Annotated in this window: 101 protein-coding genes (2 of these 101 only partly in view); 59 read left to right on the plus strand and 42 right to left on the minus strand. The window is 68.9% G+C overall.

Features of this window, described 5'->3' with window-relative positions:
* From AC5Y5B_RS05435 to AC5Y5B_RS05460, 6 genes are all read right to left on the minus strand, one after another.
* On the minus strand, positions 1–545 hold the 5' portion of the coding sequence (locus tag AC5Y5B_RS05435; protein WP_500004218.1) for an SDR family oxidoreductase. Its footprint begins 298 nt before the window's first position; only the first 545 of its 843 coding nucleotides appear in the window; it begins with the start codon at positions 543–545; its stop codon lies off the left edge, out of view.
* 97 nt (positions 546–642) lie between these two features.
* A complete protein-coding gene (locus AC5Y5B_RS05440) occupies positions 643–1923 on the minus strand; it encodes a TetR/AcrR family transcriptional regulator (RefSeq protein WP_500004220.1) in 1281 nt (426 codons plus the stop codon).
* A 138-nt stretch (positions 1924–2061) separates the two neighbouring features.
* The gene (locus tag AC5Y5B_RS05445; protein ID WP_112634207.1) at positions 2062–2709 is read right to left on the minus strand and encodes a nitroreductase family protein; all 648 of its coding nucleotides are present in this window, start codon (positions 2707–2709) and stop codon (positions 2062–2064) included.
* A complete protein-coding gene (locus AC5Y5B_RS05450) occupies positions 2709–3830 on the minus strand; it encodes an acyl-CoA dehydrogenase family protein (RefSeq protein WP_500004222.1) in 1122 nt (373 codons plus the stop codon). The genes AC5Y5B_RS05445 and AC5Y5B_RS05450 overlap by 1 nt, the downstream gene beginning before the upstream one ends.
* Positions 3827–4975, minus strand: a complete 1149-nt coding sequence (locus AC5Y5B_RS05455) for an acyl-CoA dehydrogenase family protein (RefSeq protein WP_112634205.1) — start codon at positions 4973–4975, stop codon at positions 3827–3829. Before AC5Y5B_RS05455 ends, AC5Y5B_RS05450 begins: the two co-directional genes overlap by 4 nt.
* A 127-nt stretch (positions 4976–5102) precedes the next feature.
* Entirely contained in the window at positions 5103–6077 is a 975-nt protein-coding gene (locus tag AC5Y5B_RS05460; RefSeq protein ID WP_500004224.1) for an SDR family NAD(P)-dependent oxidoreductase, read from the minus strand.
* Between the two features lie 78 nt (positions 6078–6155).
* Here AC5Y5B_RS05460 and AC5Y5B_RS05465 point away from each other — a divergent pair, with 78 nt between their 5' ends.
* The 9 genes from AC5Y5B_RS05465 to AC5Y5B_RS05505 all read left to right on the plus strand — a co-directional run bounded on the left by AC5Y5B_RS05465 (position 6156) and on the right by AC5Y5B_RS05505 (position 17282).
* Positions 6156–7922, plus strand: coding sequence for a nitric oxide reductase activation protein NorD (locus tag AC5Y5B_RS05465; RefSeq protein ID WP_500004226.1), 1767 nt, complete (start codon positions 6156–6158; stop codon positions 7920–7922).
* A gap of 48 nt (positions 7923–7970) precedes the next feature.
* Entirely contained in the window at positions 7971–8837 is an 867-nt protein-coding gene (locus AC5Y5B_RS05470) for a CbbQ/NirQ/NorQ/GpvN family protein (RefSeq protein ID WP_500004230.1), read from the plus strand.
* 82 nt (positions 8838–8919) lie between these two features.
* The gene (locus tag AC5Y5B_RS05475) at positions 8920–10038 is read left to right on the plus strand and encodes an ABC transporter substrate-binding protein (RefSeq protein WP_500004232.1); all 1119 of its coding nucleotides are present in this window, start codon (positions 8920–8922) and stop codon (positions 10036–10038) included.
* On the plus strand, positions 10038–11189 hold the full coding sequence (locus AC5Y5B_RS05480) for a spirocyclase AveC family protein (protein WP_500004234.1): 1152 nt from the start codon (positions 10038–10040) through the stop codon (positions 11187–11189). Before AC5Y5B_RS05475 ends, AC5Y5B_RS05480 begins: the two co-directional genes overlap by 1 nt.
* On the plus strand, positions 11182–12198 hold the full coding sequence (locus AC5Y5B_RS05485; protein WP_500004236.1) for an SDR family NAD(P)-dependent oxidoreductase: 1017 nt from the start codon (positions 11182–11184) through the stop codon (positions 12196–12198). The genes AC5Y5B_RS05480 and AC5Y5B_RS05485 overlap by 8 nt, the downstream gene beginning before the upstream one ends.
* Positions 12199–12208: 10 nt before the next feature.
* Positions 12209–13426: a cytochrome P450 gene (locus tag AC5Y5B_RS05490; RefSeq protein WP_500004239.1), complete on the plus strand. Its 1218-nt coding sequence runs from the start codon at positions 12209–12211 to the stop codon at positions 13424–13426.
* Positions 13427–13516: 90 nt separating this feature from the next.
* On the plus strand, positions 13517–15001 hold the full coding sequence (locus tag AC5Y5B_RS05495; RefSeq protein WP_500004241.1) for an aldehyde dehydrogenase family protein: 1485 nt from the start codon (positions 13517–13519) through the stop codon (positions 14999–15001).
* A 344-nt stretch (positions 15002–15345) separates the two neighbouring features.
* Complete coding sequence (locus tag AC5Y5B_RS05500) at positions 15346–16494, plus strand: thiolase family protein (RefSeq protein ID WP_112634196.1); 1149 nt, start codon at positions 15346–15348, stop codon at positions 16492–16494.
* A complete protein-coding gene (locus tag AC5Y5B_RS05505) occupies positions 16491–17282 on the plus strand; it encodes a crotonase/enoyl-CoA hydratase family protein (protein ID WP_500004243.1) in 792 nt (263 codons plus the stop codon). The genes AC5Y5B_RS05500 and AC5Y5B_RS05505 overlap by 4 nt, the downstream gene beginning before the upstream one ends.
* A 32-nt stretch (positions 17283–17314) precedes the next feature.
* Here AC5Y5B_RS05505 and AC5Y5B_RS05510 read toward each other — a convergent pair whose 3' ends face one another.
* Genes AC5Y5B_RS05510 through AC5Y5B_RS05520 form a run of 3 tightly spaced genes read right to left on the minus strand, consistent with a single transcriptional unit; the run spans position 17315 to position 19904 of the window.
* The gene (locus AC5Y5B_RS05510; RefSeq protein ID WP_112634194.1) at positions 17315–18331 is read right to left on the minus strand and encodes an NAD(P)/FAD-dependent oxidoreductase; all 1017 of its coding nucleotides are present in this window, start codon (positions 18329–18331) and stop codon (positions 17315–17317) included.
* Positions 18328–18828, minus strand: coding sequence for an isoprenylcysteine carboxyl methyltransferase family protein (locus AC5Y5B_RS05515; protein ID WP_112634193.1), 501 nt, complete (start codon positions 18826–18828; stop codon positions 18328–18330). Before AC5Y5B_RS05515 ends, AC5Y5B_RS05510 begins: the two co-directional genes overlap by 4 nt.
* 20 nt (positions 18829–18848) lie before the next feature.
* Positions 18849–19904 carry a type III polyketide synthase gene (locus tag AC5Y5B_RS05520; RefSeq protein WP_112634192.1) on the minus strand — a complete coding sequence of 352 codons (1056 nt, stop codon included), beginning with the start codon at positions 19902–19904 and terminating at the stop codon, positions 18849–18851.
* Positions 19905–20032: 128 nt separating this feature from the next.
* On the opposite strand from AC5Y5B_RS05520, the gene AC5Y5B_RS05525 reads away from it, so the two are divergent.
* Positions 20033–21181, plus strand: a complete 1149-nt coding sequence (locus tag AC5Y5B_RS05525) for an NAD(P)H-binding protein (protein WP_500004249.1) — start codon at positions 20033–20035, stop codon at positions 21179–21181.
* Entirely contained in the window at positions 21178–21900 is a 723-nt protein-coding gene (locus AC5Y5B_RS05530; RefSeq protein ID WP_112634190.1) for a CPBP family intramembrane glutamic endopeptidase, read from the plus strand. The genes AC5Y5B_RS05525 and AC5Y5B_RS05530 overlap by 4 nt, the downstream gene beginning before the upstream one ends.
* Positions 21901–21906: 6 nt before the next feature.
* Here AC5Y5B_RS05530 and AC5Y5B_RS05535 read toward each other — a convergent pair whose 3' ends face one another.
* On the minus strand, positions 21907–23247 hold the full coding sequence (locus AC5Y5B_RS05535) for a DUF2867 domain-containing protein (protein WP_500004253.1): 1341 nt from the start codon (positions 23245–23247) through the stop codon (positions 21907–21909).
* Positions 23248–23337: 90 nt separating this feature from the next.
* Positions 23338–24150 (minus strand): enoyl-CoA hydratase, encoded by an 813-nt coding sequence (locus AC5Y5B_RS05540; protein ID WP_500004255.1) that lies wholly within the window; start codon positions 24148–24150, stop codon positions 23338–23340.
* Between the two features lie 120 nt (positions 24151–24270).
* On the opposite strand from AC5Y5B_RS05540, the gene AC5Y5B_RS05545 reads away from it, so the two are divergent.
* Together AC5Y5B_RS05545 and AC5Y5B_RS05550 are read left to right on the plus strand one after the other, a co-directional pair.
* On the plus strand, positions 24271–25353 hold the full coding sequence (locus AC5Y5B_RS05545; protein WP_112634213.1) for a CaiB/BaiF CoA transferase family protein: 1083 nt from the start codon (positions 24271–24273) through the stop codon (positions 25351–25353).
* Between the two features lie 50 nt (positions 25354–25403).
* Positions 25404–26156: a 3-hydroxyacyl-CoA dehydrogenase gene (locus tag AC5Y5B_RS05550; protein WP_112634187.1), complete on the plus strand. Its 753-nt coding sequence runs from the start codon at positions 25404–25406 to the stop codon at positions 26154–26156.
* A 140-nt stretch (positions 26157–26296) separates the two neighbouring features.
* On the opposite strand, the gene AC5Y5B_RS05555 is transcribed toward AC5Y5B_RS05550, so the two are convergent.
* Positions 26297–26419, minus strand: coding sequence for a hypothetical protein (locus AC5Y5B_RS05555; protein ID WP_003878506.1), 123 nt, complete (start codon positions 26417–26419; stop codon positions 26297–26299).
* Positions 26420–26730: 311 nt separating this feature from the next.
* Between AC5Y5B_RS05555 and AC5Y5B_RS05560 the strand changes: the two genes are divergently transcribed.
* Together AC5Y5B_RS05560 and AC5Y5B_RS05565 are read left to right on the plus strand one after the other, a co-directional pair.
* The gene (locus tag AC5Y5B_RS05560; RefSeq protein WP_205869158.1) at positions 26731–29067 is read left to right on the plus strand and encodes an MMPL family transporter; all 2337 of its coding nucleotides are present in this window, start codon (positions 26731–26733) and stop codon (positions 29065–29067) included.
* A 65-nt stretch (positions 29068–29132) separates the two neighbouring features.
* Complete coding sequence (locus tag AC5Y5B_RS05565) at positions 29133–29762, plus strand: class I SAM-dependent methyltransferase (RefSeq protein ID WP_112634186.1); 630 nt, start codon at positions 29133–29135, stop codon at positions 29760–29762.
* Positions 29763–29777: 15 nt separating this feature from the next.
* Here the strand turns inward: AC5Y5B_RS05565 and AC5Y5B_RS05570 are convergent, their stop codons facing one another.
* Positions 29778–30491 (minus strand): SIR2 family NAD-dependent protein deacylase, encoded by a 714-nt coding sequence (locus AC5Y5B_RS05570; protein ID WP_112634185.1) that lies wholly within the window; start codon positions 30489–30491, stop codon positions 29778–29780.
* 37 nt (positions 30492–30528) lie between these two features.
* Here AC5Y5B_RS05570 and AC5Y5B_RS05575 point away from each other — a divergent pair, with 37 nt between their 5' ends.
* Positions 30529–30894: an Rv1152 family transcriptional regulator gene (locus AC5Y5B_RS05575; RefSeq protein ID WP_066868705.1), complete on the plus strand. Its 366-nt coding sequence runs from the start codon at positions 30529–30531 to the stop codon at positions 30892–30894.
* Positions 30895–30952: 58 nt separating this feature from the next.
* On the opposite strand, the gene AC5Y5B_RS05580 is transcribed toward AC5Y5B_RS05575, so the two are convergent.
* The gene (locus AC5Y5B_RS05580) at positions 30953–31474 is read right to left on the minus strand and encodes a DUF1697 domain-containing protein (protein ID WP_112634184.1); all 522 of its coding nucleotides are present in this window, start codon (positions 31472–31474) and stop codon (positions 30953–30955) included.
* A 74-nt stretch (positions 31475–31548) separates the two neighbouring features.
* On the opposite strand from AC5Y5B_RS05580, the gene AC5Y5B_RS05585 reads away from it, so the two are divergent.
* Both AC5Y5B_RS05585 and AC5Y5B_RS05590 read left to right on the plus strand, forming a co-directional pair.
* Complete coding sequence (locus tag AC5Y5B_RS05585; protein ID WP_112634183.1) at positions 31549–31992, plus strand: PPOX class F420-dependent oxidoreductase; 444 nt, start codon at positions 31549–31551, stop codon at positions 31990–31992.
* Positions 31993–32041: 49 nt separating this feature from the next.
* Positions 32042–32263 (plus strand): DUF5302 domain-containing protein, encoded by a 222-nt coding sequence (locus tag AC5Y5B_RS05590; RefSeq protein WP_112634182.1) that lies wholly within the window; start codon positions 32042–32044, stop codon positions 32261–32263.
* A gap of 39 nt (positions 32264–32302) precedes the next feature.
* On the opposite strand, the gene AC5Y5B_RS05595 is transcribed toward AC5Y5B_RS05590, so the two are convergent.
* A complete protein-coding gene (locus AC5Y5B_RS05595) occupies positions 32303–32836 on the minus strand; it encodes a nuclear transport factor 2 family protein (protein WP_112634181.1) in 534 nt (177 codons plus the stop codon).
* Between the two features lie 90 nt (positions 32837–32926).
* On the opposite strand from AC5Y5B_RS05595, the gene AC5Y5B_RS05600 reads away from it, so the two are divergent.
* Together AC5Y5B_RS05600 and AC5Y5B_RS05605 are read left to right on the plus strand one after the other, a co-directional pair.
* Positions 32927–33508: an HhH-GPD-type base excision DNA repair protein gene (locus AC5Y5B_RS05600; protein WP_112634180.1), complete on the plus strand. Its 582-nt coding sequence runs from the start codon at positions 32927–32929 to the stop codon at positions 33506–33508.
* Positions 33509–33536: 28 nt separating this feature from the next.
* Entirely contained in the window at positions 33537–33683 is a 147-nt protein-coding gene (locus AC5Y5B_RS05605; RefSeq protein WP_067277197.1) for a DUF1059 domain-containing protein, read from the plus strand.
* A gap of 63 nt (positions 33684–33746) precedes the next feature.
* Here AC5Y5B_RS05605 and AC5Y5B_RS05610 read toward each other — a convergent pair whose 3' ends face one another.
* Both AC5Y5B_RS05610 and AC5Y5B_RS05615 read right to left on the minus strand, forming a co-directional pair.
* On the minus strand, positions 33747–34883 hold the full coding sequence (locus AC5Y5B_RS05610; protein WP_500004263.1) for an Rv1157c family protein: 1137 nt from the start codon (positions 34881–34883) through the stop codon (positions 33747–33749).
* Positions 34884–34928: 45 nt separating this feature from the next.
* The gene (locus tag AC5Y5B_RS05615) at positions 34929–35681 is read right to left on the minus strand and encodes a hypothetical protein (RefSeq protein ID WP_205869095.1); all 753 of its coding nucleotides are present in this window, start codon (positions 35679–35681) and stop codon (positions 34929–34931) included.
* A gap of 130 nt (positions 35682–35811) precedes the next feature.
* Here AC5Y5B_RS05615 and AC5Y5B_RS05620 point away from each other — a divergent pair, with 130 nt between their 5' ends.
* On the plus strand, positions 35812–37188 hold the full coding sequence (locus AC5Y5B_RS05620; protein WP_112633022.1) for a mannosyltransferase: 1377 nt from the start codon (positions 35812–35814) through the stop codon (positions 37186–37188).
* Here the strand turns inward: AC5Y5B_RS05620 and AC5Y5B_RS05625 are convergent.
* Positions 37185–37469 carry a 4a-hydroxytetrahydrobiopterin dehydratase gene (locus AC5Y5B_RS05625; RefSeq protein WP_066868689.1) on the minus strand — a complete coding sequence of 95 codons (285 nt, stop codon included), beginning with the start codon at positions 37467–37469 and terminating at the stop codon, positions 37185–37187. The genes AC5Y5B_RS05620 and AC5Y5B_RS05625 overlap by 4 nt on opposite strands.
* Before the next feature lie 80 nt (positions 37470–37549).
* Complete coding sequence (locus AC5Y5B_RS05630) at positions 37550–38326, minus strand: ATP synthase subunit B family protein (protein WP_112633023.1); 777 nt, start codon at positions 38324–38326, stop codon at positions 37550–37552.
* Between the two features lie 302 nt (positions 38327–38628).
* Here AC5Y5B_RS05630 and AC5Y5B_RS05635 point away from each other — a divergent pair, with 302 nt between their 5' ends.
* The 7 genes from AC5Y5B_RS05635 to AC5Y5B_RS05665 all read left to right on the plus strand — a co-directional run bounded on the left by AC5Y5B_RS05635 (position 38629) and on the right by AC5Y5B_RS05665 (position 50089).
* On the plus strand, positions 38629–39021 hold the full coding sequence (locus AC5Y5B_RS05635) for a (deoxy)nucleoside triphosphate pyrophosphohydrolase (protein WP_112633024.1): 393 nt from the start codon (positions 38629–38631) through the stop codon (positions 39019–39021).
* Between the two features lie 460 nt (positions 39022–39481).
* Positions 39482–43180, plus strand: a complete 3699-nt coding sequence (locus tag AC5Y5B_RS05640; protein WP_500004269.1) for a nitrate reductase subunit alpha — start codon at positions 39482–39484, stop codon at positions 43178–43180.
* Position 43181: 1 nt separating this feature from the next.
* Entirely contained in the window at positions 43182–44801 is a 1620-nt protein-coding gene (gene narH / locus AC5Y5B_RS05645) for a nitrate reductase subunit beta (RefSeq protein WP_112633026.1), read from the plus strand.
* Positions 44798–45466: a nitrate reductase molybdenum cofactor assembly chaperone gene (gene narJ, locus AC5Y5B_RS05650; protein WP_112633027.1), complete on the plus strand. Its 669-nt coding sequence runs from the start codon at positions 44798–44800 to the stop codon at positions 45464–45466. The genes narH and narJ overlap by 4 nt, the downstream gene beginning before the upstream one ends.
* Positions 45459–46190: a respiratory nitrate reductase subunit gamma gene (gene narI / locus AC5Y5B_RS05655; RefSeq protein ID WP_112633028.1), complete on the plus strand. Its 732-nt coding sequence runs from the start codon at positions 45459–45461 to the stop codon at positions 46188–46190. Before narJ ends, narI begins: the two co-directional genes overlap by 8 nt.
* Positions 46191–46249: 59 nt before the next feature.
* Positions 46250–48139, plus strand: coding sequence for a translational GTPase TypA (gene typA, locus AC5Y5B_RS05660; RefSeq protein WP_112633029.1), 1890 nt, complete (start codon positions 46250–46252; stop codon positions 48137–48139).
* A gap of 45 nt (positions 48140–48184) precedes the next feature.
* Complete coding sequence (locus tag AC5Y5B_RS05665; protein WP_500004753.1) at positions 48185–50089, plus strand: ABC transporter family substrate-binding protein; 1905 nt, start codon at positions 48185–48187, stop codon at positions 50087–50089.
* An 11-nt stretch (positions 50090–50100) separates the two neighbouring features.
* On the opposite strand, the gene AC5Y5B_RS05670 is transcribed toward AC5Y5B_RS05665, so the two are convergent.
* Complete coding sequence (locus AC5Y5B_RS05670) at positions 50101–50712, minus strand: TetR/AcrR family transcriptional regulator (protein WP_112633031.1); 612 nt, start codon at positions 50710–50712, stop codon at positions 50101–50103.
* Between the two features lie 96 nt (positions 50713–50808).
* On the opposite strand from AC5Y5B_RS05670, the gene mshB reads away from it, so the two are divergent.
* The 4 genes from mshB (at position 50809) to AC5Y5B_RS05690 (ending at position 55820) form a co-directional block, all read left to right on the plus strand.
* Positions 50809–51714 carry an N-acetyl-1-D-myo-inositol-2-amino-2-deoxy-alpha-D-glucopyranoside deacetylase gene (mshB, locus tag AC5Y5B_RS05675; protein ID WP_500004273.1) on the plus strand — a complete coding sequence of 302 codons (906 nt, stop codon included), beginning with the start codon at positions 50809–50811 and terminating at the stop codon, positions 51712–51714.
* A gap of 92 nt (positions 51715–51806) precedes the next feature.
* Positions 51807–52268, plus strand: a complete 462-nt coding sequence (locus tag AC5Y5B_RS05680; protein ID WP_112633033.1) for a hypothetical protein — start codon at positions 51807–51809, stop codon at positions 52266–52268.
* Between the two features lie 96 nt (positions 52269–52364).
* Positions 52365–55016: a bifunctional FO biosynthesis protein CofGH gene (locus tag AC5Y5B_RS05685; RefSeq protein ID WP_500004276.1), complete on the plus strand. Its 2652-nt coding sequence runs from the start codon at positions 52365–52367 to the stop codon at positions 55014–55016.
* Positions 55017–55055: 39 nt separating this feature from the next.
* On the plus strand, positions 55056–55820 hold the full coding sequence (locus tag AC5Y5B_RS05690) for a maleylpyruvate isomerase N-terminal domain-containing protein (protein ID WP_112633034.1): 765 nt from the start codon (positions 55056–55058) through the stop codon (positions 55818–55820).
* 24 nt (positions 55821–55844) lie between these two features.
* Here the strand turns inward: AC5Y5B_RS05690 and AC5Y5B_RS05695 are convergent, their stop codons facing one another.
* Positions 55845–56177, minus strand: coding sequence for a hemophore-related protein (locus AC5Y5B_RS05695; RefSeq protein WP_112633035.1), 333 nt, complete (start codon positions 56175–56177; stop codon positions 55845–55847).
* Positions 56178–56564: 387 nt separating this feature from the next.
* Between AC5Y5B_RS05695 and fdxA the strand changes: the two genes are divergently transcribed.
* The 7 genes from fdxA to AC5Y5B_RS05730 all read left to right on the plus strand — a co-directional run bounded on the left by fdxA (position 56565) and on the right by AC5Y5B_RS05730 (position 69747).
* Complete coding sequence (fdxA, locus tag AC5Y5B_RS05700) at positions 56565–56891, plus strand: ferredoxin (protein WP_007773662.1); 327 nt, start codon at positions 56565–56567, stop codon at positions 56889–56891.
* Between the two features lie 41 nt (positions 56892–56932).
* Positions 56933–58018, plus strand: coding sequence for a succinyldiaminopimelate transaminase (gene dapC / locus AC5Y5B_RS05705; protein WP_112633077.1), 1086 nt, complete (start codon positions 56933–56935; stop codon positions 58016–58018).
* A gap of 37 nt (positions 58019–58055) precedes the next feature.
* Positions 58056–60428, plus strand: coding sequence for an amino acid permease (locus tag AC5Y5B_RS05710; RefSeq protein WP_430918841.1), 2373 nt, complete (start codon positions 58056–58058; stop codon positions 60426–60428).
* Between the two features lie 330 nt (positions 60429–60758).
* The gene (gene pks2, locus AC5Y5B_RS05715; protein ID WP_500004279.1) at positions 60759–67136 is read left to right on the plus strand and encodes a sulfolipid-1 biosynthesis phthioceranic/hydroxyphthioceranic acid synthase; all 6378 of its coding nucleotides are present in this window, start codon (positions 60759–60761) and stop codon (positions 67134–67136) included.
* A gap of 279 nt (positions 67137–67415) precedes the next feature.
* On the plus strand, positions 67416–68081 hold the full coding sequence (gene cysC / locus AC5Y5B_RS05720) for an adenylyl-sulfate kinase (RefSeq protein WP_112633079.1): 666 nt from the start codon (positions 67416–67418) through the stop codon (positions 68079–68081).
* 80 nt (positions 68082–68161) lie between these two features.
* Positions 68162–69421 (plus strand): sulfate adenylyltransferase, encoded by a 1260-nt coding sequence (gene sat / locus AC5Y5B_RS05725; RefSeq protein ID WP_112633037.1) that lies wholly within the window; start codon positions 68162–68164, stop codon positions 69419–69421.
* On the plus strand, positions 69418–69747 hold the full coding sequence (locus AC5Y5B_RS05730; RefSeq protein WP_112633038.1) for a DUF6955 family protein: 330 nt from the start codon (positions 69418–69420) through the stop codon (positions 69745–69747). Before sat ends, AC5Y5B_RS05730 begins: the two co-directional genes overlap by 4 nt.
* A 2-nt stretch (positions 69748–69749) precedes the next feature.
* Here AC5Y5B_RS05730 and fadD21 read toward each other — a convergent pair whose 3' ends face one another.
* Together fadD21 and AC5Y5B_RS05740 are read right to left on the minus strand one after the other, a co-directional pair.
* Complete coding sequence (gene fadD21 / locus AC5Y5B_RS05735) at positions 69750–71492, minus strand: fatty-acid--AMP ligase FAAL21/FadD21 (RefSeq protein WP_112633039.1); 1743 nt, start codon at positions 71490–71492, stop codon at positions 69750–69752.
* 66 nt (positions 71493–71558) lie between these two features.
* A complete protein-coding gene (locus tag AC5Y5B_RS05740) occupies positions 71559–73154 on the minus strand; it encodes a PucR family transcriptional regulator (protein ID WP_112633040.1) in 1596 nt (531 codons plus the stop codon).
* An 83-nt stretch (positions 73155–73237) separates the two neighbouring features.
* Here AC5Y5B_RS05740 and pruA point away from each other — a divergent pair, with 83 nt between their 5' ends.
* Together pruA and AC5Y5B_RS05750 are read left to right on the plus strand one after the other, a co-directional pair.
* Positions 73238–74869: an L-glutamate gamma-semialdehyde dehydrogenase gene (gene pruA / locus AC5Y5B_RS05745; protein WP_500004285.1), complete on the plus strand. Its 1632-nt coding sequence runs from the start codon at positions 73238–73240 to the stop codon at positions 74867–74869.
* Positions 74869–75828: a proline dehydrogenase family protein gene (locus AC5Y5B_RS05750; RefSeq protein WP_112633042.1), complete on the plus strand. Its 960-nt coding sequence runs from the start codon at positions 74869–74871 to the stop codon at positions 75826–75828. The genes pruA and AC5Y5B_RS05750 overlap by 1 nt, the downstream gene beginning before the upstream one ends.
* A gap of 163 nt (positions 75829–75991) precedes the next feature.
* Here AC5Y5B_RS05750 and AC5Y5B_RS05755 read toward each other — a convergent pair whose 3' ends face one another.
* From AC5Y5B_RS05755 to AC5Y5B_RS05795, 9 genes are read right to left on the minus strand one after another with little or no spacing between them, the layout of a single operon-like run.
* Complete coding sequence (locus AC5Y5B_RS05755) at positions 75992–76594, minus strand: TetR/AcrR family transcriptional regulator (RefSeq protein ID WP_112633043.1); 603 nt, start codon at positions 76592–76594, stop codon at positions 75992–75994.
* Complete coding sequence (locus AC5Y5B_RS05760) at positions 76591–77661, minus strand: zinc-binding dehydrogenase (RefSeq protein ID WP_112633044.1); 1071 nt, start codon at positions 77659–77661, stop codon at positions 76591–76593. The genes AC5Y5B_RS05755 and AC5Y5B_RS05760 overlap by 4 nt, the downstream gene beginning before the upstream one ends.
* Before the next feature lie 10 nt (positions 77662–77671).
* Positions 77672–78838: a lipid-transfer protein gene (locus AC5Y5B_RS05765; RefSeq protein ID WP_112633045.1), complete on the minus strand. Its 1167-nt coding sequence runs from the start codon at positions 78836–78838 to the stop codon at positions 77672–77674.
* The gene (locus AC5Y5B_RS05770; RefSeq protein ID WP_500004293.1) at positions 78835–79290 is read right to left on the minus strand and encodes a MaoC family dehydratase; all 456 of its coding nucleotides are present in this window, start codon (positions 79288–79290) and stop codon (positions 78835–78837) included. The genes AC5Y5B_RS05765 and AC5Y5B_RS05770 overlap by 4 nt, the downstream gene beginning before the upstream one ends.
* The gene (locus AC5Y5B_RS05775) at positions 79287–80408 is read right to left on the minus strand and encodes an acyl-CoA dehydrogenase family protein (RefSeq protein WP_112633047.1); all 1122 of its coding nucleotides are present in this window, start codon (positions 80406–80408) and stop codon (positions 79287–79289) included. Before AC5Y5B_RS05775 ends, AC5Y5B_RS05770 begins: the two co-directional genes overlap by 4 nt.
* Positions 80409–80415: 7 nt before the next feature.
* Positions 80416–80826 (minus strand): Zn-ribbon domain-containing OB-fold protein, encoded by a 411-nt coding sequence (locus AC5Y5B_RS05780; protein ID WP_112633048.1) that lies wholly within the window; start codon positions 80824–80826, stop codon positions 80416–80418.
* Complete coding sequence (locus AC5Y5B_RS05785; RefSeq protein WP_112633049.1) at positions 80826–81371, minus strand: FAS1-like dehydratase domain-containing protein; 546 nt, start codon at positions 81369–81371, stop codon at positions 80826–80828. The genes AC5Y5B_RS05780 and AC5Y5B_RS05785 overlap by 1 nt, the downstream gene beginning before the upstream one ends.
* A gap of 18 nt (positions 81372–81389) precedes the next feature.
* On the minus strand, positions 81390–82574 hold the full coding sequence (locus AC5Y5B_RS05790) for an acyl-CoA dehydrogenase family protein (RefSeq protein WP_112633050.1): 1185 nt from the start codon (positions 82572–82574) through the stop codon (positions 81390–81392).
* Positions 82575–82578: 4 nt separating this feature from the next.
* The gene (locus tag AC5Y5B_RS05795) at positions 82579–83775 is read right to left on the minus strand and encodes a cytochrome P450 (protein ID WP_112633051.1); all 1197 of its coding nucleotides are present in this window, start codon (positions 83773–83775) and stop codon (positions 82579–82581) included.
* Positions 83776–83969: 194 nt separating this feature from the next.
* Between AC5Y5B_RS05795 and AC5Y5B_RS05800 the strand changes: the two genes are divergently transcribed.
* The 5 genes from AC5Y5B_RS05800 (at position 83970) to AC5Y5B_RS05820 (ending at position 91608) form a co-directional block, all read left to right on the plus strand.
* The gene (locus AC5Y5B_RS05800) at positions 83970–85430 is read left to right on the plus strand and encodes an aldehyde dehydrogenase family protein (protein WP_112633052.1); all 1461 of its coding nucleotides are present in this window, start codon (positions 83970–83972) and stop codon (positions 85428–85430) included.
* A complete protein-coding gene (locus AC5Y5B_RS05805) occupies positions 85427–87718 on the plus strand; it encodes a CaiB/BaiF CoA transferase family protein (RefSeq protein WP_112633053.1) in 2292 nt (763 codons plus the stop codon). The genes AC5Y5B_RS05800 and AC5Y5B_RS05805 overlap by 4 nt, the downstream gene beginning before the upstream one ends.
* 43 nt (positions 87719–87761) lie before the next feature.
* The gene (locus AC5Y5B_RS05810; RefSeq protein ID WP_112633054.1) at positions 87762–88670 is read left to right on the plus strand and encodes an alpha/beta fold hydrolase; all 909 of its coding nucleotides are present in this window, start codon (positions 87762–87764) and stop codon (positions 88668–88670) included.
* 29 nt (positions 88671–88699) lie between these two features.
* Positions 88700–90115 (plus strand): acyl-CoA synthetase, encoded by a 1416-nt coding sequence (locus tag AC5Y5B_RS05815; protein WP_112633055.1) that lies wholly within the window; start codon positions 88700–88702, stop codon positions 90113–90115.
* A 197-nt stretch (positions 90116–90312) separates the two neighbouring features.
* Complete coding sequence (locus AC5Y5B_RS05820) at positions 90313–91608, plus strand: MFS transporter (protein ID WP_430918876.1); 1296 nt, start codon at positions 90313–90315, stop codon at positions 91606–91608.
* 9 nt (positions 91609–91617) lie between these two features.
* Here the strand turns inward: AC5Y5B_RS05820 and dapD are convergent, their stop codons facing one another.
* Positions 91618–92571, minus strand: coding sequence for a 2,3,4,5-tetrahydropyridine-2,6-dicarboxylate N-succinyltransferase (gene dapD, locus AC5Y5B_RS05825; protein WP_112633057.1), 954 nt, complete (start codon positions 92569–92571; stop codon positions 91618–91620).
* Positions 92572–92616: 45 nt separating this feature from the next.
* On the opposite strand from dapD, the gene dapE reads away from it, so the two are divergent.
* Positions 92617–93681 carry a succinyl-diaminopimelate desuccinylase gene (gene dapE / locus AC5Y5B_RS05830; protein ID WP_112633058.1) on the plus strand — a complete coding sequence of 355 codons (1065 nt, stop codon included), beginning with the start codon at positions 92617–92619 and terminating at the stop codon, positions 93679–93681.
* Here the strand turns inward: dapE and AC5Y5B_RS05835 are convergent.
* The gene (locus tag AC5Y5B_RS05835) at positions 93678–95804 is read right to left on the minus strand and encodes an AAA family ATPase (RefSeq protein ID WP_289176281.1); all 2127 of its coding nucleotides are present in this window, start codon (positions 95802–95804) and stop codon (positions 93678–93680) included. The two genes, dapE and AC5Y5B_RS05835, sit on opposite strands and share 4 nt — an antisense overlap.
* Before the next feature lie 88 nt (positions 95805–95892).
* Here AC5Y5B_RS05835 and log point away from each other — a divergent pair, with 88 nt between their 5' ends.
* The 7 genes from log (at position 95893) to AC5Y5B_RS05870 (ending at position 101648) form a co-directional block, all read left to right on the plus strand.
* Positions 95893–96456, plus strand: a complete 564-nt coding sequence (gene log / locus AC5Y5B_RS05840; RefSeq protein WP_112633059.1) for a cytokinin riboside 5'-monophosphate phosphoribohydrolase — start codon at positions 95893–95895, stop codon at positions 96454–96456.
* A gap of 75 nt (positions 96457–96531) precedes the next feature.
* A complete protein-coding gene (fadD6, locus tag AC5Y5B_RS05845; RefSeq protein ID WP_500004302.1) occupies positions 96532–98316 on the plus strand; it encodes a long-chain-acyl-CoA synthetase FadD6 in 1785 nt (594 codons plus the stop codon).
* Between the two features lie 115 nt (positions 98317–98431).
* A complete protein-coding gene (gene folP, locus AC5Y5B_RS05850) occupies positions 98432–99307 on the plus strand; it encodes a dihydropteroate synthase (RefSeq protein WP_165821800.1) in 876 nt (291 codons plus the stop codon).
* Positions 99304–100311, plus strand: a complete 1008-nt coding sequence (locus AC5Y5B_RS05855; protein ID WP_112633061.1) for a glucosyl-3-phosphoglycerate synthase — start codon at positions 99304–99306, stop codon at positions 100309–100311. Before folP ends, AC5Y5B_RS05855 begins: the two co-directional genes overlap by 4 nt.
* Before the next feature lie 59 nt (positions 100312–100370).
* Positions 100371–100730, plus strand: coding sequence for a DivIVA domain-containing protein (locus AC5Y5B_RS05860; protein ID WP_112633062.1), 360 nt, complete (start codon positions 100371–100373; stop codon positions 100728–100730).
* Entirely contained in the window at positions 100727–101308 is a 582-nt protein-coding gene (locus AC5Y5B_RS05865) for a DNA-3-methyladenine glycosylase I (protein ID WP_112633063.1), read from the plus strand. The genes AC5Y5B_RS05860 and AC5Y5B_RS05865 overlap by 4 nt, the downstream gene beginning before the upstream one ends.
* A gap of 166 nt (positions 101309–101474) precedes the next feature.
* The gene (locus AC5Y5B_RS05870; RefSeq protein ID WP_003878471.1) at positions 101475–101648 is read left to right on the plus strand and encodes a DUF3117 domain-containing protein; all 174 of its coding nucleotides are present in this window, start codon (positions 101475–101477) and stop codon (positions 101646–101648) included.
* 29 nt (positions 101649–101677) lie between these two features.
* Here AC5Y5B_RS05870 and glgA read toward each other — a convergent pair whose 3' ends face one another.
* Entirely contained in the window at positions 101678–102850 is a 1173-nt protein-coding gene (glgA, locus tag AC5Y5B_RS05875; RefSeq protein ID WP_112633064.1) for a glycogen synthase, read from the minus strand.
* Between the two features lie 170 nt (positions 102851–103020).
* Here glgA and glgC point away from each other — a divergent pair, with 170 nt between their 5' ends.
* Positions 103021–104235 carry a glucose-1-phosphate adenylyltransferase gene (gene glgC / locus AC5Y5B_RS05880; RefSeq protein WP_112633065.1) on the plus strand — a complete coding sequence of 405 codons (1215 nt, stop codon included), beginning with the start codon at positions 103021–103023 and terminating at the stop codon, positions 104233–104235.
* On the opposite strand, the gene AC5Y5B_RS05885 is transcribed toward glgC, so the two are convergent.
* The 6 genes from AC5Y5B_RS05885 to AC5Y5B_RS05910 form a co-directional block, all read right to left on the minus strand.
* Positions 104232–105926, minus strand: coding sequence for a CocE/NonD family hydrolase (locus tag AC5Y5B_RS05885; protein ID WP_430918863.1), 1695 nt, complete (start codon positions 105924–105926; stop codon positions 104232–104234). The two genes, glgC and AC5Y5B_RS05885, sit on opposite strands and share 4 nt — an antisense overlap.
* Before the next feature lie 29 nt (positions 105927–105955).
* Positions 105956–106630 (minus strand): methyltransferase family protein, encoded by a 675-nt coding sequence (locus AC5Y5B_RS05890; RefSeq protein ID WP_112633066.1) that lies wholly within the window; start codon positions 106628–106630, stop codon positions 105956–105958.
* 7 nt (positions 106631–106637) lie between these two features.
* Entirely contained in the window at positions 106638–108281 is a 1644-nt protein-coding gene (locus AC5Y5B_RS05895) for an ABC transporter permease (protein WP_205869096.1), read from the minus strand.
* Positions 108278–109231 (minus strand): ABC transporter ATP-binding protein, encoded by a 954-nt coding sequence (locus AC5Y5B_RS05900; protein WP_112633067.1) that lies wholly within the window; start codon positions 109229–109231, stop codon positions 108278–108280. Before AC5Y5B_RS05900 ends, AC5Y5B_RS05895 begins: the two co-directional genes overlap by 4 nt.
* Positions 109221–109859: a TetR/AcrR family transcriptional regulator gene (locus AC5Y5B_RS05905; protein ID WP_112633068.1), complete on the minus strand. Its 639-nt coding sequence runs from the start codon at positions 109857–109859 to the stop codon at positions 109221–109223. The genes AC5Y5B_RS05900 and AC5Y5B_RS05905 overlap by 11 nt, the downstream gene beginning before the upstream one ends.
* 113 nt (positions 109860–109972) lie before the next feature.
* Positions 109973–110641: an O-methyltransferase gene (locus AC5Y5B_RS05910; RefSeq protein ID WP_112633069.1), complete on the minus strand. Its 669-nt coding sequence runs from the start codon at positions 110639–110641 to the stop codon at positions 109973–109975.
* 201 nt (positions 110642–110842) lie between these two features.
* Here AC5Y5B_RS05910 and sigE point away from each other — a divergent pair, with 201 nt between their 5' ends.
* The 4 genes from sigE to tatB all read left to right on the plus strand — a co-directional run bounded on the left by sigE (position 110843) and on the right by tatB (position 114206).
* On the plus strand, positions 110843–111613 hold the full coding sequence (gene sigE, locus AC5Y5B_RS05915) for an RNA polymerase sigma factor SigE (protein ID WP_112633070.1): 771 nt from the start codon (positions 110843–110845) through the stop codon (positions 111611–111613).
* Positions 111614–111724: 111 nt separating this feature from the next.
* Positions 111725–112117 carry an anti-sigma E factor RseA gene (gene rseA, locus AC5Y5B_RS05920; RefSeq protein WP_205869097.1) on the plus strand — a complete coding sequence of 131 codons (393 nt, stop codon included), beginning with the start codon at positions 111725–111727 and terminating at the stop codon, positions 112115–112117.
* A gap of 161 nt (positions 112118–112278) precedes the next feature.
* The gene (gene htrA, locus AC5Y5B_RS05925; RefSeq protein WP_112633072.1) at positions 112279–113790 is read left to right on the plus strand and encodes a serine protease HtrA; all 1512 of its coding nucleotides are present in this window, start codon (positions 112279–112281) and stop codon (positions 113788–113790) included.
* The gene (tatB, locus tag AC5Y5B_RS05930) at positions 113790–114206 is read left to right on the plus strand and encodes a Sec-independent protein translocase protein TatB (protein WP_112633073.1); all 417 of its coding nucleotides are present in this window, start codon (positions 113790–113792) and stop codon (positions 114204–114206) included. Before htrA ends, tatB begins: the two co-directional genes overlap by 1 nt.
* A 35-nt stretch (positions 114207–114241) precedes the next feature.
* On the opposite strand, the gene AC5Y5B_RS05935 is transcribed toward tatB, so the two are convergent.
* On the minus strand, positions 114242–115343 hold the 3' portion of the coding sequence (locus AC5Y5B_RS05935; protein WP_112633074.1) for an Mrp/NBP35 family ATP-binding protein. The gene runs 56 nt beyond the window's last position; only the last 1102 of its 1158 coding nucleotides appear in the window; its start codon lies beyond the right edge, outside the window; it ends in the stop codon at positions 114242–114244.

Genomic DNA, 115343 nt, shown 5'->3' on the forward strand with positions numbered 1-115343 from the left:
AGCAGCGGGTAGCCCTGGGTGGCGACGTAGGCGTTGACGACCTTCTTGGAGAACCCGTAGTGAATGATGCCCTCGGCTTCGTGCGCCTTGACCCATTCCTGAGCCGACGCGAAGTCCGGGGTGGCCAGGAACTCGTTCAGCAGGTCCAGGTCGTTCTCCCAGCCCATGCCGGCGACCGAGGAGATGAAGCAGATCGCCGAGCCGGAGGGAAGCTGGTTGCGTTCCAGCAGGCGCTCGATCAGGTGCCGGTGACCGAGGAAGTTGATCGCCATCAGATCGGTGGTCCCGTCGGCGATGCCCGCGGCCGAGAACACCGCGTGGACCGGACCGTCCAGCTGCTCGACCGCGGCGTCGATCGACGCGGTGTCGCGCAGGTCGACCTGGATGGCCTTGGCGACGTCGTAGATCACCGGCGCGTAATCCATCACGATCACTTCGGCGCCCAACTCGGCCGCTGATTTGGCCGCCGCGGCGCCCATGCCAGTCGCGCCGCCGACGACGAGAGCGCGCTTGCCGTCGTAGCGCAACCGATCGACAATGGTCATGGAAATCCCCTTCTCGGATAATGCCAACGCGGTTCTAACTGCTCAACTGTATGGGTAACAGTTATTTGGTTCAATACCGGGGCGGGTTAATCGGGTGCTACTTGCCGCGGACCGCGACGCCGCGCAGGACGGTGTCGCGCGCGTGCACCAAGGCTGCGCGCTTGCCGATCTCGGCGAGGATGTTTTCCGGTATCCACTGCAGGCCGATGACGCAGCGCGCCAGGATCGCGGTGGAGGGGGCGTCGATCGCGATCTCTCCCGAGCGGATGCCCTCGGATAGCAGCGTTTTCATCTGCCGCAGCCGCGTGGCGTAGAGCCAGCCCGGATTCGGCGTGTCCGGGGGTGATTGGCGCATCCAGGCCAGCTGAATCCTGAACTCGTCGGAGAACCGGTCGAGCGCGTTGATGTTGACCCAGCTCAGCGCGTCCAGTTTTTCGACCGGGGTGGCATCCGAGCGCAGGACGCTGACCCAGCCCGCCTCGACCTTCCTGCCGAAGGATTCCATGATCGACGCGAGCAGTTCGTCCTTCGAGCCGATCACGCGATACACCGTTCCGGTGCCAAGGCCGGCCGCCGAGGCGATGTCCCTGATGGTGGTGACCTCGTATCCTCGGCGGCCGAATTCGGCTCGCGCCACCGCCCGCACCGCCGCTGCCTTGTCGCTCGGGTCCGCGTCGCTGTCGTCGGACCATGTCGCGATGACGTCATCGGCGGCGGTGAACGCTTTCGAGCGATCCAGTGCCGCGTCGGTCGGCGGCCGAGCTGCCAAGCCCTGCAAAATGATTCGGCACAGCAGTCCGGCCACCTGGTCGGCCGCGGATTTGTGGCGCATCACATCGAGCCCCACCTGCAGCATGGTCTGGCAGATCCGGTCGGCTAGCGTGGGAAGGTCGATGTCGGGTGTGATGTAGCCGCTCCAGCGGCCAGCGCGCAGCGTCTGCAGCATCGCCTCCTGGATCGCCGCGGGCCGTTGCTGGGTCAGCTTGATCAGTTCCGGGTCGGTGCTCGGCCCCTCGTAGAACGACATCTGCAATGCCGCGCGGTGGTCGACGGCGCAGTGCGCGATCGCCGACCCGAGCTCGATGATCTGTTCTTCGACCGGACGGGCGTCGGGTTCGTCCAATCTCGCCTGGGCGGCCCGCCCGATGCGCTCCAGGTCGTCCTGATAGCGGCGGATCAACTCGACGAGGATGGCCTCTTTGGATTCGAAATGGTGATACAGGCTGCCGGGAAGGATGCCTGCAGCGTCGGCGATCTCCTGCAGCGACGTCCGCAAGCCCGAGGATGCGATCAATGAGGCGGCGGTGGCGAGGATTTCGGCGCGACGCGTCGGGGATTCAGCTGTGCCGCCGGCGCGCAATGACTCGGCCCTGGCCATGGTCAGCGGTGCGCGGATCTGGACGACTGCGGGTCGGCGAGCATTCGCATTCGTCCTCTCTTACCGAACCAAATCTTTGTTAGAGGCTATCAGACTGGGCGCGGTGAATGCGCTGCACAAAGCGGTGAAAGCCCCATTCTAGAGCGCCGGACCGTCCCACCGGTCACACGCGACCACCTCCTCGAGCGGGCGCCGTCGCGCCGGTGAGAACGTGCGGCCGGCCCGCAGGCGGCCCACCGGCAAGAGACAGCCCTGAACATAGGTCGGCGGAATGCCGAGCAGGTTCCGGATTTCCTCTTCGTGATGCAGGTGGAGGGTGGTGATGCACGTCCCGTATCCCCGGGTGTGCAGGGCCAGCTGAAAATTCCATACCGGCGGGAAGATCGAGCCGTACAGCGTGGCCAGGTGAAACGATTCGTCGCCCTCGATGCGAGGCAAATAGGGCTCATAGCAAGGGATTACCAGCAGCGGCACCCGCGCCATGTTCTCGACCAACCACTCCGTCGACGACATGACGCGGGTCTCCGGAGTTCCCGCGGGCATCAGGTCGGCGACCAGCTGTCCGCCGACCCGCAGCAGGTAGGCCTGCCGGTACAGTTCGGCGATCGTGGTGCGCAGCGCCGGATCCGAGATCACCAGCCAGCGCCACGACTGGGCGTTCGACCCGTTCGCGGCCTGCAGGGCGATGCGCAGGCAGTCGCGGATGTCGTCGAGGTCGACCGGCGCGTCGAGGTCGAGCGATTTGCGCGCCGAAGGGGTCGCGGTGAGCAGGTACTCGATCTCCATCACTGACTGCCTCTCTTGGCAAGGCGCGCACCGAGTTCGGTGAGGTACTCGTCGGGAGCGCCGCGAAACGCGCTCCAGCTCAGCAGGCGCTTGAGGTACAGGTGGGCATCGTGTTCCCAGGTGTAACCGATTCCCCCGAACACCTGAATGGCGGTGTCGGCCACGGTGGCCAGCCGCCCGGCGAACGCCTTCGCCCGCACCGCGGCAAGGTGGCGCTCCTCGCCGGATTGACCGTCCGGTTGCGTGCGGGCGTCGCTGGCCCACAACGCGTGGAGCACGCCGCTGCGGGCCAGCTCGACCGTCTCGTACATGTCCACGCACAGGTGCTGGACGGCCTGGAAGGAACCGATCGGCTGACCGAATTGCGTTCTGTTTTTGGCGTATTCGACGGCCAGCCCCATGATCGCGCGCGCGGCGCCCAGCGAATCGGCCGCGGTGGCGATCAGCACGTCGTCGATCACCGCGGCCAGGTCGGCGGCGCGTGCGGCGGTGAGCCGTCGCGCGGGCGCGGCGTCGAAGGTGACGCCGAACCGCTTGCGGGTCGGGTCGATGCCGTGCTCGGGCGCGACCGACAACCCGGACGAGCCGGACCGCACCGCGAAAAGCGCGGTGCCGTGGTCGTCTTCGGCGACCACGAGCAGAACATCGGCGGCCGCGGCGTCGGGCACCGCGGCGATCTCGCCGTGCAGCACGATCGCGTCACCGCGCCGGCTCGCGGCCACCGGGGTGGTCGCCGAGTCCGGAAAGCAGACGGTCGCGACGGTGCTGCCATCGGCTATGCCGCGCAACAACTCCGGCGCGATGTCGTTTGCCCCGAGCCGGGTCAGCGTGCGCGCGGCGGCGACCGCGGTCGACAACCACGGCCCCGGATGCAGCGCGGCGCCCAGTTCTTCGGCGACGACGCCGGCCTCGACCATCGTCATGCCGGCACCGCCGTACTCCTCGGGCACCAGCAGGCCCGTGGTTCCCAGCTCGGCGAGGCCGCGCCACACCGCCTCGTCCGTTCCGGTCGGATCGTCGAGCAACGTCCGCACATGTCCTGCGATCGGTGCCTTCTCGGCGAGGAAGCGTCGCGTGGTGTCGCGCAGCGCCACCTGTTCGTCGGTGAGTTCGAGGTTCATTTCCGCGGCAACCCCAGCACCCGCTGCGCGGTGATGTTCTTGTTGATCTGTGTGGTTCCACCCGCGATGGTCAGCGACCGCGACGTCAGGCGGTAGTTCGCCCACGGCGCCCCGGTGCCGCCGGTACCCAGCACGTCGAAGGCCAGCGCGGCCAGGTCCTGGCCGATCTCACCCCACACGGTCTTGGCGAGGCTGGCCGACCCGAACCCGTCGCCGCCGTGCAGCGTCGCCGAGATCGACCGCTGGCACAGGACTTCGAGATATTTGATGCGGACCGCGATTTCGCCGAGCCGCCGCAAGGTCACCGGATCGTCCAAGGCGCCGCCGCCGGCCGCGGCGAGGTCGTTGACCAGCTCCTCGAGCCGGACTTGCATCTCCGCATACAGCCTGGCCGCGCCGGCGCGCTCGTGGCTGAGCGTGGTGGTGGCCACCTGCCAGCCCGCATTCAACGGCCCGAGCAATGCGTCCGCCGGCACCCGCACGTCATGGAAGAACACCTCGGCGAAGTCCGCCTCGCCGTTGAGCGTGACCAGCGGGCGAACCTCGATGCCCGGCAGCGTCATGTCGACGATCAGGCAGGAGATCCCCTTGTGTTTGGGCGCCTCGGGATCGGTGCGCACGTAGAGCTGACACCAGTCGGCCCGATGGCCCAGCGAGGTCCAGATCTTCTGGCCATTGACGACGAAGTCGTCACCGTCGCGCGCGGCGCGGGTACGCAGCGCCGCGAGGTCGGAGCCCGCTTCGGGCTCCGACATCCCCTGGCACCAGATGTCATCGGCGCGCATCATGCGGGGGAGCAGGGTGCGTTTCTGCGACTCGGTGCCGTACTCCATGATGGCTGGCGCGATGTTGTTCAACCCAATGACGTTGAGCGGCATGGGAGCTCGCGCCCGGGTGGTCTCTTCGGTGTACACGAGTTGCTCGAGTACCGTCGCGCCGCGCCCGCCGTATTCCGGAGGCCACGAGACGGCCGCCCAGCCCGCGTCGGCCATCGTCGCATTCCAGGCGCGCAGCATCTCGAACGCGGCGTCGTCGCGGCCGGTGGGCCGGCGGGCCGCCACCAGCTCATCGGTCAGGTTCCGCGACAGCCAGTCACGTAGCTCGATACGGAATCGTTCCACGTCCGCCGGGTAGGAAAAGTCCACGTTGCTCTTGTCTTTAGCGTCGGAAAACGTTGTGGCCAAGCCGGACTTTACGGTTGAGCGGATAGTTGGTCAATGACGTCGACCGCCGTGCGCGCAGCCGCGAGGTGCCGCAGTTCGTCGTGCACGCTCAGCTCCTTTCGGGCTCGGGGAATGCGATCTCGGCGTTATCCGGCATCGGGCTGACACCGCGTCGCTCACACACTTCCAACACCTCATCGACGATCGACGCGGGCACAATGAACTTTTCCGTCGATGACATCTGCTCGAGATGCTCCTCGATGTCCTCGGCCGCCGGCCGGCTCTCGGCGTCGGCGAGCCAGCCTTCGGTCAGTCCGACGAACACCCGCGCATAACGTCCCGCGGCCGCCGAATAGTTGCGGTGTGTGAAGGTGCAAGCGGTGCTGGCCAGAAACGTCACCAGCGGTACGACGAGCTCTGGCCGGATGGCTTGCATGAAACCCGATTCCGCGAGGAACTTCTCGTCGCCGACAGTCTCGCTGACCATTCGCGAGAAGCCGGTTGGCATAACGGAATTGGCGAGTATCCCGTGCGCCTCGCCTTCGATGGCGATGACGTTCGTCAATCCGACCAAGCCGGCCTTGGCCGCCGCATAGTGGGCCTCCATCGGCTGACCGAAGATTCCGGCGGAGGAGGAAATGAACACGAATCGTCCGCCCCCGTTGTTCTTCATCACGCGATACGCGGGCTGGGCCAGGTGAAAGCCGCCGTCGAGATGCACGCGCAGCATTCGCGTCCAGTCGTCGTGCGAAAGGTCCTCGAAGGGCGCGCTGCCGAAGATGCCGGCGTTGCTGACTACTGCGTCGAGGCGTCCGAACGCGTCGACCGCGGCGTCGACGATCGCCTGCCCGCCCGCCGGGTTGTCCACGGAGTCGTACGAGGCGATCGCTGTGCCACCGGCCTTCGTGATCTCGTCGACCACGTCGTCGGCGACGCCGCTGTCGGAACCGTCGCCGCGCATCGAGCCGCCGAGGTCGTTGACGACCACGGATGCCCCGCGGCGGACCAGGTCCAGGGCGTACAGCCGACCGAGTCCCCGACCGGCTCCGGTCACCACGGCCGCCTGGCCGGTGAAGTCAATCATCGTGCGCTCCTGACTCATTGACTGCCGTGCCGCCGGACTCTACGGTGGAACAGATATTTGGTCAATCGGAGGTGGAGCGTGCGGGACGACGCCCGTGCCGACCGACTGCAGGTCCTGGGCATGCTCGCCTCCGCGCTGGCGGGCCGAGCCGTCGCGGTCGACGGGCTCTCACCCGGTGAACCGGCGTGGAGCGATGGCCAGACGATTTTCGTCGACGCCGCCGCCGGTCCGCTCGCGCAACTTCAGGCCGTGGCCGTGCAGGCGTCGATGATCGCCGCCGGCAGCCTGCATCCCGATGTGGCTGGCGCCTTGCTGCGGCACCGCAAGCTGGCCAAGCGCTACCTGGCGGTCGAGGGACACCGCGCGCTGGTCGCGAACGCGCCTTTGCTGCCAGGTGTTTTGGCGTCGCTGGGCGATCGGGGCATCGCGGGTCGCAGCGATTCGCCCCACGCGTCACTCGCAATCGCGGCCTCGCGGGAGGCGCTCGGGGACCCGGCACCGGAGTTCGGCGTGATCCGCGCGGCGAAGGTGGTCACCGCGTGCGCCCGGGCGGCCGAGCACGAGGAACAGGAGAGGCCCTGGCATGCGCCGCGGCGCGATGGCGCAACGGAACTCGAGGAGCTCGACGACGGCGAGGTGGACGATTCCGACGATCCCGACCTGTTCACCAGCCCGGTGGGCGGGGGCGGCGTCATCGGCAAGTGGCTGAAGAAGATGCTCTCGTCGACGCGCAAGATGGGAAGCGGCGGGGGCCCACCCGGCGCGGATACCCCGACCCATCGCACCAGCTCCGGCAAGCGCGGCGCGTACGCCGTCACATCGCTGGCGTCGACCTCCGGCGACGACGACGGGGACTCCGACCACGATGGGAAAACCGCCGCGGACGGTGTGCGGTATCCCGAATGGGACGTCGCGCGCAAGAGCTACCGGCCGGCCTGGTGCACGGTGCGTGAGGTCGAGCCGCAGATCAACTCGTCGGCCACGCAAGCCATTGACGACGCCATCGGGGTGCGGCGCCCGCTGTCGCGGCTCGGCATGGGTCTGCACCGTCGCCACCGGCAGGCGCAGGGCGACGACATCGACATCGACGCCGCCGTGGAAGCCCGGGTCGAAGTGCGGGCCGGGTCGGCGCCCGACGAGGCCGTCTACCTGGACAGCCTTCGCCGCCGGCGCGACCTGTCGGTGCTGCTGCTGCTCGACGTGTCGGGCTCGGCGGGCGAACCCGGAACGGTCGGGCGCACGGTGCACGAACAACAACGCGCGGCGGTCGCCCACCTGACCGTGGCGCTGCACGACCTCGGGGACCGCGTCGCGCTGTACGCCTACTACTCGCAGGGCCGGCGCGCGGTGAGCATGGTGCCGGTCAAGCGGTTCGACGACCCGTTGAACACCGAGGTGATCAGGCGGCTCAACAGCCTTCAACCCGGCGCGTATTCACGCCTGGGCGCGGCGATCCGCCACGGCGCCGCGACGCTGGAGGCGCGCGGCGGCACGTCACGTCGGCTGCTGGTGGTGCTCTCCGACGGGCTGGCCTATGACCATGGCTACGAGCGGGCATACGGTGCCGCGGACGCGCGCCGCGCGCTCACCGAGGCCCGCCGCCGGGGGACCGGATGCGTATGCCTGACGATCGGCGCGGGAACCGACGTGCGGTCGCTGCGCCGGGTGTTCGGCAGCACGGCGCACGCGACGATCGCGCGACCCGGCCAGCTCGCCGGGGTGATCGGGCCGCTGTTTCGCTCTGCGCTGCGATCGGCGGAGGTACGCCGCAGGATATCGGTGATGCCAAGTCCCAGAACGTCATTGGCGCACCGAAGCGACGTCGGCACCGCGCACACGGCTTGAAACAAACATCTGTTCCGGATAGGCTCCAATCACCGAGGAAGGGAAGCTATGGCCAACGAGTCGCGGCTTGCTTACTTCAACCCGGGGACCCCGGAGGGGGAGCCCGCGCGGCCCTACTACCAAGCGGTCGGCAGCGAAGAGGCCGTGTTCAAGGCGGCCTACCGGCAAGGCCTGGCGCTGATCCTGAAGGGCCCGACGGGGTGCGGCAAGACGCGTTTCGTCGAGGCGATGGCCCACGACCTGGGCCGCCCGCTGATCACCGTCGCCTGCCATGACGACCTCACGACCGCGGACCTGGTCGGCCGGTATCTGCTGCGCGGCGACGAGACGGTGTGGGTGGACGGCCCGCTGACCCGGGCGGTGCGGGAGGGCGCGATCTGCTACCTCGACGAGGTGGTGGAAGCGCGGCAGGACACGACGGTGGTGCTGCACCCGCTCGCCGACCACCGGCGCCAGCTGCCCATCGAGCGGCTCGGCGTCACGCTGGATGCGGCGCCGGGCTTCGGCCTGGTGGTGTCCTACAACCCCGGCTATCAGAGCGTGCTGAAGGACCTCAAGGATTCGACGCGGCAGCGGATGGTGGCCATCGAATTCGATTTCCCCGCAGCCGATATCGAGGAGGACATCGTCGCGCACGAGGCCGGCGTCGACCGGGCCACCGCCGCCGAGCTGGTCCGCTTCGGGCAGGCCATCCGCCGGCTGGAAACCGGCGGGCTGCGTGAGGTGGCGTCGACGCGGGTGCTGATCGCCGCGGGGAGGCTGGTCGCCGAGGGGTTGAGCATGCGCGAAGCGGCCCGGGCCGCGATCGCGGGCCCGCTGACCGACGACGCGGCGGTGGGCAAGGCGCTGGGCGAAATGATCCAGATTTATCTCGCGGCCGGCGGGTCCGACGCGTCCGGCGGGTTCGATGATTGACGCTGCATACCGCCCCCGCTAGGGTCTGAACAAATATTAGGTTTTTTCGGATCGGCGCGTGCGGTTTCACCTAGGAGGTCGGATGTCCTACGAGAGCAGCGCAGAGCCGATCAAGGTCGGCTACCTGATGGACTTCACGCTCCCGCCTGGTTTTCCCGAGGAGCTGTTCGCTTCCTTCACCCAGACTTTCGAGCTCATCTTCGAAGAGGCCGTCGCCCAGGGCCTGATGGACCGGCCGGTGCAGATGATCTATCGCGAGGTGGAGGGTTTGCCCAAGGGTTCGGTCAAGGCGGTGATCGATGCGTATGGCGAACTGGTCGACGAGGGCTGCCTGGTGGTCTTCGGTCCGAACATCACCGACAACTGCGTGCCGCTGCGCGAAGCGATCGAGGAGCGATTCAAGGTTCCCGCGATCAGCGTCACCGGCACCGATGACTGGCTGGGCGAGTGGACCTTCGCCTTCCCCCAGGGTTCCATGACCGACGAGCCGATCTTCCTGGCCGACCTCATCGCCAAACGCGGGCTCGCCGAGATCGGGGTGCTGGTCGAGCAGAGCCTGATCGGGGAGAGCTATCTGAAGAATCTGCGAAGTGCGTGTCGGCGCAAGGGAATTCGGATTGTCGCGGAGGTCGCCATCGCGCAGACGGCTCAGGACATCAACGCCGCGGTGCGGACCCTGCACGAGGCAAAGGCCGAGGCGATCGTGCATTTGGGCTTCGGCTTCGGCATCGTGTTCATCAATCCGGCGCTCGAGTCGCTCGGCTGGGACCCGCCCCGCTTCACGACCACGGCGTGGCAGAACGCCTGGGTCAATCCGATCATGTGGAACGCGTTCGTGGGCTGGACCGGTGTGGACCAGTACGACGAGGCGAACCGGATCGGCCAGGACTTCCTCGACAGATACGCCAAGAGGTACAACGGCAGTCGCCCGGAGTTCTGTGTGACCGTGGTCAACCGCGACGTCGCGGCGACCCTAGTGCGCGCGTTCACCGACGCGCATCCGTTGAGCCCGCGGGGCGTCAAAGAGGCTCTGGAGCGGGTCAAGATGATGCCGGCGGCCTCCGGCGCACCCGGCACCCGGGTGTCGTTCGGCAAGTGGACGCGCCGCGCCTGGATGGGCGCCGGCTATCTGGTGGCCCGGACGCTCGACGCCGACGGCGTCAACTCGCACCTGGTGGATCGGTTCGGAGAGGAAGACTGATGGCCACGGAGCAGTCGATACCGCTGACGACGAACGACAAGCTCGCCGCGCCGGGCGGCCCCAAGCGCAGCTGGGGCGGGTGGATCGCCGGCGCCGCGCTGGCCGCGTTCGCGCTGTTCTTCATCGCGAATTGCCGTGTGGCCCTTGACCCACGCGTCGCGAACGCAGGCGTTCAGGGCCGGCCGCGCCCGGTGAAGTTCACGTTCGGGCTGGACTACATCGGCTTCCTGGACTGGGCCACGGTGGTGGCGCTGATCGTGCTGTTGATCGTCTTCATCAGGGGCTGGCGCCGCAATCCCGGTAGCCCGGTGATGTTGATGTTCTTGTGCACCACGCTGATCGTCTGGCAGGACCCGATCATGAACTGGTCGCCGTTCGCCGTCTACAACCCCGACCTCGTGCATTGGCCGGAATCCTGGCCGCTGGTGTCGTTATCGCCGACGGTCGAACCGTTCGTGGTCTTCGGTTACGTGATGTTCTACTTCGGCCCCTACTTCCCGGCGGTGTGGTTGCTGCGCAGGCTGCAGGCGAAGTATGGGCCCACGGGTTATGTGTCGCGCCATCCCCTGGTCTGTCTGGGTCTGATCACGCTGGTGATCGGTTTTATCTTCGATGCCTTCCTGGAAAACATTCTGATCCACTGGGGCATGTACATCTACTCGCAGGTGATCCCGTGGGGATCGGTGTTCACGGGCACCACCTTCCAGTTCCCGTTGATCTGGGAGTCGTTCTCGGTGTGCTTTGTGATGGTCCCCGCGGCGATCCTGTGCTATCGCGACGACACCGGTAGGTCGGTGGCGGAAAAGCTTGCCGCCAAAGCGAAGTTGTTCCCCGCGCGGCCGGTACTGGGCACATTTGTGGTCATGTTCGTCATCATCAACGTGTCGTATTTCGCCTACGGTGGCTGGTTCTGGGCCATCAAAGCCAGTCATGCCGCCACGTCGGTGGCCTGCCCGTGGCCGTATCCGGAGGCCAAAGTCTATGACCCGCAAGGGTTCTACGAGAAGGCGGGCGCCCAAGGCCCGTATTCGGTCGGCATCTGGTCAACCTGGGCGAGCGGGGAGCCCAACGGACGCCCGCACGTCGATCCTCCGCCGCCGGGCGAGGGTGCGTGTGCTGTCCAGGACCACAATGCGGGCCAGCGTGGCTGAGCCGCGCACCGTCGTCATCACCGGTGCGTCCCGCGGACTGGGCTTCGCCTCGGCGGTGCGGATGTACCGGGAGGGGTGGCGCGTGGTCGCGGCGATGCGCACCCCCGACCAGGGAATGCCGTTGCTGCGCCAGGCTATTCAAGAACAGGGGTTCGCGCCCCCCGGCGACGAACGGTTGATCGGTGTGCAGCTCGACCTGACCGACAGCGCATCGATCGCCGCGGCGGCCAAGTCGATCGAAGAGGCCGTCGGCGCACCCTACGCGCTGGTGCACAACGCGGGCATCTCGGCCGCCGGAATGGTGGAGGAGACCGATATGGCGTTGTGGCAGCGCATGTTCGCCACCAGCGTCCTGGGCCCCGTCTTGCTCACCCAGGCGTTGTTGCCGTCGATGCGGGCGGCGGGGGAGGGGCGCATCGTGCTGGTGTCCAGCGCGGCCGGGGTGCGGGGCCAGCCGGCCACCGCGCCGTACTCGGCGGCCAAGGGAGCGCTGGAGCGGTGGGGGGAATCGATGGCGTGTGAGATCGCGCCGTTCGGTCTCGGTGTGACGGTTCTGGTGGCCGGTACCTATGACACCGAGATCATCACCGACGCCGGCACCACCGATAACCGCGACTTCGGCGGCCCGTACGCCCGGCTGCACAACACCATGAACAGCCGCGGGCGCTTCGCGATGAAGATGGCCCGCGCACCCGAGCGGTTCACCGACGGCCTGCTCAAGGCGATCGAGGACCGGGGAGCGTTCCGCCGTCGGGGCATCGGGCCGGACGCCTCGATGCTGTTGGTGGCCAACAGGATCCTGCCCGCGTCGGGTATGCACCACATGTCGCGGATCGTGTTGGGCATACCCCGGCAGGGGTCCATGCGCGACGGCGCGTGGCCGTTGACGACGAGCCAAAAGGCGATGGTCTTCGTCGCACGTGTTCTTCCGCAGCCGGTACTGCAGCGCTTGGCCGCGGTGGCGGGGCGGTTCTCGTCGCAACGGAATGCGGCACCACAGGGGGACTAGAGGGGCAATCATGGAACAACTTTTCGACGACCTAGCGGATTTCGGCGCGTTCGACGACGCGATATCCGGTGACGTGCGTGATCCCTACACCGAATTGGCGCGTCTGCGCCGCGAGGAACCGGTGCAGCGCCTCGAGACCTCGGGAGCGCTTCCGCACGAGGAATCGCTGCCGATGTTCATCGTGTATCGCCACGAGGACATCCAGCAGATGCTGCGCGACAACGAGACGTTCTCCTCGGCCGCGGTCATCGCCGCATTCGGTCCCGTGCTGGGTGAGGGAGTTATGCTCGGCATGGACGAGCCGATCCACGGCCGGTTGCGTTCATTGGTGTCGAAAGCGTTCTCGCAGAAGTCATTGGCGCGCTGGCAGGACGAGCTGGTCGGGCGCGTGGCGAACAGCCTGATCGACAAGTTCGCGCCCAACGGCAAGGCCGATCTGGTCAAGGAATTCACCTTCGACTACCCGAGCCAGATCATCGCCGGGTTGTTGGGCTTGCCGGAAAAGGACTACCCACAGTTCCAGCGCTGGTCGATTTCGCTGTTGAGCTGGCTGATGAATCCCGAACGCGGGCTTGCGGCCTCGGCCGCGCTGTGCGAGTACTTCGCGCCGATACTCGAGGCCCGCCGTGCCGAGCCGAAGGACGATCTGATCAGCGCCCTCGGCGCGGCCGAGATCGACGGGGAGAAGCTCGCGGACGAGGAGATCTTCTCGTTCCTGCGGCTGTTGCTGCCGGCCGGCGTCGAGACGACCTACCGCGCGCTGGGCAGCCTGCTTCTGGCGCTGGTGTCGAACCCGGCGCAGCTGGATGCCATCCGCGCCGACCGATCGTTGCTGCCCCAGGCGATCGAGGAGGGCGTGCGCTGGGAATCCCCGCTGCTGACCATCACCCGGGTCGCGACGCGCGACACCGAACTCGGCGGCGTGTCGATCCCGGCCGGGGCGACGGTCATGCCCATGCTCGGCTCGGCGAACCGGCAAGAGGATCGTTATCCCGATCCGAACAGGTTCGACATCCACCGAGAGGCCCGCGCACACCTGGGCTGGGGGCACGGCGTGCACGTCTGCCTCGGCATGCACCTGGCGCGCCTCGAGATGCGCACCGCCATCAATTTGCTGCTCGACCGGCTGCCGAATCTTCGGTTGGATCCCGACGGGGAGGACCCGCACATCCGCGGCCAGGTCTTCCGGTCACCGACGTCGGTTCCAGTGCTCTTCGACCCCCGGTAACCAGCCCGGCAGCGGTTGCAACTTGCCAATCGGCTAGTTTCCGGTAAGGCTCTCCGTAGCCCCTCAACGACCCAGAAGAGAGTGACAGATATGACTGAGGCTGTAAAGGTCCGCTTCGAGCCGAAGATGATGATCGACGGCAAGCTCGTCGACGGGCAGGCCGGCACCTTCACGAACATCAATCCGGCGACGGAAGAGCCGCTGGGCGAGGTGGCCGATGCCTCCAAGGAGGACATGCACCGGGCCATCGACGCCGCCCGGCGCGCCTTCGACGAGACCGACTGGTCGACCAACAAGGAGTTGCGCAAGCGCTGCCTGCTGCAGCTGCACGAGGCGATCGAATCGGAAAAGGAAGAACTGCGCGAGGAGCTGATCCTCGAGGTCGGCTCGCCCCGGGCCATCACCTTCGGGCCCCAGCTGGACGCGCCACTGGAAGACGGACTGAAGTACCCGGCCCGGCTGATCGATGAGTACGCGTGGGAAACCGACCTGGGCGACAAGGTGATCAGCCTGACCGGCACGCTGACCACCCGCAAGGTGTGGCGGGAACCGGTGGGCGTGGTCGGGGCGATCGTGCCGTGGAACTTCCCGTTCGAGGTCACCCTCAACAAGCTGGGCCAGGCGCTGGGCACCGGCAACACGGTGGTGCTCAAGCCCGCACCGAACACGCCGTTCAACGCGACCCGGCTGGGCCGGCTCATCGCGGAGAAGACCGACATCCCCGCCGGCGTCGTCAACGTCGTCACCGCCTCGGACCACTTCGTGGGCGAGGAGCTGACACTGTCGCCCAAGGTCGACCTGATCTCGTTCACCGGATCGACGGTGGTCGGCAAGCGGATCATGGAAAAGGGCGCCGCGACCATGAAGCGGCTGTTCCTGGAGCTCGGCGGCAAGTCGGCCACCATCGTGCTGGAGGACGCGGACTTCGGCACGGCGTGCATGGTGGGCATCGCGCCGTGCATGCACGCCGGTCAGGGGTGCGCGAACCCCACCCGGCTGCTGCTGCCGCGGTCCCGCTATGACGAGGGCGTGGAGATCCTGAAGAACATCTACGAGAACGTCACGTGCGGTGACCCGCAGGACCCGGGAACGCTGTGCGGGCCGGTGATCTCGCAACGGCAGTTCGACCGCGTGACCGGTTACATCGAGAAGGGCGTCGAAGAGGGCGCCACGGCGCTGGTCGGCGGCCCCGGCGCCGAGACCGGTTTCGACAAGGGATATTTCATCCGGCCAACGCTTTTCACCAACGTCGACAACAAGATGACCATCGCGCAGGAGGAGATCTTCGGCCCTGTGCTCTCGGTCATCCCGTTCGACGACGAGGAGGACGCGATTCGGATCGCCAACGACAGCGTCTACGGGTTGGCCGGCAACGTGTTCGCCGGTTCCCTCGAGCGTGCGCTGTCGGTGACCCGCCGGATCAAGGCCGGCTTCATGGGCGTCAACGGTGGGGCCCCCTACGGTGCCGACACGCCGTTCGGCGGCTACAAGGAGAGCGGCATAGGACGCCAGAACGGTGTGGCCGGATTCGACCAGTACACCGAGGTCAAGTCGGTGGCCTACCCCGCCGGCTAGGAATCACCCTTCGGCGAGATTGCCGTCAGGGTCGCGGTTTTCGGGCTGATCGCGACCGTGGCGGCAATTTCGGTTCTCCTCGGCGCGGTCGCGCCGCCAAAGCGGCTGTCTCAGCGACCATTTCGTGACTGTCGAATGCGCTAGCACATGCGATAGCGCTTTTGGCAAAGTATTCGGTCACCTGGACTCGATACGCATCGGTCGCGTGGGCGCCGTGACGTGACCGGGTCCGCCGGCTTGCGTGCCAGAACCACACCCCGGGCTTCGCCCGCCCAACCCCTTGGTTGACAATCGACGCAAGACTCCACATTTTTCGAAGTCCACGTGTCAAAGGAGACAAGACCATGGCTGAAGCCGTCATCGTCGAGGCAGTGCGTTCACCGATCGGCAAGCGCAACGGCGGATTGTCCGGGGTGCACCCGGCGGATCTGTCCGCACAGGTGCTCAACGGCCTGGTCGACAAGGCGGGCGTCGACCCGGCCCTGGTCGACGATGTCATCTGGGGCTGCGTCATGCAGGCCGGCGAGCAGGCCCTCGACATCGGCCGCACCGCGCTGCTGACCGCCGGCTGGCCCGAGACCGTCCCGGGCGTGACCGTGGACCGTCAGTGCGGCTCGAGCCAGCAGTCCATCCACTTCGCGGCCGCCGGCGTCATCGCCGGGCACTACGACGTCGTCGTCGCCGGCGGTGTCGAGTCGATGTCGCGGACACCGATGGGCGCGTCGCTGGCCAACGGCGGGCGCCCGTATCCCCAGGCCTTCCTGGACCGCTACGAAGGTCAGATCCCCAACCAGGGCATCGGCGCGGAGATGATCGCCGAGCAGTGGGGGTTGGACCGCACCACGCTGGACCAGTTCAGCCTTGACTCGCACGAAAAGGCCGCCGCCGCACAGGATTCGGGTGCCTTCGACGACCAGATCGTGGGCATCAAGGATCAGGACGGCAACGTGGTGCTCAAGGACGAAGGCATCCGCCGCGGCACGCCGATGGAGAAGATGGCCTCGCTGAAGCCGGCCTTCAAGGAAGACGGCGTGATCCACGCCGGCAACTCGTCGCAGATCTCTGACGGCTCGGCGGCGATCCTGTTCATGTCCGCCGAAAAGGCCAAGGAACTGGGGCTCAAGCCGATCGCCAAGGTGCACACCGCGACGCTGGCCGGGGCCGACCCGGTGATCATGCTGACCGCGCCCATCCCGGCCACCCAGAAGGTGCTCAAGCGTTCCGGGCTGTCCATCGGCGACATCGGCGCCTACGAGGTCAACGAGGCGTTCGCGCCGGTTCCGCTGGCCTGGCTCAAGGACATCGGCGCCGACGAGAACAAGCTCAACCCCAACGGCGGCGCGATCGCGCTCGGTCACCCGCTCGGCGGATCCGGCGCCCGGATCATGACCACACTGCTGTATCACATGCGGGACAAGGGAATTCAGTACGGTTTGCAGACCATGTGTGAAGGTGGCGGCCAGGCCAACGCCACCATCGTGGAACTGTTGTGACGGAAGCGCCGGGGGCCCTGGCCGAGCGCCGGGGCAACGTGATGGTGATAACCATCAACCGGCCGGAAGCCCGCAACGCGGTGAACGCCGCCGTCAGCATCGGCCTCGGGGATGCGCTCGAAGAGGCGCAGCACGACCCCGAGGTGCGGGCGGTGGTGGTCACCGGCGCAGGCGACAAGTCCTTTTGCGCCGGGGCCGACCTCAAGGCGATCGCGCGCCGGGAGAACCTGTACCACCCCGACCATCCCGAATGGGGCTTCGCCGGATACGTCCACCACTTCATCGACAAGCCCACGATCGCGGCCGTGAACGGCACCGCCCTGGGCGGTGGCACCGAGCTGGCGCTGGCCAGCGACCTGGTGGTGGCCGACGAACGCGCACAGTTCGGGCTGCCCGAGGTCAAGCGCGGGCTGATCGCCGCCGCGGGTGGGGTCTTTCGCATCGTCGAGCAGTTGCCGCGCAAGGTGGCGATGCAGCTGCTGCTGACCGGCGAACCGATCAGCGCGGCCGCCGCTTGCGAATGGGGCCTGATCAACGAGATCGCTACGCAGGGTTCGGTGCTGGACGCCGCGCTGGCCCTGGCCGAGCGCGTCACCGTCAACGCCCCGCTGTCGGTGCAGGCCAGCAAGCGGGTCGCCTACGGCGTCGACGACGGTGTCGTCGTCGACGACGAACCGGGTTGGGAACGCACGATTCGCGAGATGAAGGCCCTGCTCAGGTCCGAGGACGCCAAAGAGGGACCGCTGGCCTTCGCCGAGAAGCGGGAGCCGGTCTGGAAGGCGCGCTAGCCGTACGGACCACGGACGCTGGTGACGGTGCGCTAGCCCGCCAGGATGTTGACCCCGCGGCCGAACACCGCGGGTAGCAGCGCGCACGTCGGGACCACCGCGCGGCGCACCAGCTGCGGAGTGCTGGCCAGCACCAGCGCGCGGGTGAGCAGCCGGTAATCGCGGGTGATCCGGTGCCACGCCTTCTCGTAGGAGGCCGGCCTCTCGGTGACGATCGCGTCGACCGCCGCGGCGGACTGCTTGAGCGCCAGGCTGATGCCCTCGCCGGTGAGCGCGTCCTCGTAGCCGGCCGCGTCCCCGACCAGCAGCACGCGCCCCGCGACCCGACGCGAAACCACTTGCCGCAACGGGCCGCAGCCGCGCGGCTGCCCGGGGGCGGCGCCGTGCAGTTGGCGGGCCAGCCGCGGGAACCACGCCAGGTCCGGCCGGCCGCGCGACAGGATGGCCACACCGACCAGCTCGGGCTCGACCGGGGTCACGTACGCCTCGCCCCAGCGCGACCAGTGCACCTCGACGAAGTCCGACCACGCCGGCACCCGGTAGTGCCAGCGCACGCCGTAGCGCCGCGGCGTCCCCGCCGTCGCGGTGATTCCGACGGCGCGGCGCACCTGCGAATGCAGCCCGTCGGCGGCGATCAACCATTTCGCGCGCACGCCGGCGGCCGAGACGCCGTGGGCGTCTTGGGCCACCCTCGTCACCCGGGTGCGGATCCAGTCGGTGTCTTGCTCTTTGGCGCGCGCGGCCAGCGCCGCGTGCAACGTGGTGCGGCGCACGCCGCGCCCCGGCCCGCCGCGAAACCGCGCCTGCGCGCGCCGCCGGTCGCTCACGTACGCGATCCCGTGAAAGGGCATGCCGACGGGATCCACGCCCAGCGAAGTCAATTCGGCCAAGCCGCCCGGCATCAACCCCTCGCCACACGCCTTGTCGATGGGGCCGTCCCGCGGCTCGGCCACGATCACCGAAAGTCCTTGGCGGCGGGCGTGTAACGCGGTGGCCAGCCCGCCCGGGCCGCCGCCGACGATCAACAGGTCCGCGTCGTAATCGCTCACGTGTAACCCAACGCGGAGTTTTCCACCTGCAGGCGCACCCTCAGCAACGCGGCGTTGGCCAGCGTGAAAATGGTCGCGGTCAGCCACGCCGTATGCACCAGCGGCAACGCCACCCCTTCGGCCACCACTGCAACATAGTTCGGGTGGTGCAGCCAGCGGTAGGGGCCCTGACGCACCAGCGGCGCCTGCGGCAGGACGATCACCCGGGTGTTCCACCGCCGGCCCAGCGTCGTGATGCACCACCAGCGCAACGCCTGGCTGGCCACCACCACCGCGAGCATCGGCCAGCCCAGCCATGCGATGAACGGCCGGTGCAGCGCCCACGGCTCGATGAGGCAGCCGAGGAGCAGCGCGGTGTGGATGATCACCATCACCGGATAGTGGGATCGGCCAAACTCCTTGGCGCCCTTGGTAAATGACCATCGCGCATTGCGGGTGGACACCACCAGTTCGGCCACGCGCTCGAGCGCGACCGCCAGCACCAGCAGGTAATACATGGCTACAGTCTCTCCCAGCGCTACCAGGCCAGCAGCACCAGCTCGGAGCAGAACGCCGGGCCCATCGCGATCATCAGCCCGATCGAGCCGGGCGGGGGCGCATCGCCGATGGTGGTCGCGAGCACGTCGAGCACCGATACCGAGGACAGATTGCCGTTCTCGCGCAGCGAGTTTCGGGTGTGGTCGAGAGCGCCCGGGGGGAGGTCCAGGACGCTCTCGACGGTCTCTATCACCCGCGGTCCGCCGGGGTGGCACACCCAGGCCGTCACATCGCGCGGGGTCAGGCCGTGGTCGGCGAGGAAATCGCGGACATCGTCGCCCAGGTATTTCTCGGCGATGGTGGCGACGTCGGCGGACAGCACGATCCGGAAGCCGTCGCTGCCGATCTTCCAGCCCATGATGTCCTCGGTATCGGGATAGAGGTGGCTGCGGGTGGCCAGCACCCGGGGACCGGTGTGTTCCCGGCCGGCGCGGTTGGCCCCTTCGGTGATCACCGCTGCCGCCCCGTCCCCGAACAGGCTGGTGGCAACGAGATTGGCGACCGACCGGTCTTGCCGCTGCACGGTCAGGGAGCACAGCTCCACCGCGAGCAACGCGGCCGTGTGATCGGGGAACGCCCGCAGGTAGTCGTGCATGCGCGCGACGCCGGCCGCACCGGCCACACAGCCCAGGCCGAACAGCGGCACGCGTTTGACGTCGGGCCGCAGCCCCACCCGCGTCGCCAGCCGCGCCTCCAGCGTGGGAACCGCCAGCCCGGTGACCGTCGTGGAAAACACGATGTCGAGCTCCGACGGCTTGACCTTGGCCTCGTCCAGCGCGGCCTCCAGCGCCTGCTCGCCCAGGTCCAGCGCGACCTCGAGATAGGCGTCGTTGGCCTCGGTGAATCCGCTCAGCTCGCGGTAGCGCGGCAGCCGCAGCGCGGTATTGCGGAATTCGACCCCGCTGCTCGAGGCGAAACGCCGAAAGTCCGGACCGGCGATGTCGGTGAGCGCGCGGATGGCTTCGCTTTGGGTATAGCGATGGGGTGGAAACTTCACCGCAACGCCGGCAACGGACGGATTCTTCAGCGCGACCATGTACAGGTGACGGTGCCGCCGCGCCGCTGGTTCAGGTGAACACCGCGTGGGCGCCCCACTTCGCGCGATTGCCCGACTCCTGCGCACGCCGCGCGCACCGCGCGGCGTCGTCCGGTTAGGGTCGGGGTATGCGGGCTCTGGTCACCGGTGCCACCGGTTATGTCGGATCGCGCCTGGTCAGCGCGCTGCTGGCCGATCAGCACGAGGTGGCGGCCGCGACTCGAAACCCGGCGCGCCTCAACCGTTTCGGCTGGTTCGACGACGTCACACCGGTGAAGCTGGATGCCGCCGACCCCGCGTCGCTGGCCGCCGCGTTCGCCGGTTGCGGGCCCGTCGACGTGGCGTATTACCTGGTACACGCGATCGGTCAGCCGGATTTTCGCGATGCCGACAAGACTGCGGCGACAAACTTCGCGGCGGCGGCCCGCGACGCCGGGGTGGGCCGCATCGTCTACCTGGGCGGCTTCGTGCCCGCCGACGAAGACCTGTCCGAGCACTTGACCAGCCGCGCCGAGGTGGCCGAGGCGCTCACCCTCCCGGACGGCCCCGAGCTGGTGTGGCTGGGCGCGGCGATCATCATCGGCGCCGGCTCGACGTCATTCGAGATGATGCGCTACGTCGGCGACCGTTTCCCGCTGATTCCCATCCCGAGCTGGATGGACAACCCGATCGACCCCATCTCCATCCGCGACGTGCTGCACTATCTCGTCGCCGCGGCCGACCCGGACCTGGTGCCCGCCGGCGCATACGACATCGCCGGGCCCGAGACCACGTCCTACCGCGACCTGCTCAAGGCGTACGCGCGCGTCTCCGGGCGCTGGCACACCGGGCTGCCGGTCGGCAGGATCGGCACCACGCTGGCGTCGCTGATCACCGGCGTCGCGCTGCCCGTGCCGCCGGGGCTGGCGGGCGACCTGGTCGAATCGCTCGACCACCCGATGGTGGCCTCGGCCAGCAGCCTGCGCGATCGCGTTCCCGACCCGCCCGGCGGCCTACTCGGCATCGACGAGTCCATCGCCCTGGCCCTGGCCGGCCAGTCCAAGCACCGGCCGCGTCCGGTCAACGCCCTGGCCGACCCGCACCACCTCGCCAACACCGATCCCGCCTGGGCGGGTGGCGACGCGCTGCGCATCCGCCGGCTCGCCCGTCGAGTCACCCCACCCGTCGTGCGGCCGACCCTGGGACTGGTGAACCGGGTCCCCGGACCGGTGGCCGGAGCCGTCCGCACCGGCCTCGACATCCTGATCGCCCTGACCCCGAAGGTGCGTCCCGCATGAGTCAGTCGACGAGCCCATACCAGACCGGCGTCCTCACCGAGTTTCGCCGTGCGGTCACCAATGTTGCGGTCCCCCATAATGAGTCGCCGGCCATCGTGCGGCGCCGCCGCGTCATCGTGGCCATCACGGTGGTCCTCGGTGCCGCGGTGCTCGGGTTCTCGTTGCGGCGGCATCCGGGGGATGCGAGCTTCTACTGGCTGACCCTGTTGCTCGCGGGGGTGTGGACGGCCGGCGCGCTGATCTCCGGGCCGCTGCACCTGGGCGGCATCTGTTGGCGCGGCCGCAACCAGCGGCCGGTCATCACCGGCACCGGCATCGGCCTGTTGGTGGGCGGCGCGTTCATCGTGGGCGGATCGATCGCGCGGCAGATCACGCCCGTGGCGGAGTTGATCACCCGGGTCCTGCTCTACGCCCACCACGGGTGGTATCCGGTGATCGTGGCGATCACGCTGATCAACGGCGTCGCCGAGGAGCTCTTTTTCCGCGGCGCGCTCTACACCGCCCTGGGCCGCTACCACCCGCTCGTGATTTCGACGGTTCTCTATACCTGCGCGACGCTGGCCAGCGGCAACCCGATGCTCGGCTTCGCGGCGATCATCCTTGGAACGGTGTGCGCGTTCGAGCGCCGGGCCACCGGCGGTGTCCTGGCGCCGGTGCTCACCCACCTGGTGTGGGGGCTGATCATGGTGCTCGTGCTGCCCCCGATGTTCGGGGTCTAGCGCCGGCTATCGGGCCGACCCGACGACCTCACGCGCGAGCGCACGCATCGCGGCGGTGCGGACGGGCCGAACGAAGAACCAATACACCCGCCCAGGAATGCCCCTCGGCAGAAAGACCGACCGCTGGGTATACCGGCTCCCGCGATCGCCGTCCCGCGTGACCGCAATCTCGAGCCACTCCCGCCCCGGCGCCCGCTTGGTGGAACGCAGCCGCAGCAGGGCTCCCGGCACGCGCTCCTCGACCTTCCAGTCGGTTGTCCGTGAGTTCACCGCGTGCTCCGCGGCCGTCCATAAGGTGTCGGGTTCGAGGGCGGTTTCGGCCGTGCGCACATCGGTGTAGACGATTTCGCCCGCCCAGGTCGGGTCGGTGGGCAGCGCCCCGGCCGGCTCGGACCGCAGCGATGACCACGTGGGTTCGGGAACACCACGCGCGCCGCGTTCGAGCGCCAACTCGACGGCGCGGCGGTAGCCGGTCAGGCCGCCCGGCGGCGGTCCGATGATGTCGTCGATGTCCGAATTGCGCATCACGGCATCGCATTCCAGCGATTCGACCAGTGGTCTCGCCAGCCCCCCCGGGATTGGGGTCACGGTGCCCACCCAGAGGCTGGCGATCGCCGGGGTCAGAAACGGCAGCACGAACAGGTAGCGTTTGCCCAACCCGGCGACCTCTGCGTAGACCCGCATCATGTCGCCGTATTCCAACACGTCGGGCCCGCCGATATCCCAGGTGCGCGATTTCGGCACCGGCGCGGTGGCCGCCGCGGCCAGGTAGTGCAGGACGTCGCGCACCGCGATCGGCTGGATCTTGTTGTGCACCCATTTCGGCGTCGTCATCACCGGCAACCGGTCGGTGAGGTGCCGGATCATCTCGAACGACGCCGACCCCGAGCCGATGACCACCCCGGCCTGCAACACCACGGTCTCGATACCGGAATCGATCAGCGCGTCCCCGACCGCCTTGCGCGACGCCAGATGCGGTGAGAGATCGCTGTTTTCGGGATGCAACCCGCTCAGATACACCACCCGCCGCACCCCGGCGCGCCGCGCGGCCGTCACGACGTTGCCGGCGGCGCGGGTTTCCTCGGCGGCGAAATCCTTCGAGGCGCCCATCGAGTGGACGAGGTAGTACACCACGTCGATGCCGTCGAAAGCGGCGCTCAGCGAATCGACATCGCCGAGGTCCCCGCGCGCGACCTCGGCCCGCTGTCGCCACGGCACCTGCGCCAGCTTGTCGGGGTTGCGGGCCAACGCCCGGACGCGATGACCGTCGTCCAACAGCCGCGGCACCAGGCGCCCGCCGATATAGCCGGTCGCTCCGGTCACCAGGCACCGCACCTGTTCGGGCATCGATCCTCCGTCGTTCGTCAGGGTGTCTGACGGGGAGGGTTACCTCATCTAGAGCGGGCTAAGCGTTGCGGCCGATTAGCGCAACAACTTTCAGCGGTCGGTGAACTTGGCGGCGCGCCGCTGCTGGAAGGCCGTTGCGCCCTCGGCGAAGTCGGCCGATTTCAGCAGCACCGACTGTCCGTCGAACTCGCGCTGCAGGGCCGGATCCAACTGGGTCAGCGTGGCCGCGTTGATCGCCAGTTTGGTCTTGGCGAAGGCGACCGCCGGGCCGCTCAGCAACCGGGCGATCACCTTGTCCACCTCGGCGTCGAAATCCTCGGCCGGGTAGACCGCGGTGACCAGGCCCCACGACAACGCCTCGGCGGCCGTCAGCCGTTCCGGAAGCAGCGCCATCTGCATCGCCCGGATGCGGCCGATCGCGGCCGCCACCAACGCCGACGCTCCGCCGTCGGGCATCAACCCGATCTTGGTGAAGGCGAGCATGAAAAACGCGCTCTCCGAAGCCAATACGACGTCACAGGCCAGGGCGATCGAGACGCCCACGCCGGCCGCCGGTCCCTGCACCACGGCGACCACCGGGTGCGGCAACGCGGCGATCGCGCGCACCAGCCGGTTGATCTCGAGGATGATCTCGTCCGGCGGGACGCCGCCGCCGTCGGAGACGTCGTCGGCGCTGATGCCCGCGCCGGAGCTGAAGCCGCGCCCGGCGCCGCCGATCCGCACCACCTTGACCTCGGGATCGGTGGCCGCGTACTCCATCGCGTCGGCGATGCCGGTGATCACGGGAATGGTCAGCGAGTTCAGGCTGTCGGGCCGGTTGATGATCACCGAGAACACTCCGTCGGACAGCGTGACGTCAAGTCCTGCGACGGGAGCGAGCGTGGCGATCGCGGATGAAGGCATGGGCTCACCATAAGTGACCGGGGTGCGCGGCCTTCCGGCACGGCTGCGAAGATGTCGAACGACCGGTTGTTTGGTAGCGAACGGTCGACGGCGTCAATGCGGACGAAAGGTCGGTGGATCGTGGCTGGACCGTTGAAGGGACTGCGTGTTGTCGAGCTGGCCGGCATCGGCCCCGGCCCGCACGCCGCGATGATCCTCGGGGATCTGGGGGCCGACGTGGTGCGCATCGACCGCCCGTCCTCGGGTCCCGGTGGTGTCGCGAAGGACGCCATGATGCGCAACCGGCGGGTGGTGACCGCCGACCTGAAATCCGAGGAGGGCCGCGGCCTCGTCCTCAAGCTGATCGCCAAGGCCGACGTGCTGATCGAGGGCTACCGCCCCGGCGTCACCGAGCGGCTCGGCCTGGGTCCCGAGGACTGCGCGAAGGTCAACGACCGGCTGGTGTACGCGCGGATGACCGGCTGGGGCCAGACCGGCCCGCGCAGCCAGCAGGCGGGTCATGACATCAACTACATCTCGCTCAACGGCATCCTGCACTCCATCGGCCGGGCGAACGAACGGCCGGTCCCGCCGCTGAACCTGGTGGGTGACTTCGGCGGTGGTTCGATGTTCCTGCTGCTCGGCATCCTGTCCGCGCTGTGGGAGCGGCAGACCTCGGGCAAGGGGCAGGTCGTCGACGCCGCGATGGTCGACGGCTCCAGCGTGCTGATCCAGATGATGTGGCAGATGCGGGCCTCGGGCATGTGGACCGACGCCCGGGGCACCAACCTGCTCGACGGCGGCGCGCCCTACTACGACACCTATGAATGCGCCGACGGGCGCTACGTCGCGGTCGGCGCCATCGAGCCGCAGTTCTACGCCGCCATGCTGACCGGCCTCGGCCTGGACGGCGCCGACCTGCCCGGGCAGAACGACGTCGGCCGCTGGCCCGAGCTGCGCGCGGTGCTCACCGAGAAGTTCGCCAGCCAGGACCGCGACCACTGGGCCAAGGTGTTCGCCGACTCCGACGCGTGCGTGACGCCGGTGCTGGCGTTCGGCGAGGTGCAGACCGAGCCGCACATCACCGAGCGGAACACCTTCTACGAAGTCGACGGGGGACTGCAGCCGCTACCGGCGCCGCGGTTCTCCCGCACCGCGCCGGAGACGCCACGTCCGGCGGCGCCGGCGACCGACGCCGAGGCGGTACTCAACGACTGGGTATAGTCCCCAACCAACCAGTTGGCTGGAATCCAGGGAATCAGGAAAGGACTCGAATGGAGATCAAAGACGCCGTTGCCGTCGTCACCGGGGGCGCGTCGGGCCTGGGCCTGGCGACCACCAAGCGACTGCTCGACCGCGGCGCTCAGGTGGTGGTCATCGACCTGCGCGGTGAAGACGCGGTCCGCGAGCTGGGGGATCGCGCGCGATTCGTCGAGGCCGACGTCACCGACGAGGCCGCGGTCGGCAAGGCGCTGGACGCCGCCGAGTCGATGGGCACGCTGCGCATCAACGTCAACTGCGCCGGCATCGGCAACGCCATCAAGACCCTGTCCAAGGACGGGCCGTTCCCGCTGGACGGCTTCAAGAAGGTGATCGGGGTCAACCTGATCGGCACCTTCAACGTGCTGCGCCTGGCCGCCGAGCGCATCGCCAAGACCGAACCGATCGGCGAGGAACGGGGCGTCATCATCAACACCGCCTCGGTCGCCGCCTTCGAGGGCCAGATCGGCCAGGCCGCCTACTCGGCGTCCAAGGGCGGCGTGGTCGGGATGACCCTGCCGATCGCGCGCGACCTGTCGCGCGAGCTCATCCGCGTGGTGACCATCGCGCCGGGCCTGTTCAAGACCCCGCTGCTGGGATCGCTGCCCGAGGAGGCGCAGGCGTCGCTGGGCAAGCAGGTGCCGCACCCCGCGCGACTGGGTGATCCCGACGAATACGGCGCCCTGGCCGTCCACATCGTCGAGAACCCGATGCTCAACGGCGAGGTCATCCGCCTGGATGGCGCCATTCGCATGGCGCCGCGCTGAGCCGCGGTCCGTCCGGCAAAGCGAAAGCCCCCCGCATCTGCGGGGGGCTTTCATTACCAGGCTCAATGATTACTTGCGGAACCATCGACTGACGTTGGGTTCGGCCATCAACAGGCGTGCGAGCATGCTCATGGTCTGCCTCAGCTCGCGGCTTGCAGTTCGTCGAACTGCTCCGAGGTCTCGCCTTCGACCAGGACGTCGCCGTGGTAGAGGGCTTCGAAGTCAACTTTGATGACGTCGGCACTTGTGTCGTCGATCCACATGACACTGAGCGTATGGGCCACCATTAAGGAATCTTTGAGTCACGATTCGGAAAACCTTGGCAATTTACCCGCGGGTAGGTTGACCGGCGGCCGCGCCCCGATTTGGCCCGTGAGCTGCTTAGTTGCGACACATTTTTCTGGCCGGACTCTTATTGTCGGAGCGGTTTAAAACGCGGCGTTGAACGGTTGGGGCGGCCGATTCCGTCTTTAGAGAGAACACTGTTCGACGCGTGGAAACTAGCGTTTGTTACGTTGACGCGGACACGCCAGCGGCCAGCGCAACGGGGCACCGGCAGCGGAAGGGCTCAACAATGCTGCAAAAAATCGCCCGAGTCGCCATCAGGGCGCCCCGCCGCATCCTCGCGACCGGCGTCCTGGTGTTCATCGCCGCCGCGATCTTCGGCGTCCCGGTCGCCAAGAGCTTGTCGCCGGGTGGTTTCCAAGACCCGGACTCGGAGTCGGCCCACGCCATCGGCGTGTTGAGCGACAAGTTCGGCCAGAGCGGCCAGCAGGTGCTGATTCTGGTGACCGCCCCCGACGGCAGCGACAGCGCACAGACGCGCAAGGTGGGTACCGACCTCGTCGACCAGCTGCGGCGGTCCCCGCTGGTCTACAACGTCTCGTCGCCGTGGACCGTCCCGCCCCAGGCCGCGGCCGACCTGGTCAGCCGCGACGGCAAATCCGGACTCGTCGTGGTCAACCTCAAAGGCGGCGAGAACTACGCGCAGAGCAACGCCCAGACGTTGGCCGACCAGTACATCCACGACCGCGACGGCGTCACCGTCCGCGCCGGCGGCGCGGCGATGCAGTACGCGCAGATCAACACGCAGAACCAGGCCGACCTGCTGGTGATGGAGATGATCGCGCTCCCGCTGAGCTTCCTGGTGCTGATCTGGGTGTTCGGAGGGCTGCTGGCCGCGGCGTTGCCGATGGCGCTGGGCGCGCTGGCCGTGGTCGGTTCGATGTCGGTGCTGCGCCTCATCACCTTCACCACCGAAGTCTCGATCTTCGCCCTCAACCTGAGCACCGCCCTAGGCCTGGCCCTGGCCATCGACTACACCCTGCTGATCGTCAGCCGTTACCGCGACGAATTGGCCGAGGGCCACGACCGGGAAGAAGCGCTCATCCGGACCATGGCCACCTCCGGCCGCACAGTGCTGTTCTCCGCGGTCACCGTGGCGTTGTCGATGTCGGCGACGGTGGCGTTCCCGATGTACTTCCTCAAGTCGTTCGCCTACGCCGGCGTGGCCACCGTTGCCTTCGTCGCGGCCGCCTCGATCGTGATCACCCCGGCCGCGATCGTCCTGTTGGGGCCGAGGCTGGACGCGTTCGACGTGCGCCGGTTCATGCGGCGAATGCTGCGGCGTCCCGAACCGATGCACAAGCCCGTCGAGCAACTCTTCTGGTACCGGTCCACCAAGTTCGTGATGCGCCGCTGGGCCCCGATCGGGCTGACCGTCGTCGCCCTGCTGTTGCTGCTCGGGTATCCGTTCCTGCGTGTGACGTGGGGTTTCCCCGACGACCGGGTGCTGCCGCGGTCGGCGTCGGCGCATCAGGTCGGTGATCGGCTACGCAACGATTTCGCGCACGACTCGGCGACGTCGGTGCCCGTCGTCATCCCCGACGCCGCCGGCCTGAATCCCACGGACTTCGACTCCTACGCCGCCGCGCTGTCCCGGGTCGCCGACGTGTCGTCGGTGTCCGCCCCCGCCGGCACCTTCGCGGCCGGCAACCGGGTGGGACCGCCCGCCGGGCCCACCGGGCTGGCCGGCGGCAGCGCCTTTCTGACCGTCAGCAGCACCGCGCCGCTGTTTTCGACGGCGAACGACGCCCAGCTCAGGCGGCTGCACGCGGTGCCCGGCCCCGCGGGCCGGTCCGTAGAGATGGGCGGGGTGGCACAGGTCAACCGCGACAGCGTCGACGCCGTGACCGACCGGCTGCCGCTGGTCCTGGGGTTGATGGCGGCGATCACCTTCGTGTTGCTGTTCCTGCTCACCGGCAGCGTGCTGCTGCCGGCCAAGGCGCTGGCCTGCAACTTCCTGTCGCTGACGGCGGCCTTCGGCGCCCTGGTGTGGATCTTCCAGGACGGCCATCTCGGTGCGCTCGGAACCACGCCCAGCGGGACGCTGGTGGCCAACATGCCGGTGCTGCTGTTCTGCATCGCCTTCGGGCTGTCCATGGACTACGAGGTCTTTTTGCTCTCCCGGATCCGCGAGTACTGGCTGGCGTCCGGCGCCGCCCGGCCGGCGAAACCGACCGCGAAACAGGCCCACGCCGCCAATGACGAGAGCGTGGCGCTCGGCGTCGCCCGCACCGGCCGGGTGATCACCGCGGCCGCCCTGGTGATGTCGATGTCCTTCGCCGCGCTGATCGCGGCCCACGTCTCGTTCATGCGGATGTTCGGCCTCGGCCTGACGCTCGCCGTGTTCGCCGATGCCACCCTAGTGCGGATGGTGGTCGTGCCGGCCTTCATGCACGTGATGGGCCGGTGGAATTGGTGGGCGCCCAGGCCGCTGGCGTGGCTGCACGACCGGTTCGGGATCAGCGAGGGAGCGGCCGACGAAACCGTGGATCACCTCGCGCCGGTCGCTGACCCCGTCGAGCTCCCCGCGCCGGTGGTCGCCGAGCCGGTACCCAATATCGGTTAAGGCCGACCGGCGGGTCGTCGGCAACTTAGTGTGGGGCACAAGCGAGTCGGAAGGTGCGCAACGGTATGACAATGGTGGTCGACAACCCCTTCTTCGCGCGGGTCTGGCCGGTCGTCGCCACCCATGAAGCCGAGTCGATCCGGGCGATGCGCCGGGAGAACCTGGCCGGCCTGTCCGGCCGGGTGCTGGAAGTCGGCGCGGGAATCGGCACGAACTTTCCGCACTACCCGGACTCCGTCGACGAGGTGATCGCGATGGAACCCGAACCGCGGCTGGCGGCGCAGGCCCGCGCGGCGGCGCAGGCGGTGCCCGTGCGGGTGATCGTCACCGGCGAGACGGCCGAAACGTTCAGCGGCACCGAGCCGTTCGACGCGGTGGTGTGTTCGCTGGTGCTGTGCTCGGTACGCGACCCCGAAAGTGTTCTGCGGCGGCTGTTTTCGTTGCTGCGGCCGGGCGGGGAGCTGCGGTATCTCGAGCACGTCGCCAGTGCCGGCGCGCGGGGCCGCTTTCAGCGTCTGGTCGATGCGACGGTGTGGCCGCGGCTGTTCGGCAACTGCCACACGCACCGGGACACCGAGCGCTCGATCGTCGCGGCGGGCTTCGAAGTCGACACGTCGCGGCGGGAGTTCACGTTGCCGGCCTGGGCGCCGATGCCGGTCTCGGAGTTGCTGCTCGGCCGCGCGCGCCGGCCCTGAGACCGGACGGCCCGATCAGCTCAGCAGGGCCGGTAGCCGCTGCAACAACCCCGGCAGCGCCTGGCTGGCCGTCTCGCGCATGCTGATCGTCACGCTGCTCGACAGCGGGGTGACCTCGGGGTTGACCTCGATGACGGCGGTGCCGCGGGACAGCGCCAACTCGGCCAGCCCGGCCGCCGGATAGACGATCGCCGAGGTGCCGACCACCACCATGACGTCGGCGGCCTCGGTCGCCTCCACCGCGCGCCGCCACGGCTCGTCGGGCAGCTGTTCGCCGAACCACACGATGTCCGGTCTGATCAACCCGCCGCAGTGGCATACCGGCGGGTCCACCTCCAGCGCCGGCTCGGCCATCGCGGGCAGCGCCCCGGAATAGGCCACAGCGCAACGCGCGCAACGGAATTCGAACAGGCTGCCGTGTAGGTGGTGCACCGACCGGCTGCCCGCGCGCTCGTGCAGGTCGTCCACGTTCTGGGTGATGACGCTGACCTGGGCCTCGTCTTGCCAGGCGGCGATCGCGCGATGACCCGCGTTCGGTTGGACATCGGCGACCAGATAGTGGCGCCACAGATACCAGCCCCAGACGCGCTGCGGGTTGTCGCGCCACCCCTGCGTGCTGGACAGCTCGTACGGGTCGAAACGGGCCCACAATCCGTTCTTGTCATCGCGGAAGGTCGGCACGCCGCTCTCCGCGGAAATACCCGCGCCGCTGAGCACCGCTACTCGCATCCCACCAAGATAGCCGGGGGTGGGTGATACTGGACGGGTGGAGCTCGGTGACTGGTTGAAGGTCGACATGAAGGCGGGAAAGCCGTTGTTCGACCAGCTCAGGACGCAGGTCATCGAGGGGGTTCGCGAGGGCGCCTTGCCGCCGGGCACCCGCCTGCCCACCGTGCGCGACCTGGCCGGCCAGCTCGGCGTCGCCGTCAACACGGTGGCGCGCGCCTACCGCGAGCTGGAAACCTCCGCCATCATCGAAACCCGGGGCCGCTTCGGCACTTTCATCGCGCGCTATGACCCGACCGACGCCGCGATGGCCGCCGCGGCCCGCGAGTACGTCCGCGTTGCGCGCGGACTCGGGTTGGACAAGGCCGACGCGGTGCGCTACATCGAAGCGGTGCCCGACGAGTGAAGCCGGCGCGGTCGGCATCGAAAACCCTTGGCGCTCGGGCTGTTTACTCGTCGGTGTGTCAGCGCAATACCTTGTCCAGCGTGCGCAGGTTGCGCGTCGTGGTCGACGACTTGTAGCGCGGCTTACCCATCGTCTTGCCGATGCTGCTGTCCAGCGTGGCGCCCTTGGGCACCTGCCAATAGATCACGCCGTCACCGCGGCGGATCTTCTCGTCCGGGCCGGCCTCCTCGCCCAGCGCGGCGAGCTCGTCGAGCACGGCCTTGTCGGCGACGAACGTGACGTAGGACTGATAGCCGTCGACCTCGCGCTCGAACGGATAGGCGTCGACCACGGCGCGCACCGTGTCGAGGTCGTAGGCCAGCACCCACGCGTCGTAACCGAACCGGTCGCGCAGCGCGGCTTCGGCCTTCTTGCGCACCGACGCCACGCCGGCGGCCGACTCCAGCAGCACGTTGCCGGTGGCCAGGATGGTCCGGACCCCAGTGAACCCGGCGTCGGTCAGCGCGGCCGCCACGTCGGCCATCTTGAGGTTGACGCCCCCGACGTTGACGCCACGCAGGAACGCCGTGTATTTGGTCATGCCCCGATTCCACCAGGTCGGCCGCGCAACGACTATCCCGGGCCGCCCGGCCGGGTGCGACGTAGGCTTTCGTCATGGGACGCCAAGTCTTCGACGACAAATTGCTGGCCTTGATCAGTGGACATTCCCTCGGGGTGCTGGCCACCATCAAGCGCGACGGGCGGCCGCAGCTGTCGAACGTGAGCTATCACTTCGACCCGCGCGCCGTGGCGATCCAGGTGTCGATCACCGAGCCGCGCGCCAAGACCCGCAACCTGCGTCGGGACCCGCGGGCCTCGATCCTGGTCGACGCCGACGACGGCTGGTCGTATGCCGTCGCCGAGGGCACCGCCGAGCTGACGCCGCCGGCGGCCGCGCCCGACGACGACACCGTGGAGGCGCTGATCGCGTTGTATCGCAACATCGCCGGTGAGCACCCGGACTGGGACGAATACCGCCAAGCCATGGTCACCGACCGGCGGGTGCTGCTGACGCTGCCGATCTCGCACGTCTACGGCATGCCGCCGGGCATGCGGTAACCGCGCCGCTACCGAACCGTTTCGCCAAACCCCGGCTAGGCTGCCCCCTATGGCTGCATCGAATGCTCCGCAAGGTTCAACGTCCTCGGAGTCGGGGGCTGCTGGATCGCCCGCGTCGGACGACGACACCAAGCGCAAATTCCGTGAAGCCCTGGACCGCAAGATGGCCAAATCGTCGAGCGGGTCCGATCACAAGGACGGCGCCGGCAAGCAATCGCGGGCGCACGGCGCGGTGGGGAACCGCCGGGAATTTCGCCGCAAGAGCGGCTGACGATCCCCGGCCGCGGTGGCCGGATCCCGTTGACGGGCTTCAGCAGTGGGGCGCGGTGAACAGCCCGACCGAGGGGTCGGCCTGGCCGGGTTTTCCGCGCAGGCTTCCTCGCGTGCTGGGGTGTTCGAAGTTCACTTGGGACGGGTCGTTCTGGTATGCCCAGTCCGCGACGATGGTGCGTTGACGAAACTTCCAGCGGCCCTCGTGTTTGGCGTAGGTGTCCAGGTACCGCCCGCCGATGATGACGTCGACGTTGCGCTCGGGGCCCGCGAAGGTGTGGAACACCAGGCAGTAGATCTCGCCGCGGGCCGCGTCGGCCTCGACCACGAAGTTCGTGGTGGTGATGTTGTGTTGGGAGACAAGCACATACGGTTCGGCCGCTTGTAGTTGCGCGATGAACTGTTCGACGCCGCCGTCAGAAAACGAGCCGTGCGAGTCCGTGGCGTCGGGGTGATACAGGGCGCGAAGGGCGTCGTAGTCGGCGCGGTCGACGGCTCGGCAGTAGGCGGTGACGAGCTGATGCAGCTCGTCGCGGGCGAGCAGCAGTGCCAGTCTGGCCTCATCCACCACCACGCCACGATATCGCGGTGATTGCTGGTGAGTAATCTTGCGACCAATGGGTCCCCGGTCCCAGGGTGCTGCGCGAAAGGAAGATCGTTGACGGTGAAACTTTGTCTCGCTCAAGATCCTGAAGCCGACCAGCTGCTGGACGACAGTCCGTTGGCGTTGCTCATCGGGATGGTTCTGGACCAGCAGGTGCCCTTCGAGACGGCGTTCGCCGGACCGAAGAAGATCGCGGACCGGATGGGCACCTTCCCGGACCTTTCGGCCGCCGAGATTGCGGACTACGACCCGGACAAGTTCGCCGCGTTGTGCTCGCAAAGCCCTGCGATACACCGCTTTCCGGGGTCGATGGCCAAGCGCATCCAAACGCTGGCGCAGATCATCGTGGACCGCTACGACGGCGACGCGGCCGGATTGTGGACGGCCGGCGACCCCGACGGAACCGAGCTGCTGCGGCGGATCAAGGGACTGCCGGGGTTCGGGGACGTGAAGGCGAAGATCTTCCTGGCACTGCTGGGCAAGCAGTACGGCGTGACGCCGAAGGGCTGGCGCGCCGCCGCGGGCGACTTCGGCCGGGCCGGCGCGCACATCTCCGTCGCCGATATCGTCGATGCCCAGTCGATGGGGAAAGTGCGCGCGTACAAAAAGCAGATGAAAGCGGCAGCCAAAGCGGCGAAGTAGCAGGTCAACAGAAGGGAAGGGCGGCAACGTGAAGACACACCTGACGTGTCCGTGCGGCGAAGCCATCGTCGGCAAGGACGAGGACGAACTGGTCGAGTTGACCCAGGCGCACCTCGCCAGCGATCATCCTGGCCTCGAGTACGACCGCGACGCCATCCTGTTCATGGCGTACTGACGAGAACGCGCGTGCCCCGCGGTCGGGACACGCGCGTTCGCGGCGGTGAGGCGGTGCGGTCTGCTACGGCACCACCGTCGAGCCGATGGTGGGCATGAACTGGCACTGCTTTTCCTTGGTGGTGACCTGCCCGAAGATCGTCGACATGATGCTGCCCGAGCCGGTGTCGGCGATCGCGCTCAGCGTCGTCGGCCCCTCCGGGTTGATATCCGGGCGCGGCTTGAGTGCGACCGTCCCCGACTTGCCGGTGGTCAGGTTCACCCAGGTGACATTCAGCGGCAACTTCTGCACCTCGGCGGGTCCGGGCGTGCCGACCGCGGTGAACACGTAGGCGGTCTGACCGGGCCCCGGGCCGGGAAGCGGAATCTTGGCCGGCCCCGCCACCGACAGCGCGGTGGCGATGGCGCTGGTGCCGTCCGCCAGGCAGTTGGTGCCGATGGACGGGTACATGAAGTCCTGCGTGGGCGGCGTGTCAGCGCCGAAACCCGGGGCCGCCGCCGCGGGCGCGGGTGCCGGCGCCGGCGCCGGCGCGGCTTCCGGTGCGACGGGGGCCGCGGGCGGTGCCGCGGCCGGGGCCGGTGGCGCGGGGACGGGTGCCGCGACGGGCACGTTGGCCGGCTGGGCGGGCGCCGGTGCGGCGGGTGCCGCCGCGGGTGCGGGACCGGCCGCGTGGGCCGGGTCGATGCCCGCCGGCAGGTGCGCCTCGGGCGCCGGCGCGGCGGGTGCCGGAGCGGCGGCGGGTGCCGGAGCGTTGAGGGCTGGAGCGGCGGCAGGCGCCGCCTCGGGGGCCGGGCCCGCCGCGTGGACCGGGTCGATGCCGGCCGGCAGGTGGGCCTGCAGACCGGGTTCCACCCCGGCCGCGGGCACATGTTGCACCGGTGCGCTGGGCTCGGCGACGAACTGATTGACCGCCGCCGCAACGTTTTTCGACTCGTTGGGCGTGGTCGGGTTGTGAGCGAAGGCTTGCGCTGCGGCCATCAGCAGCTGTGTCGCCTGCTGCGGGTCGGTGGCCGCTTGTTGGATGAGGGGGCTCAGCTGCGACAGGGCAGGCAGACCCGGCAGCCCTGGGGCCGCATTCGGTTGCGGTATCGGCTGCGGCGCCGCCGGGTCGGCTGCCGCGCTCGGGCAGAACCCGAACGCGACAGCCGATGCCGTGACGACAGCGGCCAAACCTTTGGACAGATTCCAAGTGGTTGCCACGGTGTCCTCCGGTTCTCAGTGGTGATTTAGCTGTCTAGGAACTGATCAGGGCAGGGCGGCCAGCAGCGGCGCTGCCGGTCCGGCGGGGCTGGCCGCCGGTGCCGCCGGTGCCGCGGGTGCGGCCGGAGCCTGTCCCGAAGCGAGCGCCGGCAGGTCCTGCGGGAGCATCACTTTCGGAGGCACACTGACCGGCAGGCCAGCCGGCATCGCCGGCATGTTGACCTGCGCCTGCGGCAGCTGCGGAGCGGCCGGAGTGGCCGGTGCCGCCGGTGCCGACAGTCCCGGGATCGCGGGGAGGCCCGGGATCGACGGAGCGGCCGGAGCGGCGGGACCCGCGGCAGCAGGCTGCGCACCCGTCAGGCCCTGGATCATCCCGGGAATGCCACCCGTCGCCGAAGACGGCGCGGCGGGCGTCGCCGACTGCGCCAGCCCCGGAAGGAAGGGGTTGGCCGCCGGAGAAGGCACCTGGGCGGCGGGGCTGGTCGGCGCGGTCAGTCCGGGAATCGACGGAAGACCGGCCACCGGAGCCGCCGGGGTTGCCGGCGAGGTGGCCGCCGGGACACCCGGGAAGCTGATGCCCGGAGTGGCCGGAGCCGCCGGCGGTGTGGCGCCGAGTGCGGTCGCGAGGTTCTGCAGGATTTGCGGTGCGTTGGCCGCCGAACTGATCAGCTGCTGCGGAATGTTCGGCATGGCCGGGGCCGGCACGGGGTCGGCATGGGCGATACCGCCCGTCAATAGTGCTGCGGACGAACCGACCACGACGGCGGCTGCACGCATGTAAGTCCAGATGGTTGGCATGACTCTCCCTGATTGATCGACTACAGGTTCGGGGCTGAAGTTACTTTGATGCAGATGGGACTCAAGTGACACGTGTGGCATTTATGAACTCGTTATTGATACGAGTGAGACCGGTGACCGAACGCGCGAAATGTGCGGCCCTAGGGCTGATGTGCGGACCGACGGCGCCGTGCCGCGCCTCGCGCTCGCTAAAGTCGGGCGGATAGACACCACCTCGGCCGCAGTGGCGGCGCCCAATACCCGGCGGTTGGCGAGTCTGCTGCAGGCGGCCGCGCCGATGCTGCTCGTCGCGAGCATCGCCGCGCGGCTGGCCTGGACCTATCTGGCCCCCAACGGCGCGAACTTCGTCGACCTGCACGTGTACCTGGGCGGATCCGCCGCGATCGACCATCCCGGCAGCCTGTACAGCTACGTCTACGCCGACCAGACGCCGGACTTCCCGCTGCCGTTCACCTACCCGCCGTTCGCGGCCGTCGTGTTCTACCCGCTGCACCTGGTGCCGTTCGGCCTCGTGGCCTTCCTGTGGCAGATCGCCACGATGGCCGCGCTGTACGGCGCGATCCGGCTCAGCCAACGCCTGATCGGCGGGGCGGCCGGCGGCACCGGCCGGCGTGTCGCGATGTCGTGGACGGCGGTGGCCATCTGGATCGAGCCGCTGCGCAGCACCTTCGACTACGGGCAGGTCAACGTGTTGCTGATGACCGCGGTGTTGTGGGCGGTGTGCAGCACGCGGTGGTGGCTGTCGGGGTTGTTGGTCGGCGTCGCGGCGGGCATCAAGTTGACCCCCGCGATCTCCGGCGTCTATCTGGCGGGCGCGCGGCGCTGGGGCGCCGCGGCGTTCTCGGCGGTCGTTTTCCTTGCCACCATTGGGATTTCGGTCCTGGTCGTCGGCGATCAGACGCGCTACTACTTCACCGACCTGCTGGGCGACGCCCACCGGGTCGGCCCCATCGCGACGTCGTTCAATCAGTCCTGGCGCGGGGGCATTTCGCGGATTCTGGGCCACGACGTCGGATTCGGCCCGCTGCTGGTGGCCGCCCTTGCCGTCACCGCCGTCCTGGCCGTGCTGGCCTGGCGCGCCCTGGACCCCGCCGATCGGCTGGGCAGGCTCTTGGTGGTGGAACTGTTCGGGCTGCTGCTCTCACCGATTTCCTGGACCCATCACTGGGTGTGGCTGGTACCGCTGATGATCTGGGCGATCCACGGGCCGGTGCGCGAGCGACGCGGAGCGCGCCTCGTGGGCTGGGGCTGGCTGGCCCTCACGCTGATCGGCGTCCCGTGGTTGCTGAGCTTCGCCCAACCGACCATCTGGCAGATCGGCCGCCCGTGGTATCTGGCCTGGGCCGGGTTGATCTACATCGTCGCGGCGGTGGCGACGTTGCTCTGGATCGCGGCCACTCGCCCCGCGGGCCGCGGGGACCGCGCCGAGCGTCACCCCGGCGTGGCCGTCGGCGCCGAGCATCACGCCGGCGCGACCGCCGACGGGGGCGAGGGCTCGAGGGACTAGCTGTCGACGATCCCGTTGATGTCGCGTGCCATGTCGATATCGTTTTGGGTGATGCCACCCTCGGAGTGGGTGACGAGAGCGAAAGTCACTGTCCGCCAACGAATATCGATGTCCGGATGGTGGTCTTTGCTCTCCGCGTGCTCGCCCACCCGGCGCACGGCATCGATGCCGGCGAGAAAACTCGGAAATTTGATCGAGCGGCGCAGGGCGCCGTCGGCGCGCTCCCATCCGTCCAGCTCGGGCAGTGCGGCGTCGACTTGCTCATCCGTTAACACGGCCATACCGGACTCGTCCTCTCCTGTCGGATAACGGGGTGATCGACGGGCGGCCCTTGCCGTGACCTCCCCGCGAAGGTGGTCACCTACGAGGCTACGGCGGGATTACCCGGTGCTTGACTCTTCTGGTCCAAGGCCACGACGACGCCCGCGTCCGGGAGGCTCTGTCGTTGCTGGTAAGCGGACTCCAGGCTGGCGGGAACGTCCTGTAGGTCGCGGGCCACGCCCATCAGTTCTTCCAGGATCATGATCCGTTGCTGATTCGCCTCGTCCATCGCCCGGTGGGCTCGCTCATCGAACTCGTGAGCCTTCTGCTTTGCGTCGGCGAGCAGCTGCTCACGCTCGTGCTGGGCGTCCTGCCAGGCCGCATCGATCAATGACTGGGCTTCGGCCCGCATCCCGGCGAGGTCGGCGTCGAGCTTTTTCCTGGTTTCCTCACACTCGACTTCGAGCGCTTTTCGCTGCGCGGCCATGTGCTCCAACAACTCTCGGTGTTCTCGCCGCGCGGCCTCCGCCTCGGCCGCGGCATCCGCGATCAGGGCATCCGCCTCGGCGCGTGCGTCGGCCTGCATCCGGGAAACCTCATCGAGCGCGCGCCGCAACAGCTTCGCCATCCGATGCTGCATCGCATAGGGCGTCGGTGACGTGTCCGAGAGTGCGGCGACCTCATCCCGCAGGCAGGCGACCTCGATCCGAAGCCCGGCCGCTTCATTGCTGGATTCGTCGCGCTGGTTCCTGAGGTTCAGGACTTCGTCGATGAGCAACTTCTCCTTGGCGAGCAACGCCTCGATGTAGGGGTCGACCAGAGCCGGGTCATAGCCCCGGAAGATCCGAGTGAACGATTTTGCGGGTTCGGTGATCATTGCCAACTCCCCTCATTGGAAGTGCCTGTCGTGGTCGTGACCGACTAGGGTCGAGTATTCCACGGGGGCGCCTAAACCGTAAGAGAGTCGTTGTGTCCCAAGGTAATTCGATAGCAAAATCGACCGGTGGAGCCGTCTCGGCGGCAGTTCGCAGTGTGCGGCTGCACGGCCCTTGCTCCGGCGCGCGAAGACGTTCGCCCTCGCAGGCGGGGGCGCGCAGCCGTCCGGATCCCACCGGCGTTGCGCCCAGGCGTTGCCGAGCGGTGGTGTTGCGCAACGGGCGCCGTATACCGTGACTGGCCATGCCGACCCAGATCGTCGTCGCCGGCGCCCTCATCCGCGACGCCAAGGTCTTGGTGGCACAGCGCGTCCGTCCGCCGGAGCTGGCCGGGCGGTGGGAGCTGCCGGGCGGCAAGGTCGCGCCCGATGAGACGGAGCGCGACGCGCTGGCCCGCGAGCTGGCCGAGGAGCTGGGTCTTGGCGATGGCGACGTCGCGGTGGGTGGCCGGCTCGGCGGCGACATCGTGGTGGACGGCGGGTTCACGCTGCGCGCCTACCGCGTGCGCCTGGTCCGGGGCGAACCCGATGCCCGCGACCATCGGGCGTTGCGCTGGATAACCGCCGCTGAGCTGCACGATCTCGACTGGGTCCCGGCCGATCGGGGCTGGTTGGCGGACCTGGCCAAAGCTCTCTAGGAGCTACCTCATAACAAGTACACAGAGTTCCGGCAGCTTATGTACAGCCGCGTTGCAGGTCTTCGCAGTGAACTGAAGACAACAATATGACGTGTAATAACGACGCCACACGAAGCTGCCCTGGATGTGCGTGCCGATAGCGAGCCGAACGCTTGTGCAGACCAGGCCGTCGCGGCCGCGGTGCCGGGACGGCGGGTCTCCCGGTGCGCAAAAACGACTGCTCATGACGCCTTTTTCGAACAATCGCCCGCGCGCGGGGAGGCCGGTTTCACCCTCGACCCAGACCTATGCTGGTGCTGTATCGCCGCCCAGCCCGCGGGCCAGACATGCCGAGCGCTGAGCCGATCCGAGCTGGTGCGGGCGGGCGGATCAGCGGGCTGACTGCCCATCACGACGCAGGCCGGGTCGACCGCGGGGCCCGGCGACGAGGCGCGACGCTACCGAATCGGAGGACCACTTCTTGACTGTCACACCTCACATCGGCGGAGTGCTCGAGGAGCTCCTGGAGCGCAGCGGGCGGTTCTTCACCCCCGGAGAGATCTCGGCCGACCTGCGCACGGTCACCCGGGAGGGCGGCCGTGAAGCCGACGTGTTCTACCGGGACCGGTGGAGCCACGACAAGGTGGTGCGCTCGACGCACGGGGTGAACTGCACCGGATCGTGCTCATGGAAGATCTACGTCAAGGACGGGATCATCACCTGGGAGACCCAGCAGACCGACTACCCGTCGGTGGGCCCGGACCGGCCCGAGTACGAGCCGCGCGGCTGTCCCCGGGGCGCGTCGTTCTCGTGGTACAGCTACTCGCCCACCCGGGTGCGCTACCCCTACGCCCGCGGGGTGCTGATCGAGATGTACCGGGAAGCCAAGGCGCGCCTCGGCGACCCGGTGCTGGCCTGGGCCGACATCCAGTCCGATCCGCAGCGGCGTCGTCGCTATCAGCGGGCGCGCGGCAAGGGCGGTCTGGTCCGGGTCACCTGGGCCGAGGCCACCGAGCTGATCGCGGCCGCCCACGTCCACACCATCAAGACCTATGGACCGGATCGCGTCGCCGGATTCTCCCCGATCCCGGCGATGTCGATGGTGTCCTACACCGCGGGCTCGCGGTTCTTCGAGCTGATTGGCGCCCCCATGACGTCGTTCTACGACTGGTACGCCGACCTGCCGGTCGCCTCGCCGCAGGTCTTCGGCGACCAGACCGACGTGCCCGAATCCGGGGACTGGTGGGACGCAGCGTATTTGATGATGTGGGGTTCCAACGTCCCCATCACCCGCACGCCCGATGCGCACTGGATGGCCGAGGCGCGCTACCGCGGCACCAAGGTGGTGACCGTCAGCCCGGACTACGCCGACAACACCAAGTTCGCCGACGAGTGGATGCCGTGTGCCGCCGGCACCGACGGTGCACTGGCCATGGCGATGGGCCACGTGATCCTCTCGGAATGCTATGTGCAAAAGCAGGTTCCGTTCTTCACCGACTATTCCCGCCGCTACACCGACCTGCCCTTCCTGATCAAGCTCGAAGAACGCGGCGACATGCTGGTGCCAGGAAAGAACCTCACGGCGGCGGATCTGGGGGAGGCCGTCGAGAACGCCTCGCTCAAACCCGCTGTGCTGGACCAGATCACCGATTCGGTGGTGGTGCCGCACGGCTCGCTGGGATTCCGGTACGGCGAGTCGGGTGTGGGGAAGTGGAACCTCGATCTCGGTGACCTGACGCCCGCGCTCAGCGTGCGAGACGCGCAGGGCTGCAACGGTGACGCCGAGACCGCGCTGGTTCACCTGCCCAGCTTCGACACGGTCGACGGCGAGGGCACCACCGTGGCGCGCGGCGTCCCGGTGCGCCGGATCGGCAAGCACGTGGTGTGCACCGTCTTCGACCTGATGCTCGCCCAATACGGTGTGGCACGCCCCGGCCTGCCCGGCGAATGGCCCACCGGCTATGACGACGCCACCCAGCAGAACACCCCGGCCTGGCAGGAAGCGATCACCGGCGTGTCGGCGGCCCAGGCCATCAGGGTGGCAAGGGAATTCGCGCACAGCGCCGAGGAATCCGGCGGCCGCTCCATGATCATCATGGGCGGCGGTATCTGCCACTGGTTCCACAGCGACGCGATCTACCGTGCGGTACTGGCGCTGCTGATGCTGACCGGGTCGATGGGCCGCAACGGCGGCGGCTGGGCCCACTACGTCGGCCAGGAAAAGGTGCGCCCGCTCACCGGATTCCAGACGATGGCGATGGCGACCGACTGGGTGCGCCCGCCGCGGCAGGTGCCCGGCGCCTCCTACTGGTACGCACACACCGACCAGTGGCGCTACGACGGATACGGCGCGGACAAACTGGCCAGCCCGGTGGGCCGCGGCAGGTTCGCGGGCAAGCACACCATGGACCTGCTGGCCTCCTCGGTGGCCATGGGGTGGAGCCCCTATTACCCCCAGTTCGACCGATCCAGCCTCGACGTCGCCGACGAGGCGCGCGCCGCCGATCGCGACGTCGCCGACTACGTCGCCGAACAGCTGGGCCAGCGCAAGCTCAAGCTCGCCGTGACCGATCCCGACAACCCGGTGAATTGGCCACGGGTGCTTACCGTTTGGCGCGCCAACCTGATCGGCTCGTCGGGCAAGGGCGGCGAATACTTCCTGCGTCATCTGCTGGGTACCGATTCCAACGCCTCGGCGCTGCCCCCGGAGGACGGGGTGCGGCCCACCGGCGTGACGTGTGAGGGCGACATCCCCGAGGGCAAGCTCGACCTGATGATGTCGATCGATTTCCGGATGACCTCGACCACGCTGGTGTCCGACATCGTGCTGCCGGCGGCCACCTGGTACGAGAAGGCCGACATCTCCAGCACGGACATGCACCCCTACGTGCATGCGTTCAGCGCGGCGACCGATCCGCCGTGGGAAACCCGTTCGGACTTCGGCGCTTTCGGTGCGATCGCCCGCGCCTTCAGCGCCATGGCCAAGGACCATCTGGGCACCCGCACCGACGTGGTGCTCACCGCGCTGCAGCACGACACCCCGGATGCGATGGCCTATCCCGATGGCACCGAACAGGATTGGCTGCAGTCCGGTGCGATGCCGGTGCCCGGCCGCACGATGGGCAAGCTCACCGTGGTGGAGCGCGACTACGGCGCCATCTACGACAAGTGGCTGACCCTGGGGCCGCTGGTCGACAAGTTCGGTTTGACCACCAAGGGCGTCACGGTGCACCCCTTCCGTGAGGTCGAGGAGCTGGCCGCCAAGTTCGGTGTGCTGAATTCCGGTGTGGCGGCGGGGCGTCCGGCCGTCACCACCGCGTCGCGGATGGCCGACGTGCTGCTGCTGCTGTCCGGCACCACCAACGGACGGCTGGCGGTCGAGGGCTTCCACGAACTGGAGAAGCGCACCGGTCAGCGGCTGGTGCATCTGGCCGAGGGCAGCGAGGACAAGCGCATCAGCTACGCCGATACCCAGGCCCGGCCCGTCCCCGTGGTCACCAGCCCCGAGTGGTCGGGCAGCGAAACTGGTGGCCGTCGCTACGCGCCCTTCACCATCAACATCGAAAACCTCAAGCCGTTCCACACCCTGACAGGGCGGATGCACTTCTATCTGGCCCACGACTGGGTCGAGGAACTCGGCGAGCACCTGCCGGTGTTCCGCCCGCCGCTGGACATGGCGCGGCTGTTCGGCGCACCCACGCTCGGCGCTACCGAGGACGGCATCGGCCTCACCGTGCGCTACCTGACCCCGCATTCGAAGTGGTCGTTCCACTCCACGTATCAGGACAACCTGTACATGCTGTCGTTGTCCCGCGGTGGCCCGACGATGTGGATGAGCCCGGGCGATGCGGCGAAAATCAATGTGCGCGACAATGATTGGGTCGAGGCGGTAAACGTCAACGGCATCTACGTGTGCCGGGCGATCGTCTCGCACCGGATGCCCGACGGCGTGGTCTACGTCTACCACGTCCAGGAGCGCACGGTGGATACCCCGCGCTCGGAGACCAACAACAAGCGCGGCGGGAACCACAACGCGCTGACCCGGGTCCGCATCAAGCCCAGCCACCTGGCCGGCGGCTACGGACAGCACGCGTTCGCGTTCAACTACCTGGGTCCGACCGGCAACCAGCGCGACGAGGTGACGATCGTCCGTCGTCGTAGCCAAGAGGTGGTGTACTGACATGAAGGTCATGGCCCAGTTGGCGATGGTGATGAACCTCGACAAATGCATCGGCTGTCACACCTGCTCGGTGACCTGTAAGCAGGCGTGGACCAACCGACCCGGTACGGAGTACGTGTGGTTCAACAACGTCGAAACCCGTCCCGGACAAGGCTATCCGCGCACCTATGAGGACCAGGAGCGCTGGCGCGGCGGGTGGATTCGCGACAAGAGGGGCCGCCTGCGGCTTCGCGACGGGGGCCGGCTGCAAAAGCTGCTGCGCATCTTCGCCAATCCGAAGCTGCCCGTCATCGGCGACTACTACGAGCCCTGGACCTACGACTACGAAAACCTGACCACCGCCCCGGCGGGTGACACCTTCCCGACGGCCGCGCCCCGAAGCCTGATCAGCGGTGAGCCGATGAAGGTTTCGTGGGGGCCGAACTGGGACGACAACCTGGCCGGGTCGCCGGAGATCCTGGCTGGGGACCCGATTCTGAAGAAGGTCAGCGAGGAGGTCAAGCTCTCGCTGGAAGAGACCTTCATGTTCTACCTGCCCCGGATCTGCGAGCACTGCCTCAATCCGTCCTGCGTGGCGTCGTGCCCGTCGGGCGCGATGTACAAGCGCAGCGAGGACGGCATCGTGCTGGTTGACCAGGACCGGTGTCGCGGCTGGCGGATGTGTGTGTCCGGATGTCCTTACAAGAAGGTGTATTTCAACCACAAGACGGGCAAGGCCGAGAAGTGCACGCTGTGTTATCCGCGGATGGAGGTCGGCCTGCCGACCATCTGTTCGGAGACCTGTGTGGGCCGGCTGCGCTACCTGGGTGTGGTCCTCTATGACGTCGACCGGGTGTTGGAAGCGGCGTCGGTGGAAAAGGAGACCGATCTCTATCCGGCGCAGTGCGAGATCCTGCTCGACCCCAACGATCCCGACGTCATCGCCGGTGCGCGGGCGGAGGGGATACCGGACGAGTGGATCGAGGCGGCCCAGCGTTCGCCGGTCTACGCGCTGATCCACACCTACAAGGTGGCGCTGCCGCTGCACCCGGAATACCGGACCATGCCGATGGTCTGGTACATCCCGCCGCTCTCGCCGGTGGTCGACGCGGTCAGCCGCGACGGGCACGACGGTGAGGACCTCGGCAACCTGTTCGGTGCGCTGGATGCGCTGCGGATCCCGATGCAGTACCTGGCCGAACTGTTCACCGCCGGCGATACCGCCGTGGTCGAGGGCGTGTTGCGCCGGCTGGCGGCGATGCGCTCCTACATGCGCGACATCAACCTCGGCCGGGAAACCCAGCCGCACATCCCGCATTCGGTCGGCCTGACCGAAGAAGAGATCTACGAGATGTACCGGCTGCTGGCCATCGCGAAATACGAAGAGCGCTATGTCATTCCGACGGCCTTCGCACCGCAGGCCCGCGACCTGGAGGAGATGGCGGGCTGCTCGTTGACCGGAGACGGCGGGCCGGGCATGTACGAGTCGGATCCGGTGCCGGTGTCCGTCGAGACCTTCCACACCCTCAAGCAGCGCGGTGACGATCCCGCCAACGCGCGGCGGTCGGGCCGGGTGAACCTGCTGAATTGGGACGGCGGCCAGGTGCCCGCCGGCATGTTTCCCGAGGGGCGGCAGCGATGAAGCTGCTGTCGGCGCTGCGCGAGCGGTCCACCACCCGGGCGATGCAGGATCGCCTGGTGTGGCAGGCGGCGTCGCTGCTGCTGGCCTACCCGGACGACGGGTTGGCCGGGCGCCTGGACGCCGTCGAGGAGCTGTTGGGGCATGTCAGCGGTGCGCCGGCGGCGCTGCTGGGGCAGACGGTCGCGGCGCTGCGTGCGACCGAGCCGATGACCGCGGCGATGGACTACGTCGCGACGTTCGACATGCGGCGGCGCGCCACCATGTACCTGACCTACTGGACCGCGGGCGACACCCGCAACCGGGGCCGGGAGATGCTGGCGTTCGCCACCGCCTACCGGGAGGCGGGGGTGCAACCGCCGGGCGGTGAGGCGCCCGATCATCTGGCCGTGGTGCTCGAATTCGCCGCCACCGTCGACCCCGACGCCGGGCGGCGACTGCTGAACCAGCATCGGGTGCCGATCGACGTGCTGCGCGGCGCCCTGGCCGACGCGAAGTCGCCCTACGAACCGACGGTGGCGGCGGTCTGCGAGACCCTGCCGGACGCGACCGATCAGGAAGTGCGCCGGGCCGAGCGGCTGGCGCAAGCCGGCCCGCCGGCGGAAGCCGTTGGACTGCAACCGTTTACCTTGACCGTGCCACCCCGCAAAGGATCGCCAAGTGTTTAGCAACGTCCTGTTCTGGGACATCGCGCCCTACGTCACGCTGTCGGTGCTGATCGTGGGCACCTGGTGGCGCTACCGCTACGACAAGTTCGGTTGGACCTCGCGGTCGTCGCAGATCTACGAGTCGCGACTGCTGAGCATCGCCAGCCCCATCTTCCATTTCGGCATCCTGGCGGTCTTCGCCGGACACGTGATGGGGCTGTTTGTTCCGCCCCGGGTGACCCACATGCTGAAGATGAGCGACCACTTCTACCACCTGCAGGCGGTCATCGCCGGGTCGGTGGCCGGCATCGCGACGCTGGTCGGCATCGGGTTGCTGATCTACCGGCGGTTCACCCGCCCCGCGGTGTCCGTGGCCACCAGCCGCAGCGACAAGGTGATGTATGTGGTGCTGGTGCTGGCGATCGTGGTGGGCCTGTACTGCGACCTGATCGGCACAGGCCCGCACGGCGGGGAGTTCCACTACCGCTACACGGTGGGCTTGTGGTTCCGCCGGATCTGGATATTCCAGCCGCACGGCGAGGTGATGATCAACGCCCCGCTGGACTACCAGCTGCACGCCCTGATCGGCATGGTGCTGTTCACGCTGTGGCCGTTCACCCGGCTGGTGCATGCGTTCAGCGCGCCGGTCGTCTACCTGTTCCGGCCGTACATCGTCTACCGCAGCCGCGAGGCGGCGGGTAAGGGTCAGCTCGTCGGCACGGCGCCGCGCCGGCGGGGCTGGTAAAGGGCGCCCGGTCACCAGCCGGTTCGCTATCCGGGGCCCCCGCTGCCACAATCACCGACGTGCTATTTCGCAACGTCGCCATCGTCGCCCACGTCGACCACGGGAAGACCACCCTGGTCGACGCGATGCTGCGGCAGTCGGGCGCGCTGCACCACCGGGGCGACGACGCGGTCGAACGCCTGATGGACTCCGGGGACCTGGAGAAGGAAAAAGGCATCACGATCCTGGCCAAGAACACGGCCGTGCATCGCAAGAATCCGGACGGAACGACGACCGTCATCAACGTCATCGACACCCCGGGCCACGCCGACTTCGGCGGCGAGGTGGAGCGCGGCCTGTCGATGGTGGACGGGGTGCTGCTGCTGGTCGACGCCTCGGAGGGGCCGCTGCCGCAGACCCGGTTCGTGCTGCGCAAGGCCCTGGCCGCCCACCTTCCGGTGATCCTGGTCGTCAACAAGACGGACCGGCCGGACGCCCGGATCTCCGAGGTCGTCTCGGAAAGCCACGACCTGCTGCTCGACGTCGCCTCCGACCTCGACGAGGACGCGCAGAAGGCCGCCGAGGCCGCCCTGGACCTGCCGACGCTGTACGCCTCGGGACGGGCCGGCATCGCCAGCACGACGGAACCGGCCAATGGCGAGAACCCCGAGGGCGACAACCTCGATCCGCTGTTCGACGTGCTGCTCGAGCACATCCCGCCGCCGCAGGGTGATCCCGAGGCGCCGCTGCAGGCGCTGGTCACCAACCTGGACGCGTCGGCGTTCCTGGGCCGGCTCGCGCTGATCCGCATCTACAAGGGCCGTATTCGCAAGGGCCAGCAGGTGGCCTGGATGCGCGAGGTGGACGGCCACCCCGTCATCACCAACGCGAAGATCACCGAGCTGCTGGTGACCGAGGGCGTCGAGCGTTCCTCGACCGACGAGGCCGTCGCCGGGGACATCGTCGCCGTCGCGGGCATTCCCGAGATCATGATCGGCGACACGCTGGCCGATCCGGACCACGCGCACGCGCTGCCGCGCATTACCGTCGACGAGCCCGCCATCTCGGTGACCATCGGCACCAACACCTCGCCGTTGGCGGGCAAGGTGAAGGGGCACAAGCTGACCGCTCGCATGGTGAAGTCGCGCCTGGACGCCGAACTCGTGGGCAACGTCTCCATCAAGGTCGTCGACATCGACCGGCCCGACGCCTGGGAGGTGCAGGGCCGCGGCGAGCTCGCGCTGGCGGTCCTTGTCGAACAGATGCGCCGCGAGGGTTTCGAGCTCACGGTGGGCAAGCCGCAGGTCGTCACCCAGACGATCGACGGCAAGCTGCACGAGCCCTTCGAGGCGATGACCATCGACTGCCCCGAGGAATTCGTCGGCGCCATCACCCAGCTGATGGCCGCCCGCAAGGGACGCATGGAAGAGATGACCAACCACGCCGCCGGGTGGGTCCGGATGGACTTCATCGTGCCCAGCCGCGGCCTGATCGGCTTCCGCACCGACTTCCTCACGCTGACCCGCGGCACCGGCATCGCCAACGCGGTGTTCGACGGCTACCGGCCGTGGGCCGGGGAGATCCGCGCCCGCCACACCGGGTCGCTGGTGTCCGACCGCGCGGGCACCATCACCCCCTTCGCCATGATCCAGCTCGCCGACCGGGGCCAGTTCTTCGTCGAGCCCGGCCAGGACACCTACGAGGGCATGGTCGTCGGGATCAACCCGCGCGCAGAGGATCTCGACATCAACGTCACCCGCGAGAAGAAGCTGACCAACATGCGGTCGTCGACCGCAGATGTCATCGAAACGTTGGCCAGGCCGCTCGAACTCGATCTCGAGCAGGCCATGGAATTCTGCGCGCAAGACGAATGCGTGGAGGTGACCCCGGAGATCGTGCGGGTGCGCAAGGTCGAGCTGGACGCCACCTCCCGGGCCCGCAGCCGGTCGCGCGCCAAGGCCCGGGGTTAACACCTGGTGGTCGGGCGGGCCGCTGGGCGGCTGCTCGATACGCTGATCAGCGTGCCGAGACGAGTCCGCCGTTGGTTCATGGTGCTGGGCGGACTGATCTTCCTGGTCGGACTCGTGCTCTCGGCCTGTACGGTCAACCCGCCACCGGCGCCGCAGAGCACCGACACGCCGCACAACTCCGTGCCGCCGCCGCCCCGGGTCAGCGAGATCATCATGGGCATCGACTCGATCGGGGCCGGCTTCAACCCGCACCTGCTCTCCGACCTGTCCCCGGTGAACGCGGCGATCAGCGCGCTGGTGCTGCCGAGTGCCTTCCGGCCGGTGCCCGACCCCAACACGCCGACCGGTTCCCGCTGGGAGATGGACCCGACCCTGCTGGTGTCGGCCGAGGTGACCAGCCAGAACCCGTTCACGGTGACCTACAAGATCCGGCCGGAGGCGCAGTGGACCGACAACGCGCCGATCGCCGCCGACGACTTCTGGTACCTGTGGCACCAGATGGTCAGCCAGCCCGGCGTCGTCGACCCGGCCGGGTACGACCTCATCACCGGCGTGCAGTCGCTGGAGGGCGGCAAGCAGGCGGTGGTCACCTTCGCCGAACCGTATCCGGCGTGGAAGGAGTTGTTCGCCAACATCCTTCCGGCGCACATCGTCAAGGACGTGCCCGGCGGTTTCGCCGCGGGCTTGGCCCGCACGCTTCCGGTCACGGGCGGCCAGTTCCGGGTGGAAAGCATCGACCCGCAGCGCGACGAGATCCTGGTGGCCCGCAACGACCGGTACTGGGGGCCGCCGGCCAAACCCGCGCTCATCCTGTTCCGCCGCGCCGGTGCGCCGGCCGCGCTGGCCGATTCGGTGCGCAACGGCGACACCCAGGTGGCGCAGGTGCATGGCGGCTCGGCGGCGTTCGCGCAGCTGTCCGCCATTCCCGACGTCCGCACCGCGCGGATCGTGACGCCGCGGGTCATGCAGCTCACGCTGCGGGCCACCGAGCCCAAACTGGCTGACACGCAAGTCCGTAAGGCGATCCTGGGGCTGCTCGACGTCGACCTGCTCGCGGCCGTGGGCGCGGGCAGCGACAACACCGTCACCCTGGACCAGGCCCAGATCCGCGCGCCGAGCGACCCGGGCTACGAGCCGACCGCCCCGCCTGCGATGACGACTCCGGCGGCGCTGGCGCTGCTGGAGGCGGCCGGTTACAAGGTCGAACCCAACACTTCGGCTTCAGCGGCCCCACCCGCGCCGGCCCCGCCGAACACCGGGCCGCCCGAGGTCATCCGCGGCCGGATCAGCAAAGACGGCCAACAGCTTTCACTGGTGATCGGGGTCGCGGCGAACGACCCGACCTCGGTCGCGGTGGCCAACACCGCCGCCGACCGGTTGCGCAACGTCGGCATCGCCGCGACCGTGCTGGCGCTGGACCCGGTCACCCTCTATCACGACGCACTGAACGACAACCGGGTGGACGCGATCGTCGGGTGGCATCAGGCGGGCGGCAACCTGGCGACCCGGCTCGCCTCCCGATACGGTTGTCCCGCACTGGAATCGACGCAGGTCCCGATCTCCAACGGCCCGGCGCCCGCGCCGTCGGCCCCTGCCGGTCCCACGCCGTCCACTGGGCCGCTCGCCAAGTCGACGACACCGACGACCACGCCGCCGCCCAGCCGCCCGGCCGACCCCAACGCCCTCGTGCAGGCGCCGTCGAACCTCACCGGGATTTGCGATCGCAGCATCCAGTCGAACATCGACGCCGCCCTCAACGGCACCAAGAACATCAACGACGTGATCACCGCCGTGGAACCGCGCCTGTGGAACATGTCCACCGTGCTGCCGATCCTGCAGGACACGACGATCGTCGGGGCCGGCCCGAGCGTGCAGAACGTCAGCCTCTCCGGTGCGGTACCGGTCGGCATCGTCGGCGACGCCGGCCAATGGATCAAGACCGGGCCGTAGCGCCGGGGCCGTCAGTCGGCGGGACGCGCCGCGCGCGGCGGTATCACGGTGTCGACGATGAGCGCCAGCTCGCGCCGGTTCGGCGGCGATCCGTTCAGCAGGAAGTGCTGGTTGATCAGGGCCGACCCGATGCGGGCGGTGAGGGGGGTGACCGTCGTCGGGTCGAGGTCACCGTCGTCGATGGCGGCCTGCAGGATCGATTCCACGATCTTCATGCGCGGCCGCACCACCGCGTCGGCGAAGATGGCCCGCATCTCGGGCTCGTGCAACAGCTGATGGATGACGTCCAGACCCGGAAAGCCGGTCTTTCCCGCCAGCAGGTCGCGCTGCGCGGTGAACATCGCGAGCAGATTTTCGCGGGCCGAACGCCCGGAACGCAGCTCGGGCAGCGGCGGTAGCGCGAATACCAGAGCGGCGTGCACCAGCTCGCACTTGGTGTCCCAGCGCCGGTACAGGGCGGCCTTGCCGGTATGGGCGCGCGCCGCGATGCCCTCCATGGTCAGGCCGCCGTAACCGACCTCGGTCAGCTCGGCCAGGGTGGCCTCGTAGAGGGCGCGTTCGAGGACCTCGCCGCGCCGGCGGCTTCGGCTGCCGGTGTGGTCTGCGTCCGTGAGCTGAGGCACCCCTTGATAGTAGCCGTGCGCGTTCCTATCTGCCGCGTACCGGTGGGTAGCCGCCGGGCTGCCGAAGCCGCCGCGGCTGCCGGTAGGGTGCCGTCCATGCCTGAGACGCCGCGGCTGCTGTTCGTCCACGCGCACCCCGACGACGAAAGCCTCGGCACCGGCGCCACCATCGCCCACTACGCCGCCCGCGGGGCGGATGTCCGCGTGATCACCTGCACGCTGGGCGAGGAGGGCGAGGTGATCGGCGATCGCTGGGCCGAACTCGCCGTCGAGCGCGCCGACCAACTCGGCGGCTACCGGATCGGCGAATTGACCGCGGCGCTGCACGCGCTGGGCGTGGGCGAACCCCACTATCTCGGCGGCGCCGGCCGGTGGCGCGATTCGGGCATGCGCGGCACGCCGAGGCGACACCGGCAACGCTTCATCGACGCCGACGAACGCGACACCGTGGGCGCCCTGGTGGCCGTCATTCGCCGGCAGCGCCCGCACGTCGTGGTGACCTACGATCCGGGCGGCGGCTACGGCCATCCCGATCACGTCCACGCGCACCGGGTGACGGTGGCCGCGATCGAGGCGGCGGGTGCCGGGGCCGGCTTTGCCGGCGAGCCCTGGGTCGTGCCGAAGTTCTACTGGTCGGTCTTCGCGACGAGCGCCTTCGAGGCGGCCATGGACGCGCTGACGCCCGCGGATCTGCGGCCCGAATGGTCGATCCCGCCGAAGGAAGAGTTCACCTTCGGCTACGCCGACGAGGACATCGACGCCGTCGTCGACACCGCCCCGCAGGCCGTGGCCGCCAAGCGGGCGGCCCTCGCCGCGCACGCCACGCAGGTGGTGGTCGGGCCGACCGGGCGCGCCTGCGCGCTGTCCAACAACGCCGCCATACCGATTCTGGGGCAAGAGCACTACGTCCTGGCCGGCGGCGCGGCGGGGGAGCGCGACGAGCGGGGCTGGGAAACGGACCTGCTCGCAGGGCTTGGTTTTCCATCGGCCCCGACGCGGTAGGCTGCCAATCAGGCAGCCACGGAAGGAATTCGCATGGACCCCGACCTGGACCCTAATCAGCAACACTGGCAGGACCGGCTGGACAGCCTGCAGTGGGTTATCGGCTCCATCATGTCCAACCTCGACAGCGTCCCGACCTGACCGAAACCAAGCCACGCGTCGCGTCCGTTGACGACGCCGACGCGACCGACCCCGCGATCCGTTTCGTCGTGTTGGCCCTTTTGGCGGTCGACGGGGTGCTCTCCGCACTTGCCGGAGCTCTGTTGCTGCCTCTGTATATCGGGACGGTTCCGTTTCCCATCAGCGGACTGATTTCGGGACTGGTCAACGCCGCCCTGGTGTGGGCCGCCGGCCGCTGGACGCGCGCGCCGCGGTTGGCGGCGTTGCCGTTGTGGACGTGGCTGTTGACCGTGGCGGTGATCAGCATGGGCGGCCCGGCCGACGACGTCATCCTGGGCGGCCGCGGCCTGATGGCCTACGGGGCCCTGTTGCTGCTGGTCCTCGGGGTCGTGCCGCCGGTATGGGTGCTGTGGCGGCGCGGGCAGGGCGTCTGACGCTCGGCCGGGATGTCGCCCGCTTGCCGACGCGGGGGTGCCGCTACTGTTGACTGTTGCCCATACGGGACCCGCCAACGGGTGCCACGATTTCACATGTTGGGACGCGTGGATGAAATTCGATCGTGGGGAAGTTACACCAAAGTGCTGTTGACTCCGGGCGAGGAGCCTACCGCTCTGCCCCACCCTGTGGTTCCGGCCAAGGTTTCTCCGGAAGCCCCGCCGAAGGCCGGCTCATCGGCGCTGCGGCGGGTGCTGCGACGGGCTCGAGACGGCGTGGCTCTGAACATCGATGAGGCGGCGCTCGCCATGACCGCGCGCGGTGCGGACCTCGCCGATCTGTGCGCCAGTGCGGCCCGGGTACGCGATGCGGGTCTGGAGTCGGCCGGCCGGCGCGGCCCGGGCGGTGGGCTGCCGATCACGTACTCGCGCAAGGTATTTATACCGGTCACCCACCTGTGCCGCGACACGTGCCATTACTGCACCTTCGTCACCGTCCCGGGCAAGCTGCGCGCTCAGGGCGCCGGCATGTATCTCGAACCCGACGAGATTGTCGATATCGCCCGGCGCGGTGCCGAAATGGGTTGCAAGGAAGCGCTATTCACCCTTGGCGACCGGCCAGAGGATCGCTGGCCGGAGGCGGTTGAGTGGCTCAGCGAACGGGGCTATGACTCCACGCTGTCCTACGTGCGCGCGATGGCGATCCGGGTGCTCGAAGAGACCGGGCTGCTGCCGCACCTCAATCCCGGCGTGATGAGCTGGTCAGAGATGGCCCGGCTCAAGCCGGTGGCCCCCTCGATGGGCATGATGCTCGAGACGACGTCACGGCGCCTGTTCGAGACGAAAGGGCTTGCGCACTATGGCAGCCCGGACAAAGACCCGGCCGTGCGGCTGCGCGCCCTGACCGACGCGGGCCGGCTGTCGATCCCGTTCACCACCGGCCTGCTGGTCGGCATCGGCGAGACCCTCGCCGAGCGCGCCGACACCCTGCATGCGATTCGCAAGGCGCACAAGGAGTTCGGTCATGTCCAGGAAGTGATCGTGCAGAACTTCCGGGCCAAGGAACACACCGCGATGGCCGCCGTCCCCGACGCCGGCATCGAGGACTACCTCGCGACGGTGGCGGTCGCTCGGCTGGTGCTCGGTCCCGGGATGCGGATTCAGGCGCCGCCCAACCTGGTCTCGCGCGACGAGTGCCTGGCGCTGCTCGGCGCCGGAGTCGACGACTGGGGTGGTGTTTCACCGCTGACGCCCGACCACGTCAACCCCGAGCGGCCGTGGCCGGCGCTCGACGAATTGGCCGCCGTCACCGCCGAAGCCGGTTACGAGCTGGTCCAGCGGCTGACCGCGCAGCCGAAATACGTGCAGGCACCCGCGGCCTGGATCGACCCGCGGGTGCAAGGACACGTGACGGCGCTGGCCGATCCGGCGACCGGTCTGGCTCGCGACGTCAACCCGGTGGGTCTGTCGTGGCAGGAGCCCGACGACGTCGGCTCCTCGGGCCGGGTCGACCTGAACGCTGCCATCGACAGCGAGGGCCGCAACACCGAAACCCGCAGCGACATCGACAGCGCCTTCGGCGACTGGGAATCGATCCGCGCCCACGTGCACGAGCTGGCCGCGCAGGGCGCCAAAGCGCCAGAACGCCTAGACACCGACGTGCTAGCCGCGCTGCGTTCCGCCGAACGCGACCCCGCCGGCTGCTCGGACAGCGAATACCTGTCGCTGGCCACCGCCGACGGCCCGGCACTGGAAGCCGTTGCCGCCCTTGCCGATACGCTGCGTCGCGAAACCGTCGGCGACGACGTGACGTTCGTGGTGAACCGCAACATCAACTTCACCAACATCTGCTACACCGGCTGCCGGTTCTGCGCGTTCGCGCAGCGCAAGGGCGACGCCGACGCGTACTCGCTGTCCACCGAAGAGGTCGCCGACCGCGCCTGGGAGGCGCACGTCCAGGGCGCCACCGAGGTGTGCATGCAGGGCGGCATCGACCCCGAGCTGCCGGTCACCGGTTACGCCGACCTGGTCCGCGCGGTCAAGGCGCGGGTGCCGTCGATGCACGTGCACGCGTTTTCCCCGATGGAGATCGCCAACGGGGTCACCAAGAGCGGGTTGAGCATTCGCGAGTGGCTGATCAGCCTGCGCGAGGCGGGCCTGGACACCATCCCCGGCACCGCCGCCGAGATCCTGGACGACGAAGTGCGCTGGGTGCTGACCAAAGGCAAGCTGCCGACGTCGCTGTGGATCGAAATCGTCAGCACCGCGCACGAGGTGGGGCTGCGGTCGTCGTCGACCATGATGTACGGCCACGTGGACAGTCCGCGGCACTGGGTCGGCCACCTCAACGTGTTGCGTGACATCCAGGACCGCACCGGTGGCTTCACCGAGTTCGTGCCGTTGCCGTTCGTGCACCAGAGCTCACCGTTGTACCTGGCCGGCGCCTCCCGTCCCGGCCCCACCCATCGCGACAACCGCGCGGTACACGCGCTGGCGCGAATCATGTTGCACGGTCGCATTTCTCAGATTCAGACGAGCTGGGTCAAGCTCGGTGTCGAACGCACGCAGGTGATGCTGGGCGGTGGCGCCAACGATCTGGGCGGCACGTTGATGGAGGAGACCATCTCCCGGATGGCGGGTTCGGAGCACGGGTCGGCCAAGACGGTGGCGGAGCTCGTCGCGATCGCCGAGGGCATCGGCCGCCCGGCGCGGCAACGCACCACCGACTACACGACGCTGGCCGCGTAGCTCGCTTGCGTGTCGGGGCCGTCGGGTATACCGGAGGCCGTGAAGCGACATATCGACGACGATCGGTTCCCCGAGTGGCGGCCGTTCGTGGATGCGGTGCGCCGGCACGGACCCGACGCCGGCACGTGGTGTGAGGCCTGGACGGTGCGCGACATCGTCGTTCACCAGGCCGGAAACGCCGAAGAGCTCGCGCGGGTGCTCGGCGCCCACCTGGCCGGTGAACCCGTCGCGACCCGCGGCTTCGAGGAACGCGAGGGCCCCCTGCGCGCCCTCAACGACACCGACCTGTGGGACGCGCTGCTGGACCGGATGGCCAGCCTCGAGGAGGTCGCGGTGGCCGCCGAGGCGCTCCCGGACGACACCGACGTCGCCTGGACGGGCCGCACCATGAAGGTGCCCTGGTTCGCCGAGCACATGCGCGAGGAGCTGGTGCTGCACAGCTGGGACATCACCGGCGACGAACCGGACGCCCGGGCCCGGCTCGCCGAGCCGTGGATGACCACGCACAGCGTGCTCGCGGTCGGCAGGCCGCTGCTGATGAAGGGCGCCAAGCAACTGAACGAGGGTGAGCGCATCGATGCCCGGCTGCGGGCCGACGGCAGCGACGACGTCGTGCTGGCCGCGGGCCCCGATCAGATCACCATCGGGCTCGCCAAGCCGGAAGGCCCGGCCACCCTGGAGACCGACGCGGCCGCGCGCGTGCTGTTGTTGTGGGGCCGCAGGCCCGCCGACCCGTCACGCATTCGCAGCCGCGTCGGGCCGGAAACCCTCGGGCGCGTGCGTCGCCTGCTCGGCGGCTACTGAACCGCTTCGTGCGAAGCGGTCGGCTCAGTAGTTGTTACAGGTGACCGCGACCTGGTTGATGTCGTCGTAGTACTTCTGCGCCGACGGCATGGCCTGGATCTGCTGGGCCATCTGCTGACGCTTCGGCGGCGGCGAGGCCAGGAAGTTGCGGATGTAGGACTGCGCCACCGGCGACGAGTTCAGCTGTTGGGCAGCGGCCGGGTCGGTCGCGTTCAGCGCCGCAATGACCTGCCCGTAGTTGCAGGTGGTGTTGATGATCGCGTCGGTGGGATCCGCGGACGCGATCCCGGCCCCGGCGGTCAACGCCACCGCCGCGCTGCCAACCGCAACGCCCAATTTGCTCAACGACAGCCTCATGTGTGGACACCTTCCCCAGTTAATGCACCGCTATTACGGCGAGAACGTCTGCCCAGCGGTTGCCGTCTTTCGGTTGAGATTACCAGGCCCCGCGAGCGTGCTTGCAACGCAACGGTTATCGCCGGCCACCGCCTGGGCGTTACTCTTCGCAGGTCAGCGGCGTGTCAGCGGTGTTCGCCGTCGGCGAAACGGGCGCCGGCCGACAGCTCCGAGACTGTCGGTCTTAAATCGGTGCTCGGACAGGCGCGCCAAATGGTTGACCTGTATCTGCAACGTCTAGTATCAGTAACCGAAAGCTTCATCGGAATCGGTCGGACGCGCCGGTGCGAGCTGAACAGCAGCCCACAGTTGAGCCCAAAAGATGGCCTAGTACATGGAGGAACGTCTGTGACGTACACGATCGCCGAACCCTGTGTCGACATCAAGGACAAAGCCTGTATCGAGGAATGCCCCGTCGACTGCATCTATGAAGGCGCTCGGATGCTCTACATCCACCCCGACGAATGCGTCGACTGCGGGGCGTGCGAGCCGGTGTGCCCGGTCGAAGCGATCTACTACGAAGACGACGTGCCGGACCAGTGGAGCCAGTACACGCAGATCAACGCCGACTTCTTCGCCGAGCTGGGATCGCCCGGGGGCGCGGCCAAGGTCGGCATGACCGAGAACGACCCGCAGGTGGTCAAGGACCTGCCGCCGCAGGGCGAGGGCGACTGAGCGACCCGGTGCCCCACCAGCTCAAAAAACGCCGGCCCGCGGTGTCGGCGGCGCTGCCGGCGTTCCCCTGGGACACGCTGGCCGACGCGAAGGCGCTGGCCGGCGCCCACCCGGGCGGAATCGTCGACCTCTCCGTGGGCACCCCGGTCGACCCGGTCGCCCCGGTGATCCAGCACGCGCTGGTCGGCGCCGCGGCCGCGTCGGGATATCCGGCCACCGCCGGCACCGCCCGGCTGCGCGAATCGGCGGTCGCCGCGCTGGACCGCCGGTTCGGCATCACCGGGCTCGGCGAGGCGGCCGTGCTTCCGGTGATCGGCAGCAAGGAGCTCATCGCCTGGCTGCCCACGCTGCTGGGGCTGGGCCCCGCGGACGTGATCGTGGTGCCCGAACTGGCGTATCCGACCTATGACGTCGGGGCCCGGCTGGCCGGGGCGCGGGTGCTGCGCGCCGACTCGCTGACCCAGCTGGGTCCGCAGTCGCCGTCGCTGTATTACCTGAACTCGCCGAGCAACCCGACCGGACGTGTGCTTGGCGTCGACCACCTGCGCAAGGTGGTCGGCTGGGCCCGCGACAGGGGCTGCCTGGTGGCCTCCGACGAGTGCTACCTGGGGTTGGGCTGGGACGACCAGCCGCTGTCGGTCCTGCACCCCTCGGTCTGCGACGGTGACCACACCGGCCTGCTCGCCATCCACTCCCTGTCGAAGAGCTCGTCACTGGCCGGATACCGGGCCGGTTTCGTGGCGGGCGACCCCGAGCTGGTCGCCGAGCTGCTGGCCGTGCGCAAGCACGCCGGGATGATGGTGCCGACGCCGGTGCAGGCGGCCATGGTGGCGGCCCTGGACGACGACGCCCACGAGCTGGCGCAGCGGGAACGCTACGAGCGGCGCCGCGCGGCACTGCTGCCCGCGCTGGTGTCGGCCGGGTTCACCGTCGACCATTCCGAAGCCGGCCTCTACCTGTGGGCGACCCGCGGCGAGCCGTGCCACGACAGCGTCGCCTGGCTGGCGCAGCGCGGCATCCTGGTGGCGCCGGGCGATTTCTACGGCCCGCGCGGTGCGCGACACGTGCGGGTCGCGCTGACCGCCGCCGACGAGCGGATCGCCGCCGCCGTGCAGCGACTGACTTAGCCCGACTGCCTGCCGCGCCGGCCGGGCGACCGGCAGAATGCATGTCGTGACGACGACGGCGGGCAAGACGTACATCCCAACCTCGGTCGGGGACATCGCCAAGCGCATCTTGCTGGGAAAACCGCTGATCAACGAGAGCCTGTCGACCGAGAAGTTGTCCAATCCGATTGCGCTGGGCGCTCTGTCACCGGACGCGATCTCGTCCACCGCGTATGGCACCGAACAGATTTTGATCGAGTTGCTGCCCAACGCCGGGCTCGCGGCCTTTGCCCTGTTGCTGCCCATCAACGCGGCGATTTTGGTGATTCTGGTGTTGGTGGCCGCGTCTTACCGGCAGGTCGTGATGGCCTACACGCGCGCGGGCGGTTCCTACATCGTCGCGCGGGAAAATTTCGGACCCCGGGTGGCTCAGGTGGCCGCGGCGGCGCTGCTGATCGACTATGTCGTCACGGTGGCGGTGCAGGCGGCGGCCGGGACGGTCGCGGTGGCGTCGGCCCTCCCGGTGCTGGGGCCCTACAGCCTCGCGATCACGGTGGGCGTGGTGCTGGTCATCTGTTACGCGAACCTGCGCGGGCTCAAAGAAGCCGGCGTGCAGTTCGCGGCCCCGACCTACTTTTTCGTCACGATGATCGGCCTGACGATCGTGACCGGCGTCATCCGCCAATTGTTCTGGCATTTACCGACTTACGATGCCCAACACATTGCCGGGACGGTGCCGATTCATCGGGGCGACGGGCTGGTGATGGGTGCGACGGTGCTGGTGCTGCTGCGTGCGTTCGCCAACGGCGGGTCCTCGCTGACGGGAGTCGAAGCGATTTCTAATACGGTCAACGTCTTCCGTAAGCCGCAGGGCCGCAACGCCCGCCGGGTGCTCACCACCATGGCCTGCATCCTCGGTTTCCTGCTGGCCGGTGTCGCGTATCTGACGTTTGTCACCCACGCGACGCCGTATGAGGCCGGATATCCGTCTGTGCTGTCGCAGGTTGCCCGTGCGGTCTTCGGCAATGGCCCGATCGGCAACGTCCTGTACACCCTCGTCCAGGTCGCGACGGCGGCCATCCTGTACACCGGTGCCAACACCAGTTTCAACGGATTTCCGGCGCTGGCGAGTTTCGTCGCCGAAGACCGCTTCCTGCCGCGCCAGCTCATGAAACGCGGTCACCGCCTGGTGTTTTCGAACGGCATCATCGCGCTCACCGCGCTGTCGGTGGCGCTGCTACTGGCGACGGGCGGTTCGGTCAACGCCCTGGTGCCCTTCTACGCCATCGGCGTGTTCACCGGGTTCTCGATGGCGGGCTACGGAATGACGAAGCACCATTTGACGCGGCGCGAGCCGGGTTGGCGGCGGCGGCTGGCGATCAACCTGTCCGCGGCGATTCTGTCAACGATCGTGGTCGGCATCTTCGCGGTGGCCAAGTTCACCGAGGGCGCGTGGTTGGTGGTCGTCGTATTCCCGCTGCTGGTGTTCGTGCTGATGCGACTCAACCGTGAATATCGCGCCGAGGCAGCCATTCTCGAGATGTTCCGCACCGACCGCCCCGAGCTGGTGAAGTACGCCCGGCACAAGGTCTTCGTGTTCGTGAACTCGGTTGACCTCGCGGTCATAGAAGCGCTGCGGTACGGCCGCGGATTGCGCGCCGATGAGCTGGTCGCGGTCCACTTCATGGTCGATGAAGCGCACGCCCAGTTGATCCGAACGCGTTGGGATCACTTCGAACTCGACACTCCGCTGCGGGTGGTGGACTGCCCGGACCGGCGGATCACCCGGGCCGCGCAGGTGTTGGTCGCCAAGTCCCGCGACGAGGAGCGCAACACCAACGTCACGGTGTTGCTGCCGCGCCGCACGTACGCGCCGCTGCTCGGGCGGCTGCTGCACGACCGCACCGCGGACAAGGTCTCCCGCGCGGTCAGCCTGATACCCGATGCCGCGGCGACGATCGTGCCCTATGACGTGCAGAGCCGGATCCAGCAGGCCTACCCGGACAACTTCGAGCAACGGGTCGCGCGCGAACTCGACAAGGTGGAAGCCTGGATCAGTCGAGACGAACAGCAGAACGTCGATGCCTATGAGCACCCCGACCGCGGGCCCGCGCCGATCACGGTGTCGGGCCTGATACCCGGCCAGCGGGCCACCTTTGAGGGACGGGTCAATCAAGTCGAGGACATCAACCATGGCAGGCGGACGCGCCGCCAGGTGGTCGTCGGGGACAATACCGGCGAAATCTGCGTCACGTTCCGTTCGGAACGCGGTGGGGCCGACATAGCGCCCGGGCAGTTGCTGCGGATCACCGGCAAGCCCAAGCAGAGCGGCAACCGGCCCATGTTGTTGAGCGATCCGGCCTATCAGGTCATCGAGGACCCCGCGAACGACGCCGAGTCCGACGACTCCGAACAGACCAGCGACACGTAGCCGGCCGGCGCGCTCGCCACGAATCGCCTTGCGAATCAGGCGTTTCCGACCGCCTGGGCGGCCGCCCGCGGCGCCCGGACGTCGCGGCGCCCCGGCGGGATCAGGCGCTGCCGGAATTCCGCACTGACGGCGGGGGTTTCGCGAGCGCTCGGCCGGCGCGGCCCGTTTTTGCAAGGCCGACCGGAAATTGTTTACTCCCGCTAAGCTGACCTGGTTCGAAGCTAAACAGACATCTGCATAATAAGGCTGAAAACGTGAGACCAGACGGTGCGCGCCGATGCTCACGGGCGCGCGCGCCTCAGTGATCGGGCAAGATAGGGGACTTGCACTGTGCGTGCCGTGAACGCCACACCGGTCGCCGTCATCGGGATGGCCTGCCGACTTCCCGGCGGGATCGACTCCCCGCACCGCCTCTGGCAGGCGTTGCTGCGCGGTGACGACTTCGTCGGCGAGATTCCCGCCGACCGGTGGGACGCCGACCTGTTCTACGATCCCGAGCCCGGTGTGCCCGGTCGATCGGTGACCCGGTGGGGGGCGTTCCTCGACGATGTCGGCGGGTTCGACTGCGACTTCTTCGGGATGACCGAGCGCGAGGCCATCGCGATCGACCCGCAACACCGCCTGCTGCTCGAAACGTCGTGGGACGCCGTCGAGCATGCCGGCCTGGACCCCGCGTCGCTTTCCCAATCGCAGACCGGTGTGTTCGTCGGCCTGACCCACGGTGACTACGAACTGCTGTCCGCCGACTGCGGCGCGGCCGAAGGACCGTACGGATTCACCGGCACGTCCAACAGCTTCGCGTCCGGGCGAGTCGCCTACGCCCTGGGGCTGCACGGTCCGGCGGTCACCGTCGACACGGCGTGCTCGTCGGGGCTGATGGCAGTCCACCAGGCGTGCGGCAGTCTTGGCAGCGGGGAATCGGACCTCACCCTGGCCGGGGGCGTCGTGGTGACCCTGGAACCGCGCAAGTCCGTCTCGGGCTCGCTGCAGGGCATGCTGTCGCCGACCGGCCGCTGCCACGCCTTCGACGTGCACGCCGACGGCTTCGTGTCCGGCGAAGGTTGCGTCATGCTGTTGCTCAAGCGGCTCGACGATGCGCACCGCGACGGCGACCGCATCCTGGCGGTGCTGCGCGGCACCGCGGCCAACCAGGATGGCCGCACCGTGAACATCGCGGCGCCCTCGCAGACGGCTCAGGTCGCCGTCTACCGGAAGGCTTTGCAGATCGCCGGCGTCGACGCGGCCACGGTCGGCTTCGTCGAGGCGCACGGCACCGGCACTCCCGTCGGCGATCCGATCGAATTCGCCAGCCTGGCAGCGGTATACGGCGTCGGCGCTCCCTGCGCCGTGGGATCGGTGAAGACGAACTTCGGTCACCTGCAGTCGACGTCGGGTCCGCTGGGACTGATCAAGGCGATCCTCGCGCTGCAGCACGCCGTGATCCCGCAGAATCTGCACTTCACCCGGTTACCAGACGAGATGGCCCGGATCGAGACCGATCTGTTTGTGCCGCAGAGCAATACGCCATGGCCCCTCAGGAGCCACCCGCGCCGCGCCGCGGTGTCGTCCTACGGGATGTCGGGCACCAATGTGCACGCCATCGTGGAACAGGCGCCGCGACAGCCGCCGGCGCAGGCATCCGATCCACCGGTGGGGCCGCTGCTGTTTCCCCTGTCGGCCACCTCCGCCGAGCAGCTGCGCGTCACGGCCGCCCGGCTGGCGGCCTGGATCGACGAACACGGTGCTCCGGACGGCGACAGTGGGGTGCGCCTGACGGATCTGGGCTACACGTTGTCTCGCCGGCGCGCGCACCGCCCGGTGCGCACCGTGATCTCGGCCGGCACCCTCGGCGAGTTGGGCGCCGAGCTGCGCGCGGTCGCCGACGGCGACATCCCGTACCGGCCCGCGGTGGGGCAGGGCGACCGCGGGCCGGTGTGGGTCTTCTCCGGCCAGGGTTCGCAGTGGCCGAGGATGGGCGCCGAATTGCTGGCCACGGAGCCGGTTTTCGCCGCCACGATCGCCGCCGTCGAACCGTTGATCGCCGCGGAATCCGGCTTTTCGGTGACCGAGGCCATGGCGGCGCCCGAGGCGGTGACCGGCATCGACCGGGTGCAGCCCACGCTGTTCGCCATGCAGGTCGGGCTCGCCGAGACGATGAAGTCCTACGGCGTGCGCCCCGGCGCCGTCATCGGGCACTCGCTGGGCGAATCCGCGGCCGCCGTCGTCGCGGGCGCGTTGTCGGTGGCCGACGGTGTGCGCGTCATCTGCCGTCGCTCGAAGCTGATGGCGCGGATCGCGGGCAGCGGCGCGATGGCATCGGTGGAACTGCCGGGGCAGCAAGTGTTGTCGGAACTGTCGATTCGCGGCATCTCCGACGTCGTGCTGTCCGTGGTCGCGTCGCCGACGTCGACCGTCGTCGGCGGCGACACCCAGACCATCCGCGATCTGGTGGCGGCCTGGCAGGAGCAGGACGTGCTGGCCCGCGAGGTCGCGGTGGACGTCGCCTCGCATTCGCCGCAGGTGGAGCCGATCCTCGACGAGTTGGTCGAGGTCCTCGCCGACCTGCGACCGATGGCGCCCGAGGTTCCGTACTATTCCGCGACGCTCTGGGACCCGCGGGAACGGCCCTCGTTCACCGGCGAGTACTGGGCCGAAAACCTGCGCTACAACGTCCGATTCGCGTCCGCCGTTCAGGCCGCCCTCAAGGACGGCTTCCGCGTCTTCGGTGAGCTGGCGCCGCATCCGCTGCTGACGCACGCCGTCGAGCAGAACGCCGCCAGCCTGGACATGCCCATCGCCGCCGTGGCGGCCATGCGCCGACGCGAGCCGGGCGCACCACCCGCTCGCGGGGGAGAGCTGCCGGGTGGTCTGCGCGGCTTCGTCGCCGACGTGCACAGCGCGGGCGCGGTGATCGACTTCTCCGTCCAATACCCGACCGGGCGTTTGGTGGACGCCCCGCTGCCGACGTGGACGCATCGCCGGCTGATGCTGAGTCGCGAGGGGAACGAGCACGCCGCCCACGGCGCGGCGGTCCAGGCCGTCCATCCCCTGCTCGGAGCGCACGTGCATCTGCGGGAGGAACCCGAGCGCCACGTCTGGCAGGGCGCGGTGGGCACCGAGGCGCACCCGTGGCTTGCCGATCACCAAATCCACGGTGTCGCAGCATTTCCCGGTGCCGCGTACTGCGAGATGGCGCTGGGGGCCGCCCGCGCGGCGCTCGGGGAACGCGCCGAGGTCCGCGACGTCAGGTTCGAGCAGACCCTGTTACTGGACGACCGGACGCAGGCCTCCTCGGTCGCGACGGTCGCCGGCCCCGGTGTTCTCGACTTCACCGTGGACACCCACGAGGACGGCGAACGCGTCCGCCGGGCGAGCGCGGTCCTGTGCGCTCTCCCCGGTGACAACGCGGATTCACCCGAGCCCGATCAGCCGCCCGCGCACGACATGGCGACGCTGATCGCCGCCCACCCGTCCCGCCTGGACGGTGCGGAGTTGCGAAAAGCCTTCGACGCCGTAGGGATTCAATACGGGCCGGCATTTTCGGGTCTGGCCGCGGTGCTTGTCGCCGACGGGGAGATCACCACGGTGCTGGCCGAAGTCACACTGCCGGGCGCGATCCGCTCGCAGCAGTCGGCCTATGCCGCGCACCCGGCGTTGCTCGACGCGTGCTTCCAGTCGGTCGTCGTCTCGCCCGAGGTACACAAGGCCGGCGCCGGTCTGCTGTTGCCGGTCGGGGTGCGCAGGCTGCGCACCTACCACTCGACCCGCCACGCGCAGTACTGCCTGGCCCGGGTCACCTCCTCGCGCCCCGGCGAATGCGAGGCCGACCTCGACGTGCTGGACCAGTCCGGGACGGTGCTGTTGACCGTCGAGGGACTGCGGCTCGCCGGCGGCGCCTCCGAATCCGAACACGCCCAGCGGCTGCTCAACGAGCGACTGTTGACCATCGACTGGGAACCCCGGGAAGCGCCCGAGGCCACGCAGACCGAGCCGGGCTCCTGGGTGCTGCTCGGTGCGTCCGACGGTCACGACCCGTTTGCCGCGCGACTTGCCGAGGCCCTGAATTCCGATGGCGGGCAATGTGTCTCGATCGCCGATCCCGTCGGGTCGCCGAACACCGCGCGGCTGCGTGCCCTGCTGTCCGGCGGCGGCCAGCCCGTCTCCAACGGTCACGCGCCGCTGAAGGGACTGACGGGGGTCGTCGTGGTGGCCGGGGCAGCGGAGGGCGCGGTGGGCGAGGCGCACGCCGGCCGGGATCATGTCTCGCACCTGGCGGCCGTCGCCCGTGAGCTCTCGGAGCTGCCCGGGGAATCGCCACGGCTCTACCTCGTGACCCGCAACGCGGCGAGCGTGACCGCCGGCGATGCGGCCAACCTGGCGCAGGCCGGGCTGCGTGGGCTGATGCGGGTGATTGACTCCGAGCACCCGCATCTGAGCGCGACCCAGATCGATGTGGACGACGCGACCGACCCCGAACACATTGCGCTGCAGCTGAAAACCGGGTCGGCGGAAGACGAGACCGCCTGGCGCGGCGGGCAGTGGTACGCCGCGCGGTTGCGGCCCGGCCCGCTTCGCCCGGTCGAGCGGCGCACCACCGTCGTCGATCACGGGGGTGACGGCATGCGCCTGCAGATCCGCGCTCCCGGTGACCTCGAATCGCTGGAGTTCACCGCGTTCGACCGGGTGCCGCCCGGCCCGGGCGAGATCGAGGTGGCGGTGACCTCGTCGACCGTCAACTTCGCGGATGTTCTTGTCGCGTTTGGGCGCTATCCCACGTTCGAGGGCTACCAGCAGCGGCTGGGGGGTGACTTCGCCGGGGTGGTGACCGCCGTCGGACCGGACGTCACCGAGCACAGGGTCGGCGACCACGTCGGCGGCGTCTCGCCCAACGGATGCTGGGGAACCTTCGTCATCGCCGACGCCCGGCATGCGATCACGCTGCCGCCCGAGGTGCCGTTCGACGACGCCGCCGCGGTCCCGACCGCGGCCGCCACCGCGTGGTACGGCCTGCACGACCTGGCCCGCATCTCGCCGACCGACAAGGTGCTGATCCACTCCGGCACCGGCGGCGTCGGCCAGGCGGCCATCGCGATCGCCCGGGCTGTGGGGTGTCAGATCTTCGCGACCGCGGGCAGCCCCGAGCGCCGGAAACTGTTGCGGGACATGGGTATCGAGCACGTCTACGACTCGCGCAGTACGGAATTCGCCGACCAGATCCGCCGGGACACCTCGGGATACGGCGTCGACGTGGTGCTCAACTCGCTTCCCGGCGCCGCGCAACGCGCGGGAATCGAACTGCTCGCCGTGGGCGGACGCTTCGTCGAGTTGGGCAAGCGTGACATCTACGGCGATACCCATCTGGGGCTGTTCCCGTTTCGCCGGAACCTGTCGATGTTCGCCGTCGACCTCGCGCTGCTGACGGCCAGCCACCCGCAGACGGTTCGGCGCCTGTTGACCACCGTGTACCAGCGCACCGCCGCCGGGGAACTGCCGTTGCCGAGCACCACGCACTATCCGATTCGCGACGCCGCCGCCGCGGTGCGCCTGGTCGCCGCCGCCGGGCACACCGGCAAGGTGGTGCTGGACGTGCCGCGGGTGGGAAGCAGTGTGGCCGTGGTCCCGCCGGAAACCGTGCGTCCCTTCCGCGCCGACGGCGCCTACATCATCACCGGCGGAATCGGTGGGCTGGGCCTGTTTCTGGCCGGCCAGATGGCGGCTCAAGCCGCCGGGACGGGTTGCGGGCGGATCGTGCTCAATTCGCGTTCGCAACCCGACGAGCGCGCGCGCGAGGCGATCGAGCGGCTGCGTGCCGCGGGGGCCGACATCGCGGTGGAATGCGGGGACATCGCCGAGCCGCACACGGCCGAGCGGCTGGTGGCGTGTGCCACCGCGACCGGGCTGCCGGTGCGGGGCGTGCTGCACGCGGCGGCGGTGGTCGAGGACGCCACGTTGGCGAACGTCACCGATGAACTCATCGATCGGTGTTGGGCGCCAAAGGCTTACGGCGCATGGAACCTGCATCAAGCGCTGCAGGAAGAAAAGACCGGGCGGTGCCTGGACTGGTTCTGCGCGTTTTCGTCGGCCGCCGCGCTGGTGGGCTCGCCGGGGCAGGGTGCCTACGCCGCGGCCAACAGCTGGCTGGACGCATTCGCCTACTGGCGGCGGGCCCGCGGCCTGCCGGCCACCTCCATCGCGTGGGGGGCGTGGTCGGAGGTCGGCCGCGCCACGGCCCTGGCCCGCGACGCCGGCATCGCGATCTCGCCCGCCGAGGGGTTCCGCGCATTCGAAACGCTGCTGCGCTACGACCGCCCGTACTCGGGCTACGCGCCGATCACGGGGACACCCTGGCTGACCTCCTTCGCGCAACGCAGCCGCTTCGCCGAGGCGTTCGGCTCGACGGGCCACGGCAAGCCGGACACCGGCAAGTTCCTCGCCGAGTTGCAGGCGTTGCCGCGCGAGGAGTGGCCGTCGGCGCTGCGGCGACTGGTGTCCGGACAGATCAGCCTGTTGCTGCGGCGCACCATCGATCCGGACCGGCCGTTGTCCGACTACGGCTTGGACTCGCTGGGGAACTTGGAGCTGCGCACCCGCATCGAAACCGAAACGGGGGTGCGCATCAGCCCCGCGAAGATCACCACCGTCCGCGGGCTGGCGGAGCATCTGTGTGACGAGCTGGCCGACCTCGAAGCCGCGCCCTCGACACCCTGACCCGCCCCGCGTTGCGGGTGACACAGGGAAAGACCCCGTCGGTCTGCACCCCGGCGGCCGCACCGCCGCCGCCCGCCGCGCCACCGCCGCCGCTCGCCGCGTCACCGCCGTCCAGCGACAAACTTCCGTAAGTTGGCCATCTTTACTGGTGGACTGGTTCTGATCCGGATTGATTGATAAACAATATGGTGAAGGTGGGTGGCCAGGATCGATGCGGCCGGTGTGAATCCGTGCGCATGCGTCCATGCGCGGCTGAAACGTGGTGAACAGGAGCTGGGAATGGCCAACAACATCACTTGGCACGAGCATCAGATAAGCCGCGCCGAGCGCGAGAGCCTCAACGGGCACCGAGGCTGCGTCGTCTGGTTCACCGGGCTGAGTGGCAGCGGCAAGAGCACCGTGGCCAACGTCGTCGAACAGAAGCTCTACGAACGGGGCATCCGCAGCTTCCTGCTGGACGGGGACAACGTCCGCTATGGCCTCAACGCCGCCCCGGAACTGCTCGAAGAGCGGCACGGATCGGAGTTCGCGAAGCGGTTCGGCCTCGGTTTTTCCGCCCAGGATCGCGAGGAGAACATTCGCCGCATCGGCGCCGTCGCGAAGCTGTTCTGCGAATCCGGTGTCATCGCGCTGACGGCCTTCATCAGCCCCTACGTCCGCGATCGCGACGCGATCCGGGCCACCCTGAACGACGGCGATTTCCAGGAGATCTTCATCGACACCCCGATCGAGATTTGCGAGCAGCGCGATCCCAAAGGCCTCTACAAGAAAGCCCGCGCCGGCGAGATCAAGGGATTCACCGGGATCGACGACCCCTACGAGGCGCCGGGGCGGCCCGAGCTGCGGCTCGACGGCGGCAACAAGGACGCGGACACGCTGGCCGAGGAAGTGATCGCCCATCTCGAACGGGTGGGCGTCATCTCGGGCGCGGTCCGGGACGCTTAGCGCCCTGGTTCGGCAAGGACGGCCGCGGGAGCCGTTCACCGCACGGGCAACCGCCGATTACGCGAAACGAGGTCACTCACATGAGCTACCAGGGTCATAACGGCAAGCCGATCGTGGAACGAGTATCCACCGAAGGTGCGGCGAGCCGGATCGACGGGTTGCCGCGCATCCCGATCTCGAAAGCCACCGCGCACGAGGTGATCAGCCTCTCCTACGGTTTCTTCACCCCGCTCAGCGGGTTCATGGGCCGGCGCGAAGTGGACAGCACGCTGGACGACTTCGCGCTGCCCGACGGCACGCTGTGGAGCATCCCGATCGTGTTCGACCTTTCCGCCGAAGACATCGAGAAATTCGGCGTGAAGGAGGGCGAAAGCGTCGTCCTGGAATATCTCGACGCCCCGATGGCGCTGTTCGAGGTCTCCGAGATCTACGAGTACGACTTGGAGCGCATGGCCGAAAAGACCTACGGCACCAACGATTCCCGGCATCCTGGTGTCAAGAAGACGCGGGCGTATGCGGATCGTTTCATCGGCGGCGACATCACGCTCATCAACGAACCGGTGTTCAACGAACCCTTCAAGAGCTTCTGGCTCACACCGCGGCAGCACCAGGACGCGCTGGCGAAAAAAGACTGGAAGCGCGCCGTCGCCCATCAGACCCGAAACGTTCCGCACACCGGCCACGAGGCGTTGATGAAGCAGGCGTGGCTGGCGGCGAACGAGGACCAGCCCGTCGACAGCCTGAACACCGGCGTACTGGTCAACGCCATCATCGGCCAGAAGCGCGTCGGGGACTACATCGACGAGGCGATCCTGTTGGCCCAGAACGAATTGCGGGCCAGCGGGTATTTCCGCGAGGAAGTCCACCTGGTGTCGTTCACGCTGTGGGACATGCGCTACGCGGGGCCCAGGGAGGCCATCTTCCACGCGATCCTGCGGACCAACCTGGGCTGCACGCATCACATGTTCGGCCGCGACCACGCGGGCGTGGGCGACTTCTACCACCCCTACGATTCCCAGAACATCCTCAAGCAATACCGCAGCGGGCTGGGGATCAAACCGGTGTTCCTGCGGGAGAACTGGTACTGCCCGGTCTGCCAGGAGGTCACCAACTCGGCCCTGTGCGGACATGACGATCAGTCACAAAGCTTCAGCGGCAGCCTGATTCGAAGCATCCTGACCGACGAGGTCAAGCCGACCCAGAAGGTGATGCGGCACGAGGTGTTCGAAGTCGTGATGGACAGCGCCGCCAAGTACGGGCAGGGGTCGCCGTTCGTCACCGAGGAGTACCTGAAAGACAGGCTGCCGGTCTTCACGCTGAACCCTTTGGAGAACTCATGAGCACGGCCGAAAAGAACATCAAGGTCAACGTCTGGATCAACGAGGAACGGCTGGAAGCGCTGGCGAACGCCGGAATGGCGGACCGGGCGATTGAGGCGTTCGCCGGCATGAAGCTGCTCGAGATCTACGCCACCGAAGCACAGAAAGATGTTCTCCTGCAGCAGTTTCCGGGAGCCAAATACGACTCGGCCACCACGCGGTCGATCGAGTTGCTGCCCAAGCAGGTCAAGGACAGGCTGCTCGAGCTGTCCATCAAGTTGCACTCCAACGGCCCCGACGTCGTGGGTCACTTCCTCGAGGAAGCCCAGACGGCCAACAGCCAATAGGGCTAGGCGTCCAACCGGGTGAACCGCCGGCGACGGTACTGCTCGACACACGCCGCCCGCCGGATCTTGCCGCTCGTGGTGGTGGGAATCGATCCCGGTTCGACCAGCACCAGATCGGCGACGGTGAGCCCGTGTGAGTTCGATATCGCCGCGGTGACGTCGTTCTTGACGACGTCGAGCTCGTGGCGCGCGTCCTCGTCGGATACGCCGCGCCCGCTGAATTCGATGATGGTGACCAGCTTTTCGGTCTCGTCGACCGGGACCGCGATCGCCGCGACCCGGCCGCCGGTGATGCGCTGCACCGTCGACTCGATGTCCTCGGGATAGTGGTTGCGGCCGTAGACGATCAGCAGGTCCTTCATCCGGCCCACGATGAACAGTTCGCCGTCCCAGACGAAGCCGAGGTCGCCGGTGCGCAGCCACGGGCCCTCGGGGGTGTCGGGCGGCGGGTCGGCCAGCACGCCGCCGAAGGTGCGCTGGGTGTCCTGCGGCTTGCGCCAGTAGCCGTCGGCGACATTGGCGCCGTTGACCCAGATTTCACCGACGGTTCCCGCCGGGCATCCGGTGCGGGTGTCGGGGTCGACGATCCGCGCCGACGGCGACGCCGGCGTGCCGTAGCTGAGCAGCGGCGTGCCGGTTTCCGGCGAGCACGGTTGCGCGCTGCCCTCCGACAGCGCCTCCGGTTCGAAGTGGACGACGCGCGGGGCCCCCGCCTTGGCGCGGCTGGCCACATACACGGTCGCCTCGGCCAAACCGTAGGAGGGCTGCATCATCTCTTCGCGAAAGTTGTACGGGGCGAAGCGTTTGCAGAACCGGTCGAGCGTGGCCGGATGGATCCGCTCGGCGCCGCTGACGATGCTGATGACGTTGCCCAGGTCGACCCCGGCCACGTCCGCCTCGGTGGTCTTGCGGACCGCGAGTTCGAAGGCGAAGTTCGGGGCGGCCGAGAAGACCGGATTGGTCTGCGACATCGCGCGAATCCAGCGCGCGGGACGTTGCAGAAACGCGACCGGGCTCGTCACGTCGCCCAGGTAGCCACCCAGGATGGGCGCGATGACGCCCTGCATCAAACCCATGTCGTGGTAGAACGGCAGCCACGACACGCACACGGTGGCGCGGGGGGCCACACCGTTGAAGTCGTCGAAGTACGCGGCCATCAGCTGCTGGAAGTTCACCGCAAGATTGCGGTGCGACACCATCACCCCGGCCGGCACGCGGGTGGAACCCGACGTGTATTGCAGGTACGCGATGCTCGGGGCGCCGCTGATCCGGATGCCCGACGACCGCGGCGGGTCCAGCGCATCGACGGCGATGACGGCCGGGGCGGCGCCTCCGGTCGCCGGGGCCGTGCGGCGCAGGCACTCGTCGACGGCCGCCGCGGCCCCGACCGTGGTGAGGACGACGGTGGGGGCGGTGTCGGCCAGGACGGCGGCGACGCGTTCGTCGTGCGAGCCCGGCTGCGGCACCGAGAGCGGGACCGCGATCAGCCCGGCCTGGATCGCGCCCAGGAACGCGACGATGTAGGGGAGGCCCTGGGGCGCAAGGATGACGGCGCGGTCCCCGGTGCTGCCGTGCCGCGCGACCTCGTGCGCCACGGTCAGGGTGCGCTGATACAACTGGGCCCACGTCAGGGTCTCGGTGACGCCGGCCCAATCCTGCTCGTAATCGGTGTACCGGAACGCCAAGTCGTCGGGCTGCAGGCCGGCGCGCTCCCGCAGCAGGGCGACCACCGACGAACTTTGCATGCGGGCTAGGTTACCGCCTCGGGCTTTTCACGCCGCCCGATCGCTGGACCCGGGAAGGCGAGCGGGTCAACGGCTTTCCAGCACCCGTAATCCCAGGGAAAACAGCAGCCGCACCTCGGGATCGGCCAGCGACGTCGACAACAGTTTCTCGATCCGGCGCACCCGGTAGCGAACCGTGTTCGGATGCACCCGCAACGATTGGGCGGCCGCGGCGACGTCGCCGAACGCGTCCAGATACGTCCGCAGCGTCTCGGCCAGCGCCGGGTCGTCGTCGCGCAGTGCCACGATTCGCGGATCGACCAGCCGTTCGTCGCCGCCGATCAGCGTGACGATCTCGTCGAGCAAGACGGTGGTGCGGGCTTCGGCCAGCGACGTCACCTGACCGAACGAAATCGGGTGCCGCTCAGCGCTGTCCAGCACGCGGTCCACCTCGACGCGGGCCGCGGCCACTCCGGCAAGGGCCGCCACCGGTGCGGCGATGGCCGCCCGCAGCTGCACCCCGAGTTCGGTGCGCATGGCGCCGATGGTGCCACGGACCCACGAGGCGACCGAGCGGTTCTGAGTCTGGGGGAGCAGCACATAGATTCGCGAGCCGGACGACGCGACCTGCGCGTCGCGTCGAAAAGCGCTGGCGCTCAGCGCAATGACGTCGGCGAGCCGAGCGCGACGGGGTGAGCCGTCCGCCACGTCCCAACCGATCAGGGCCGCGTCGCCGTCGGGGGCCAGACCGAGCTCGTGGGCGATCGCGGCCATGTCCACGTGCGCAACGGATTCCGGGTCCGCGAGGCCGAGCAGTTGCTGCACCCGCCGGGCGTGGGTGGAGGGCCGGGCCGCCAGCCGCGACATGATGCGGGCGGCCAGCACGGCGGCGCCGCGCAACATCTGTTCGGCGTCGTCGGCCAGCGGTTGCGAGCCCTGCTGCACCCAGATGGTTCCGGCGAACACCGGCGGTCGCCGCGCGTCGGGGGCGGGCCGATGGATCCCGACGGCCAACCGGGGACGCAGGCTCAACTCGGGCCGCTCGGCGACCCGGACCACCTCACCGCCCGAGCGCAACGCATCGAAGATGCCCCATTGGCCGATCCACTCGAGATGCTCGGGCGGGCCGGCCCGGCCCAAAATGGACAGGCGGCGCAGCTCGTCGGCTTCGTCGTTGGACGCCGAATAGGCCAAGACGTGCGACTGGGCGTTTTCGATGCTGACCATGCCGTGGATCCGGTCGGCGAGCGACTGGGCCAACCCGAAGAGATCGGTGCCCGAGTCCTCCGGGGCGTCGGGGCCCTCCCCGTGATGTTCCAGGACATGGTTGACCAGCTGATAGAGCCGCTCCCAGCGGGCCCGCGGCTCGACCGCCACCACCGCCGACCCGGCCGCGATGGCCCTGGCCACCAGCGCATCCGACGGCCCCTTGACGAAGATGGCCACCGGCACGCGGTCGCGCGCCTGCTTGTCCATCCAGCGCAGCGCCTCGTCGTCGGCGATGCCCAACAGGAAGAAGACGTCGGCGGAACCCGGCGCGGCCGCCAACCCCAGCCGCACGTCGTCGCTGTCGATCAGCGCCGCCGACGCCACCGGCAGGTCCAGGCCCCGGGGCGCGTCGACCAGGCTCACCAGGGTCGCGTCCAGCGCGAGTAGCAGCTGCCCCAGCCCCACACCGGCCATGTTGTCCGATTTTACTATCGATCCCGCTCTACCTTGTCCGATCGGCTAATTCTCTGCGCCGCCACGGCGAGGATCCTGGCGACATGGACGCGATCACCCAGGTCCCGATGCCGGCCAACGAGCCGGTCCACGACTATGCGCCACGCTCCCCGGAACGCGCCCGACTGTTCGCCGAGCTGGCCCTGCTGGCCGATAACCCGATCGATCTGCCGCATGTCATCGGCGATACCCACCGGATGGGCGACGGTGAACGCATCGATGTGGTTCAACCGCACCGGCATGCCGCGACGCTGGGCACCCTGACCAACGCGTCGCACGCCGACGCGGCGGCGGCGATCGGCGCCGCGATGGCTGCGAAAAGCGCCTGGGCGGCAATGCCGTTCGACGAGCGGGCGGCGATCTTCCTGCGCGCCGCCGACCTGCTCGCCGGGCCATGGCGGGAGAAAATCGCCGCCGCCACGATGCTCGGCCAGTCCAAGTCGGTCTACCAGGCCGAGATCGACTCGCCGTGCGAGCAGATCGATTTCTGGCGCTTCAATGTGGCGTTCGCGCAACGGATCCTGGCCCAGCAGCCGATCAGCGGGCCGGGTGAGTGGAATCGCAGCGACTACCGCCCACTGGATGGCTTCGTGTATGCGATCACGCCGTTCAACTTCACCTCCATCGCCGGCAATCTGCCGACCGCGCCGGCGCTGATGGGCAACACCGTGGTATGGAAGCCGTCGATCACCCAGACGTTGTCGGCCTACCTGACCATGCAACTGCTCGAGGCGGCGGGGTTGCCGCCCGGGGTGATCAACCTGGTGACCGGCGACGGGCTCCCCGTCTCCGATGTGGCGCTGGCCGATCCGCGGCTGGCCGGCATCCACTTCACCGGGTCGACGGCGACGTTCCAGCACCTGTGGCAGCGGGTGGGCGCCAACGTCGGTCGCTACCAGAGCTATCCGCGCCTGGTCGGCGAGACCGGCGGCAAGGACTTCGTCGTCGCCCACGCCTCGGCGCGACCGGAGGTGTTGTGCACGGCCTTGATTCGCAGCGCGTTCGACTACCAGGGCCAGAAATGCTCGGCGGCGTCACGGGCCTTCATCGCGCAGTCCGTGTGGCGGCGCATGGGCGACGACTTCCTGGGGAAAACCGCCACCCTGCGCTACGGCGATGTCACCGACCTCACCAACTACGGGGGAGCGCTGATCGACCGGCGCGCCTTCATCAAGAACGTCGACGCCATCGAGCGGGCCAAGGGCGCGCCGCACGTCACCGTCGCGGTCGGCGGCGAATACGACGACGGCGAAGGCTATTTCGTGCGCCCCACGGTGCTGCTGTCCGACGATCCGACCGACGAGTCGTTCGCGACGGAATACTTCGGCCCGCTGCTGTCGGTGCACGTGTACCCCGATGGCGACTACGAGCGGATCCTCGACGTCGTCGACACCGGATCCCGCTACGCGCTCACCGGCGCGGTCATCGCCGACGACCGCGACGCCGTGCTGACCGCCCAGCACCGGCTGCGATTCGCCGCCGGAAACTTCTACGTCAACGACAAGCCGACCGGCGCGGTGGTCGGGCGCCAACCGTTCGGCGGCTCACGCGGTTCGGGCACCAACGACAAGGCCGGGTCGATGCTGAACATGTTGCGCTGGACGTCGGCGCGCACCATCAAGGAGACCTTCGTCCCGGCAACCGACCACACCTATCCCCACATGGGCGCCGACTGATGGCCGGGCTGTTCGCCAGCACCCTGCGCCCGGCGATCATGGCCGCCAGCCGCCGCGAAGCCCTGCGCCGCACCGCCGAGCGCTTACCGGTCACCCGTCGCGTGGTGCGACGCTTCGTCCCCGGCGAGACGATCGATTCGGCGCTGAACAGCGTTGCCTTGCTGCGGGGTTCGGGACGCTTCGTCAGCGTCGACTATCTGGGCGAGGACGTCGTCGACGCCGACGGCGCCGACGCGGCCGTGCGGACCTACCTGGATGTGATCGACGCGTTGGGTGGGCTCGCTACGGCGGGCGAGGCGGTCCGGCCGCTGGAAGTGTCGGTCAAGCTGTCGGCGCTGGGGCAGGCGCTCGAGCGCGATGGCGACAAGATCGCCCGGGAGAACGCGTGGTCGATCTGCGACGCCGCCCGGCGGGCCGGCGTGTGGGTGACCGTGGACGCCGAGAACCACACCACCACCGAGTCGACGCTGTCCATCGTGCGCGACCTGCGGGCCGAATTTCCCTGGCTGGGCCTGGTTTTGCAGGCCTACCTGCGGCGCACCCTGGACGACTGCGAGGAGTTCGCGGCCGCCGGCGCCCGGGTCAGGCTGTGCAAGGGCGCCTACGACGAACCCGCCTCGAGGGCCTACCCGAAACCCGTCGAGGTCACCGACTCCTATCTGGCGTGCCTGCGGGTGCTGATGGCCGGGTCCGGCTACCCGATGGTGGCCTCCCACGATCCCGAGATCGTCGGCGCGGTGCCCGCCATGGCGCGTGAAACAGGGCGTCGCAGCGACGAATTCGAATACCAGATGCTCTATGGCATTCGCGACGACGAGCAGCGGCGTCTCGCGGCCGCCGGCAACCAGCTGCGGGTCTACGTCCCGTTCGGCGGCCAGTGGTACGGCTACTTCATGCGCCGACTCGCCGAGCGGCCCGCCAATTTAGCGTTCTTCCTGCGGGCTCTGGCGCGGCCGTGACGGTCGCAAGCGCGGCGAAGCGGGGCGCGGCGGCCCGGTGATTACTGCCGCCGTCACTGAGTGGGAATCGTCGGCGGCCAGTGTGAACGCCGGGCGGTGACACGCCGATAATTACCGCCGAGGATTCACGCGCGAAACCCAGGATTCACCACCGACGCCGTCCTCAACGCCGCCGGGGGCGGTCGCTGGCGAAGCCGCGCACCACGTGGGCCCGAACGAATTCCGCCGCGACCTCGGGATCGTCCATGTCCAGCGTCGAGGACGGCGTGCTGAACAATGAGAACAGGATGCGCGCGAACCACTCGCCGGCGGCCTCGATGTCGAGGTCCTTGCGCACCTCACCGGTGAGCCGGGCGGCCGACAGGTAGGGGGCGAAGAACTCGACGCACTCGCGCAGCAGCACGGCGGCGTCCTTGGTCAGCAGCAGGCTGATGGCATCCTCGTCGAAATACTTCTCCGAGGCGATGACCCGGCGCGCCTGGGTCACGAAAACCGCCGCGGCACACAGCTTGTCCTCCAGCGTGCCGCTGGGGTCCATGGCCTTGGTCATCTCGCGGTAGAACCGCTGCGACGCGTGCTCGGCGCACGCCTCGACGATCGAGGCCTTGTCGGAGAAATATTCGTAGATGGTGCTGCGGGACACGCCGGCGTGTTTGGCGATGTCGACGATGGTCGCCTTCTGCAAACCCTGCTTGCCGAAGCACGCGAACGCCGACTCCACGATGAGCTCGCGGGTGTCGGTCACCGCGGTCGCCTGAGTCGTCACGGGATCAGCGCCCCCCGCGGCACCAGCCCGGCATCGGCCGAGGCGAACGCCGCGTTGACGTCGGCCAGATGGAACGGTGTGGGCATCAGCCGCTCGAACGGAAAGCTGGTGTGCTGCAGGAACTTCAGTCCGGTGGCCAGGGTGACCGGGTCATAGAGCATCACGCCGCGCACGGACTTGTTGCCGTAGACCAGCGCGCTGGGGTCGAGCTCGAAGGTGCGCCCCATCCCGACGTTGCCGACTTCGAGCAGCGTCCCGCCATTGTTGAGAAACCCGATCCCCTCCGGGATGACGCCCGGCACGCCGACGACCTCGAGCACCCAGTCCGCACCGATGCCGTCGGTGTGTGTGCGTACGTGCTCGCTGACCTCGGCCGCCGAGATCGCGCCGGCATCGATGCAGTGGGTGGCGCCGAAGTCGGCGGCGACGTCGAGTCGTTCGGCGATCTTGTCGATGACGATGACCGCCGCGGCGCCCGTCGTCCGGGCTACGGCCGCGGCGTTGATGCCCAGCCCGCCGGCGCCCTGAATGACGACGGTGTCCCCGAGACGCACGTCGCGCAGGGCGAAAAGCACTTGAGCCAGCGCGCAATTCAACGGGGCGACCGCCTCGTCGGGCAGCTCGTCGGGCACCTTGTACAGCGGCTGCCGGCGGCTGGTGTAGTAGTACTCACCGTAGGCGGCGACGAAATGCGGCGCCTGCTCGTGGCTGCGGTACTCGCCGGCCATCAGGTTCTGGCAGGCATACGAGCGTCCGCGCGCGCACGCGTGACAACTGCCGCAAAACCAGAAATACGGCGCCACCACCCGATCGCCGACCGCCAACGGCTTACCGGTCGCGTCGGTGGTCAGGCCCTCGCCGAGTTCGGCGATCTCACCGACCATTTCGTGGCCCATGGCGAACGGGCACGGCAGCGGCAGTTCGCCGCGAAAGATGTGCAGGTCGGATCCGCAGATACCGGCCATCCGCAACCGCAGCGCCGCGGTGCCCGGCGCCGGTGTGGACAACGGGAATTCGGCCAGTTCGATGGGTCCGCCGTGGGCGGTCAGGAGCGCGAGCCTGGGCATGACGGTCCCCTCAGCCGGCCGGCGCCAGAATCAGGCCGCTGGTCGGCACCCCGGTTCCGGACGTGACCAGCACGTGCTCGACGTTGTCGACCTGGTTGTACGACGTGCCGCGCACCTGGCGCACCCCCTCGGTGATGCCGTTCATGCCATGGATATAGGCCTCGCCGAGCAGTCCGCCGTTGGTGTTGATCGGGAACTCGCCACCCAGCGACAGCCGTTCGATGGTCGCGAAATCCTTGGCCTCACCCCGCCCGCAGAACCCGAGCTCCTCGAGCTGGGCGAACACGAACGGCGTGAAATGGTCGTAGATGAAGGCGGTTTGGATGTCTTGCGGTTTGAGGCCCGAGTCGCGCCACAGCTGACGGCCCACCACACCCATCTCCGGCAGCCCGGTGATCTCGTCGCGGTAATAGCTGGTCATCATCTCGCCGTTGTGGGCCGCGCCCTGGGCGGCCGCGGCGATGATGGCAGGCGGTTGCCGCAGATCCCGGGCGCGTTCGGCGCTGGTGATCACCAGCGCGACGCCGCCGTCGCTCTCCTGGCAGCAATCCAGCAGGCGCAGTACGGGTTCGACGATCCAGCGCGAGTTCTGGTGATCCTCCAGGGTGATCGGTCGCTGATAAAACCAGGCATCCGGATTGGTCGCCGCGTGCTTGCGGTCGACGACCGCGACCCTGCCGAAGTCCTCGTTGGTGACGCCGTACGTCGACATGTAGCGCTGGGCGTGCACCGCGACCCAGGACGCCGGGGTCAGCAGTCCGAACGGGGCGTAATGCGCCATGAACAACGGTGTTTCGGCCATGCTGCGGCCGCTGCCGCCGAACCGGAAGCCGGAGCGCTCGTTGAAGGCGCGCCAGCACACCACCACGTCGGCGACGCCGGTGGCGACCGCCATCGCCGCGTGCACGACGGTGCCGGCGGCCGCGCCACCGCCGTGGTGTACCCGGGAAAAGAAGCTCAGGTCCCCGATGCCCACGTTGCGGGCGATGTCGATCTCGTCGCTGGAATCCATGGTGAACGTGACCATGCCGTCGACGTCGCCGGGCGCCAGGCCCGCGTCGTCGAGCGCCGCACTGACCGCCTCGCACGCCAATTGCAGCTCGCTGCGCCCGGATTCCTTGGAGAACTCCGTCTGGCCGATCCCGACGATGGCGCAACTACCGGGGAGCCGACTCACGCGCCCACCCCGTCGAGCAGGCTGAGCACCGCGGTGCCCGAGACGTGGTCGCCCAGGCTGTTGGAGCCCTTGAACGTCACCTCGACGAAGTTCTCACCGCCCGATCCTTCCGTCTTGCCGGTGACGCTGCCGGTGAACCGCAGCGGGTCGTCTGGAAAACACGGCACCCCGAGGCGGATCGACAGGTTCTTCACCATCGCTTCGGGCCCGGCCCAGTCGGTGAGGAACCGCACGCAGTAGCCGTTGGTGGTCAGGATGTTCATGAACAGGTTGGGCGAACCCTGCTGCTTGGCGTAGTCGCGGTCGTGGTGCACGGGCATGAAGTCCCGGGTGGCGATCGCGCCGGCGACGATCATCGTTGTGGTGATCGGGATTTCGAGCGGCGTGACCTCGTCGCCCTCCGCGATGTCGCGCCAGCGCAGGGTCGTGGTCCGGCTGGAGGTGGTCGTCATGCGGATCCTTCCGAATAGGTTGCGCCGAGGTGGGCCAGCTGCGCCGATGCCGGGCCGAGGGTCAGCTCGTTGTGTTTGGCCCACAGGAAATAGCGGTGCAGCGGATAGGTGACGTCGATGCCGATGCCGCCGTGGACGTGCTGGGCGGTGGCGGCCACGCGGGCGCCGGCCTCGGCGGCCCAGAACTTCGCGATGCGCGCCGCCCGCTGGGCCTCCTCGGGGGGCCTTTCCCGCGCGATCAGCCAGGCCGCCTGCCAGGTGGTCCACCGAATGGCCTCGACGTCGATGAAGGCGTCGGCCATCCGCTGCTGCACCGCCTGGAAGCTGCCGATCGGCCGGCCGAATTGCTCGCGGCCCGTGGTGTATTCGGCGGCGATGCGCAGGGCCCGCTCGGTGACGCCGAGCTGGATCGCGCACAGCGCCACCAGTGCCCGGGTGTGCAGTGACTCGACCAGTCCGTCGCCGGCGATCGTGTCTTTCTCGGAAACGATTGCGCCGTCCAGGAATACGTCCGCGTGCGGTTCACGATTGGTGGTCGGGGCGGAGCGGATTTCGACGCCGGCGGCGTCAGCGCCGAGCAGGAACAGGCGCACTGTGCCGTCGTCGAGGGCGGCCGGGATCAGGATGGTGTCGGCGAGCTGCGCGGCCGGCACCAGCTCCTTGACGCCGTCGAGGCGCCAATTCGGACCGTCGCGGCGTGCCGTGGTGCCCGGGTGAGCCGGGCACGAGCGGCCGGGCTCGGCCAATCCCGTTGTCAGGATGCAAGATCCGCTGACCACGGCCGGCAGGAACCGCCGTCGCTGTTCGTCGTTGCCGTGCCGGGCGATCGGGTCGGCGCCCAGCACCAGCGTGGCGTACACCGGCACGGGCGCGACGCTGTAGCCGACCTCGGCCAGCAGCACCCCGAGTTCCACGAAGCCGCCCCCGTTGCCGCCCACCGACTCGGACAGGGCGGTGCCGAGCAGGTCGGCGGCGGCCAGCTCATCCCAGAGCTCGGCGTCGTAGCGGACATCGCCGGCTTCCAGTTCGGCCAGCCGTTCCGGCGTGGCGCGGCGCTGCAACAGGTCGCGGGCCAGCGTGGCGATCGTCTCCTGCTCTTCGGTGAAGCTGAAATCCATGGCAGGCCTACGCGCTCGGCCGGAACTGATGCAACACCAGGTCCTCGGGGCCGGAACCGTCGAACGCCTGGTAGTAGACCTCGACCGGCATTCCGGTTGTCACGTCGGCCGGATCGATGCCGGTCAGGTTGGAGACTATTCGCACCCCTTCCTCGAGTTCCACCAGTGCGACGACGTAGGGGTATTCGAAGAACGGAAACTTCGGCTCGTGCGGCATGACGTAGCTGTAGACGGTGCCACGACCCGACGACTCGATCGCCTCCCATTCCAGCGAGCGACAGTGCGGGCACATCGGCCGGGGCGGGTGACGCAGCTGCCCACAGCCGCCACAACGCTGGATCAAAAGCTTGTTCTCCCGCAAGCCGTTCCAGAAGAACTCGGTGTCCTTGGTGATCGCCGGTGCCAGACGGGCCGCCATCAGCTTGCCGGCCTGAATCGCAGGACCCGGAATCGCTGCCGCCCCAACACCTCACCGTGCTGATCGGTGTAGGTCGTCAGCCAGGTCAGGAAGAAGCCGCTGCCCAGCGCCGTCTTCTTCTCGTCGGAGACCGACTCGTAGACCGTCGTCGCGCTGATCACGTCGCCCAGCCTGGGGTAACGCTCGATCTCGAACTCCGAATTGGTCGCCACCGTGCTGGTGTATCCGGCCTCGTCGAGGAATGCCGTCGGGTTGCTGGTGATCTCGATCGGCGCCCCGCCCCGTTCCCCGATTCCCTCCAGCTTCGGCGAAGGCATGGTCCAGGACTGCAGCATCACCGGCGGCGACACGATGCCGCCGAACCGTGACGAGGCGGCGAACTCCGGGTCGATATAGACGGGGTTCATGTCGGCCATGGCGTACGCCCAGTGCCGGATCATCGGCTGGTTCACCGGGTCTGGAGCCACCGAAGGTTTCCCGGTGCCACCGGTCGGCTGCCCGACGAGGGCCCGCACTTTGGCGCTGACCGTGTCTGAGTCGCTCACTGAATACTGTCCTCCTGACTATTTCGCGGCCCGCAGGTCGCGCGGTGCCCGGGGCATGCCCAACCCGGCCATGGCGATGATGTCACGCTGAATTTCGTTGGCCCCGCCCCCGAAGGTGTTGATGACGGCCTGCCGGTAGGCCGATTCCAGCGCGCCGCGCAGCGGAGCGTCGCCGCCGCGCCGCACTCCGTTGCCGTCGAGCACTTCGAGCAGTTCCCGGGCGACCTGTCCGGTGAGCTCGGTGCCGAACACCTTGGCCGCCGACGCCTCTCCCATGCTGAGCGCGCCCTTGGTCATCGCCGCGTTCACCCGCAAATTGATCAGTTTGTACGCGGCGACTTGCGCTTCGACGCGGGCCAGGGCCTGCTGCACCCACGGCCGGTCGATGACCCGGCCGCCGTCGAGTTCGGTGGAAAGCGCCCAGTGCAGGGTCTTTTCGAACAGCGGCTCGAGCGCGCCCAGGTTGCCAAGCGCCGCGCGTTCAAAGTTCAGCTGCGTGGTGACCAGCTGCCAGCCCTGGTTTTCGGCACCCACCAGCGCGCTGACCGGCACCCGAACGTCGTCGTAGAACGTGTAGAACGTCGAGATGCCCGGCATGGTGTGCAGCGGCTGCCAGGAGAATCCCGGCGACGAGGTCGGCACGATGAGGATCGAAATGCCCTTGTGCTTCTTGGCCTCCGGATCGGTGCGCACGGCCAGCCAGATGTAGTCGGCGTAGGCCGCGCCGCTGGTGAACATCTTCTGGCCGTTGATCACATACTCGTCACCGACACGGACGGCCGTCGTCCGCACCGAGGCGAGGTCGCTGCCCGCGCCGGGTTCGGAGTATCCGATGGCGAACTCCACGGTGCCGTCCAAGATCGCCGGCAGGAACCGCCGCTTTTGCTCGTCGGTGCCGTAGTGCATCAGCGTCGGCCCGACGGTGTTGAGTGTCACCAGCGGGATGGGCGCGCTGACCCGGCGCGCCTCTTCGGAGAAGATGAACTGCTCGATGGCCGAGAACCCTTGTCCGCCATATTCTTTAGGCCAGCCGACGCCGAGTAGATTGGCCGCGGCCAGGGCGCGGACGCATTCGCGCACCGCGGGCCCGCCCTCCATGTGCTCGCTGACCGCGGCGACGCGTTCGGGCGTCATCACGGTTTCCAGGCTCACGCGGATCTCGGCGCGCAGCTTGCACTGCTCTGGCGTGTATTCGAGGTCCATCGGCTCACCCGCCCATCCGCACCGGCATGCGTTTCACGCCGGGCACCATGGTGGCCCGCATCCTGTCCACGTCGCCCACCAGCTCCATGGTGGGGAAGCGGCGCAGCAGCTCGTCGAACAGCACCGTCGCCTCCAGGCGCGCCAACTGCGCACCGACGCAGGAGTGTTCACCGCAGCCGAAGGCGATGTGCGGGTTCGGGTGGCGGCTCACGATGAACTCCTCGGAGTCGGGACCGAACACGTCCTCGTCGCGGTTGGCCGACCCGTACAGCATCACCACCACCTCGCCGGCCCGGATCCGCTGGCCGCGGATCTCGACATCGGCCGTCGCGGTGCGGGCCATGTGCACCACCGGGCTGTTCCACCGCAACATCTCTTCGACGGCGAGCGGGATGCGGGCGGGGTCCTCGACCAGCAGGCGGCGTTGGTCGGGATGCGCGATCAACGCGCACGTGCCCAGGGCGATGAGGTTGCGGGTGGTTTCGTTGCCGGCCACCAGCAGCAGGAAGGCGAAGTTGAGCAGGTCTTCATCGGTCAGCCGGTGCTCGTCGATCTCGGCCTCGGCCAGGACGGACAGCAGGTCGTCGCGTGGGTGCACCCGCCGATCGGCGATCAGCGCCTGGAAGTACTCGAAGAGCTGTCCCATCGCCACCAACGAGTCGAGCTCGATCTCGGGGTCGGCGGTCCCGGTGGCCGCATCCGACCACGCCCGGAACTGCTCCCAGTCGTCGGGCGGGGCGCCGATGAGTTCGGCGATCATCCGGGTGGGCAGCGGCGCCGCCACCTCCTCGGCGAACTCGTGCACCGAGCCGGGTTCGATGCCGTCCAGAATCCCGCGCACGATCTCGCGAATCTTCGGCTCCAACACGGCAACCCGCCGCCGGGTGAAGCCCGAATTGATCAGCTTGCGCAATTGGCGATGCCGGGGCGGGTCGCTGAAGATCAGGTTGCCCGCCTGCACGGGGTTCGGATTCGCCGGGTCCGGAATGGTGATGCCCTTCGTCGACGAGAACAGCGCCGGGTTGCTCGACACGAACCGGATGTCCTCGTACTTCAGCAGCGCCCAAAAGTTGGTGACGTCGTTCCAGCGCACCGGTGTGGTGGCGCGCAGCTCCCGGTAGGCCGGGTAGGGATCGCCGGCGTAGAAGTCGGGGGAGTGCAGCGGGAAGCTCGGCGGGCGCAGCGGCGGATGAGTCTGCACGGCAAGCCCCTCTCGCAGGACACCCGATCCGACAGATTGACGCAATCTGTCCTGCGGACTGTGTCTACTCCGTGCCGTCGCACGCTGTCAATACGACACGTACATATTGCTAGAGCTCGTAATTCACGCGATTGATGATTGACGAGGGCGACGCGGGGGTGTACACCAAGTGATCAGATGACCGGAGGAAGCACATGGCCGATTCGCCCGCTCTTGTCCAGACCTACCAGCTCTACATCGACGGCAACTGGGTCGAGCCGGCCGACGGCCGCTACGACGACGTGTCCCCATCCACCGAGGCCGTCCTGGCCACCGCCCCGGACGCCAGCGTCGCCCAGGTCGGCGACGCCATCGCGGCCGCGCGCCGCGCCTTCGACAGCGGACCGTGGGGCACGATGACCGCCGAGCAGCGCGCCGGGTGCCTGAACCAGTTGGGCGAGGCACTGACCAAGCACGCCGACGACTTCTTCGCGCTGTCCCAGGCGGAGTGGGGCTGCATCGCCAACGAGCGCATCATGCAGATCGACGGCGCCGGGTTCATGTCCATGCACGCCGCACAGCTCGCCACCCAGCTGGTCGACCAGGAGGTGTCCGGCATCAGCGCCGGAACCACCGTGTTGCGGCACGCCCCGCTGGGTGTGGTGTCGGTGCTGACGCCGTGGAACTTCCCGCACTGCCTCAACGTGATGAAGCTGAATCACGCTCTGGCGGCAGGCAATACGGTCGTGCTCAAGCCGTCACCGCTGACACCGCTGGCCGGTCTGGCGTTGGCACGGCTGATCGACGAGCACACCGACATCCCGCCCGGGGTGGTCAACGTCGTCACGCCCTCGGGCGTCGAGGCGGCCAAGCTCTTGACCACCGATCCGCGCATCGACATGGTGAGCTTCACCGGCAGCTCGGTCGTGGGCCGCCAGGTGATGTCCGCCGCGGGGGACACGATGAAGCGGATCCTGTTGGAGCTGGGCGGCAAGTCCGCCAGCATCGTCCTGGACGACGCGCAGGTCACCGACGACATGCTGCGCCAGATGCTGTTCGAATCCTGTTCGCTGCATGCCGGGCAGGCCTGCATCCTGCACAGCCGGCTGCTGCTTCCCGACTCGCTGCACGACGACGTCGTGGACCGGCTCGCCGCCCTGGCCCGTGAGGTCAAGGTGGGCGACCCCACCGACCCCGAGGTGCAGATGGGTCCGCTGATCAGTGCGGCCCAGCGCGACCGGGTGGAATCACATGTCGCCGGCGCGCGCAGTGACGGGGCGAGGCTGGTGACCGGCGGGGGCCGGCCGGCCGGGTTGGACGCCGGGTTCTATTTCGAACCGACGATCCTGTCCGAAGTGGACCCGAATTCGACTCTCGCGCAAGAGGAAGTGTTCGGTCCGGTGTTGGCCGTGTTGCGCTACCGCGACGACGACGACGCGGTCGCCATCGCGAACAACTCGCAATATGGGCTCTCCGGTGCGGTGTGGGGCGGCGACGTGGACCGGGCCGTCGGCGTGGCGCGCCGCATCCGTACCGGTCAGATCGCGGTCAACGGTGTCAGTCCCGGTGGCGCGCCGTTCGGCGGCTTCAAACTCAGCGGGCTGGGCCGCGAGGGGGGCGGGATCGGCGGCTTGTATCAATACATGGAACCGATGGCCATCGGGGTCCCCGCGTGACGGGACCCCTTGCGGGGCTGCACGTCGTCGACATCGCGAGCGAGATCTCGGGTCCGTACGCGGCAAAGCTTTTGGTCGACCTGGGCGCCGAGGTCATCAAGATCGAGCCGCCCACCGGAGACCCGCTGCGGCGCTGGGGCCCGTTCCCCGACGGCGTCCTCGACCCGGATCGGTGCGGTTTGTTCGAGTACCTCAATGCGGGCAAACGCGGTGTCGCACTTGATCTCTCGGATGGACAGGACCTGGCAGCCGCGCGCGAGCTCATCGCGCGGGCGCATCTTCTGATCGAAGACTGCCCGCCCGCCACGCTGGAGGGCTGGGGGCTGGGCGCCGGCGACCTGCAGCGCATCAGCCCAAACCTGGTGGTACTACGCATCACCGCGTTCGGTCAGTGTGGTCCATCCCGTCATCGCCCCGCCACGGCGCTCACCCTGCAGGCGGCATCGGGCTGGGTCAGCTCCCGGGACCCGCAGCGCCCGCCCGTTCAGGTCGGCGCGCGGATCGCCGAGTACGTCGCGGGTGCCTACGGTGCGCTGGGCGCGTTGACCGCGCTGCGACGGCGACCCGACGGCAGGGTCACGGAAGTCGATGTCGCACAATCCGAATCGTTGCTCTCGACGCTGCCCTATCCGATGTTGATGGCACAGCGGATGCAGCGCCTCGGCCTGCCCGCCAACCTGCGGTCGGCGCCCATGCTGGGTGTCGTCCGGGCCGCCGACGGCTGGGTGGGCATCAACTGCCTGACGGGTCAGCACTGGCTCGACGTCTGCGCCATGCTGGGCCTGCCCGAGTTCGGCGAGCACCAGATCGCGATCATGATGGGCGGGCCGGAGCGCGACGACTTCCTCGCCAAGGCCGAGCCCGCGCTGGCCGGCCAGACCGTCGCCGAGCTCGTGGAACTCGCTCAGGCCCTGCGCATCCCGGCCGCGCCCGTCAACGACGGCGCGACCGTGCTTGAGTGTCCGCAGTACGCGGCGCGGGGGTTCTTCGTTCACACCGGGGCGGCTCGGCGCCCCGGTCCACCGTTTCGGTTCTCGAAAACCCCTGTGGCGCAGCCCCGTCCGGCACCGGCCTTGCAGAGGCGGCCCCTGACGTGGGCCGGTGAAGGTCGATCGCTGCGGGCCGCGCCGGAGCCGCTGCCCTTCACCGGTCTGCGGGTGCTGGACCTGACCACGTTCTGGGCCGGGGCGTATCTGACCTGCTACCTCGGGGCGTTCGGCGCCGACATCGTCAAGGTCGAGTCGATCCAGCGGCCCGACGGGCACCGCTATTCGGGCGCCTTCGCCTACGAGGGCGACGACTGGTACGAGCGCAGCCCCATCTGGCAGGGCACCAACCTGAACAAGCGCGACCTCACGCTCGACCTGACTTCGCGGCGGGGCCTCGACATCGCCCGGCGGCTGGCCGCGCAGGCCGACGTCGTGGTGGAGAACTTCTCACCGCGAGTGGTCGAGCAGTTCGGCCTGGATTACGAGTCGCTGATATCGCTGAAGCCCGACGTGATCGTGGTCCGGATGCCCGGGTACGGCCTGCAGGGTCCGTGGCGCGACTATGTCGGCTGGGCGCTGAACTTCGAACAGACCTCGGGGATGTCGGCGGCGACCGGATACGCCGACGGGCCGCCGTGCAACCCGCAGGGGCCCGCCGACCCGATCGTCGGCGTCCATGCCGGGGTGGCGCTGCTGGCCGCCCTCGAGCACCGGCACCGCACCGGCGCCGGCCAACTCATCGAGATCGCCCAGATCGAGGTCGCCGCGGCGGTGACCGCCGAACCGGTGATCGAGTACTCGATGAACGGTGTGGTGCGCCCGCGGGAGGGCAACCGCCGGCGCGGCTACCTGCAGGGGGTCTACCCGACCAGCGAGGACGACGTGTGGGTGGCGCTGTCCGTGCCCGATCAGGCGATCGATCATGACGTGTTCGACGAGCTCGTCGCCGCCTGGACCCGCACGCAGACCGCCGCCGCGGTCGTCGCGACGCTGCAAGCGCAGGGCATCGCGGCGGAGCGGGTGATCACCGGGGACCGGATGTATGACCCCGAACTCATCGGGGCCCAGCTCGACGCCCGCGGTTACTACCAGGAGCTCGAACACCCGATCACCGGCCCGCACCGCTATCCCGGCTGGCCCTTTCACATCACCCCCGGGCCGCGGCGCCACCACCGCAGCCCGCCGCCGACGCTCGGCCAGCACAACGACGAGATCCTGCGCGGGCTGGGTTTGTCCGAGGCGGAGGTGGCCGACCTGCGCCACCAGCGGGTGATCGGCGAACGGGTGCTTAACGCCTAGGCGCCCTTTTGTAAACCGCGCGTCCCATGCCAAGCTGCTCGACATGGTCATCGAGATCGCCCGCCCCAAACTCGAAGGAAACGTCGCCGTCGGCGAAGACCGCCAGATCGGCTTCGCCGAGTTCGGCGACCCCCAGGGACGCGCGATGTTCTGGCTGCATGGCACCCCCGGCGCCCGCCGGCAGATCCCGGTCGAGGCCCGGGTCTACGCGGAGCAGCACGGCATCCGGTTGATCGGCCTCGACCGGCCCGGGATCGGTTCGTCGACGCCGCATCGTTACAAGAACATCCGGGCGTTCGCCGACGACCTGCGGACCATCGCGGACACGCTCGGCATCGACAAAATGGCCGTCATCGGCCTGTCCGGCGGCGGCCCGTACGCGCTCGCGTCCGCCGCGGTGCTGTCCGATCGGGTCGTCGCCTGCGGCGTGCTCGGCGGCGTCGCGCCGTTCCTCGGCGACGAGGGCATCACCAGCGGGCTGATGAACCTGGGCAAGCGGGTGGCGCCATTGCTGCGGCTGGGCGGTGACCCGCTGCGGATCGGCGCGAGCCTCGTCGTCCGGGCGATCCGCCCGGTCGCCAATCCCGCGCTGTATCTGTATGCCGCCATATCGCCCGAGGGTGACCGGCGCCTGCTGACCCGGCCCGAGTTCGGCGCCATGTTCCTCGACGACCTGCTCAACGGCAGCCGCAAGCAGCTAGCGGCCCCGTTCAACGACATCATCCTGTTCACCCGCGACTGGGGATTCCGGCTCGAGGAGGTCAAGGTCCCGGTCCGGTGGTGGCACGGCGACAGCGATCACATCGTGCCGTTCGCCCACGGTCAGCACGTGGTGTCCCTGCTGCCCGACTGCGAGCTCATCGTGCTCCCCGGCGAGAGCCATCTCGGCGGGCTGGGCCGCGGCGAGGAGATCCTGTCGACCCTGACGAAGATCTGGGACGAGAAAGGCTGACCGTTCCGGACGCCGGGTAGCCTGCTGACGTGCTGCTGGCGTCCCTGGATCCCTCCTCCCTGACCGCCACCGATATCGGCGACGCGGTGCGCATCGACGGCGCCGTGCTCAGCCGCAGCGACCTGGTCGGCGCCGCCACCTCGGTGGCCGAACGGGTCGGCGGCGCGGGCCGCGTCGCCATCCTGGCCGCCCCGACCGCCGCGACGGTGCTCGCGGTCACCGGCTGCCTGATCGCCGGGGTGCCCTTCGTCCCGGTGCCCGCCGACGTCGGCGCGGCCGAGCGCCGGCACATGCTCACCGACTCCGGCGTGCGGGCCTGGCTGGGCCCGGCGCCCGACCAGCCCGAGGGGCTGCCGCACATCCCGGTGCGCCTGCACGCCCGGTCCTGGCACCGCTACGCCGAGCCGTCACCCGACGCCACCGCGATGATCATCTACACCTCGGGGACGACCGGGCTGCCCAAGGGCGTCGTGCTGAGCCGGCGCGCGATCGCCGCCGACCTCGACGCCCTGGCGGAAGCCTGGCAGTGGACCGCCGACGACGTCCTGGTGCACGGCCTGCCGCTGTTTCACGTGCACGGGCTGGTGCTGGGGCTGCTCGGGTCGCTGCGGATCGGGAATCGCTTCATCCACACCGGCAAGCCGACACCGGCGGGCTACGCCCAAGCCGGCACCGACCACGGCGGCACGCTGTACTTCGGGGTGCCCACCGTGTGGTCGCGGGTGGGGACCGACGAGGCGGCCGCCCGAGCGCTGCGGCCGGCGCGGCTACTGGTGTCCGGAAGCGCGCCCCTGCCGGTTCCGGTGTTCGACCGGCTGGCCGAACTCACCGGCCACCAGCCCATCGAACGCTACGGCGCCTCGGAATCGCTGATCACGCTGTCCACCCGCGCCGACGGCGAGCGGCGCCCCGGCTGGGTGGGACTGCCGCTGGCCGGTGTGCAGACCCGGGTGCTCGACGACGACGGCGGGCTGGTGCCGCACGACGGGGAGACCGTCGGCAAGCTGCACGTGCGCGGGCCGATGATGTTCGACGGCTACCTCAACCGCCCGGACGCGACCGCCGAGGCCTTCGACGCCGACGGCTGGTATCGCACCGGCGACGTCGCGGTGATCGACGCCGACGGGATGCACCGCATCGTCGGGCGCGAATCGGTCGACCTGATCAAGTCCGGCGGCTACCGCATCGGCGCGGGTGAGATCGAGACGGTGCTGCTCGGGCATCCGGGCGTCCACGAGGCGGCGGTCGTCGGGATGCCCGACGCGGACCTGGGCCAGCGCATCGTCGCGTTCGTCGTCGGATCGGCGTCCGGCGACGAGCTGATCGACCATGTCGCCCAGCAACTTTCGGTGCACAAGCGCCCCCGCGAGGTGCGCATCGTGGACGCCCTGCCCCGCAACGCCATGGGCAAGGTCCTCAAAAAACAGCTGCTGACCGACGGCTGAGCGCCCGCTCAGCCGACTGGGCGCCCGATCGGCCGGGCGCCAAGACACGCAGCAAGTTGCCAGCTTCGGCGCCGGGCGTCGTCGCGAAGCGTCACCTACCGTCGTATCCGTGTATCGATGCAACCGCACGGTGAGCGGCCGGCATGGGTGAGCCCACCCGGCCCGTGGTCACCGCCGCCGCGCCCGCTCCTACCCCCATGCGCCGCATCGCGGTCGCCTGCCTGGTGGGCTCGGCGATCGAGTTCTACGACTTTCTGATCTACGGGACCGCGGCGGCGCTGGTGTTCCCCGCGGTGTTCTTCCCGGGCCTCGGTCCGACCGTGGCCACCATCGCCTCGATGGCGACGTTCGCGACGGCGTTCCTGTCCCGGCCGTTGGGGGCCGCCGTCTTCGGGTACTTCGGCGACCGGCTGGGCCGGAAGAAGACGCTGGTGGCCACCCTGCTCATCATGGGCGCCTCGACCGTCAGCGTGGGCCTGGTGCCCAGCACGGCGTCGATCGGGATCGCCGCGCCCCTGATCCTGGTCGTCCTGCGGCTGTTTCAAGGGTTCGCCGTCGGCGGCGAATGGGCCGGATCCGTCCTGCTGAGCGCCGAATACGCGCCCGCGGGCAGGCGCGGCTGGTACGGCATGTTCACCTCGCTGGGCGGTGGGACGGCGGGGATTCTGGCCAGCCTGACCTTTCTCGCGGTCAGCCTCACCATGGGCGAGAGCAGCCCCGCGTTCATGCAGTGGGGATGGCGGGTGCCGTTCCTGATCAGCAGCGGGCTGATCGGCATCGCCCTCTACGTGCGGTTGAACATCGACGAGACCCCGCTGTTCGTGGAGGAGAAGGCCCGCAACCTGGTGCCCAAAGCGCCGCTGGCCGAGCTGGTCCGGTTGCAGCGGCGCGAGATCGTGCTCGTCGCCGGCTGCTTCCTGGGCGGCATGGGGTTGGTCTACCTGGGCAACACGTTTCTGGTCATGTACGCCCACTCGCAATTGGGGTACTCGCGCAGCTTCATCTGGGCGGTCGGCGCGCTGGCCGGGCTGACGAGCATCGCGTTCGTGTCGTTCGGCGCCTGGCTGTCCGATCGGGTCGGGCGCCGCCGCGTGATGCTGTGCGGGCTGGCCGCGTGTCTGCCGTGGTCGTTCGTCGTCATCCCGTTGATGGATACCGGCAACCCCGTCATGTACGTGGTGGCCGTCCTGGGCTCGTTCGCCTGCGCGGCGGTGACCAATGGCCCCACCGGGGCGTTCGTTCCCGAACTGTTCGCCACGCGCTACCGGTACAGCGGCGCCGCCGTGGCGATGAACCTGGCCGGCATCCTCGGCGCGGCCGTGCCACCGCTGCTGGCGGGCACCCTGCTGGCGACCTACGGCAGCTGGGCGATCGGGCTCATGATGGCGACCCTGGTGGTGGCCAGTTTCGTGTCCGTCTACCTGCTGCCCGAAACCAAGGGAACCGCGCTGCGCGCCGTTCCGGCCGCCGAGAAGGTTTCCGCCGACTTGTAGGTGCGCGCGTCAGTTGGCGTGCAGGTCCTCGTTGAGCGCGATGCCTTGACCGCCGCGGGCCACCACTTCGACCGCCCCGCTCACCGAATTGCGGCGGAACAACAGGTTGTTGCCGCCGGAGAGCTCCAGGGCCTTCATCGTTTTGCCTTCGGGCGTAATGACTTTGGTGCCCGCGGTGACATACAGGCCGGCTTCGACGACGCAGTCGTCGCCCAAGGAGATGCCCAGGCCCGCATTGGCGCCGAGCAGGCACCGCTTGCCGATCGAGATCACCTCGGTGCCGCCGCCGGACAGCGTGCCCATGATCGAGGCCCCACCGCCGACGTCGGAGCCGTCGCCCACCACCACGCCCGCGGAGATGCGGCCCTCGACCATCGACGCACCCAGCGTGCCGGCGTTGTAGTTGACGAAGCCCTCGTGCATCACCGTCGTGCCCGGGGCCAGGTGGGCGCCCAGGCGCACCCGGTCGGCGTCGGCGATGCGCACCCCGGCAGGCAGGACGTAGTCGACCATGCGGGGGAACTTGTCGACGCCGTAGACGGTCACCGGTCCGTGCCGGCGCAACCGGGCCCGGACCGCCTCGAATCCCTCGATGGCGCAAGGCCCGCGGTTAGTCCACACGACATTGGTCAATACCCCGAATAAGCCGCCGGCGTTCAGTCCGTGCGGCGCCACCAGCCGGTGCGAGAGCAGATGCAATCGCAGGTAGGCGTCGTAGGCGTCGGCGGCCACGTCGTCCAGCGAGCCGATGACCGTGCGCACGGCAACGGTCTCGGTGCCGCGGTCGTCGTCGCGTCCGATCAGCGTGGTCAGTTCCGGGGGGATGTCGGACAGGGCCAGCCGCGACGTCCCGCTGGTGCCCGAGTCGGTCAGTTCCGGTGCGGGAAACCACGTGTCGAGGATCGATCCGTCGGCGGCCAGCGTTGCCAGGCCTATTCCTTCGGCACCTGCTGCTCTTGTCACGGCGGTCAGGTTACTTGCCGCACGGCAGCGGATAACCTGGGACCCGTGCTGGACTTACCCGGAGATCCGATCGCGCTCACCGCCGCGCTGGTCGACATCCCCAGCGAATCGAGGGACGAAGCGCGGCTGGCCGACGAGGTCGAGGCCGCGTTGCGGGCCCAGACCTCCGGGTTCGAGATCGTCCGCAACGGCAACGCCGTGCTGGCGCGCACCCACCACCAGCGGCCGTCGCGGGTGCTGCTCGCCGGGCACCTGGACACCGTGCCGGTGGCCGGAAACCTGCCCAGCCGCCGCGAGGGCGGCGACCTGTACGGCTGCGGCACGGCGGACATGAAATCCGGCGACGCGGTTTTCCTGCATCTGGCGGCCACCGTGGCCGACCCGGTGCACGATCTCACGCTGGTGATGTACGACTGCGAGGAAATCGACGCCGCCGCAAACGGATTGGGCCGCATCGAACGCGAGCTGCCCGAGTGGCTGTCCGCCGATGTCGCCATCCTGGGCGAGCCGACCGGCGGCTACATCGAAGCCGGCTGCCAGGGCACCCTGCGGGTGGTGGTCAGCGCCACCGGGACCCGCGCCCATTCGGCGCGATCCTGGTTGGGGGACAACGCGATTCACAAGCTGGGCGCCGTGCTGGAACGGCTGGCCGCCTACGAGGCGCGCAGCGTCGACATCGACGGTTGCGTCTACCGCGAGGGCCTGTCGGCCGTGCGCATCGACGGCGGCGTGGCCGGCAACGTCATCCCCGACGCGGCCGCGGTGACCGTCAATTTCCGCTTCGCGCCGGACCGTTCGTTGCCCGACGCGCTGCAACACGTGCATGACGTGTTCGCCGGGCTGGACGTGCGCATCGAACAGACCGACGCGGCGGCCGGTGCGCTGCCCGGGCTGTCCCAACCCGCCGCCAAGGCGCTGGTCGAGGCGGCCGGCGGCAACGTCCGCGCCAAGTACGGCTGGACGGACGTGGCACGGTTCGCGGCCGTGGGCATACCGGCGGTCAACTTCGGGCCCGGCGATCCCAACCTGGCGCACAAGCGCGACGAGCGGGTCGCGGTCGCCAACATCACCGCCGCGGTGGACGTGCTGAGGGGCTACCTGAGCGGCTAGGCCTTACCGCCGCCACACCGTTGCGCCTGGGCGGCCGCGTCGGCGGCCGCCGCGTGCATGCCGATCGACGTCAACTCGTCCGACACCGCCCGCAGCCCGGCGCCATCGCCGGCGGCCAGCGCGCGGGCGTGGGACAGCGCGAGCCTGCCTGCGACGCAGTCGATCTCGTCGCATAGCCGGCCCAGGGGATCGGCGGCCCGGACGTCGCCCAGCCGCACCGCCTCGTGCCAGACCCGCAACGCCACCCCCCGCTGCCCGCCGCGTTCGGCCATCCGGGCGGCGTCGCGCGCGGCGGCCACCGCGCCATGCGTGTCCCGCACCAGGGCCAGCCGCCACGCTCGCGCCACCCCGAGCTCGGGCGCGAACAGTGCGGACTTGGTGCCGTGGCGGGATTCGGCCCGGCTCAACGCCTTTGCCGCCGCGGCGGTATCGCCCCGCTGGGCCAGCGCGGTGGCCAGCAGTGTCAGTGACAACGGACCCCACGAATAACCGGTGCGCTGTAAGGTGGCGGCAGCCGGACCCAATAGCTCTGCCGCGGAAGCGAATTCACCACCGGCGATCAGCACGTGCGCCAGCAGCACCTCACCGATCGCGCGACCCGGCTGCTGCAGCTCGGCGAAATCGGTGAACTGCTGCGCGAGCTGGCGCGCCTGGTCGGGCCGGCCCGCCATCAACAGCGCGGTGGTCTGCCCCAGGCCGATGGTGAAGCGCAGCAGCCCGGGATGTTCGGCGCCCAGGGCCCGCTGCGCCAGCGGCTCGACATCATCGAATCGGCCCTCGCGCGCCGAGCACAATGCGGCCGCACTGGCCGCCCAGGCCACCGCCTGGTCGTCGGCCGCCGGCGACGCGAGGACGTCGCCGGCGACCTTCACCGCGTGACCGACGTTGCCGGCGTTCATCGCGAACGTCGCGCTCAGCGCGTCCAGGGTGGTGCGCAGGCCGGTATCGGTGACCCGGTTGCGCACCGTTCGCAGGAACGCGGTGGCGCGCTCCGGTTCGCTCAGCATCCAGAATTGGTTCGCCGCCCGCAGCAGCGCCCAATCCATCAGCGCCGCTTCGGTCAGCGCGCTGGAGTCGACATCGGCCAGCACCGCGTCCGCCTCGCGGCCGCGGCCCTGCCACGCCAGGGCGTGCGCCAGCGCGAGCCGCGCCGCCAGCCCGCCGGACCGCTGCAGCGCCGACCGGGCCAACCGCTCACCCAGCGCCAGGTCGCCCAGCCGCAGCGCCTGCTGCGCGGCGGCGGAGACGTCGGCGGTCCGCGGCAAAGTATCGCTGTCCAGCGCCAGCGACACCAGCCGCAACCGGTCGCTGAGGTGGTCGGACGGCCGCCGCTCCAGCAGCGTGACCAGGTCGGTGCGTCGATGCCGGGCGTCGTCGGGATCCAGCGCGGCCCGCGTCCGCTCGGCGAACAGCGGATGGGCGGTGTAGACCACCGGATCGTCGGAGGAACCGCCGCGCGCCCGGGTCTCGGCCGCGCCCCACGCCACCGCGTCGGCCACCGCGCCGTCACCGGCGAGCGCGGTCAGATCGGCGACCGACAGCGGCTCGGCGACGGCCAGATACTCCAGCACCGACCGCGCCCCGGTGGGCAGCTCGGCGAGGAACGCGTCGATCTCCGCCGGGGTGGTCGCCCCACCCGGCGGCGCGATGTCGATCCGGGTGAGCAGGTCGTCGCCCCACAGCGCCGCGACCGCCTCGGGAGCGGAATCGGCGCGGGCGGTGACGATGAGAAGTCCGGCGCCGTCCCGCGCCAGCTGGTACACCAGCGTGGCCGACAACACGTCCAGGTGGTGGGCGTCGTCGACCACGAGCAGCAGGTCGTCACCGCCCAGCGACGCCCGGGCGGCCCGCAGCAGCGCGGCCGGCTTGCCGAGATCGGCGATCTCCACCAGGTGGCTGAACGCCCCGAACGGAACCGCGCGTTCGGTCGGGGTGCCGGTCACCCAGCGGAGGAGCGTGGCGGGATTGCGCTCGGCAAAACGCTCGGCGGCCACCCGGGCCAGCGTGGATTTGCCGACGCCGTCGGGCCCCACCACCACCGCTCCGCGCGCCCCGCCGGCCAACGCCGCATCGAGCCGCTCGGCGGCCGTCGCATGTCGGGGGACGTTCCATCGAATCGGCACCGCCGAATTTTATGGCGCGCGACCCGCGCGGCAGGGCGAAAGCCCCACATATGACGGGCTGTAGGCGGTTGGTCTACCTTTGGCGGATATGCCCGGCGAACCCGATTCATCAGGCGAGTGGTCGGTCTGCGTGTACTGCGCATCCGGCCCGCAGCACCCCGAATTGCTCGGCGTCGCTACGGAACTCGGCGAGGCGATCGCCGAGCGCGGCTGGACGCTGGTGTGGGGCGGCGGCCGGGTCTCGGCGATGGGTGCGGTCGCGACGGCCGCGCGCGCCCGCGGCGGCCGGACCGTCGGCGTCATCCCCAAGATCCTGATGCGCCGCGAGATCGCCGACGCGGACGCCGACGAGCTGATCGTCAGCAACACCATGCACGAGCGCAAGCAGCTCATGGAAGACCGGGCCGACGCGTTCGTCGTCCTACCCGGTGGCATCGGCACCCTCGACGAGTTGCTCGACTCCTGGACGACGGGCTTCCTGGGCCTGCATGACAAACCCATCGTGCTGCTGGACCCCTTCGGCCACTACGAGGGGCTGTGGACCTGGTTGTGCGGGTTACTGGACAGCGGCTACGTCTCGCAGGTGGCGATGGACCGGTTGGTGCTGGTCGACAAGGTCAGTGCGGCGCTGGACGCCTGCGCGCCCGCCTGAGGCCGCCGCCCGGTTTGCCACCCCTATTAGGCTGTCCGCCGAGCTTGACTTTGGAAAACGAATCGAGGGGATCACGTGTCCGATCGTGACGGGGGAGCGCGCACGGCGGTCAAACTGACCGACGTCGCATTTCGGGCGCCGGCCGTGCTGGCCGACCTGCCGGTGATCGTGCGCGGCGCGATGACCGGGCTGCTGGCCCAGCCGGGCTCGAAGAAATCGATCGGCACGGTGTTCGCCGACCGGGCCGCCCGCTACGGGGACCGGATCTTCCTGCGGTTCGGCGATCAGCAACTGACCTACCGCGACGCCAACGCCGCCGCCAACCGATACGCGGCCGTGCTGGCCGCGCGCGGTGTCGGCCAGGGCGACGTCGTCGCCATCATGCTGCGCAACTCGCCGCAGACCGTGCTGGCCATGCTGGCCGCGGTCAAGTGCGGCGCGGTGGCCGGCATGCTCAACTACCACCAGCGCGGCGAGGTGCTCGCGCACAGCCTGGGCCTGCTGGACGCCAAGGTGCTCATCGCCGAGGCCGACCTGGTCAGCGCGGTCGCCGAGTGCGGCGGCGCGGGCAGCACCGAGACGCTGACCGTCGAGGACCTGGAGCGGTTCGCGGTGAGCGCCCCGGCCACCAACCCGGCGTCGGCGTCGGCCGTGCATGCCAGGGACACCGCCTTCTACATCTTCACCTCCGGCACAACCGGTTTCCCCAAGGCCAGCGTGATGACGCACCTGCGGTGGCTCAAGGCGCTCGCGGCGTTCGGCGGCATCGGGTTGCGGCTGAAGAGCTCCGACACCCTCTACTGCTGCCTGCCGCTGTACCACAACAACGCGCTGACGGTGGCGCTGTCCTCGGTGATCAACTCGGGCGCGACGCTGGCGCTGGGCAAGTCGTTCTCGGCGTCGAAGTTCTGGGACGAGGTGATCGCCAACGAGGCCACGGCGTTCATCTACATCGGCGAGGTGTGCCGGTACCTGCTCAACCAGCCGGCCAAGCCCACCGACCGCGCGCACAAGGTGCGGGTGATTGCCGGAAACGGCCTGCGCCCGGAGATCTGGGACGAGTTCACCAGCCGGTTCGGCATCGCCCGGGTCTGCGAGTTCTACGCCTCCAGCGAAGGCAATGCCGCGTTCATCAACGTCTTCAACGTGCCCCGCTCCACCGGCGTCTTCCCCATGCCGCTGGCCTACGTCGAGTACGACCCCGACACCGGCGCCCCGCTGCGCGACGACAACGGGCGGGTGCGCCGGGTGCCGGCCGGCGAGCCCGGTTTGTTGCTCAGCCCGGTCAACCGGCTGCAGCCCTTCGACGGCTACACCGACCCCGAGTCCAGCGAAAAGAAGTTGGTGCGCAACGCCTTTCGTGAGGGCGATTGCTGGTTCAACACCGGCGACGTGATGAGCCCGCAGGGGCTGGGTCACGCCGCGTTCGTCGACCGGCTCGGCGACACGTTCCGCTGGAAGGGTGAGAACGTGGCCACCACGCAGGTCGAGGCGGCGCTGTCGTCCGACGAGCACGTCGAGGACTGCACGGTCTTCGGCGTCGAGGTGCCGCGCACCGGCGGCCGCGCCGGGATGGCCGCGGTCAAGCTGCGCGAGGGCGCCGAGTTCGACGGGAAGTCGCTGGCCCGCGCCGTGTACGAGCAGCTGCCCGTCTACGCACTGCCGCTGTTCGTGCGGGTGGTGGAGTCGATCGAGCAGACCACCACCTTCAAGAGTCGCAAGGTGGAGCTGCGTGAGCAGGCGTACGGCCCCGACGTGAAGGACCCGCTGTACGTGCTGGCCGGGCGCGACGAAGGCTACGTGCCGTACTACGACGAGTACCCCGACGAGGTAGCCGACGGTAAGCGGCCGAAGGGCTGAGCGTCCCGTTCCCGCCGAGTGTGCGCCTAGCCGCACGTTCGGCGTGGAGTGTGCGGCTGGCCGCACACTCGATCCCCGGGCCGCATCCGGCGCGGTGACCGGGCACCATAGACGTGTGCATTCGAGCTTCTGCGGCCGCCCGGTCGCCGGCGATCGCGCGCTGATCATGGCGATCGTCAACCGCACCCCGGACTCGTTCTATGACCGGGGCGCGACGTTCAGCGACGAGGCCGCCAGGGCGGCGGTGCATCGGGCCGTCGCCGAGGGCGCCGACGTCATCGACGTCGGCGGGGTCAAGGCCGGGCCCGGTCAAGAGGTCGACGCCGACACCGAGATCGCCCGGCTGGTGCCCTTCATCGAGTGGCTGCGCGACGCCTATCCGGATCAGCTGATCAGCGCCGACACCTGGCGCGCCGAGGTGGCCAAGGTGGCCTGTGCGGCCGGTGCGGACCTGATCAACGACACCTGGGGCGGCATCGACCCGGCGCTGCCGGAGGTGGCCGCGGAGTTCGGCGCCGGCCTGGTGTGTTCGCACACCGGCAACGCGCTGCCGCGCACCCGCCCGTTCCGGGTGAACTACGGGACCACCACCCGCGGCGTGGTCGACGACGTCATCGCCCAGGTCACCGCGGCCGCCGAGCGGGCGGTGGCGTGCGGTGTGGCCCGTGACCGGGTGCTGATCGACCCGACCCACGACTTCGGCAAGAACACCTTTCACGGGCTGCTGCTGTTGCGCCACGTGGGCGATCTCGTGAACACCGGGTGGCCCGTGCTCATGGCTTTGAGTAACAAGGACTTCGTCGGGGAGACTCTGGGGGTGGAATTGACCGAACGCCTCGAGGGGACGTTGGCGGCGACCGCGCTGGCGGCCGCCGCCGGTGCGCGGATGTTCCGCGTCCACGAGGTCGCGGCCACCCGCCGGGTGCTGGAAATGGTGGCCTCGATCCAGGGGACGCGCCCGCCGACGCGCACGGTGCGGGGGCTGGCATGACGGCCTCGGACCTGGTCGCCGGCGATCTCGCCAACGGCAGGGTGCATGCCGCCCGGCCCGGCGACGTGTGGCTGGCCAACGACAGGCGGAACCGTCCGGGCTGGACCATCGCCGACCTGGAGGCCGCGAAGGCCGGGCGGACCATCTCGGTGGTGCTGCCCGCCCTCGACGAGGAAGACACCATCGCGTCGGTGATCGAGAGCATCTCACCGCTGGTAGACGGGCTGGTCGACGAGCTGATCGTGCTGGACTCCGGCTCCACGGACGACACCGAGATCCGGGCCGTCGCCGCCGGCGCCCGCGTCGTCAGCCGCGAGCAGGCCTTGCCCGAGGTGCCGATACGCCCCGGGAAGGGCGAGGCGTTGTGGCGCTCACTGGCGGCCACCAGCGGCGACATCGTGGTGTTCGTCGACTCCGACCTGATCAACCCGCACCCGATGTTCGTGCCGTGGCTGGTCGGCCCGCTGCTCACCGGCGACGGCGTGCACCTGGTCAAAAGCTTCTACCGACGGCCGCTGCGGGGCAGCGAGCTCAGCGACGTCGGCGACGTCGGCGGCGACGTCAGCGCCACCGGCGGTGGGCGGGTCACCGAGCTGGTCGCCCGGCCGCTGCTGTCGGCGCTGCGGCCCGAGCTGGGTTCCGTCCTCCAGCCGCTCGGCGGGGAGTACGCCGCCACCCGGGAACTGCTGACCTCGGTGCCGTTCGCGCCGGGCTACGGCGTGGAGATCGGCCTGCTGGTGGACACCTTCGACCGGCTGGGTCTCGAGGCGATCGCGCAGGTCAACCTCGGGGTGCGGGCGCATCGCAACCGGCCGCTGGCCGACTTGGGCGTGATGAGCCGCCAAATCATCGCGACCCTCCTCTCGCGCTGCGGGATCCCGGACTCCGGCGTCGGGCTGACTCAGTTCGTCGCCGACGGTCCCGAGGGGCACGGCTACACCCAGCGCACCTCGCCGGTGTCGCTGGCGGACCGGCCCCCGATGCAGGCGATCAGACCGCGGTAGGCCCGCGGCGGGTCACGCTGGCCGCCGCGGTGTCGGTGGCATAGGGCAGTATCGATCCCGTGGCGTTGGTGTTGCTGTACCTGGTGGTTCTGGTGCTGGTGGCGATCGTCCTGTTCGGCGCGGCCAGCCTGTTGTTCGGTCGCGGCGAGCAGCTGCCGCCCTTGCCGCGGGGGACGACGGCCACGGTCCTGCCCGCGTTCGGGGTGACCGGCTCCGACGTCGACGCGGTCAAGTTCACCCAGGTGCTGCGCGGCTACAAGACCAGCGAAGTGGACTGGGTGCTGGACCGGCTCGCGCGGGAGCTCGAGGCGCTGCGCGGCCAGCTGGCGGCCGTGCACGCCGCGCCGGCGGCCGGGACCGAGGCCGAAGGCGAATCCGGGGAACCCGACGACGGCGAGGATCGTCAGGACTCAATGTGAGTGAAGACGAGCTGGTTCGCTGCAGTTGGGCGACCGTGCGGCCGGGACCCGATTTCGAGCTCTACCGCGACTACCACGACCGCGAGTGGGGCCAGCCGGTGCGCGACGGGGTCGCGTTGTTCGAGCGGATGAGCCTGGAGGCCTTTCAAAGTGGCCTGTCGTGGCTGATCATCCTGCGGAAACGGGAGAATTTCCGGCGCGCGTTCGACCGCTTCGACATCACGGCGGTCGCCGAATACACCGATGCCGACGTGCAGCGGCTGCTGGCCGACCAGGGAATCGTGCGCAACCGGGCCAAGATTGAGGCGACGATCGCCAATGCGCGGGCCGCCGCCGAACTGGGAAGCGCGGCGGACCTGGCCGACCTGCTGTGGTCGTTTGCGCCGTCGCCGCGATCCCGGCCGGCCGACCCGGCCGAAATCCCCTCGGCCACTGACGAATCGAAGGCCATGGCGCGTGAGCTCAAGCGGCGCGGGTTCCGCTTCGTCGGGCCCACCACCGCCTATGCGCTGATGCAGGCGACCGGGATGGTCGACGACCATATCCGCGGTTGCTGGGTGCCCGCGGCGGCCCGCTGAGCGCACAGGAGTGGGTCTTTGTACAAGTGATGACCTGGATAGGGAACAATGGGGGGGTGATAAGGCAGTTCGATGCCGGGCATGGCTTGAAGTTCGCTGGCGGGGCTTGCTCGGTGCCGACCAGGTCCGCACGGGCGGGCCAGCTCGAATCTGGAGGGAGTACTCGATGGCGGCGATGAAGCCCCGGACCGGAGACGGTCCTCTGGAAGCAACAAAGGAGGGGCGCGGCATCGTGATGCGGGTACCACTTGAGGGAGGCGGTCGGCTGGTCGTCGAACTGACGCCGGACGAAGCCGCCGCCCTCGGTGACGAACTCAAGGGCGTCACGAGCTCCAGCTAGGGCTTGCCGCCGAACGGATGTCGGCGGCGCTACGCACACACCTTCCGATAGATCTCCAGGGTCTGCTCGGCGACGTGGGCCCAGGAGAACTCCTCGACGCAGCGTTGGCGTCCCGCCTTGCCGTAGCGCTGCGCTTTGTCGCGGTCGGCGATCAGCTCGTTGACCGCCTCGGCCAGCCCGGCCTGATAGCCCCGAGCGTCCTCGGGGTCGTAATGCACCAGCGTCCCGGTGACCCCGTCGGCGACCACCTCCGGGATTCCGCCGACATCGGAGGCCACCACCGCGGTCGAGCAGGCCATCGCCTCCAGATTCACGATGCCCAGCGGCTCGTACACCGACGGGCACACGAAAACCGATGCGGCCGACAAAATTTCGCGTAGCTCCCCGGTGGGCAGCATCTCGCGGATCCAGAACACCCCGCTGCGACTGCGGGACAGGCCGGCCACGGCGTCGCGAATCTCGTCGGCGATCTCCGGGGTGTCGGGTGCGCCGGCGCACAACACCACCTGCGCTTCCGGGCTGAACCGGTGGGCGGCCGCCACCAGGTGGGCCAGCCCCTTCTGCCGCGTGATCCGACCGACGAACACCACGATGGGCCGGGCCGGATCGACGCCCAGTTCGGCGAGCATCGATCCGGTTTGCATCGGCCCGGCCGGGTACCAGACGTCGGTGTCGACGCCGTTGCGGATGACGTGCACGGCGCTGGGATCCAATGCGGGATAGACGCGCAGGACGTCCTCGCGCATCGCGCTACTGACCGCGATGACGGCATCCGCGGCCAGCACGGCGGTCTGCTCGACCCAGCTCGAGATCCGGTAGCCGCCACCGAGTTGCTCGGCCTTCCAGGGGCGCAGCGGCTCGAGCGAATGCGCGGTCAGCACGTGCGGAACCCCGTACAGCAACGCGGCCAGATGCCCGGCCATGCCGGCGTACCAGGTGTGCGAATGCACCACGCTGGCTTCCGATGCCGCGTTGGCCATCATCAAATCGGCCGACAGGATCGACATCGCCGCGTTGGCGCCCTGCAACCGCGGGTCGGGCTGGTGCACGTGCACTCCCTGGGCGCCGGGGCGCGGCGCGCCCATGCAATGCACGTCGACCGCGCACAGCCGGCGCAGCTGGGCGACGAGCTCGGTGACGTGTACCCCCGCGCCCCCGTAGACCTCCGGTGGGTACTCCCGCGTCATCATCGCGACCCGCATACCCGCACGGTAGTTCGCGAACGAGGCCCGCCGCGAGGCGGGTGGGCCACAAAGTCGGGGCGATCGTGGGAGCGTGCGCGGCCAAATACCTTGACGGACAGCCGCACAGAACTTCGCCAATCGACCGTTCCCCCTGGCAGCCCTTCGCCACGGCCGATAGGTTTGACACCATGAGGGAAGCGCCACACGTGCTGGGCATCGTCCTGGCCGGCGGTGAGGGCAAGCGGCTGTATCCGCTGACCGCGGACCGCGCCAAGCCCGCCGTTCCCTTTGGCGGCGCCTATCGGCTGATCGACTTCGTCCTGTCCAACCTCGTCAACGCCCGGTATCTGCGCATCTGCGTTCTCACCCAGTACAAGTCGCATTCACTGGACCGTCACATCTCGCAGAACTGGCGGCTGTCCGGCCTGGCCGGTGAATACATCACGCCGGTGCCCGCGCAGCAGCGCCTCGGCCCGCGCTGGTACACCGGCTCGGCCGACGCGATCTACCAGTCGCTCAATCTGATCTACGACGAAGACCCCGACTACATAGTGGTTTTCGGCGCCGACCACGTGTACCGGATGGACCCCGAGCAGATGGTCCGGTTCCACATCGACAGCGGCGCCGGCGCGACGGTCGCCGGCATCCGGGTGCCGCGCAGCGAGGCCACCGCGTTCGGCTGCATCGACTCCGACGAGTCGGGCCGCATTCGCAACTTCGTGGAGAAGCCGCTCGATCCGCCGGGGACCCCGGATGACCCCGAGCAGACGTTCGTGTCGATGGGCAACTACATCTTCACCACCAAGGTGCTCATCGACGCGATCCGCGCCGACGCCGACGACGACCACTCCGATCACGACATGGGCGGTGACATCATCCCGCGCCTGGTCGCCGACGGGATGGCCGCCGTCTACGACTTCAACGACAACGAGGTGCCCGGGGCCACCGACCGCGACCGGGCCTACTGGCGCGACGTGGGAACGCTGGACGCCTTCTACGACGCGCACATGGACCTGGTGTCGGTGCACCCGGTGTTCAACCTGTACAACAAGCGCTGGCCGATCCGCGGTGAGTCGGAGAACCTCGCGCCGGCCAAGTTCGTCAACGGCGGTTCCGCGCAGGAGTCGGTGGTGGGAGCGGGCAGCATCATCTCGGCGGCCTCGGTGCGCAACTCGGTGCTGTCGTCCAACGTGGTGGTCGACGACGGCGCGATCGTGGAGGGCAGCGTGATCATGCCCGGCGCCCGCGTCGGTCGCGGCGCGGTGGTGCGCCACGCGATCCTGGACAAGAACGTCGTCGTCGGGCCGGGGGAGATGGTGGGCGTGGACCTGGAAAAGGATCGCGAGCGCTTCGCGATCAGCGCCGGCGGCGTAGTCGCGGTGGGCAAGGGCGTCTGGATCTAGCCCGGTATCTCCGGAATCAGCAGTTGGGCGTCGCGCTGCGCACCCCAGTGCAAGGTGATGCGACCGCGCGGCGAGCCCTGGTACCACGCCGGAAACTGGCCGGTGAGTGGGTTTCTCGGAGACAGCCAGCGACCGGCGATCACCAACCGCAACTGTTCGCCCGCGCGGAACAACGTCGCCGACGGGCCCAGCTCGACTTCGACCTCGGCCAGCTCGCCGGGCGAGAGCGGTCGCGCGGCGGTTCCCGTGCTGACGGGTTCGTCCGGCCGGGTCCCGGAATCCAAGGCGCGCAGCGCGATCCGTTGCCATCCGGTGGTCACCCGATCGCGGCCGTAGCCGTAGGAGCCCTCGAATCCGACGAACCGTCGCCCGAACCGGCCGCGGCGCCACTTTTCCACGCCGACGAAGAGATTGGCGTCGTCACAGCCGCTGAGTTCGACCCACAACCGGGCCACCATATGACCGGTCAGCTCGACGTCCTCGGGCACCGTCCAGACGAAAGATGCTGCGCCGCAACGTGTGCCGAAGTCGACGCGGCCGGAATCGGCTGACGGCTCGGGCGTCAGCGTGTCAGCGTCGCTCAGATACATTGCGCGCCAACGGGTGCGGGCCAGCGGCCATTCGGCTTCTTCGCGCACCGCGGTGACGGTGTCGCGGTCCTCGCGCACTTCCAGGCGCACACTGCGGGAGCCCGGGACGCCATCGAGCACATCGCGGAAGAACTTCAGCTGCTCGCCCAACGCCGCTTCGGAGTAGAAGGTCGCCCACTTGCCGCCGCGATGGGTGTACAGCCGGGCGTGCTCGGAGCCGGCGTGTACGAAGGCCCGCATCGAACCGCGGCTGTGCAGGTTGTTGTCCGAGAAGCTGCCGCAGACGAGCATCGGGACCTTGATCGCCGACAGGTCCGGCGCCAGCGAGCGCCAGAACTCGTCGCGCAGCGGGTGTTCCTGTTGCATCCGTGCGAGGTCGTAGCTCTGCCGGGTGTCGCGACTGAGGTTGCGCGACCACAACCGGCTGAAGCCGATCTCGTGCACGCCGCCGGGAAACATCAGGTCGCGGTAGGCGTCGGTGAAGCCCTCCCACGGGCAGATCGCCCGCAGCGCGGGTGGCTGCAGCGCGGCGACGGCGTACTGGCTGATGGCCAGGTAGGAGACCCCGAGCATCACCACGTTGCCGTCGCACCAGGGCTGTCCGGCGATCCACTGCACCAGGTCGTAGGTGTCCTGCGCTTCCTGGAGAGACAACAGGTTCCCGGTGCCGTCGGAATGGCCGCAGCCGCGCGCGTCGGCGTTGACGACGACGAAGCCGCGCGCGGTCCACCATGCCGGATCCGGTGCCTCCCAACCGGTCAGGGTGGAAAAGGTCACCGGTTGCGGCTGACGAATCATGCGGTACTGCATCGAAAACGTGGTCTTGTTGCCGCGGCGGGTCGGCAGGTGGTCCTTGCCGTAGGGGTGAATGCTCAGGATCACCGGCCGCGCCTCGTCGCCGGCCGCCCGAAAGACGTTGATCCGCAACAGCGTTCCATCGCGGACCGCGACGGCCACATCGCGCTCGAGGCGCAGATCGGCGGGTGGGTCGGTGACGGTGACGGGCGGGCGGGCGATGCCGCGAATCCGGTTCCACGCGTACCGCAATGCGCCGGGGCGCCGCCATGGGCGGTCCCGGGCGGGCGGCCGACTGCCCAGCACGCCCCTACCCTAAGCGGCCGATCCGGCGGCTACCAGAGGTAGGGCACCAGCCGGTACCGGACCCGTTCGGCGTATTCGCGGTAGCCGGGCAGTTCGTGGTTCAGCAGCTTTTCTTCGTCGAAGATGCGCAGCGTGAGCACCAGGGTGCCGGGGATGACGAAGAGCAGTCCCCAGTAGGAGCCGAGCGCCAGGGGGATACCGATCATCATGATGACATTGCCGACGTACATCGGGTGGCGCACGAATCGGTACAGGCCGTTGGACACCACCGTCTGGCCCGTTTCCACGGTGACCGTGGCCGCGGCATAACTGTTCTGGACGATCACCAGCATGGCGATGCCGAGCCCCGTCGCCACCAGGACATCGCCGAGCACCGAGAGCCAGGGCGGCACCGACGACCAACCGAACCGGTGATCGAGCGCGCTGAACACCATGGTCGCGAACAGGCCCACAAACGAGCCGGTGATGATGAACTTTTGCGCCTTGCGGGGTTCGGCCCGCGGGCCCGCCCGCATGCGGCGCTGCAGCGCCGCGGGATTGGTGCGGCCCAGGTACACGGTGGGGACGATGGTGGCCACCGTGAACACGGCGATGAAGAGCCAGGCCTGCCAGTAGTGCAGCGTGCCCGCCGGTAGCAGCAGGATCAAGATCCACGAGAGGATGCCCCAGATGGAGGTCGCCGTCACCCGGATTCCGGTTTTCATCGCGCTCCTAGCTGCGTAGATCGCGGCGCCGAAAAGCCATGGCACCCAGAATCATCAACCCTACGTCGATGGCCAGTAGCCATAACAGTGGTACGACGGTGAAATCTGAGCCGATCCGCGGGATGTGCGCGAACGGTTCGGCGTCGAGCAACCATTGCGAGAACCCGGCCAACGACCCGATCAGGTACAGGGCGACGAAGCCGACCAGCACCGCCCAGGCCACCGGCGTCAGGCGCGGCGCGACGCCGAACACGCAGACCGTCACCGCCGACAACAGCCACACCGCCGGCAATTGGACGGCCGCGCTCGCCACGACCATCGGCAGCTTGGCGGCGACATCGCCGGACGCGACGCCGTAGACGACACCCGCGGTGAGTCCGCTGGCCAGCATCGCCACCGCCGAGCCGCCGAGCGCCGTCACCAAATGGCTTGCCAGCCAACGGGTTCGCGACACCGCGCCGGCGAGCACCGTTTCGGCTCGCTGACTCGACTCTTCCTGGTGCAACCGCAGGGTCAGCGAAACGGCGAACGCGGCGGCCACCATGCCCGTCATGGTGAACGCGACGGCGATGAACGCCTCCTCGATCGCGCTGGTGCCGCCCATCCGCGCCACGACGTCGCGCGCCACCCCGCTGTCACCCAGCTCGTCGCCGATGCCGTGCGCCACGCTGCCGATCAGCAGGCCATACAGGCACAGGCCCGCGGACCACAGCACCAGCGCGGCGCGGTCCAGCCGCCACGTGAGCCCGAGCGAGTTGCCCAGCGCCGGTGCGGCCTCGGCGGGACCCGGTCGTTCCGCGATGAGCCCGGCGCCGACGTCACGGCCGGCCAGCAGCCGATACGCCACCAGGGTCAGCGCAGCCGTCGTCACCAGGTGCAGCACCAGCACCCACCACCGATCGCCCGCATAGGGCTTGACCTGCAACGACCATCCCAGCGGCGACAGCCACGACAGCGTGCCGTCGCCGGCGTCGCCGACGGCGCGCAGGGTGAACGCCGCACCCAGGACGGCGAACGCGGTGCCGCGGGAGAACCGGGCGCTCGGCGACAACTGCGCGGCCACCGCGGCGACGGCGGTGAACACGAGGCCAGAGCAGGCCAGCGCCGCCCCGAAGGCCAGCGACCCGGCGGCCGGGACGTCGGTGCTCAGCAGCCCGGCCGCACCGATGGCCCCGGTGGCAACCGACGCGCCGAACGACAGCAGCAGCGCGGCGCTCAGGGCGGCGTAGCGGCCGATCGCGGTGGAGTCCACCAGCTCGGTCCGCCCGTTCTCCTCGTCGGCGCGGGTGTGCCGGATCACCGTGAGGATGACCGCCACCGCGATCAGGACGTGAAACATTCCGGCCTTCCAGACGCCGACGGCGCCAAGGCTGTCGTTGTATACCCTGCCGTACAGGGCGCGTTGGGCCGGGCTTGCCATGATCGAGGCCACGAACCCGGCGCGAGCGGAGGCGGCGGGGTAGACCTTCTCGATGCTGCCGACGTACACGGTGGCCAGGGGCACCGACAGCAGCAGTACCCATAGCGGCATCGAAACCCGGTCGCGGCGCAGGTACAGGCGCAGCATCGACAGCGTTCCGGTGAAGGGCGAACCGCCAAGGGGCGCAGGCGATGCCGACGCGAACGGCCGGTCCAGGGTGGTGGTGCTCATGACAGCGAGACCTTTGCCGCATCGCGTCCGTGCCGGCCGTCGCCGCCCGAGGTGTCGTAATGGCGCAGGAAAAGCTCCTCGAGGGTCGGCGGCTGGCTGACAAGACTGCGCACCCCGGCGTCACCGAGCACGCGGATGAGCTCACCGAGGCTTTCGCTGTCGACCTGGGCGCGCAGCGTATTGCCGTCGACGCTGACGTCCTCCACGCCTTTGATCCGCCTGAGATCACCGGGATCGCCGGTCATTTCGGCCTTGATCGAGGTGCGGCTCAGGTGCCGCATCGAGCTCAGCGACCCGCTTTCGATGGTCTTGCCGGCCCGGATGATCGTCACGCGTTCGCACAGCGCTTCCGTCTCGGCCAGGATGTGGCTGGACAGCAACACCGTCGCGCCCCGGTCGCGGGCCTGCGCCACGCACTGCTGAAACACGTTCTCCATCAACGGGTCCAGCCCGCTGCTCGGCTCGTCGAGGAGCAGCAGCCTGGCGTGCGACGAGAAGGCCGAGATCAGCGAGACCTTCTGGCGGTTGCCCTTGGAATAGGTGCGCGCCTTCTTGTGCGGGTCCAGGTCGAAGCGCTCGATCAGCTCGGCGCGGCGGTTCTTGTCGATGCCGCCGCGCATGCGGGCCAGCAGGTCGATGGTCTCGCCGCCGGTCAGTGACGGCCACAGCGTCACGTCGCCTGGCACGTAAGCGATGTGGCGATGCAAGGCGACGGCCTGGGTCCAGGGGTCGCCGCCGAGCAGCCGCACACTGCCGCCGTCGGCTTTCACCAGACCCAACAGGATGCGGATCGTCGTCGACTTCCCGGCGCCGTTGGGCCCGAGGAACCCGTGGACTTCTCCCTCCCGCACCGTGAGGTCCAGGCCGTCCAGCGCCCGCACCGCACCGAAATTCTTCGTGAGACCACGGATCTCGATGGGGGCGAATCCGTCGGCGTTCTCAGTTGGCATCAGATCCTCCTTGATCTTCGGCGGCCAGGAATGCGTCGTACATGGTCCGGTCGGTCAGCAGTCCTTCGGTGTAGACCTCGAGCGCGGGCAATATCATGTCGCGCGAGTAATCACGCAGCACCGCACGCAGATCCGTTGGCGTTTCATGCATTTGGATGTAAAGCAGGAAGCCACCGCCGCCGGTGATGGCCAGGTACCTGGCCCGCGCCTTGGGGTCTCGGCTGGGTTTGATCGTCCCGGCGCGCACGCCCTCTTCCATGTATTCCTCGGCGTTGTCAATCATGCGGCGCCACAACATGTTTGCCAACTCGCCGCCGGTCTGCATGCTGCGCATCAGATACGCCATCAACGGGGCGTACTCCTCGATCTCGGCCATCTGGGCGAACCAGGTGGCGGGATCGTTGGATCGCAACGCCTCCGACTTGGTGCCGCGGATCGTCTCGGCGATGTGGTCCTCGCACGCCTTGCGCAGGCCCTCCTTGGACCCGAAGTGGTGGATGACCAGCGCGGCACTAACACCGGCCGCCTCGGCGATGGAGCGTAGGCCCACGCCGAACCCGTGCTCGCCGAACTGCTCGATGGCCGCGTCTCTGATGCGGGCGGCGGCCGTCAGGTCGGCTGAACGCATGTTCAGTAGACTAAACACTCGTTCAGTCCGTCGTCAAGGACGGCGCGCGTCAAGAATTCATAAAGATCCGACCGCCCCGAAAAGCCCTGCTCGAAGGTGGCGGCCGGTACCGATCAGTCGCGAACGGCCGCAAGGATGCCGTCGCCGAGCGGCACCAGCGCCGGGGTGAGCCGTTCGTCCTCGGCGATCAGGCGGGCCGCCTCGCGCACCGCGGCCACCTCGGCGTCGCGGGCGGCCGGATCGCCTGCCCGCCCGCCCAGCGCGGCGCGGTGCACCACGATCACGCCGCCCGGGCGCAGCAACCGCACGCCCTCGACGACGTAGTCCGGTTGGTCGATCGGGTCGGCGTCGATGAACACCAGGTCATACGACGCGTCGGCGAGCCGGGTGAGGACCTCCTGGGCGCGGCCACCTATCAGCCGGGTGCGCGACGGACCGATGCCGGCCTCGGTGAACGCCTGCTTGGCCAGCCGCAGGTATTCGGGCTCGAGGTCGATCGTCGTCAGGACGCCGTCCTCGCTCATGCCGGACAACAACCACAGGCCGCTGACGCCCGCGCCGGTGCCCACCTCGGCGATGGCCTTGCCACCGCTCAGCTTGGTCAGCAGGCTCAGCAACGCGCCGACCGCCGGCGTCACCGCGCCGGCGCCGATGTCCACGGCCCGCTCGCGCGCGGCCGCCAACAGCGCGTCTTCCGATATCGAGCTTTCGGCGTGTGCGACGAGCGACTCGGCCCGGCTGGGCGCTGTCTGGCCGGGGGCTTCTGCGTCGGTGCCGTCCATGCCCGCAGCGTATTCCACTTCGCCGCGCAGTCCGGCAGGCGCGCCTGATTCCCATTGTGGTGACACGCCCAACGGGCCCGACGCGTTTAAGGTCACTGCGCGCTGGATATCTCCTGCACAGCGCAGGTAACGATCCGGTTTCTCAGGTTCAGCTCAGACTGTTCATATACCGCACATACTCCGGTACGCGACGGTAGCCCTATGGATCGCGGAGGGCGTTGGACCGGGAATACCGACTGGGAACTACCTGTTGCCGCCAGTGACGAAGTGTCACTGCTCGTCACACCCGATTCGGAGGATTCGATCATCACCACGCTTCTCGGCCCGTCCAGCATGTCGCACGCGCAGGGTGTCCCCGCGGACGAGTGGGTGGAGCCGTCCGATGCGCCGCACGGCACCGCGGTATTCGACGCGACCGGAGACAAGGCGGCCATGCCGTCGTGGGACGAGCTGGTGCGCCAGCACGCCGACCGGGTGTACCGGCTGGCTTACCGGCTTTCGGGCAATCAGCACGACGCCGAGGACCTCACCCAGGAGACCTTCATCCGGGTCTTCCGGTCGGTGCAGAACTACCAGCCGGGCACGTTCGAGGGCTGGCTGCACCGCATCACCACCAACCTCTTCCTCGACATGGTGCGGCGGCGCTCGCGGATCCGGATGGAGGCGCTGCCCGAGGATTACGAGCGGGTGCCCGCCGACGAACCCAACCCCGAGCAGATCTACCACGACTCGCGGCTGGGCCCCGACCTGCAGGCCGCGCTCGATTCGCTGCCGCCGGAATTCCGCGCCGCCGTCGTGCTGTGTGACATCGAAGGCCTGTCCTACGAGGAGATCGGCGCCACGCTGGGCGTCAAACTGGGCACCGTGCGCAGCCGCATCCACCGCGGCCGCCAGGCGCTGCGGGACTACCTCGCCGCGCACCCCGATCACGACGCCGTGCGCGCCCGCGTAACCACCCGACCGCCCGCCTAACGTTCGGGCAGCTATTCAGCGGCTTTGCGGTCTTACCCTCGGTATCGCGCGACCTGTCGCGCTACATTCGACATAAGGCGGCAATAAGAAATGAATGGCGAGGAGTTGGTGATGCCCGATCGTGGACATGTGTTCCGCCGCGCGTTCTCCTGGCTCCCCGCTCAGTTCGCCTCCCAGAGTGACGCGCCCGTCGGCGCACCGCGCCAGTTCGGCTCCACCGAGCACCTGTCCGTCGAGGCGATCGCGGCGTTCGTCGACGGCGAGCTGCGGATGAACGCGCACCTGCGCGCCGCGCATCACTTGTCGCTGTGCGCCCAGTGCGCGGCCGAGGTCGACGACCAGAGCCGGGCGCGCGCGGCGTTGCGCGATTCGCGGCCCATCCGCATCCCCAGCACCCTGCTCGGCATGCTGGCCGACATTCCCTACGAAGCGCCCGAGGACTCCTCCGTGGCCTCCGACCGGTTCGCGGACCGTGACGGCCGCGAGCGGCGTAGGCGCCGGTAGCGGATCAGCGCCCGCGCGCTCGAGGCGTCCCGCGCGCGCGTTCATGCCGACCAACGGCGCGCCATGGATACTAGGGTGGACACGGACAACGCCGGTGCCGCGTGTTTCGCCCGGCAAAGGCCCGTCTCGAGCGCTCAAGCAGAGGATCCAAAAGGGACAACGTGACCTCCGACCAAGGCTACGACCAAGCAAAAGACAGCGGCAACCGCTTAGCGCCGCGCCCCATCTCGCGCCCGCCGGTCGACCCCGCGTCGCGCCGGGAGTTCGGTCGTCCCGAGGGGCTGCGCGGGTCGTTCCTGGCCGAACGGGTCCGCCCGCAGAAGTACCGCGACCAGGCCGAATTCCGGCCGAGCAACCGACCGGCCGACCCCGTCCTGCAGGAGGCGTTCCACCGGCCGGACGGCAGTCCCGACTCGCTGCAGCGCCACCCGGTGGACGCCAACGCACTGGCCACAGAGAAGAACGGTGTCGGGCCCGACGAGGTCGACGATCCCTGGCGCGACCCGGGTGCCGCGGCGGCGCTGGGCACGCCGGCCGTGCCGCCCTCCCGATCCGGCACCGCGCTGGGCTACGGCGGCAAACTGGGCGTGCGCGACGTGTTGTTCGGCGGCAAGGTGTCCTACCTCGCGTTGCTGATCCTGCTGCTGATCGCGCTGGTGATCGGCCTGCTCGGCGGTGTGATCGGTCGTAAGACGGCCGAGGTCGCCGAGGCGTTCACCACCTCGAAGGTGACGCTGTCCACCAGCGGCAACGGCGAGGGCCCGGCCGGCCGGTTCGCCAAGGTGGCAGCGGCGACCGCGGGCGCCGTGGTGACCATCGAGTCCAAGAGCGACCAGGAAGGCATGCAGGGCTCCGGCGTCGTCATCGACGGCCGCGGCTACATCGTCACCAACAACCACGTCATCTCCGAGGCGGCCAACAACCCCAGCCAGTTCAAGACCACCGTGGTGTTCAACGACGGCAAAGAGGTCCCGGCGAACCTGGTCGGCCGCGACCCCAAGACCGACCTGGCCGTACTGAAGGTCGACAACGTCGACAACCTGTCGGTGGCGCGCCTCGGTGATTCCGACAAGGTGCGGGTGGGCGACGAGGTGCTGGCCGCGGGCGCGCCGCTCGGGCTGCGCAGCACCGTCACGCACGGCATCATCAGCGCGCTGCACCGGCCGGTGCCCCTCTCGGGCGAGGGCTCGGACACCGACACGGTGATCGACGCGCTGCAGACCGACGCGTCGATCAACCACGGGAACTCCGGCGGTCCGCTCATCGACATGGATTCCCAGGTGATCGGAATCGACACCGCCGGTAAGTCGTTGTCCGACAGCGCAAGTGGGCTGGGCTTCGCCATTCCGATCAACGAGGCCAAGCAGGTCGCCCAGACGCTGATCAAGGACGGCAAGATCGTGCACCCGACGCTGGGGGTCAGCACCCGGTCGGTGAGCAACGCGATCGCCTCCGGCGCACAGGTGGCCAACGTCAAGGCTGGCAGCCCCGCGCAAAAGGGCGGGGTGCTGGAGAACGACGTCGTCGTCAAGGTCGGTAACCGCAAGGTCGCCGACGCCGACGAGTTCGTCGTCGCCGTGCGGCAGCTGACCATCGGTCAGGACTCGCCGATCGAGGTCGTCCGCGACGGCCGGCATGTCACGCTGACCGTCAAACCAGACCCCGACAGCTGATGTTCGGCAGCCTGAGCTGGGAGCACATGCTCGTCCTCGTCGTGGTCGGGCTGGTGGTCCTCGGGCCCGAGCGGCTGCCGGGTGCCATCCGGTGGACGTCCAACGCGCTGCGTCAGGCGCGCGACTACCTCAGCGGGGTGACCAGCCAGCTGCGCGAGGACCTCGGACCCGAGTTCGACGACCTGCGCGTTCCGCTGAGCGAACTGCAGAAGCTGCGGGGCCTGACACCGCGTGCGGCGCTGACCAAGCACCTACTGGACGGCGACGACTCGTTTCTGACCGGAGCGTTCGACAAACCGGCCAACGGCGCCCCGCCGCAGACCCCCCATCCGGCCCCGCCCGCCGCGAACGGCCAGGCGCTGGCGGCCGAACAGCAGTCCGGCGCTCACACGCCATTCGACACCGACGCGACCTGAAAACGCGGCTCAAAGCCTGGCGGTCGTCGCGGTCCTCAGCGCCGGGTCGGGTCGAGCCCCAGCGATACGCCGGCAAGCCCGCGCTTGCGTGACGACAAGCTGTCGGCCACCCCGCGCAGCGCCTTGCCGACCGGCGAATCGGGAGCGCTCAACACCAGCGGCGTGCCGGAATCGCCGGCGGCCACCAGCTCGGGATCCAGCGGGATCTGCCCCAACAGCGGCACGTCGGCGCCCACCGCGCGGGTCAGCCGCTCGGCCACCTGCCGGCCGCCCCCCTCGCCGAACACCTGCAGCGTCGAGCCGTCGGGCAGGGTGAGGCCGGACATGTTCTCCACGACCCCGACGACGCGCTGACGGGTCTGCAGCGCGATGCTGCCGGCCCGCTCGGCGACCTCGGCCGCGGCCAGCTGCGGCGTCGTCACCACCAGGATCTCGGCGTTGGGGATCAGCTGCGCCACCGAGATGGCGATGTCACCAGTGCCCGGCGGCAGGTCGAGCAGCAGCACGTCCAGATCGCCCCAATAGACGTCGGCCAGGAACTGCTGCAGCGCCCGGTGCAGCATCGGCCCGCGCCACACCACCGGGGTGTTGCCCTCGGTGAACTGGGCAATCGAGATCACCCGCACGTCGTGCGCGATGGGCGGCAGGATCATCGACTCGACCTGGGTGGGCCGGTCGGTGGTGCCCATCATGCGGGGGATCGAATGGCCGTGGATGTCGGCGTCCAGCACACCGACCGACAGGCCGCGGGCCGCCATCGCCGCCGCCAGGTTGACCGTGACCGTCGACTTGCCGACGCCGCCCTTGCCGGACGCGACCGCATACACCCGGGTGAGCGAATTCGGTTGCGCGAACGGGATAACGGGCTCGCGGGCATCACCGCGCAACTGCTTGCGCAACTCGGTGCGCTGCTCGTCGTTCATCACGTCCAGGGTGACTTTGACCGCGCCGGTCCCCGGGACGTCGGAGACCGCCTGGCTGACGCGGTCGCTGATCTCGGTCTTCTTCGGGCAGCTGGCCGTGGTCAGGTAGATCGCGACGTGCACCGCGCCGTCGGGCTCGGTGTCGATGCTTTTGACCATCCCGAGTTCGGTGATCGGACGCCGCAGTTCGGGGTCGATCACCTTGCCCAGGGCG

The sequence above is a fragment of the Mycobacterium sp. NGS33 genome (genome assembly GCF_059812885.1).

Bases quoted from the DNA above. Each gene is read 5' to 3' on its own strand.
- narJ (WP_112633027.1), top strand. From the start codon at position 44,798: ATGAAGCTGCTGTCGGCGCTGCGCGAGCGGTCCACCACCCGGGCGATG.
- tatB (WP_112633073.1), top strand. From the start codon at position 113,790: ATGTTCGGCAGCCTGAGCTGGGAGCACATGCTCGTCCTCGTCGTGGTC.
- AC5Y5B_RS05585 (WP_112634183.1), top strand. From the start codon at position 31,549: ATGGGACGCCAAGTCTTCGACGACAAATTGCTGGCCTTGATCAGTGGA.
- AC5Y5B_RS05530 (WP_112634190.1), top strand. From the start codon at position 21,178: ATGAGTCAGTCGACGAGCCCATACCAGACCGGCGTCCTCACCGAGTTT.
- AC5Y5B_RS05470 (WP_500004230.1), top strand. From the start codon at position 7,971: ATGGCCAACGAGTCGCGGCTTGCTTACTTCAACCCGGGGACCCCGGAG.
- glgA (WP_112633064.1), bottom strand. From the start codon at position 102,850: ATGCGGGTCGCGATGATGACGCGGGAGTACCCACCGGAGGTCTACGGG.
- AC5Y5B_RS05580 (WP_112634184.1), bottom strand. From the start codon at position 31,474: ATGACCAAATACACGGCGTTCCTGCGTGGCGTCAACGTCGGGGGCGTC.
- AC5Y5B_RS05810 (WP_112633054.1), top strand. From the start codon at position 87,762: ATGGTCATCGAGATCGCCCGCCCCAAACTCGAAGGAAACGTCGCCGTC.
- AC5Y5B_RS05900 (WP_112633067.1), bottom strand. From the start codon at position 109,231: ATGCCAACTGAGAACGCCGACGGATTCGCCCCCATCGAGATCCGTGGT.
- log (WP_112633059.1), top strand. From the start codon at position 95,893: ATGCCCGGCGAACCCGATTCATCAGGCGAGTGGTCGGTCTGCGTGTAC.
- cysC (WP_112633079.1), top strand. From the start codon at position 67,416: ATGGCCAACAACATCACTTGGCACGAGCATCAGATAAGCCGCGCCGAG.
- AC5Y5B_RS05445 (WP_112634207.1), bottom strand. From the start codon at position 2,709: ATGGAGATCGAGTACCTGCTCACCGCGACCCCTTCGGCGCGCAAATCG.
- pruA (WP_500004285.1), top strand. From the start codon at position 73,238: ATGGACGCGATCACCCAGGTCCCGATGCCGGCCAACGAGCCGGTCCAC.
- rseA (WP_205869097.1), top strand. From the start codon at position 111,725: ATGCCCGATCGTGGACATGTGTTCCGCCGCGCGTTCTCCTGGCTCCCC.
- AC5Y5B_RS05555 (WP_003878506.1), bottom strand. From the start codon at position 26,419: ATGTGGATCGACGACACAAGTGCCGACGTCATCAAAGTTGACTTCGAA.
- AC5Y5B_RS05525 (WP_500004249.1), top strand. From the start codon at position 20,033: ATGCGGGCTCTGGTCACCGGTGCCACCGGTTATGTCGGATCGCGCCTG.
- AC5Y5B_RS05620 (WP_112633022.1), top strand. From the start codon at position 35,812: ATGTGCGGCCCTAGGGCTGATGTGCGGACCGACGGCGCCGTGCCGCGC.
- AC5Y5B_RS05635 (WP_112633024.1), top strand. From the start codon at position 38,629: ATGCCGACCCAGATCGTCGTCGCCGGCGCCCTCATCCGCGACGCCAAG.
- AC5Y5B_RS05500 (WP_112634196.1), top strand. From the start codon at position 15,346: ATGGCTGAAGCCGTCATCGTCGAGGCAGTGCGTTCACCGATCGGCAAG.
- AC5Y5B_RS05760 (WP_112633044.1), bottom strand. From the start codon at position 77,661: ATGCCCAGGCTCGCGCTCCTGACCGCCCACGGCGGACCCATCGAACTG.
- AC5Y5B_RS05630 (WP_112633023.1), bottom strand. From the start codon at position 38,326: ATGATCACCGAACCCGCAAAATCGTTCACTCGGATCTTCCGGGGCTAT.
- glgC (WP_112633065.1), top strand. From the start codon at position 103,021: ATGAGGGAAGCGCCACACGTGCTGGGCATCGTCCTGGCCGGCGGTGAG.
- AC5Y5B_RS05770 (WP_500004293.1), bottom strand. From the start codon at position 79,290: ATGACGACCACCTCCAGCCGGACCACGACCCTGCGCTGGCGCGACATC.
- narH (WP_112633026.1), top strand. From the start codon at position 43,182: ATGAAGGTCATGGCCCAGTTGGCGATGGTGATGAACCTCGACAAATGC.
- AC5Y5B_RS05740 (WP_112633040.1), bottom strand. From the start codon at position 73,154: ATGGCCGGTGTGGGGCTGGGGCAGCTGCTACTCGCGCTGGACGCGACC.
- sigE (WP_112633070.1), top strand. From the start codon at position 110,843: ATGGATCGCGGAGGGCGTTGGACCGGGAATACCGACTGGGAACTACCT.
- AC5Y5B_RS05560 (WP_205869158.1), top strand. From the start codon at position 26,731: ATGCTGCAAAAAATCGCCCGAGTCGCCATCAGGGCGCCCCGCCGCATC.
- AC5Y5B_RS05910 (WP_112633069.1), bottom strand. From the start codon at position 110,641: ATGGACGGCACCGACGCAGAAGCCCCCGGCCAGACAGCGCCCAGCCGG.
- AC5Y5B_RS05890 (WP_112633066.1), bottom strand. From the start codon at position 106,630: ATGAAAACCGGAATCCGGGTGACGGCGACCTCCATCTGGGGCATCCTC.
- AC5Y5B_RS05495 (WP_500004241.1), top strand. From the start codon at position 13,517: ATGACTGAGGCTGTAAAGGTCCGCTTCGAGCCGAAGATGATGATCGAC.
- AC5Y5B_RS05710 (WP_430918841.1), top strand. From the start codon at position 58,056: ATGCATGTCGTGACGACGACGGCGGGCAAGACGTACATCCCAACCTCG.
- AC5Y5B_RS05460 (WP_500004224.1), bottom strand. From the start codon at position 6,077: ATGATTGACTTCACCGGCCAGGCGGCCGTGGTGACCGGAGCCGGTCGG.
- AC5Y5B_RS05905 (WP_112633068.1), bottom strand. From the start codon at position 109,859: ATGCGTTCAGCCGACCTGACGGCCGCCGCCCGCATCAGAGACGCGGCC.
- AC5Y5B_RS05565 (WP_112634186.1), top strand. From the start codon at position 29,133: ATGACAATGGTGGTCGACAACCCCTTCTTCGCGCGGGTCTGGCCGGTC.
- AC5Y5B_RS05800 (WP_112633052.1), top strand. From the start codon at position 83,970: ATGGCCGATTCGCCCGCTCTTGTCCAGACCTACCAGCTCTACATCGAC.
- AC5Y5B_RS05440 (WP_500004220.1), bottom strand. From the start codon at position 1,923: ATGGCCAGGGCCGAGTCATTGCGCGCCGGCGGCACAGCTGAATCCCCG.
- AC5Y5B_RS05570 (WP_112634185.1), bottom strand. From the start codon at position 30,491: ATGCGAGTAGCGGTGCTCAGCGGCGCGGGTATTTCCGCGGAGAGCGGC.
- AC5Y5B_RS05730 (WP_112633038.1), top strand. From the start codon at position 69,418: ATGAGCACGGCCGAAAAGAACATCAAGGTCAACGTCTGGATCAACGAG.
- AC5Y5B_RS05590 (WP_112634182.1), top strand. From the start codon at position 32,042: ATGGCTGCATCGAATGCTCCGCAAGGTTCAACGTCCTCGGAGTCGGGG.
- AC5Y5B_RS05820 (WP_430918876.1), top strand. From the start codon at position 90,313: ATGCGCCGCATCGCGGTCGCCTGCCTGGTGGGCTCGGCGATCGAGTTC.
- AC5Y5B_RS05480 (WP_500004234.1), top strand. From the start codon at position 10,038: ATGGCCACGGAGCAGTCGATACCGCTGACGACGAACGACAAGCTCGCC.
- AC5Y5B_RS05780 (WP_112633048.1), bottom strand. From the start codon at position 80,826: ATGGCGGCCCGTCTGGCACCGGCGATCACCAAGGACACCGAGTTCTTC.
- AC5Y5B_RS05450 (WP_500004222.1), bottom strand. From the start codon at position 3,830: ATGAACCTCGAACTCACCGACGAACAGGTGGCGCTGCGCGACACCACG.
- AC5Y5B_RS05475 (WP_500004232.1), top strand. From the start codon at position 8,920: ATGTCCTACGAGAGCAGCGCAGAGCCGATCAAGGTCGGCTACCTGATG.
- fadD21 (WP_112633039.1), bottom strand. From the start codon at position 71,492: ATGCAAAGTTCGTCGGTGGTCGCCCTGCTGCGGGAGCGCGCCGGCCTG.
- AC5Y5B_RS05535 (WP_500004253.1), bottom strand. From the start codon at position 23,247: ATGCCCGAACAGGTGCGGTGCCTGGTGACCGGAGCGACCGGCTATATC.
- AC5Y5B_RS05685 (WP_500004276.1), top strand. From the start codon at position 52,365: ATGTTGGGACGCGTGGATGAAATTCGATCGTGGGGAAGTTACACCAAA.
- AC5Y5B_RS05515 (WP_112634193.1), bottom strand. From the start codon at position 18,828: ATGTATTACCTGCTGGTGCTGGCGGTCGCGCTCGAGCGCGTGGCCGAA.
- AC5Y5B_RS05750 (WP_112633042.1), top strand. From the start codon at position 74,869: ATGGCCGGGCTGTTCGCCAGCACCCTGCGCCCGGCGATCATGGCCGCC.
- AC5Y5B_RS05855 (WP_112633061.1), top strand. From the start codon at position 99,304: ATGACGGCCTCGGACCTGGTCGCCGGCGATCTCGCCAACGGCAGGGTG.
- AC5Y5B_RS05790 (WP_112633050.1), bottom strand. From the start codon at position 82,574: ATGGACCTCGAATACACGCCAGAGCAGTGCAAGCTGCGCGCCGAGATC.
- AC5Y5B_RS05490 (WP_500004239.1), top strand. From the start codon at position 12,209: ATGGAACAACTTTTCGACGACCTAGCGGATTTCGGCGCGTTCGACGAC.
- AC5Y5B_RS05895 (WP_205869096.1), bottom strand. From the start codon at position 108,281: ATGAGCACCACCACCCTGGACCGGCCGTTCGCGTCGGCATCGCCTGCG.
- AC5Y5B_RS05625 (WP_066868689.1), bottom strand. From the start codon at position 37,469: ATGGCCGTGTTAACGGATGAGCAAGTCGACGCCGCACTGCCCGAGCTG.
- AC5Y5B_RS05520 (WP_112634192.1), bottom strand. From the start codon at position 19,904: ATGGTCGCGCTGAAGAATCCGTCCGTTGCCGGCGTTGCGGTGAAGTTT.
- AC5Y5B_RS05540 (WP_500004255.1), bottom strand. From the start codon at position 24,150: ATGCCTTCATCCGCGATCGCCACGCTCGCTCCCGTCGCAGGACTTGAC.
- sat (WP_112633037.1), top strand. From the start codon at position 68,162: ATGAGCTACCAGGGTCATAACGGCAAGCCGATCGTGGAACGAGTATCC.
- AC5Y5B_RS05870 (WP_003878471.1), top strand. From the start codon at position 101,475: ATGGCGGCGATGAAGCCCCGGACCGGAGACGGTCCTCTGGAAGCAACA.
- mshB (WP_500004273.1), top strand. From the start codon at position 50,809: ATGCCTGAGACGCCGCGGCTGCTGTTCGTCCACGCGCACCCCGACGAC.
- AC5Y5B_RS05775 (WP_112633047.1), bottom strand. From the start codon at position 80,408: ATGGATTTCAGCTTCACCGAAGAGCAGGAGACGATCGCCACGCTGGCC.
- AC5Y5B_RS05550 (WP_112634187.1), top strand. From the start codon at position 25,404: ATGGAGATCAAAGACGCCGTTGCCGTCGTCACCGGGGGCGCGTCGGGC.
- AC5Y5B_RS05695 (WP_112633035.1), bottom strand. From the start codon at position 56,177: ATGAGGCTGTCGTTGAGCAAATTGGGCGTTGCGGTTGGCAGCGCGGCG.
- AC5Y5B_RS05615 (WP_205869095.1), bottom strand. From the start codon at position 35,681: ATGCCAACCATCTGGACTTACATGCGTGCAGCCGCCGTCGTGGTCGGT.